Origin of the sequence: Caballeronia sp. GAWG1-1 (genome assembly GCF_023631465.1) — a bacterium.
Lineage (GTDB): Bacteria > Pseudomonadota > Gammaproteobacteria > Burkholderiales > Burkholderiaceae > Caballeronia.
The window spans coordinates 400350-515003 of sequence record NZ_JALQDB010000029.1 but is presented as its reverse complement, the minus strand read 5'-3'; the positions used below and the strand labels follow the sequence as shown (position 1 = coordinate 515003).

At 62.7% G+C, this 114654-nt stretch carries 101 protein-coding genes (2 of these 101 running past the window's edge); 54 read left to right on the top strand and 47 right to left on the bottom strand.

What is annotated here, in order from left to right:
- The 3 genes from NCT03_RS20365 to NCT03_RS20355 all read left to right on the top strand — a co-directional run.
- Positions 1-810 carry the 3' portion of a 2-dehydropantoate 2-reductase gene (locus NCT03_RS20365; protein WP_250493638.1) on the top strand. Its footprint begins 204 nt before the window's first position, so 810 of the gene's 1014 nt are visible here — the last part of the coding sequence; the start codon falls outside the window, past its left edge; it ends in the stop codon at positions 808-810.
- Between the two features lie 111 nt (positions 811-921).
- On the top strand, positions 922-1143 hold the full coding sequence (locus NCT03_RS20360; RefSeq protein ID WP_244829244.1) for a hypothetical protein: 222 nt from the start codon (positions 922-924) through the stop codon (positions 1141-1143).
- Complete coding sequence (locus NCT03_RS20355; RefSeq protein WP_244829245.1) at positions 1133-1864, top strand: GntR family transcriptional regulator; 732 nt, start codon at positions 1133-1135, stop codon at positions 1862-1864. The genes NCT03_RS20360 and NCT03_RS20355 overlap by 11 nt, the downstream gene beginning before the upstream one ends.
- A gap of 203 nt (positions 1865-2067) precedes the next feature.
- On the opposite strand, the gene sucD is transcribed toward NCT03_RS20355, so the two are convergent.
- Together sucD and sucC are read right to left on the bottom strand one after the other, a co-directional pair.
- A complete protein-coding gene (sucD, locus tag NCT03_RS20350; RefSeq protein ID WP_250493637.1) occupies positions 2068-2940 on the bottom strand; it encodes a succinate--CoA ligase subunit alpha in 873 nt (290 codons plus the stop codon).
- A gap of 14 nt (positions 2941-2954) precedes the next feature.
- Positions 2955-4154: an ADP-forming succinate--CoA ligase subunit beta gene (gene sucC / locus NCT03_RS20345; protein ID WP_250493636.1), complete on the bottom strand. Its 1200-nt coding sequence runs from the start codon at positions 4152-4154 to the stop codon at positions 2955-2957.
- Between the two features lie 310 nt (positions 4155-4464).
- On the opposite strand from sucC, the gene NCT03_RS20340 reads away from it, so the two are divergent.
- From NCT03_RS20340 to NCT03_RS20325, 4 genes are all read left to right on the top strand, one after another.
- A complete protein-coding gene (locus NCT03_RS20340; RefSeq protein ID WP_250493635.1) occupies positions 4465-6231 on the top strand; it encodes a thiamine pyrophosphate-binding protein in 1767 nt (588 codons plus the stop codon).
- Between the two features lie 38 nt (positions 6232-6269).
- Positions 6270-7526 (top strand): formyl-CoA transferase, encoded by a 1257-nt coding sequence (gene frc, locus NCT03_RS20335; protein ID WP_244829248.1) that lies wholly within the window; start codon positions 6270-6272, stop codon positions 7524-7526.
- Positions 7527-7607: 81 nt separating this feature from the next.
- Entirely contained in the window at positions 7608-9806 is a 2199-nt protein-coding gene (locus NCT03_RS20330) for an acetate--CoA ligase family protein (protein WP_250493634.1), read from the top strand.
- A 59-nt stretch (positions 9807-9865) separates the two neighbouring features.
- A complete protein-coding gene (locus NCT03_RS20325) occupies positions 9866-10654 on the top strand; it encodes a fumarylacetoacetate hydrolase family protein (protein ID WP_250493633.1) in 789 nt (262 codons plus the stop codon).
- 112 nt (positions 10655-10766) lie between these two features.
- On the opposite strand, the gene NCT03_RS20320 is transcribed toward NCT03_RS20325, so the two are convergent.
- From NCT03_RS20320 to NCT03_RS20310, 3 genes are all read right to left on the bottom strand, one after another.
- Complete coding sequence (locus NCT03_RS20320; protein ID WP_244829251.1) at positions 10767-11021, bottom strand: CsbD family protein; 255 nt, start codon at positions 11019-11021, stop codon at positions 10767-10769.
- 109 nt (positions 11022-11130) lie between these two features.
- On the bottom strand, positions 11131-11487 hold the full coding sequence (locus tag NCT03_RS20315; protein WP_244829252.1) for a response regulator: 357 nt from the start codon (positions 11485-11487) through the stop codon (positions 11131-11133).
- Positions 11484-12995: an ATPase domain-containing protein gene (locus NCT03_RS20310; RefSeq protein WP_250493632.1), complete on the bottom strand. Its 1512-nt coding sequence runs from the start codon at positions 12993-12995 to the stop codon at positions 11484-11486. Before NCT03_RS20310 ends, NCT03_RS20315 begins: the two co-directional genes overlap by 4 nt.
- Before the next feature lie 1056 nt (positions 12996-14051).
- Between NCT03_RS20310 and NCT03_RS20305 the strand changes: the two genes are divergently transcribed.
- On the top strand, positions 14052-14783 hold the full coding sequence (locus NCT03_RS20305) for an OmpA family protein (protein WP_250493631.1): 732 nt from the start codon (positions 14052-14054) through the stop codon (positions 14781-14783).
- A 77-nt stretch (positions 14784-14860) separates the two neighbouring features.
- Here the strand turns inward: NCT03_RS20305 and NCT03_RS20300 are convergent, their stop codons facing one another.
- The 3 genes from NCT03_RS20300 to NCT03_RS20290 are packed head-to-tail and all read right to left on the bottom strand — an operon-like array spanning position 14861 to position 16408.
- Entirely contained in the window at positions 14861-15373 is a 513-nt protein-coding gene (locus tag NCT03_RS20300) for a methylated-DNA--[protein]-cysteine S-methyltransferase (protein ID WP_250493630.1), read from the bottom strand.
- 23 nt (positions 15374-15396) lie between these two features.
- Positions 15397-15657 (bottom strand): hypothetical protein, encoded by a 261-nt coding sequence (locus NCT03_RS20295; RefSeq protein ID WP_250467427.1) that lies wholly within the window; start codon positions 15655-15657, stop codon positions 15397-15399.
- Positions 15650-16408, bottom strand: a complete 759-nt coding sequence (locus NCT03_RS20290; RefSeq protein WP_250493629.1) for a DNA/RNA non-specific endonuclease — start codon at positions 16406-16408, stop codon at positions 15650-15652. The genes NCT03_RS20295 and NCT03_RS20290 overlap by 8 nt, the downstream gene beginning before the upstream one ends.
- A 201-nt stretch (positions 16409-16609) precedes the next feature.
- On the opposite strand from NCT03_RS20290, the gene NCT03_RS20285 reads away from it, so the two are divergent.
- Entirely contained in the window at positions 16610-17677 is a 1068-nt protein-coding gene (locus tag NCT03_RS20285) for an alpha/beta fold hydrolase (RefSeq protein WP_502800395.1), read from the top strand.
- A gap of 20 nt (positions 17678-17697) precedes the next feature.
- Here the strand turns inward: NCT03_RS20285 and NCT03_RS20280 are convergent, their stop codons facing one another.
- Positions 17698-19077, bottom strand: coding sequence for an MATE family efflux transporter (locus NCT03_RS20280; protein ID WP_250493628.1), 1380 nt, complete (start codon positions 19075-19077; stop codon positions 17698-17700).
- 72 nt (positions 19078-19149) lie between these two features.
- Here NCT03_RS20280 and NCT03_RS20275 point away from each other — a divergent pair, with 72 nt between their 5' ends.
- Positions 19150-19470, top strand: a complete 321-nt coding sequence (locus tag NCT03_RS20275; protein ID WP_250493627.1) for a YnfA family protein — start codon at positions 19150-19152, stop codon at positions 19468-19470.
- Positions 19471-19491: 21 nt separating this feature from the next.
- Here NCT03_RS20275 and NCT03_RS20270 read toward each other — a convergent pair whose 3' ends face one another.
- Positions 19492-20508: a DUF2891 domain-containing protein gene (locus NCT03_RS20270; RefSeq protein WP_404989437.1), complete on the bottom strand. Its 1017-nt coding sequence runs from the start codon at positions 20506-20508 to the stop codon at positions 19492-19494.
- Between the two features lie 2 nt (positions 20509-20510).
- The gene (locus NCT03_RS20265) at positions 20511-20840 is read right to left on the bottom strand and encodes a hypothetical protein (RefSeq protein ID WP_250493626.1); all 330 of its coding nucleotides are present in this window, start codon (positions 20838-20840) and stop codon (positions 20511-20513) included.
- Here NCT03_RS20265 and NCT03_RS20260 point away from each other — a divergent pair.
- Both NCT03_RS20260 and NCT03_RS20255 read left to right on the top strand, forming a co-directional pair.
- Positions 20839-22134, top strand: a complete 1296-nt coding sequence (locus NCT03_RS20260; RefSeq protein WP_244829262.1) for an MFS family transporter — start codon at positions 20839-20841, stop codon at positions 22132-22134. The genes NCT03_RS20265 and NCT03_RS20260 overlap by 2 nt on opposite strands.
- A 269-nt stretch (positions 22135-22403) precedes the next feature.
- Complete coding sequence (locus tag NCT03_RS20255; protein WP_250467421.1) at positions 22404-23081, top strand: hypothetical protein; 678 nt, start codon at positions 22404-22406, stop codon at positions 23079-23081.
- 3 nt (positions 23082-23084) lie between these two features.
- On the opposite strand, the gene NCT03_RS20250 is transcribed toward NCT03_RS20255, so the two are convergent.
- The gene (locus NCT03_RS20250; protein WP_250467420.1) at positions 23085-23234 is read right to left on the bottom strand and encodes a hypothetical protein; all 150 of its coding nucleotides are present in this window, start codon (positions 23232-23234) and stop codon (positions 23085-23087) included.
- A gap of 61 nt (positions 23235-23295) precedes the next feature.
- The gene (locus tag NCT03_RS20245) at positions 23296-24369 is read right to left on the bottom strand and encodes an AraC family transcriptional regulator (RefSeq protein ID WP_250493625.1); all 1074 of its coding nucleotides are present in this window, start codon (positions 24367-24369) and stop codon (positions 23296-23298) included.
- Between the two features lie 157 nt (positions 24370-24526).
- On the opposite strand from NCT03_RS20245, the gene NCT03_RS20240 reads away from it, so the two are divergent.
- From NCT03_RS20240 to NCT03_RS20230, 3 genes are all read left to right on the top strand, one after another.
- On the top strand, positions 24527-25660 hold the full coding sequence (locus NCT03_RS20240) for an acyl-CoA dehydrogenase family protein (RefSeq protein ID WP_305038183.1): 1134 nt from the start codon (positions 24527-24529) through the stop codon (positions 25658-25660).
- A 54-nt stretch (positions 25661-25714) separates the two neighbouring features.
- Positions 25715-27412 carry an AMP-binding protein gene (locus NCT03_RS20235; RefSeq protein WP_250493624.1) on the top strand — a complete coding sequence of 566 codons (1698 nt, stop codon included), beginning with the start codon at positions 25715-25717 and terminating at the stop codon, positions 27410-27412.
- A gap of 107 nt (positions 27413-27519) precedes the next feature.
- On the top strand, positions 27520-28239 hold the full coding sequence (locus NCT03_RS20230; RefSeq protein WP_502800394.1) for a hypothetical protein: 720 nt from the start codon (positions 27520-27522) through the stop codon (positions 28237-28239).
- Between the two features lie 152 nt (positions 28240-28391).
- Here NCT03_RS20230 and NCT03_RS20225 read toward each other — a convergent pair whose 3' ends face one another.
- The 3 genes from NCT03_RS20225 to NCT03_RS20215 all read right to left on the bottom strand — a co-directional run bounded on the left by NCT03_RS20225 (position 28392) and on the right by NCT03_RS20215 (position 31599).
- The gene (locus tag NCT03_RS20225; RefSeq protein ID WP_250510250.1) at positions 28392-28937 is read right to left on the bottom strand and encodes a DUF6572 domain-containing protein; all 546 of its coding nucleotides are present in this window, start codon (positions 28935-28937) and stop codon (positions 28392-28394) included.
- Between the two features lie 272 nt (positions 28938-29209).
- On the bottom strand, positions 29210-30367 hold the full coding sequence (ydiK, locus tag NCT03_RS20220) for an AI-2E family transporter YdiK (RefSeq protein ID WP_244829269.1): 1158 nt from the start codon (positions 30365-30367) through the stop codon (positions 29210-29212).
- A gap of 314 nt (positions 30368-30681) precedes the next feature.
- Positions 30682-31599: a LysR substrate-binding domain-containing protein gene (locus NCT03_RS20215; protein ID WP_250493622.1), complete on the bottom strand. Its 918-nt coding sequence runs from the start codon at positions 31597-31599 to the stop codon at positions 30682-30684.
- A gap of 105 nt (positions 31600-31704) precedes the next feature.
- Here NCT03_RS20215 and NCT03_RS20210 point away from each other — a divergent pair, with 105 nt between their 5' ends.
- A complete protein-coding gene (locus NCT03_RS20210) occupies positions 31705-32694 on the top strand; it encodes a glutathione S-transferase family protein (protein ID WP_250493621.1) in 990 nt (329 codons plus the stop codon).
- Positions 32695-32702: 8 nt separating this feature from the next.
- Here NCT03_RS20210 and NCT03_RS20205 read toward each other — a convergent pair whose 3' ends face one another.
- Positions 32703-33554 carry a 3-hydroxybutyryl-CoA dehydrogenase gene (locus NCT03_RS20205; RefSeq protein WP_244829272.1) on the bottom strand — a complete coding sequence of 284 codons (852 nt, stop codon included), beginning with the start codon at positions 33552-33554 and terminating at the stop codon, positions 32703-32705.
- A gap of 51 nt (positions 33555-33605) precedes the next feature.
- Complete coding sequence (locus tag NCT03_RS20200) at positions 33606-34085, bottom strand: 2,4'-dihydroxyacetophenone dioxygenase family protein (protein WP_250493620.1); 480 nt, start codon at positions 34083-34085, stop codon at positions 33606-33608.
- 128 nt (positions 34086-34213) lie between these two features.
- On the opposite strand from NCT03_RS20200, the gene NCT03_RS20195 reads away from it, so the two are divergent.
- From NCT03_RS20195 to NCT03_RS20180, 4 genes are all read left to right on the top strand, one after another.
- Positions 34214-35134 (top strand): ABC transporter ATP-binding protein, encoded by a 921-nt coding sequence (locus NCT03_RS20195; protein ID WP_244829274.1) that lies wholly within the window; start codon positions 34214-34216, stop codon positions 35132-35134.
- A gap of 45 nt (positions 35135-35179) precedes the next feature.
- Positions 35180-35941, top strand: a complete 762-nt coding sequence (locus NCT03_RS20190; protein WP_244829275.1) for an ABC transporter permease — start codon at positions 35180-35182, stop codon at positions 35939-35941.
- 46 nt (positions 35942-35987) lie between these two features.
- Positions 35988-36488, top strand: a complete 501-nt coding sequence (gene msrB / locus NCT03_RS20185; RefSeq protein WP_250493619.1) for a peptide-methionine (R)-S-oxide reductase MsrB — start codon at positions 35988-35990, stop codon at positions 36486-36488.
- Between the two features lie 230 nt (positions 36489-36718).
- Positions 36719-37243, top strand: coding sequence for a hypothetical protein (locus NCT03_RS20180; RefSeq protein ID WP_244829278.1), 525 nt, complete (start codon positions 36719-36721; stop codon positions 37241-37243).
- Between the two features lie 22 nt (positions 37244-37265).
- Here NCT03_RS20180 and NCT03_RS20175 read toward each other — a convergent pair whose 3' ends face one another.
- Positions 37266-38429 carry a metallophosphoesterase gene (locus NCT03_RS20175; RefSeq protein WP_250493618.1) on the bottom strand — a complete coding sequence of 388 codons (1164 nt, stop codon included), beginning with the start codon at positions 38427-38429 and terminating at the stop codon, positions 37266-37268.
- A 214-nt stretch (positions 38430-38643) separates the two neighbouring features.
- Between NCT03_RS20175 and NCT03_RS20170 the strand changes: the two genes are divergently transcribed.
- Positions 38644-39252, top strand: a complete 609-nt coding sequence (locus NCT03_RS20170; protein ID WP_250493617.1) for a hypothetical protein — start codon at positions 38644-38646, stop codon at positions 39250-39252.
- Between the two features lie 55 nt (positions 39253-39307).
- Here the strand turns inward: NCT03_RS20170 and NCT03_RS20165 are convergent, their stop codons facing one another.
- Both NCT03_RS20165 and NCT03_RS20160 read right to left on the bottom strand, forming a co-directional pair.
- The gene (locus tag NCT03_RS20165) at positions 39308-40768 is read right to left on the bottom strand and encodes an NAD-dependent succinate-semialdehyde dehydrogenase (RefSeq protein ID WP_250493616.1); all 1461 of its coding nucleotides are present in this window, start codon (positions 40766-40768) and stop codon (positions 39308-39310) included.
- A gap of 61 nt (positions 40769-40829) precedes the next feature.
- Entirely contained in the window at positions 40830-42155 is a 1326-nt protein-coding gene (locus NCT03_RS20160) for a 4-aminobutyrate--2-oxoglutarate transaminase (protein ID WP_502800393.1), read from the bottom strand.
- Between the two features lie 253 nt (positions 42156-42408).
- Here NCT03_RS20160 and NCT03_RS20155 point away from each other — a divergent pair, with 253 nt between their 5' ends.
- Positions 42409-43593 carry a M20 aminoacylase family protein gene (locus NCT03_RS20155; protein ID WP_250493615.1) on the top strand — a complete coding sequence of 395 codons (1185 nt, stop codon included), beginning with the start codon at positions 42409-42411 and terminating at the stop codon, positions 43591-43593.
- Positions 43594-43810: 217 nt separating this feature from the next.
- Here the strand turns inward: NCT03_RS20155 and NCT03_RS20150 are convergent, their stop codons facing one another.
- From NCT03_RS20150 to NCT03_RS20125, 6 genes are all read right to left on the bottom strand, one after another.
- Positions 43811-45352 carry a methyl-accepting chemotaxis protein gene (locus NCT03_RS20150; protein WP_250493614.1) on the bottom strand — a complete coding sequence of 514 codons (1542 nt, stop codon included), beginning with the start codon at positions 45350-45352 and terminating at the stop codon, positions 43811-43813.
- A gap of 125 nt (positions 45353-45477) precedes the next feature.
- A complete protein-coding gene (locus NCT03_RS20145) occupies positions 45478-45639 on the bottom strand; it encodes a hypothetical protein (protein ID WP_244829287.1) in 162 nt (53 codons plus the stop codon).
- Positions 45640-45657: 18 nt separating this feature from the next.
- A complete protein-coding gene (locus NCT03_RS20140; RefSeq protein ID WP_250493613.1) occupies positions 45658-46233 on the bottom strand; it encodes a glycosyltransferase family 9 protein in 576 nt (191 codons plus the stop codon).
- Positions 46234-46325: 92 nt separating this feature from the next.
- The gene (locus tag NCT03_RS20135; RefSeq protein ID WP_250493612.1) at positions 46326-48614 is read right to left on the bottom strand and encodes an FdhF/YdeP family oxidoreductase; all 2289 of its coding nucleotides are present in this window, start codon (positions 48612-48614) and stop codon (positions 46326-46328) included.
- Positions 48615-48776: 162 nt separating this feature from the next.
- Positions 48777-49271 carry a hypothetical protein gene (locus NCT03_RS20130; protein ID WP_250467402.1) on the bottom strand — a complete coding sequence of 165 codons (495 nt, stop codon included), beginning with the start codon at positions 49269-49271 and terminating at the stop codon, positions 48777-48779.
- 164 nt (positions 49272-49435) lie between these two features.
- A complete protein-coding gene (locus NCT03_RS20125; RefSeq protein ID WP_250467401.1) occupies positions 49436-50935 on the bottom strand; it encodes a UdgX family uracil-DNA binding protein in 1500 nt (499 codons plus the stop codon).
- Positions 50936-51149: 214 nt separating this feature from the next.
- On the opposite strand from NCT03_RS20125, the gene NCT03_RS20120 reads away from it, so the two are divergent.
- Entirely contained in the window at positions 51150-51872 is a 723-nt protein-coding gene (locus NCT03_RS20120) for a glycosyltransferase family 2 protein (RefSeq protein WP_250467400.1), read from the top strand.
- 157 nt (positions 51873-52029) lie between these two features.
- Here the strand turns inward: NCT03_RS20120 and NCT03_RS20115 are convergent, their stop codons facing one another.
- The 4 genes from NCT03_RS20115 to NCT03_RS20100 form a co-directional block, all read right to left on the bottom strand.
- A complete protein-coding gene (locus NCT03_RS20115) occupies positions 52030-52617 on the bottom strand; it encodes a nucleotidyltransferase family protein (RefSeq protein WP_250467399.1) in 588 nt (195 codons plus the stop codon).
- 129 nt (positions 52618-52746) lie between these two features.
- Complete coding sequence (locus NCT03_RS20110; protein WP_250493611.1) at positions 52747-54969, bottom strand: xanthine dehydrogenase family protein molybdopterin-binding subunit; 2223 nt, start codon at positions 54967-54969, stop codon at positions 52747-52749.
- Positions 54966-55955: an FAD binding domain-containing protein gene (locus tag NCT03_RS20105; protein ID WP_250493610.1), complete on the bottom strand. Its 990-nt coding sequence runs from the start codon at positions 55953-55955 to the stop codon at positions 54966-54968. Before NCT03_RS20105 ends, NCT03_RS20110 begins: the two co-directional genes overlap by 4 nt.
- Before the next feature lie 10 nt (positions 55956-55965).
- Positions 55966-56682, bottom strand: coding sequence for a 2Fe-2S iron-sulfur cluster-binding protein (locus NCT03_RS20100; protein WP_250493609.1), 717 nt, complete (start codon positions 56680-56682; stop codon positions 55966-55968).
- A gap of 410 nt (positions 56683-57092) precedes the next feature.
- Here NCT03_RS20100 and NCT03_RS20095 point away from each other — a divergent pair, with 410 nt between their 5' ends.
- The gene (locus NCT03_RS20095; protein WP_250493608.1) at positions 57093-59141 is read left to right on the top strand and encodes a tetratricopeptide repeat protein; all 2049 of its coding nucleotides are present in this window, start codon (positions 57093-57095) and stop codon (positions 59139-59141) included.
- On the opposite strand, the gene NCT03_RS20090 is transcribed toward NCT03_RS20095, so the two are convergent.
- The 3 genes from NCT03_RS20090 to NCT03_RS20080 all read right to left on the bottom strand — a co-directional run bounded on the left by NCT03_RS20090 (position 59126) and on the right by NCT03_RS20080 (position 61786).
- Positions 59126-59398 carry a DUF4148 domain-containing protein gene (locus NCT03_RS20090; protein WP_250493607.1) on the bottom strand — a complete coding sequence of 91 codons (273 nt, stop codon included), beginning with the start codon at positions 59396-59398 and terminating at the stop codon, positions 59126-59128. The genes NCT03_RS20095 and NCT03_RS20090 overlap by 16 nt on opposite strands.
- Before the next feature lie 207 nt (positions 59399-59605).
- Positions 59606-60391 carry a transporter substrate-binding domain-containing protein gene (locus tag NCT03_RS20085; RefSeq protein ID WP_244829302.1) on the bottom strand — a complete coding sequence of 262 codons (786 nt, stop codon included), beginning with the start codon at positions 60389-60391 and terminating at the stop codon, positions 59606-59608.
- 120 nt (positions 60392-60511) lie between these two features.
- A complete protein-coding gene (locus NCT03_RS20080) occupies positions 60512-61786 on the bottom strand; it encodes an inositol monophosphatase (RefSeq protein WP_244829303.1) in 1275 nt (424 codons plus the stop codon).
- 188 nt (positions 61787-61974) lie between these two features.
- Between NCT03_RS20080 and NCT03_RS20075 the strand changes: the two genes are divergently transcribed.
- From NCT03_RS20075 to NCT03_RS20045, 7 genes are all read left to right on the top strand, one after another.
- A complete protein-coding gene (locus NCT03_RS20075) occupies positions 61975-62397 on the top strand; it encodes a GFA family protein (RefSeq protein WP_250467394.1) in 423 nt (140 codons plus the stop codon).
- Positions 62398-62691: 294 nt separating this feature from the next.
- Positions 62692-64275, top strand: a complete 1584-nt coding sequence (locus NCT03_RS20070) for a S53 family peptidase (protein WP_250467393.1) — start codon at positions 62692-62694, stop codon at positions 64273-64275.
- Between the two features lie 53 nt (positions 64276-64328).
- On the top strand, positions 64329-66020 hold the full coding sequence (locus tag NCT03_RS20065; RefSeq protein ID WP_250493606.1) for a S10 family peptidase: 1692 nt from the start codon (positions 64329-64331) through the stop codon (positions 66018-66020).
- Between the two features lie 121 nt (positions 66021-66141).
- Positions 66142-68298 (top strand): catalase HPII, encoded by a 2157-nt coding sequence (katE, locus tag NCT03_RS20060; RefSeq protein WP_350029512.1) that lies wholly within the window; start codon positions 66142-66144, stop codon positions 68296-68298.
- Positions 68299-68494: 196 nt separating this feature from the next.
- Positions 68495-71713 carry an ATP-binding protein gene (locus NCT03_RS20055; RefSeq protein WP_250493604.1) on the top strand — a complete coding sequence of 1073 codons (3219 nt, stop codon included), beginning with the start codon at positions 68495-68497 and terminating at the stop codon, positions 71711-71713.
- 104 nt (positions 71714-71817) lie between these two features.
- On the top strand, positions 71818-72390 hold the full coding sequence (locus tag NCT03_RS20050) for a hypothetical protein (RefSeq protein ID WP_244829310.1): 573 nt from the start codon (positions 71818-71820) through the stop codon (positions 72388-72390).
- A gap of 383 nt (positions 72391-72773) precedes the next feature.
- Positions 72774-73772, top strand: coding sequence for a L,D-transpeptidase (locus NCT03_RS20045; RefSeq protein WP_502800392.1), 999 nt, complete (start codon positions 72774-72776; stop codon positions 73770-73772).
- 3 nt (positions 73773-73775) lie between these two features.
- On the opposite strand, the gene NCT03_RS20040 is transcribed toward NCT03_RS20045, so the two are convergent.
- Positions 73776-74651 (bottom strand): DMT family transporter, encoded by an 876-nt coding sequence (locus tag NCT03_RS20040; RefSeq protein WP_250493601.1) that lies wholly within the window; start codon positions 74649-74651, stop codon positions 73776-73778.
- Positions 74652-74824: 173 nt separating this feature from the next.
- On the opposite strand from NCT03_RS20040, the gene phnS reads away from it, so the two are divergent.
- The 5 genes from phnS to NCT03_RS20015 all read left to right on the top strand — a co-directional run bounded on the left by phnS (position 74825) and on the right by NCT03_RS20015 (position 81716).
- Positions 74825-75895 (top strand): 2-aminoethylphosphonate ABC transporter substrate-binding protein, encoded by a 1071-nt coding sequence (gene phnS / locus NCT03_RS20035; protein WP_250493600.1) that lies wholly within the window; start codon positions 74825-74827, stop codon positions 75893-75895.
- 16 nt (positions 75896-75911) lie between these two features.
- Entirely contained in the window at positions 75912-76976 is a 1065-nt protein-coding gene (gene phnT, locus NCT03_RS20030) for a 2-aminoethylphosphonate ABC transport system ATP-binding subunit PhnT (RefSeq protein WP_250493673.1), read from the top strand.
- Complete coding sequence (phnU, locus tag NCT03_RS20025; protein WP_250493599.1) at positions 76954-77838, top strand: 2-aminoethylphosphonate ABC transporter permease subunit; 885 nt, start codon at positions 76954-76956, stop codon at positions 77836-77838. The genes phnT and phnU overlap by 23 nt, the downstream gene beginning before the upstream one ends.
- A gap of 46 nt (positions 77839-77884) precedes the next feature.
- Positions 77885-78664, top strand: coding sequence for a 2-aminoethylphosphonate ABC transport system, membrane component PhnV (gene phnV / locus NCT03_RS20020; RefSeq protein ID WP_244829685.1), 780 nt, complete (start codon positions 77885-77887; stop codon positions 78662-78664).
- Positions 78665-79262: 598 nt separating this feature from the next.
- Positions 79263-81716, top strand: coding sequence for a glycogen/starch/alpha-glucan phosphorylase (locus NCT03_RS20015; protein WP_244829319.1), 2454 nt, complete (start codon positions 79263-79265; stop codon positions 81714-81716).
- 66 nt (positions 81717-81782) lie between these two features.
- Here the strand turns inward: NCT03_RS20015 and NCT03_RS20010 are convergent, their stop codons facing one another.
- Positions 81783-82187, bottom strand: coding sequence for a DUF6232 family protein (locus NCT03_RS20010; RefSeq protein ID WP_244829320.1), 405 nt, complete (start codon positions 82185-82187; stop codon positions 81783-81785).
- A 182-nt stretch (positions 82188-82369) separates the two neighbouring features.
- Here NCT03_RS20010 and NCT03_RS20005 point away from each other — a divergent pair, with 182 nt between their 5' ends.
- The 4 genes from NCT03_RS20005 (at position 82370) to NCT03_RS19990 (ending at position 87626) form a co-directional block, all read left to right on the top strand.
- Positions 82370-82663, top strand: a complete 294-nt coding sequence (locus NCT03_RS20005) for an ArsR/SmtB family transcription factor (protein WP_244829321.1) — start codon at positions 82370-82372, stop codon at positions 82661-82663.
- Between the two features lie 59 nt (positions 82664-82722).
- Positions 82723-83784, top strand: a complete 1062-nt coding sequence (locus NCT03_RS20000) for an alkene reductase (protein WP_244829322.1) — start codon at positions 82723-82725, stop codon at positions 83782-83784.
- A gap of 446 nt (positions 83785-84230) precedes the next feature.
- Positions 84231-85922, top strand: coding sequence for an aspartate-alanine antiporter (gene aspT, locus NCT03_RS19995; RefSeq protein WP_250493598.1), 1692 nt, complete (start codon positions 84231-84233; stop codon positions 85920-85922).
- Between the two features lie 63 nt (positions 85923-85985).
- Positions 85986-87626 carry a bifunctional aspartate transaminase/aspartate 4-decarboxylase gene (locus tag NCT03_RS19990; protein WP_244829324.1) on the top strand — a complete coding sequence of 547 codons (1641 nt, stop codon included), beginning with the start codon at positions 85986-85988 and terminating at the stop codon, positions 87624-87626.
- Between the two features lie 81 nt (positions 87627-87707).
- Here NCT03_RS19990 and NCT03_RS19985 read toward each other — a convergent pair whose 3' ends face one another.
- The gene (locus NCT03_RS19985) at positions 87708-88877 is read right to left on the bottom strand and encodes a porin (RefSeq protein ID WP_250493597.1); all 1170 of its coding nucleotides are present in this window, start codon (positions 88875-88877) and stop codon (positions 87708-87710) included.
- A gap of 266 nt (positions 88878-89143) precedes the next feature.
- Here NCT03_RS19985 and NCT03_RS19980 point away from each other — a divergent pair, with 266 nt between their 5' ends.
- Positions 89144-89518 carry a nuclear transport factor 2 family protein gene (locus NCT03_RS19980; protein ID WP_250493596.1) on the top strand — a complete coding sequence of 125 codons (375 nt, stop codon included), beginning with the start codon at positions 89144-89146 and terminating at the stop codon, positions 89516-89518.
- Between the two features lie 4 nt (positions 89519-89522).
- Here the strand turns inward: NCT03_RS19980 and NCT03_RS19975 are convergent, their stop codons facing one another.
- The 3 genes from NCT03_RS19975 to NCT03_RS19965 form a co-directional block, all read right to left on the bottom strand.
- A complete protein-coding gene (locus NCT03_RS19975) occupies positions 89523-90638 on the bottom strand; it encodes a succinylglutamate desuccinylase/aspartoacylase family protein (protein ID WP_244829327.1) in 1116 nt (371 codons plus the stop codon).
- Between the two features lie 420 nt (positions 90639-91058).
- Complete coding sequence (locus NCT03_RS19970; protein WP_250467382.1) at positions 91059-91850, bottom strand: ABC transporter substrate-binding protein; 792 nt, start codon at positions 91848-91850, stop codon at positions 91059-91061.
- Positions 91851-92101: 251 nt separating this feature from the next.
- Positions 92102-93610: an MDR family MFS transporter gene (locus NCT03_RS19965; RefSeq protein WP_250493595.1), complete on the bottom strand. Its 1509-nt coding sequence runs from the start codon at positions 93608-93610 to the stop codon at positions 92102-92104.
- A 146-nt stretch (positions 93611-93756) separates the two neighbouring features.
- Here NCT03_RS19965 and NCT03_RS19960 point away from each other — a divergent pair, with 146 nt between their 5' ends.
- From NCT03_RS19960 to NCT03_RS19950, 3 genes are all read left to right on the top strand, one after another.
- Positions 93757-94446 (top strand): TetR/AcrR family transcriptional regulator, encoded by a 690-nt coding sequence (locus NCT03_RS19960; RefSeq protein ID WP_244829330.1) that lies wholly within the window; start codon positions 93757-93759, stop codon positions 94444-94446.
- A 110-nt stretch (positions 94447-94556) separates the two neighbouring features.
- Complete coding sequence (locus tag NCT03_RS19955) at positions 94557-96008, top strand: MFS transporter (protein WP_244829331.1); 1452 nt, start codon at positions 94557-94559, stop codon at positions 96006-96008.
- An 86-nt stretch (positions 96009-96094) separates the two neighbouring features.
- Positions 96095-96988, top strand: a complete 894-nt coding sequence (locus tag NCT03_RS19950) for a ferritin-like domain-containing protein (RefSeq protein WP_250493594.1) — start codon at positions 96095-96097, stop codon at positions 96986-96988.
- Here the strand turns inward: NCT03_RS19950 and NCT03_RS19945 are convergent.
- Positions 96981-97715: a TetR/AcrR family transcriptional regulator gene (locus tag NCT03_RS19945; protein ID WP_250493593.1), complete on the bottom strand. Its 735-nt coding sequence runs from the start codon at positions 97713-97715 to the stop codon at positions 96981-96983. The genes NCT03_RS19950 and NCT03_RS19945 overlap by 8 nt on opposite strands.
- Positions 97716-97879: 164 nt before the next feature.
- Here NCT03_RS19945 and NCT03_RS19940 point away from each other — a divergent pair, with 164 nt between their 5' ends.
- From NCT03_RS19940 to NCT03_RS19930, 3 genes are all read left to right on the top strand, one after another.
- Complete coding sequence (locus NCT03_RS19940; protein ID WP_244829334.1) at positions 97880-99061, top strand: isovaleryl-CoA dehydrogenase; 1182 nt, start codon at positions 97880-97882, stop codon at positions 99059-99061.
- 8 nt (positions 99062-99069) lie between these two features.
- Positions 99070-100677, top strand: a complete 1608-nt coding sequence (locus NCT03_RS19935) for a carboxyl transferase domain-containing protein (protein WP_250493592.1) — start codon at positions 99070-99072, stop codon at positions 100675-100677.
- 69 nt (positions 100678-100746) lie between these two features.
- Positions 100747-102735, top strand: coding sequence for an acetyl/propionyl/methylcrotonyl-CoA carboxylase subunit alpha (locus NCT03_RS19930; protein WP_250493591.1), 1989 nt, complete (start codon positions 100747-100749; stop codon positions 102733-102735).
- A gap of 17 nt (positions 102736-102752) precedes the next feature.
- Here NCT03_RS19930 and NCT03_RS19925 read toward each other — a convergent pair whose 3' ends face one another.
- Positions 102753-103283 carry an OmpA family protein gene (locus tag NCT03_RS19925; protein WP_250493590.1) on the bottom strand — a complete coding sequence of 177 codons (531 nt, stop codon included), beginning with the start codon at positions 103281-103283 and terminating at the stop codon, positions 102753-102755.
- A 248-nt stretch (positions 103284-103531) separates the two neighbouring features.
- Here NCT03_RS19925 and NCT03_RS19920 point away from each other — a divergent pair, with 248 nt between their 5' ends.
- Complete coding sequence (locus NCT03_RS19920; RefSeq protein ID WP_244829338.1) at positions 103532-104635, top strand: AI-2E family transporter; 1104 nt, start codon at positions 103532-103534, stop codon at positions 104633-104635.
- Between the two features lie 35 nt (positions 104636-104670).
- On the opposite strand, the gene NCT03_RS19915 is transcribed toward NCT03_RS19920, so the two are convergent.
- From NCT03_RS19915 to pcaH, 3 genes are all read right to left on the bottom strand, one after another.
- The gene (locus NCT03_RS19915) at positions 104671-104991 is read right to left on the bottom strand and encodes a DUF2288 domain-containing protein (RefSeq protein ID WP_244829339.1); all 321 of its coding nucleotides are present in this window, start codon (positions 104989-104991) and stop codon (positions 104671-104673) included.
- Between the two features lie 80 nt (positions 104992-105071).
- The gene (gene pcaG / locus NCT03_RS19910) at positions 105072-105680 is read right to left on the bottom strand and encodes a protocatechuate 3,4-dioxygenase subunit alpha (RefSeq protein ID WP_250493589.1); all 609 of its coding nucleotides are present in this window, start codon (positions 105678-105680) and stop codon (positions 105072-105074) included.
- 5 nt (positions 105681-105685) lie between these two features.
- The gene (gene pcaH, locus NCT03_RS19905) at positions 105686-106387 is read right to left on the bottom strand and encodes a protocatechuate 3,4-dioxygenase subunit beta (protein WP_250493588.1); all 702 of its coding nucleotides are present in this window, start codon (positions 106385-106387) and stop codon (positions 105686-105688) included.
- A gap of 125 nt (positions 106388-106512) precedes the next feature.
- Between pcaH and pcaQ the strand changes: the two genes are divergently transcribed.
- Both pcaQ and NCT03_RS19895 read left to right on the top strand, forming a co-directional pair.
- A complete protein-coding gene (gene pcaQ, locus NCT03_RS19900) occupies positions 106513-107451 on the top strand; it encodes a pca operon transcription factor PcaQ (protein ID WP_250493587.1) in 939 nt (312 codons plus the stop codon).
- Positions 107452-107659: 208 nt separating this feature from the next.
- Positions 107660-108028 (top strand): response regulator, encoded by a 369-nt coding sequence (locus tag NCT03_RS19895; RefSeq protein ID WP_244829343.1) that lies wholly within the window; start codon positions 107660-107662, stop codon positions 108026-108028.
- Positions 108029-108122: 94 nt separating this feature from the next.
- Here NCT03_RS19895 and NCT03_RS19890 read toward each other — a convergent pair whose 3' ends face one another.
- Positions 108123-108836: a lysophospholipid acyltransferase family protein gene (locus NCT03_RS19890; RefSeq protein WP_244829344.1), complete on the bottom strand. Its 714-nt coding sequence runs from the start codon at positions 108834-108836 to the stop codon at positions 108123-108125.
- 163 nt (positions 108837-108999) lie between these two features.
- Here NCT03_RS19890 and NCT03_RS19885 point away from each other — a divergent pair, with 163 nt between their 5' ends.
- Positions 109000-110043 carry an alpha/beta fold hydrolase gene (locus tag NCT03_RS19885; RefSeq protein WP_250493586.1) on the top strand — a complete coding sequence of 348 codons (1044 nt, stop codon included), beginning with the start codon at positions 109000-109002 and terminating at the stop codon, positions 110041-110043.
- A 3-nt stretch (positions 110044-110046) separates the two neighbouring features.
- On the opposite strand, the gene NCT03_RS19880 is transcribed toward NCT03_RS19885, so the two are convergent.
- Positions 110047-111279: a sensor domain-containing phosphodiesterase gene (locus NCT03_RS19880; protein ID WP_244829346.1), complete on the bottom strand. Its 1233-nt coding sequence runs from the start codon at positions 111277-111279 to the stop codon at positions 110047-110049.
- A 273-nt stretch (positions 111280-111552) separates the two neighbouring features.
- Here NCT03_RS19880 and NCT03_RS19875 point away from each other — a divergent pair, with 273 nt between their 5' ends.
- The 3 genes from NCT03_RS19875 to NCT03_RS19865 form a co-directional block, all read left to right on the top strand.
- Positions 111553-111975 carry a hypothetical protein gene (locus NCT03_RS19875; RefSeq protein ID WP_250493585.1) on the top strand — a complete coding sequence of 141 codons (423 nt, stop codon included), beginning with the start codon at positions 111553-111555 and terminating at the stop codon, positions 111973-111975.
- A 623-nt stretch (positions 111976-112598) separates the two neighbouring features.
- On the top strand, positions 112599-113273 hold the full coding sequence (locus NCT03_RS19870) for a hypothetical protein (protein WP_250493584.1): 675 nt from the start codon (positions 112599-112601) through the stop codon (positions 113271-113273).
- 146 nt (positions 113274-113419) lie between these two features.
- Positions 113420-114654: the 5' portion of an EAL domain-containing protein gene (locus NCT03_RS19865; protein ID WP_502800391.1), read on the top strand. Its footprint extends 1735 nt past the window's final position; only the first 1235 of its 2970 coding nucleotides appear in the window; its start codon is at positions 113420-113422; its stop codon lies beyond the right edge, outside the window.

Sequence of the window (114654 nt, the reverse complement as noted above, 5' to 3'; positions counted from 1 at the left end):
GATTTCGTGATCATCGCGCTGAAGGCGCATTCGGTGCCGGGCGTCGTCGATCTCATTCCGCCGCTCCTTGGACCCGATACGGCGATCATCACCGCCGTCAATGGCCTGCCTTACTGGTACTTCTACGAGCATGGCGGCGAACTTGCTGGAACGACGCTGCAAAGCATCGACCCAGGCGGGCGGCAGTGGAGCGTGTTCGGACCTGAGCGCGCAATCGGCTGCGTGCTGCTGCCGGCGGCGGAGATCGCGGAGCCGGGCGTCATCAAGCATGTGTACGGCAGGAAGTTTCCCATCGGCGAACCGAGCGGCGAGATCACCCCGCGCCTGCAGGCGCTACACGACATCATGGCCGCCGCCGACATGGAAGCGCCGATGCGCGACAACATCCGCGATGAAATCTGGCTCAAGCTCTGGGGCAACCTGTGTTTCAACCCGATCAGCGCGCTCACGCATGCGACGCTCGACGTGCTGACGAGCGACCCCGGCACGCGCGCGCTTTCCAAAGCGATGATGCTGGAAGCAAAAGCAATCGGCGACAGGATCGGCGTCAACTTTCGCGTCGATGTGGAGCGGCGCATCAATGGCGCGGGCGCGGTGGGCGCGCACAAGACATCGATGCTCATGGACTGCGAAGCCGGCCGCCCGATGGAGATCGATCCGCTCATCACCGTCGTGCAGGAAATCGGGCGCCTCGTGAAAGTCGAGACACCGATGATCGATGCCGTTCTCGCATTGATCAAGCTGCGCGAAGGCGTGAACCAAGGCACGGCCAAGGCTTTACCGCCCCCGCAAACGCAGAAAGCCGCCTAAACTGCATCCAGGAAGCCGGCGTTGTTTCTGATATACAAGATGCAAAATATGTTGAAATGTATTGCAACGCAACATATACTGAGGGCTCTTGAAGATTAACCGGAGCCTGAAATGAGCATCGCCTTGTTGGTTGTCATCGGATTTGCGCTGGTTGCTGTGGGTGTGGGCGTTACGTTTATGATTGCGTCGGCGGTGCCGCAGGACATGCTGCAGCGCGCACAGGATCACGGTCGGTTTGCCGGTCTCGCGGCGGACGACCAGAACGGCGGTTCGGGCAAGCGTGTCGATGCTTCCCGCCCGCACATGGGAACTCAAGTCATCAATGCCATCTGATACTCAATCCGTAGACCGGCCGGACGTTCGCCCAAGCGGCCTTACGCTGTCGCTCGAGCCGATCAATGCCACGGTTTCGCTGCGCGATCAGGCGTACGCGAAGCTGCGGCAGGCAATAGCGGAAGCGGACATCTACCGTTCGCGGGAAGAGATCCGTCTCGACGAAAAAGAACTGACCGAAGCACTGGGCGTAAGCCGCACGCCCATTCGCGAAGCCATGACGCTGCTGGAGCAGGAAGGCTTTCTGCGAACCGTGCCGCGTCGAGGCGTCTATATCTTGCGCAAGACCAAGCGCGAGATCGTCGAGATGATCCACATGTGGGCGGCGCTGGAAAGCATGGCGGCGCGCCTTGCCACGCAGCGCGCGTCGGACGAGGAAATCGCGCAGTTGCGCCACATGTTCGACAACTTCCGCGACGCCACGCCGGCGGAGCACATCGACGAATATTCGGAAGCGAATATCGCGTTTCATCAGGCTATCGTGCGGCTGTCGAAGTCGCAGATCATCTTCGACACGATCAAGAACATCTTCGTGCACGTGCGCGCCATTCGCAAGATGACGATCTCGCAGAGCGACCGCGCGTCGCGCTCGATCGTCGATCACATGCGGATCATCGAGGCGCTCGAGAAGCGCGACACGGAACTGGTCGAGCGGCTGGTGAAGCAGCATTCGCTGGATCTCGCCGCGTTCGTCGAGGCAAATTGCGACTTTCTCGATTGAGTCCGAACTGAAAGCTGGCAGGCAGATTGACAAAGGCCGCGTGACGATTAACGTCACGCGGCCTTTTTTTATCCTGCACAGCCGAGACTGCGTTACCCGCTGCCGGTGGCTCGCGCGCGTCTGCACGCTGACAGGATTGACGACGGCTGTCCGACTATCTCGCCGCGCCGGGGGAGCCACTCAATTCCTCATGGCGCCCTTGCTCACCGCATCGCGTGAAGCATCGTTTCACCGAGCGCGGCGGGGGAATCGGCGACAAGAATGCCCGCTGACTTCATTGCGTCGATCTTCGCGCTTGCCGTGCCCGAGCCGCCCGAAATAATCGCGCCCGCGTGCCCCATGCGGCGTCCCGGCGGCGCGCTCGTGCCGGCGATAAACCCGACCACCGGCTTCTTCGTGTTCGCGTCCTTCAGAAACTGCGCGGCTTCTTCCTCCGCCGATCCACCGATCTCGCCGATCATGATGATGCCTTCAGTCGCGTCGTCTTCGAGAAAGAGCGCGAGGCAATCGATGAAATTCGTTCCATTCACCGGATCGCCGCCAATGCCGATGCAGGTCGTCTGCCCGAGCCCCGCAGCGGTGGTCTGCGCGACGGCTTCATAAGTGAGCGTGCCCGAGCGCGACACCACGCCTATTTTCCCCGGCCGATGAATATGCCCCGGCATGATTCCGATCTTGCATTGCCCCGGCGTGATGACGCCCGGACAATTCGGCCCGACGAGCCGGCTGCGCGAGCCGGTGAGCGCGCGCTTCACGCGCAGCATGTCGAGTACCGGAATGCCTTCGGTGATACAGACGATGAACGGCACCTCCGCGTCGATGGCTTCGAGGATGGCATCGGCGGCGAAGGGCGGCGGCACGTAGATGACGGATGCATCCGCGCCGGTTTTCGCGACCGCGTCGGCGACGGTATCGAACACGGGCAGGTCGAGATGCGTCGTGCCGCCCTTGCCCGGCGTCACGCCGCCAACCATGCGCGTGCCGTACGCAATCGCCTGCTCGGAATGGAACGTGCCCTGCGCGCCGGTGAAGCCTTGGCAAATGACCCTGGTATTGCTATCGATCAGAACGCTCATTGTCGGCTTCCTCGTCAGTGATGGGCAGCGGCGACGGCGCCGACGATCTTGTCGGCGGCATCGGCGAGATTTTCAGCGGGGATGATGGTGAGGCCGGAGTTGCGCAGAATCTCGCGGCCCGCGTCGACGTTCGTGCCGGCAAGGCGCACGACGAGCGGCACGCGCAGGTCGATCTCGCGCGCGGCCGCGACCACGCCTTCCGCGATCACGTCGCAGCGCATGATGCCGCCGAAGATGTTGACGAGAATGCCTTGCACTTTGGGGTCGCGCAGAATCAGCTTGAACGCGGTCGCGACGCGTTCCTGGGTCGCGCCGCCGCCCACGTCGAGGAAGTTGGCGGGCTCGCCGCCGTAGAGCTTGATGATGTCCATGGTCGCCATGGCGAGGCCCGCGCCGTTCACCATGCAGCCGATGTTGCCGTCGAGCTTCACGTAATTGAGGCCGTGTTTCGCGGCTTCGATTTCGGCGGCATCTTCCTCGTCTTCGTCGCGCAATGCTTCGATATCGGGATGCCGATACAAAGCGTTGTCGTCGAAATTGAGCTTGGCATCGAGCGCGATGACATCGCCGGAACCGGTGACGACGAGCGGATTCACTTCCACGATGGAGGCATCCAGATCGACGAACGCCTGATAAAGCGCCGCGATGAACTTCGATGCCGCCGCCACTTGCTTGCCGCTCAAGCCTAGCCCGAACGCGACTTCGCGTGTGTGAAACGGCTGGAGACCCGTCGCCGGATCGATCGACACCTTGAGAATTTTCTCCGGCGTGCGATGCGCCACTTCCTCGATCTCCATTCCGCCTTCGGTCGACGCCATGATCGTGATGCGCGACGTGGCGCGATCCACCAGCATGCCGAGGTAGAGCTCGCGTGCGATGTCGCAGCCTTCCTCGATATAAAGCCGTTTCACTTCCTTACCCGCAGCGCCGGTTTGCTTGGTCACGAGCACCGACGCGAGCATCTGCTGCGCGTTTTCTTGCACCTCGTCGACAGATTTGACGACGCGCACGCCGCCTTTGCCGTCGGGATCGTTGGCGAAGCGGCCCGCGCCGCGTCCGCCCGCATGAATCTGCGATTTCACGACCCAGACCGGGCCGCCGAGGGCGCGCGCCGCGTTGGCCGCGTCGATCGCGGAGAAGGCAACCTGGCCTTGCGGTACGGCGACGCCGTACTTCCGCAGCAGCGCCTTCGCCTGATATTCGTGGATATTCATCGTGTCTCCCTAGTCGTCGGTTCTCTGAGCGCAACCGGGCTTCAGCGACTGCGACGGTGCGTTGAAATATGATATATCACATATCACGACAGGATTTCACGCTGTTTCGTTGATGCTCTGCAGCACGAAATACGCGCTTAAGAAGCTGTGGAAGCGCTAAGAAGTGATGACGCATTGCATCACAGGGTTTTCGCCATCGCTCGACACTTGACTAATACTGTGTGTGGAATATTGTATATCACAGCAACCGGACGGCAGCGCGACGTCACGGAAGCCTTGAACACAACCCCCTTCGAGGAGGAGACAAACAATGTCCGAAGTCGTCAGCAGCCGTCCGGAAGTCGCTCCCGCCACCACCACCGCGGATGACACGCTCAAACAAAAAACACGCGGCGCGGGTGTCGTCTCGGGCGGCCATTTGGTCGCCCGAGCGCTCAAGAACGAAGGCGTCGATACCATCTTCACGCTGTGCGGCGGTCATATCATCGATATCTACGATGGCTGCGTCGATGAAGGCATTCGCATCATCGATGTCCGTCACGAACAGGTCGCCGCCCACGCCGCCGATGGCTACGCGCGTCAGACCGGCAAGCTCGGTTGCGTCGTCACCACGGCCGGCCCCGGCTGTACCAACGCGGTGACAGGTGTCGCCACGGCGTTTCGCTCGGAAAGCCCGATCATCCATATCGGCGGGCAGGGCGCGTTGACGCAGCACAAGATGGGCTCGCTGCAAGACCTGCCGCACGTCGACATGATGGCGCCGATCACCAAGTTCGCCGCCACCGTGCCGAGCACCGAACGCATCGCCGACATGATCTCGATGGCCGCGCGTGAAGCCTTCAACGGCGCGCCCGGCCCGGCGTACCTGGAGATTCCGCGCGATGTGCTCGACCGCGAAATCGATGTCTCCAAGGCCGTGATTCCGCAGCCGGGACGGTATCGCGCATCGACGAAATCGGTGGGCGATCCGCTCGATATCGAGAGGCTGGCCGACCTGCTGGTCGACGCCGAGCGTCCCGCGATTCTCTACGGCCAGCAAGTGTGGACCGCGCGCGGTCACGAAGAAGCCATCGCGCTGTTGCGCGGCCTCGACGTTCCCGGCTACTTCAACGGGGCGAGCCGCGGCCTCTTGCCGCCGGGCGACCCGCATCACTTCGACCGTACGCGTTCGCAAGCCTTCGCGAAGGCCGATGTGATCGTGATCGTCGGCACGCCATTCGACTTCCGCATGGGTTACGGCAAGCGCATCAGCCGCGATCTGAAGCTCGTGCAGATCGACATGGATTACCGCACGGTCGGCAAGAACCGCGATATCGATCTCGGGCTCGTAGGCGACCCGGGCGCGATCCTCGGTGCGGTGCTGCAAGCGGCGAGCGGACGCTTCAAGAACGACAAGCGCCAGAGCCGTCAGGCGTGGATGCGCGAACTCGCGGCGGCGGAAGAAACCGCGACGGCCAAGCTGATGCCGCTCTTCACGTCGGACGCGAGCCCGATTCATCCGTACCGCGTCGCGCACGAGATCAACCAGTTTCTATCGGACGACACGATCTATATCGGCGATGGCGGCGACGTCGTGACCATTTCCGCGCAGGCCGTGCGTCCGCGCCGTCCGGGTCAGTGGATGGACCCCGGCGCGCTTGGTTCGCTCGGCGTCGGCACGGGCTTCGCCATCGCGGCGGGTCTTGCGAACCCCGAAAAGGAGGTACTCTGCTACTACGGCGACGGCGCTTTCTCCATGACTTCGTTCGACATGGAAACCGCGAATCGCTTCGGCGTGCCGTATCTCGCCGTCATCGGCAATAACTCGGCGATGAACCAGATCCGCTACGGCCAGCTCGCCAAGTACGGTCAGGAGCGCGGCAACGTCGGCAATTTGCTCTCGGACGTGCCGTATGGCCGCTTCGCCGAAATGCTCGGCGGCTATGGCGAGGAAGTGTACGAGGCCTCGAAGATCGCGGGCGCGTTGCAGCGTGCGCGGGAATCGATCGCCAAGACGGGCAAGAGCGCGGTCGTCAACATCTGGGTCGATCCGACCGTGTACGCCCCCGGCACGATGGCTCAAACGATGTACAAATAAAGCCACTGACAAGCCACTGAAGACATTGGGAGACAGCCATGAATAATTCGGGCAAGGCACTGGATGGCGTGCGCATCCTCGATTTCACGCACGTTCAGTCTGGGCCGACCTGCACGCAGTTGCTCGCGTGGTTCGGCGCGGACGTCATCAAGGTGGAGCGCGCGGGCGCCGGAGACATCACGCGCGAGCAGTTGCGCGATATCCCCGACGCCGACAGCCTCTACTTCACGATGCTCAACCACAACAAGCGTTCGATCACCATCGATACGAAGAATCCCGAAGGCAAGAAGGTGCTCGAAACGCTCGTCAAGAAGTGCGACGTGCTGGTCGAGAACTTCGCGCCGGGCGCGCTCGATCGCATGGGCTTTACGTGGGAGCGCATTCAGGAGCTGAACCCGAAGATGATCGTGGCGTCGGTCAAGGGCTTTGGGCCCGGACCGTACGAAGACTGCAAGGTGTACGAGAATGTGGCGCAATGCGCGGGCGGCGCGGCATCGACGACGGGTTTCGACGATGGCCCGCCGGTCGTCACCGGCGCGCAGATTGGCGACTCGGGCACGGGCTTGCACCTCGCACTCGGGATCGTCACGGCGCTGTATCAGCGCAATGCAACAGGGCGCGGCCAGCGCGTGCTCGCGGCGATGCAGGACGGCGTGCTGAACCTGTGCCGCGTGAAACTGCGCGATCAACAACGGCTCGAACGTACCGGCACGATGAAGGAATATCCGCAGTATCCGAACGGCACATTCGGTGAGGCGGTGCCGCGCGCGGGCAACGCCTCGGGCGGCGGCCAGCCGGGCTGGATTCTCAAGTGCAAGGGTTGGGAGACGGACCCGAACGCGTATATCTACTTCATCACGCAGGCGCCGGTCTGGGGCGAAATCTGCAAGGTGATCGGCAAGGAAGAGTGGATCGACCATCCTGATTACAAGACGGCCAACGCGCGCCTGCCGCATCTGAAGGACATCTTCGCGGAGATCGAGCGCTGGACCATGTCGAAGACCAAGTTCCAGGCCATGGAAATTCTCAACAAACACGACATTCCGTGCGGCCCGATTCTCTCGATGAAGGAAATCGCCGAAGAGCCGTCGCTCAGAAAAACCGGCACCGTCGTCGAAGTGGATCATCCGGTGCGCGGCAAGTATCTGACGGTCGGCAATCCGATCAAACTGTCGGATAGTCCGACTGAAGTCGTGCGCTCGCCGCTGCTTGGCGAACACACCGACGAAGTCATGGCCGAACTCGGCTACTCGCCCGATCAGATCGCGACGCTGAGAAGCCTCGGCGCAATCTAAACGCCTCATTCGATGCCTGTCGCGCCGCCTCCTCGTGATGCGGCGTGGAGTGGCACGTCCATACGAACGGAGACAAGTCAGATGAACAGCACCGTTGTGCAGGAACGCAATGACTCTTCGACGCAAGTCGCGAACGCTATTCCGCTGCATGCAGCCGATGCGAAACGCCGCGTGGCGGAAGTGTTCGATCGCGTGAAGGCGGAAGGGCGCACGTCGCTCACGGCGCCGGAAGGCAAGCTCGTCTGCGATGCATACGGCATCGCCGTGCCGCGGGAAGGCGTCGCGACGAGCGCGGACGATGCGGCGAAACTCGCGTCGTTCATCGGCTTTCCGGTGGTGCTGAAAATCGTCTCGCCGGAGATTCTGCACAAGACGGAAGCGGGCGGCGTGCTCGTCGGCGTGAAGAACGAAGCCGATGTCAAAGCCGGCTTCGCGACGATCCTCGAGAACGCGAAGAACTACGACGCGGACGCCACGGTCCTCGGCGTGCAAGTTCAGCAGATGGTCGGCGCGGGACAGGAAGTGATCATCGGCGCGGTGACCGATCCTTCGTTCGGCAAGCTGATCGCGTTCGGGCTAGGCGGCGTGCTCGTCGAAGTGCTGAAGGACGTGACCTTCCGGCTCGCGCCCGTCACGCGAGACGAAGCCGCCTCCATGCTCGACGGCATTCAGGCGGCTGAAGTGCTGCGCGGCGTGCGGGGAGCGGAGCCGGTGCATCGCGAGAGTCTCGTCACGCTGATCGAGCGCGTGTCGCGCCTCATCGACGACTTCCCGCAAATCTCGGAGATGGACCTGAACCCGGTTTTCGCGAGCCCGAGCGGCGCGGTGGCGGCGGACGTGCGCATCGTGATGGACTTCGAGCCTGCCGCGCCGCGTTACCGGCCGACGCAGGAGCAGATCGTCGCGCAGATGAACCGCATCATGAAGCCAGACGCACTCGCCGTGATTGGCGCGTCGAACGAGGACGGCAAGATCGGCAATTCGGTGATGAAGAACCTCATCAACGGCGGCTACCAGGGCGCGATCTATCCGATCCATCCGAAAGCCGACGAGATCATGGGCCACAAGGCGTACAAGAGCGTGAAGGACGTGCCCGGCGTGATCGATGTCGCGGTGTTCGCCATTCCCGCGAAGTTCGTCGCGCAGGCGCTCGTCGAAGTCGGCGAGAAGCAGATTCCCGGCGCGGTGCTGATTCCGTCGGGCTTCGCGGAGACGGGCAATCACGAAGGCCAGGAGGAACTCGTGCGGATTGCGCGTCAATATGACATTCGCATGATGGGCCCGAACATCTACGGCTTTTACTACACGCCCAAGAATCTCTGCGCGACCTTCTGCACGCCGTATGACGTGAAGGGCAAGGCGGCGCTGTCGTCGCAATCCGGCGGCATTGGCATGGCGATCATCGGCTTTTCGCGTTCGGCGAAGATGGGCGTCTCGGCAATCGTCGGGCTCGGCAACAAGTCGGACATCGATGAAGACGACCTGCTTACGTTTTTCGAGCAGGACGACAACACCGAGATCATCGCGCAACACTGCGAGGACTTGAAAGATGGCCGCGCGTTCGCCGAAGCCGCGAAGCGCGTATCGAAGAAAAAGCCGGTCGTCGTGCTGAAGGCTGGACGCACGAGTCTCGGCGCGCGTGCGGCCAGTTCGCACACCGGCGCGCTCGCGGGCAACGACAAGATCTACGAAGACGTGTTTCAGCAATGCGGCGTGATCCGTGCGCGGTCGCTGCGCGATTTACTGGAGTTCGCGCGCGGCATTCCCAAATTGCCGACGCCCAAGGGCGAGAACACGGTCATCATCACGGGCGCGGGCGGCTCGGGCGTGTTGCTCTCGGACGCGTGCGTGGACAACGGCCTGTCGCTCATGACCATGCCCGAGGATCTCGACGCCGCATTCCGCAAGTTCATTCCGCCGTTCGGCGCGGCGGGCAATCCGGTGGACATCACGGGCGGCGAGCCGCCGACGACCTATAAGAACACGATCAAGCTGGGTCTAGAAGACGAACGCGTCCATTCGATCATCCTCGGCTACTGGCATACCATCATCACGCCGCCGATGGTCTTCGCGAAGCTCGTGATCGAAGTGAAGGAGGAGATGAAGGCGCGCGGTATCGAAAAGCCGATCGTGGCGTCGCTCGCGGGCGACGTGCAAGTGGAGGAGGCGGCGGAGTATCTATACGCGCATGGCGTGCCGGCCTATGCGTATTCGACCGAATTGCCAGTGGCGGTGCTCGGGGCGAAATATAAGTGGGCGCGCGGCGCGGGATTGATCTGAGCAAAGCGGGGCGCTTAGGTGCCCCGCGGCGCCCCTTCCTAATCACACGGACCTTCATAGTGACCACCTGGATTCGTTTTCGCGATGCCGACGGCCGTATTGGCTTCGGCACGCTCGATCCGCACTCCGGCCGCGTCGTGCAGCACGACGGCGCATTGTTCGGGCAAGCACGTCCGACCGACATTTCCTTCGCCGCCGACGACCTCACCCTGCTCGCGCCTTGCGAACCGAGCAAGGTCATCGCGTTGTGGAACAACTACTACGCGCTGTCGCAGAAGCTCGACAAGGCGCCACCTGCGCATCCGCTCTTTCTGATCAAGCCGCCAATGTCCGTGATCGGGCCGAACGAGTTGATCAAGCGGCCGAAAAGTTATCACGGCAAGATTGCGTACGAGGGTGAACTGGGAATCGTGATCGGCAAGACGGTTTCGGGCGCGTCGGTGGAAGAGGCCGAGGCGGCCATTTTCGGCTATACGTGCGTGAACGATGTCACCGCCATCGAACTCTTGCAGGAAGATCCCAACTTCGCGCAATGGTGCCGCTCGAAGGGCTTCGATACCTTCACGTGTCTCGGGCCCGCCATCGTCACGCCAGGCAACGGCTTCGACTGGCGCGCGGCCCACGTGGTCACGACGCTGGACGGCGTCGAGCGTCAAAATTATCCGCTCGACGACATGATCTTTTCGCCCGCCGAGCAGGTTAGCCTGCTGTCGCACGACATGACGCTCGTTCCCGGCGATGTCATCGCGTGCGGTACGTCGATCGGCGTGGGATCGATCAAGGACGGCGCGCGCGTGGAAGTGACGATTCGCGGAATCGGTACTCTGGCGAACACGCTCGCGGCCTGAAGCGGTGTGAGCGGTGTGAGCATCGTGCAATGAAAAACGGCAAAGCCGACTTGCGGACTTTGCCGTTTTTTCACGCCTGGCGCCATGCGAGATGGCGCCGCGCGTCGATGTCTCAACGATCGCGATTCCACAGCGCGCCGAGCACGAAGCCCACGGTCGCCGCGATCAGCAAACCGTTGATCGGCTGACTCGCCACCGCCACGCGCAATTGATCCACGGTCTCACCGTAGCTCTGCTGCAGCGAGCCGAGCGCCTGCCGCGTCTTGCCGGCCACTTGCGTTTCCGAGTCGCCCGTAAGCGCGCCAACCGCATCCTGCACCTTGCCCACGACCTGTTGCGCCGCGCCTTCCACTTGATCCTGCACCATGGTGCCTCCCTTCTCGTCTGTAGCGGTTATGGTCAATGTTGCAGCGGGCTGATCTTGCGGCATCCCGGCAACGTCCGAGTGAAACAAGGAGCACGCTTCGTGCCCAAGGTCAGGCTTCGCCGAGTTTATGTTTAACCAGATCGAGCAAATCGTCGATGGAAAGCGGCTTGCGGCGGAACTGCGCGTTGGCGTGTTCCAGCGTGGGCGCATGCGCCGCCGCGCTCATGAGAATCACGGGGACCTGTGCGAGCGAGTCGTTCGCCGCCAGTTCGCGGATGAAGGCAACGCCGTCCATGTGCGGCATCATCCAGTCGGTGATGACGAGGTCGGGCGGATTCGCGCGCGCGGATTCGAGCGCCACGCGCCCGTTCGACGCGGTCGTCACTTCGTAGCCTTCCATCTCGAGAATGAGGCGCCAGGTTGTGAGGATGTCGAATTCGTCGTCGACGACGAGGATTTTTTTCATGCTCGCTGGCCGGGGTCCGACACAGAAAGCGCAGGCGCCAACGACGGATGTCCGGACAGCAGACCCGTCGAGCCGATGAACCCTTCGCTGATATGCAATCCGCGCGAATCGATCGTGAGACGGCGGATCGCCGTATCGTGCGAACCTTCGCGCTGTTTGACCACCGACACCATGCGATACAGCGACGAGTTTGCCTCGACATAGCGCAGGAGCACGATGTTTTCGGTCATCGCGGACGCCCGCAAGGTGGTCGGCGTCGTCGAATCGCCGTAGAGCGGCAACTCTTCCGTCACGAGCGTGGTGACGCCGGCTTCGCGCAGACGGTGCGTGAGCGCGTTCAAGAATAGCCCGAGGCGCTCGGTGCGGTTGGCCGACTGAAAGAAGCCGTCGACGCCATCCACCACGAGCCGCGACGCCTTCGAGCGCTGGATCGACGCAATCAGTTCCGAGGCAAGTTCGTCGATGGCGAGTTCCACGGCGGGATGCCATTCCAGTAGCAAGCGGCCGCTATCGACAGCGTCTTTCAGGTCGATGCCGACCGACGCCGCCTTCGCGATCAGCCGCTCCGGCGACTCGTAAAGCCCGAAGTAGACGCACTGCTCGCCGCGCGCCACGCCCGCCTGCAAAAACTTGAGCGCGAGCAGCGTTTTGCCGACGCCCGAGGGCCCGATAAACGTGGTGGTCGAACCGCGCACCACGCCGCCGCCGAGCATCTGATCGAAATCGGGGAAACCGAAGGCAAGACGGCTTTCGAAGTCCGGCACGTCCTGCGCATTCGCCGACGATGCTTCGAGTCGCGGGAAAGTCACGAGTCCGTCCGGCGTGATCTTGAAGAAATGCTTGCCGAGCAGATGATCACGCGCGCGCAGCTTATGCACTTCGATTTCCCGTGCGCGGCGCATTCCGGTGTTGTAGCGGTTCAGCTCGATCAAGCCATCGACCAATGTGTGCTCGGGATGCGGCTCGTTGCCGGAAAGCGGCGCGAGAATGAGCGTCGTGCAGCGCGCGGCGCTCACGAAGGCTGACAACTCGTGGATGAATTGCGAGAGTTCGAGTTCGGTCGAACTGAATTCGCGGGCGCTGCGAAAGCCGTCGATGACCATGAAACGCGGGCGGCTCGTGCGGATGGTCGCCGCGATGAGCGAGAGAAAGCCGGACAGGCCGTCGCGTATCAGTTCGTGGTAACCGCTCACGAACAGCATGCGTTCGGAGATGGCGTCGGCGTCGTAGAACGACATTGCCCGGAGGTGCGACAGCAGCTTCGTGTGCGATTCGGCGATCAGCGTGATGTATAGCACCATGTCGCCCTGGCCCACGCGATGAAAACCGATCTGCGACGAAAGGATCGTCTTTCCCGCGCCAGCCATGCCTTCGATCATGTACAAACCACCTTCGGCGAGACCGCCGCCCAGAATCTCGTCCAGACCTGCCACGCCAGTCGTGACGTTGCCGTCGTTGGGTATGGGCTGTCGGGGCGAAACGGTGGGGAGCTTGTCGTCTTGGGTCATGGAGTGTTCGTTTTACTTGGCGATCCGTTTGAGCGAACGCGAATTATGGCTGACTCCGAGCAACAATGGGATCTTCCATCGGTTGTGAAAGCCCGTCCGCCTTGGCGCTGGATGGCAACCCATCGATGGGCAGAGGCGCGCGTTGGATTCCCGTTCCTGCAAAAAGGGTGGCGCTAAAGGTTTGAACTCTACTCGTCCGCATTTTTCACGCCCGCTCGTCTTCTCGGGAGTGCATCCCAAAAATAGGACGAAATTGAGAACCTTCTCATGGGCGATGACGCTTGGCCCTGTTGAAATGGCATCCATGCATTAACGAGGGCCGAAGATGGATCGAGGCCTTTTCTGTTCCAGGCGTTACGCGCCGTTTCATTTCAGGTCAGCCATGTCCCGTCCGAACTCGCTTTCAAGCATCGTCACGCTCGCGTTTTGTCTCGTCTCTTCGTTTCCGATTTCAGTTTCATGCGCGAATGCCGGCGAACGGTTGCCCGATTCGCGCATTCTTTCGGCAGCTCCGTTCAATTTTCACGCGGACAAGGAAATCTTCTCGCGCCTGCCGGCAAAACCCGTGGATTCGCGCATCTTTTCGCCCAATAAGCCCGAACGCTACAACGGCGATTCGCGAGTGGCACAAACGCGATTCGATCACGCGCAAATGATTTGATTTGGAAGAGTAGAGCGCGCAGGTTGTTCTGGAATTAATTGGATTCTCTGACCATAATCAGATACGCATTAAGCTGGATGCGTAATCCGAATTGAGCAACTTGCCGGCAAAATGTCGCCGAATTGCATGACGTCGATGGTCGCAACAGTCGTTCAGATGGCGCACGCTTCGGTGATTAATGAGATGCGAAGCGGGATGTCGATTTTTGGGAATTGTCCCTGCGGTAAGTTCTTAAGCCGTTGCTAGAATCGCGGCGGCTTTCGGTCGTTTCAAGATCGCGATACCGAACTTCATCTATTTCTCAAAACGGGCTTATTCGCGCTTTCGCAATTCAGGCGCTGAAATAAGCGGAAATCCCGTCAATTGCCAACAGGCGCTCTGCTTACTCATTCAATATGTTCAACAAGACCATTGCCACTATTCTCGCGAGCGTCGCCGTTCTTGCCGCTTGCTCGTCCACGTCCAGTCCTGCGACCAGTCTTGCGTCCAGTCCCACGTTCAATCTCAGCGAAATTCAGACGTCGAACGGCCAAAAGGCTTTCCGCGCCGAATGCTACGGCTTGTTCGAAGGCGGCAGCCAATGCATGGCCGCCGCGCAGAAGGCTTGCGGCAACCAGCCGGTGAACCCGCTCCAGAACGTTGCAGGAACGAAGACACCGGACAATGTCTCCGAGCTGATTTTTGTCTGCGGTGCACCGGCACAGCCCGTGCAGCCGGCGGCTGCGGAACCCGTGCCGCCAGCGGTGGTGGATACGGCGACCGTCGCGCCGGTCGCGCCGGCCGCACGCAAGATTTCCCTCGACGAAAAGACGAACTTCGACTTCAACAGCGCCCAGTTGACGCCGAAGGCCAAAGCCTCGCTCGATCAGATCATCTCGGAAGGACGCGGCACGACGTTTTCGTCTGTCAGCATCGAAGGACATACGGACTCTGTTGGCTCCGCGCCGTATAACCTGGCGTTGTCCCAGCGTCGCGCGGAGTCGGTGCTCGAATACCTCAAGAGCCACGGTCTGAAGGCGAACGAGTTCTCCATGAAGGGCTTCGGCAAGTCTGTTCCAGTGGCATCGAACGCGACGAGTCAGGGTCGCGCCGAGAATCGCCGTGTGGAAGTGACGCTCAATCCGTAAGCTAGACGCTGTCGAAGAAAAAAGCTCGCGAGCCGAAAGGACCGCGAGCTTTTTTTCGTCGATACGCGCCGGAAGGATCAGAACAACAGCAGTTGCTCGCGCCCGCGTCCGCCTTCCAGCGTCAGCAGGTGACGCTTGCGCGCAACGCCGCCCGCGTAACCTGTGAGTTCGCCATCGCCGCCGATCACGCGATGACATGGCACGATGATCGACACCGGATTGCGCCCATTCGCGCCGCCGACCGCGCGCGATGCGCCTGCGGGCAAGCCAAGACGGCGTGCGAGATCGCCGTAAGTCCAGGCTTCGCCGAAAGGAATCTGACGCAGCGTGTCCCAGACTTGTTTTTGGAACGCGGTACCGTCGAGCCGCAGCGCCACCGAAAACACCTCGCGCGCGCCACCGAAATATTCGTCGACTTGCTCGCGCGCCTCGGCGATCACGCGCGGCACGCGCGCCGATGCGCGTGGCTCGTGCGATAAACTGTCCGGGCAATACTTCTGCCCGACAAAGAAAAGCCCGGTCAGGCAATCGCCTTCCGCGCGAAACAAAATGGGCCCGAGCGGGCTCGGGCTAACGTGGCTTTCGATCACGTCGCGTCTTCTCGCGTCCCGTTTCAGATGAACGGATTATCCGCCGTGCCGCCGGGCGCGGTCGGCTCGTCGGCAAGCTTCGCGGGCAGCGCCTTGTCTTTTTGAAGAACATCGACGATAGCCCCGAGCGCCTTGTACAACGCCTGCGCGGCGGCGAGCCCCGCCTGATCGCGTGCGATGGTGAGGTCGCCGCTCACCGACACACGCGTCGTGCCGTTCTGGATGTTGATCGCGTCGCCCGCGATGTTCATCACGTCGGTATCGTTGGCAAATGGTTTAAACACCGCTCAGTCCTCCAATTCGTTTGTCTTTCAGTGCATCGGGGATGCCGGGAAACGCGAGACCGCTCATGGCTTCCAGTTCGCGCACGGTTTTCATCGTATAGGTATTGGTCGGCACATTATCGACGACGACCACGAACGCGATTTGCCGCTTCGGCAGATAGACCACCTTGTACAACTGCGTCGGCACGAACACGCGCGACTCGCCGATGGTCTGCAACTGCCGCCCTGAAAACAGCGGGCCGGTCACGACATAGGCATCGCCGGATTCTTCGGTCAGCCTGCGTACCGCTTGCTCGATGCGCGACCAGATGCGCCGGTTGTTCGACGGATCCTGCGGCACGATGTTCGCAAGCGAGAACGATTCGGCCATGCCTTGCTTGCTGGCTCGATCGCCCGCCGGGCTCATGTGGCCGCGATCGTAGCCGCTCCTTTTGTAGTCGTCGAGTTGCGCGCTGTCGCCGGCCGGCAGCCGCTTGTCGACGAAAAAGCGATTGGTGCGCGTGTTGTTCTTCGCGTCATCGACGCTCTGCGCGGTCAAATGCTCCGCCGACCAGAGCGGCCCGTGCGTGACGCCGGAATGCAGCAGAGCGAAATCGGTATAGCAGATTTCCTGCGTGGACGCGCGCATCTTCTGATTGACGACGACGGGCGCGCGGCCGCCCGGACTGAACTGCGGACAGTCGCTCGCGACCGCCGCGACCGACGCGGCGCCTAGAAGCGCGACGACGAATGCCTTGATGCGTACTTGCATGCTGAGTATGAAGATCCGTGCTGATGCGTGAGAACTCGCCGCCTGATGGTCAGCCGTTCGGCTTAAGCCGGGCGAATCGAGGCCGCAGAGTATAAGGCAGTGCGGTGCACATGGAACGGAGAAAATTCATCCACGCTAGAATGCGTCGGCTCGGGCCGCGCCGTAGGCGAAGGCCGCATCGAAACGAATGGAAGGAAGCCAATGAACGCCAAGCGCCGCAAGCTTGATATCGCGCGAAACCTGCTGCTGTCGCTCGTCTCGTGTTGCACGATGTTCACCGCGAGCCAGGCTCACGCGCAAGACGCGCCCGCCAACGATGGCCCAGCATACGGACCTGAACTGCAAGGCTTCGACTATCCTTATCCGGTCGCGCGGTTCTCCATTTCGTCGCAACGGCAGGTCGTCCAGATGGCCTATATGGATGTGCATCCCGCGCATCCCAATGGCCGCACGGCCGTGCTTCTGCATGGCAAGAACTTCTGCGCGGCGACGTGGAAAAAGACCATCGATACCTTGAGCGAAGCCGGGTATCGCGTGGTCGCGCCGGACCAGATCGGCTTTTGCAAGTCCACCAAACCAACGCGTTATCAGTACAGCTTCCAGCAGCTCGCGCGCAATACGCATGCGCTGCTTGCGGCGCTTGGCGTCACGCATCCCACGTTGATCGCGCATTCGACGGGCGGCATGATCGCGGTGCGTTATGCGCTGATGTACCCGCGCGAGACCGAGCAACTCGTGCTCGTGAATCCCATTGGTCTGGAAGACTGGAAGGCGAAGGGCGTGCCGTCCATTTCCATCGACGACTGGTATGCGCGCGAGCTCAAGACCACGGCCGACAGCATCCGCAGCTACGAGACCAGCACGTATTACGCGGGGCATTGGAGCGCGGACTACGAACCGTGGGTGCAGATGCTTGCGGGAATGTATCGCGGACCGGGGAAAGATGCGGTCGCGTGGAACTCGGCGTTGCTGTACGACATGATCTATACGCAGCCTGTCGTCTATGAGTTCGATCAGTTACGAACCCCGACGCTGCTGATGATCGGCGATAAGGACACGACGGCCATCGGCAAGGATCTGGCGCCGCCGGAGATTCGCCCGACGCTGGGCCGATATCCTGAGCTGGCGAAGCTTGCACAGCAGCGGATCGAGGGCGCGAAGCTCGTCGAGTTTGCCGAGCTCGGTCATGCGCCGCAGATGCAGGACCCGGTGGCGTTTCACAAGGCGTTGTTGGAGGGCATGGCGGCGTTGAATGCGAAGGCGGATTGAGTCAGGCCATCCACTCCGCGTCAATCCACGCACGATCTCCGCTCGATCGCGGGCAACTGCACCAGCAACGTAACGGCGCGCGCGATCATCAAGATGGCGAGCGCGAGCCACAATCCGTGGTTGCCGAACCAGCCGTTCAGCAACCACGCGGCAAATAGAAAGATGCCAAGCGATACAGCCGTCGACACCATCAACTCCCGCGTGCGCGTCGCGCCGATAAACACGCCATCGAGCTGAAAGCTGATGACCGATGCAAGCGGCATCACCACGGCCCAAGGCAAGAAGCGCAGCGCGGCGGCACGCACGTCCCGCTGATCCGTGAGCTGGCCGATGATGCACTCGCCCGCGAGCCAATAAACGAGCGAAAAGCCCGCCGCGCCGATCACCGACCACAGCATCGTCACCTTCACGGCCTGGCGAAACGCGTGGCGGTCGCGCGCGCCCGTGGCCGCGCCGACCAGCGCTTCGGCGGCGTGCGCGAAGCCATCGAGTCCGAAGGCCATGAAGGTCTGGAAGTTGAGCAGGACGGCGTTGGCCGCGAGGATCGCATCGCCTTGACGCGCGCCCATGTGGGCGAACCATCCATACGATCCGAGCAGGCACAGCGTGCGAATGAAGATGTCGCGATTGAGCGCGACGAGGCGCTTCATCGCGCGCGCGTCCAGCAGCGCGCGCAGCGCGAGCGCCGGAAGTCCATGTGGACGCAAACGCCAGAGAATCGCAAGACCGAGCGCGAAGCCGAAAAAATCCGCAGCTGCCGTGGCCGCACCGATGCCCGAAATACCCCAGCCGAAGCGATACACGAATAGCAGGACCGCCACGATATTGACCACGTTGATGAACACTTGCGTGACGAGCGCGAGCCGCACGCGCTGGCAGCCGAGCAACATCCCGAGCACGACGTAGTTGCCAAGCGCGAAGGGCGCGGCCCAGATGCGCGCATGGCAGTAGGCGCTGGCCGTGCTCTGGACAGCCGCGCTACCGCCGAGCGCGGCGAGCGCATAACGGATGATCGGCACCTGTAATGCCAGCACCGCCATGCCGATGAAGAGCGCGAGCAGCATCGCCCGCAATACGCTTGCGCGCAGGGCAAGCGCATCGTTCGCACCGAACGCCTGCGCGACGAGGCCCGTCGTGCCCATGCGCAAAAAGCCGAAGCTCCAGAACACGAAGCTGAACACGAGCCCGCCGAGCGCGACGCCGCCAATATATTGCGGTCCGTCGAGATGACCGGCGACGGCGGTATCGACCGCGCCTAGAATCGGCTGCGTAAGATTTGCGAGGACGATGGGAAACGCGAGCGTCAGCACGCGCTTGTGCCAGTGCACCGGCACGGCGGATGGATGCTCGATAGTGTCGGGAGCGTTCAATTGCAGGGCGAGGTGAGCAAGAGGCGTCATTGTGCCGTGTCAGGGCGACGCTTGCTGCCGAAGCAGCCGATAATGCGCGTCGAACCCGCTGCCCGACTGTCCATGAAAACTCTTCTGCTTTATGCCGTGACGGCCATCGCGGAGATCGCCGGTTGCTACTTTCCGTATCGATGGCTGAAGCTCGATGGCTCGCCCTGGCTAATCGTGCCCGGCGCGCTTTCGCTTGCGTTGTTCGCGTGGCTCCTCACGCTGCACGATGCGGCTGCAGGGCGTGTCTATGCGGCGTATGGCGGCGTGTATATCGGTGTGGCGATCGCATGGCTGTGGGCCGTGGATCGCATCCGGCCGACGATGTGGGACGTGACGGGCGCGGTCATTGCGCTCGCGGGAATGGCGGTCATCGCGTTCCAGCCGCGCGTCTGATTCAGCGTGGCGCTCGGCGCGTCACGCTTCCAGCGCCAGCAACGCAAACGTGGCGAGCCAATGTTCGCCCATGTAGTCGCCCGCCACGTGCGCGATGCCCGCCGCCAGATGCTCGTCGGCGCTCGCGTCGAGCACGCCGATGCGCGCATCGCCCGCAGGCAGCGCCCGCGCGATGGTCCGCTGACACCACGCGCGGCTCAGGTTCAGGCCGTCGAGATGCGCGAGCTTGCCGTCGCTGCGATCGGTGACGGTGGCCGGCACGAAGAGCGTCGCGGGTTCGCGCACGGCAAGACGCGGCAAGAAGCGTTCGAGCCAGCCGTTGAACGATGCATCGGGCAACACGTGGCGCATCAGCACGGCCTCCATCAGCGACGGCGAGAGGAATTCGTCGCCGGCCGGTTCCCACGCCTGACAGGCTTCGTCATTGGCGAACCAGCGCGTGGCCGTATCGACGAGAAGGCGCTCGAAATCGCCATCACGAACCACACGTGCATAACCGAGCGCCAGCGTCAGCGCGAACGCCATGTTGAAATGCGTGCCGACTCGCAGCGGATACGTCGACTTCGGCAGGAATTCGACGAAGCGCGCGACGAAGGCATCCGCAAGCGGTTGCAGCGTACGGGCCCAGCGCGCGCCTTCCTCGGTGTGCATCGAGCGCAATTGGCCCGCGAGCGCGAGCAGCCACGCCCAGCCGTAGGGCCGTTCGAAACCGCGCGCCGCCGGGCGTTCGAGGTAGGCGACTTCGGCGGCGACGTTGGCATCGGTGAAATGTTCGTCGATGACCGAGCGAATGCGCGCGGCTTCGGGTAGCGCGGGAAAGCGGTCGACGAGACGCGCAAGCAGCCAATAGCCATGCACGCACGAATGCCAGTCGAAGCTGCCATAGAAGACGGGATGCAGCGCGCGCGGGCTTTGCACGTCCGCTGCGCTCGCCATGACGTGATCGAGCTTGTTGGGATACTCGCGCGTGAGATGACCCAGCGCGACTTGCGCGAATTTCGACGCCAACGCGTCGTTCAGCACGATAAGGCGCGGCATGTTCATACGAAACTCCAATGATGGACGAGCGAGACTTTATCGATAAATCCGCGGCGCCGTGTTCGATAAGGGAAATTCCCTAATCCGTGGCCACGCCGGGAAACATGCAAATGGCGTAAGCCGCGCGAAGGCTTTGGCGACAAGCCGCGTCGGCTGAAAGCATAAAGATGGATGCCGCCTTTGTCGCGCGCCGCATTGGGGAAATCACAATCATCTTTGCGCGCTTTTCCGCGAATCGTCGTATAAACTTGCGCCCGAACGCCGCAGAGCGATTCGCCCCGGCAGTGTCGAGCCGGCCGATCAAACGCCGAGACCAGGAACAGACTACCCATGAACGACATTCCCGCCTACACCGCTGAAGATACCCGTCGCCGCGTATTCGCGATCGTCGGGGCATCGTCGGGCAATCTCGTCGAATGGTTCGACTTCTATATCTATTCGTTCCTTGCGCTGTATTTCTCGGCGGCCTTCTTCCCGAGCGGCAATCCGACCACGCAATTGTTGAATACCGCTGGCGTGTTCGCGGCGGGCTTTCTCATGCGCCCGATCGGCGGGTGGCTCTTCGGCCGTATCGCCGACAAACACGGCCGCCGCAACGCAATGATGATTTCCGTGCTAATGATGTGCGGCGGCTCGCTCGTCATCACCTTTCTGCCGACGTATTCGAGCATCGGCGCGTGGGCGCCGTTCTTTCTGCTGATCGCGCGGCTCTTCCAGGGCTTGTCAGTCGGCGGCGAGTACGGCACGAGCGCAACCTATATGAGCGAGGTGGCGCTGCGCGGCCGTCGCGGTTTCTTCGCATCGTTTCAATATGTGACGCTGATCGGCGGGCAGCTGGCCGCGCTGCTCGTGCTGGTCATCCTTCAGATGTTTCTCTCGACAGAAGAGCTCAAGGCGTGGGGCTGGCGCGTGCCGTTTTTCGTCGGCGCTTGCGCGGCGCTGATCTCGCTTTTTCTGCGTCGTTCGCTCGAAGAAACCACGACCGCCGAATCGCGGCAACGCAAGGAAGCGGGCACTTTGCGCGGCCTGATGCAGCACAAGGGCGCGTTCATGACCGTGGTCGGCTTCACGGCGGGCGGATCGCTGATCTTTTATACGTTCACCACGTACATGCAGAAATATCTGGTCAATACGGCGGGCATGCACGCCAAGACGGCCAGTAACGTGATGACGGGCGCATTGTTCGTCTACATGATCATGCAGCCGCTTTTCGGCGCGCTGTCGGACCGCATCGGGCGTCGTCAGTCGATGCTTTGGTTCGGCGCGCTCGCCACGCTCTGCACGGTGCCGCTGCTGCACGCGTTGCGCGACGTGACGAGCCCGTTCATGGCGTTCGTTCTGGTCGTGGCCGCGCTTGCCATTGTCAGCTTTTATACGTCGATCAGCGGTCTCATCAAGGCGGAGATGTTTCCGCCCGAAGTGCGCGCGCTGGGCGTCGGGCTGTCGTACGCCGTCGCTAATGCGGTGTTCGGCGGATCGGCGGAATATGTGGCGTTGTGGCTGAAGTCGGCGGGCAGCGAATCGGCGTTCTATTGGTATGTCACCGCCATGTGCGCCATCTCGCTTGTCGTGACCTGGCGCATGCTCGATCCGAGCAAGGTGGGCTATTTGCGCAACGAGCCTTAATATAGTGGCCGCGACGGGTTGGCAAGCGCTCTTTGCGTGGCCTGTCGTGTTCCAGTCGTAATCACCGGCGCCATTAGCGCGGACCCTTATGTCCGCCGGGCTTGCCGATCAAGGTAGTATGGTGTTTGATGCGGTATGAATCTGCAGGTGAAGCGCGCCCCACGGCGCACGGACGCAAGAAGCGCAAGCCGGAAGCGCTGGCGCGCGACTCGAACGCGCGCATTGTCGACATGCGCCTTTGGGTGCATCGGTCAGCCGGGAGCCCTTTCATGGAAGATTTCGATGAAACGCTATTCGTCGTCTGGCGAGCCAACCTGAATGTTCTGGTGGGTTCGCCGGGCGGCGCTGCGCGACTCGCGCGGATGATGAGCTTCTCGCCTTCGCTGATGAAGCTCATCGTCGCGGGTCAGCGCGACTTCAACGAGGAATTCGTGCGCGGTATCGAGCTCGTGACGGGCTTGCCGCCGCACTGGATGGACGAGCGCCGCAACCCCGCCGAAGTGCCTTCCGGCGTGCAACGCGCGCTCGACGAGGAAGCGCCCGTCGCGGTGTTCCGCGGCACGGCGCATCCCGCGCCCAAGCGTTCCGTGTTGCGCGGTCCCGATCCGCTGCTGTCGCAAACGGAAGCAACGCGCCGCGTGGCCGATCTCGCACAGCAGCAGGCGGAAGCCAATCGTCGCGATCTTTTGTTTCGAAAGAATCGCGAACTGCTGTCGCAGGATTTGCGTCGGCTGGAACGCCAGCTAGGTTTGCTGCAAGTCGAGCCAATGCTGCCCAAGGCCGATGAACTCATCGCCTCCGACCGCATGAGCGAAGCGGCGAAGGCGGACCTTTCCGGCCGTCTCGAACAGATCGACAAGCATGTGAAGTTGCTGCATCAGCACGTCGACAAACTGGTGACGCTCCTTTCGACTCCGGATGAACCGGGTCCGAACGATCCCCTCTGAGTCTTACTTAGCCCGCTTGCGTTCCTCGTTGTCTTCCGGCTCGGCGTCCACGGCAATCGGATCGCTCGCCGGGAAGGTCTCATCCAGCGCTTCGTCGAGCAACTCCTCTTCGTGGGTGGGCGTCGCGGGTTCGTCGGGCCGTGCTTTCGTCATGATGCGCTCCGTGGGCAATTCTTCGACGTCTCAATATAGCAGCGTCGATATCCGCGCGCTCTCAGCGTGCGCGGCGATAATCCGCCGGCCGCACGCCCGTCCATTTTCTAAAGGCGCGCCTGAAAGCGCTCGGTTCGGCAAAGCCGAGCGCGCTCGCAATCTGAGCGATGGTTTCGTCGGTATCCGCAAGACGCGAGAGCGCCAGATCGCGGCGTAGCGCGTCCCTGATAATTCGATACGTCAGCCCTTCCTGCGCGAGACGCCGACGCAAGGTGGCCTGCGCGATATTCAATTCCGCCGCCATGCGGTCCGCCTCGGGCCAGTCGGCCGGCGCGGTCTGCCGCAAGCGCCGCCGAATGCGCGCCGCGAGCGATTCCGAATTCCGATATTTGACGATGAAGTTCGCGGGCGCGTCGCGCAGAAAGCGCCTGATCGTGGCGGTTGTCTGCACGACGGGCAGCGCGGCGCATTCGGGCGATAAATCGACGAATGAACGCGGCGCGTCGAAACGAAGGGTGTCGCAGAACATCAGCCGGTATTCGTCGCTATCCGCTGGTTCCTCGCAACGAAAATCGGCCGCAAGCACCGGAATGCGTCGCCCGACGAGCCAGCACAACAATCCATAGACGAGGATGAAGCCGGTCGCGCAGGCGAACATGCTCTTGGGCTCGCGTTCGCCGTGGCCGTCGTTCATCCAGAGGCGCACGCGCGTCGCGCCGATATCCGGCTCGAACGATAACTCGTCCAGCACGAGCCGCATGAATCCGGCGATGCGCCCGAGCGCCTGTGCGCCGTCGCGCGTGCTCAACGCGGCGTGCGACATCAGCACGAAGCTGCCGCGCCGCATCGGGTGCGCGTCCTGGCCGAGGAACTCGTCGTCGAGCGCGTCGGCGATGGCGTGCCACAGGCGGCCGTACTGCGCGGGCGTGACGCGCGCATGCGGCGTGTCGAGCAGCGCGGGCGCGATCTGCGCGGCGTCGAGCAGCATCGCGCGATCGACGCCGCGTGCTTGTGCGCAGCGCAAGGCTGCGTCGACGAGACTCGCGGCGATCGAATCCCGTTCGATGTACTTCGTGGATGTTGGGGTTGTCACTAGGTGGCCAAAGCGCTCAGTTAGCGTGATCGTTTCAGGCATCGGCTAATGTCCGGCGATTGCCTAGACTCGTGCACACGCCACGCGCGCCGCGCATGATCGAGGCATGACTTGCAACGCGCCGCAGCGCCGTTTCCGAAAGACGCGGCGAGCAAGTTTATCCGATCGCTTCAGGCACCTTCTACGAGCTCCAACCATGATCGACAGTTTTCTTACCGAAGAGCAGCGCATGATTCGCGACGCCGCGCGTCAGTTCGCGACCGAAGTGCTTGCGCCGAACGCGGGTCAGTGGGACCGGGACGGCGCGTTGCCCGACGCCGTCGTGCGGCAACTCGGCGAACTGGGTTTGCTCGGCATGATCGTGCCTGCGGAACTCGGCGGCACGTTCAGCGACTACACCGCCTACGCGCTCGCGATGGAAGAAATCGCGGCGGGCTGCGCGTCCTGCGCCACGTTGATGAGTGTGCACAACTCGGTCGGCTGCGGCCCGATCCTCGCTTTCGGCACCGACGCGCAGAAGACCGAATGGCTGCCGAAGCTCGCGAGCGGCGAAGTGATCGGCGCGTTCTGCCTCACTGAACCGCAGGCGGGTTCGGAAGCGAACAATCTGCGCGTGCGCGCAACCGAGCGCGACGGCAAATGGGTGCTTTCGGGCAGCAAGCAGTTCGTGACCAACGGCAAGCGCGCGGGCGTGGCTATCGTCTTCGCCGTGACCGATCCCGAACTCGGCAAGCGCGGCATCTCGGCGTTCATCGTGCCGACCGGCACGCCTGGCTTCAATGTCGGGCCGCCAGAGCACAAGCTCGGCATTCGCGCATCGGATACCTGCGCCATCACCTTCGACGATTGCGCGATTCCCGCTGCGAACCTGCTCGGCAAGCGCGGCGAAGGGCTCAAGATCGCGTTGTCGAATCTGGAAGGCGGGCGCATTGGCATTGCGGCGCAAGCGCTTGGCATCGCGCGCGCGGCCTTCGACGCGGCGCGCGCCTACGCCCACGATCGCAGCCAGTTCGGCAAGCCGATTCTCGAGCATCAGTCGGTCGCGAACATGCTCGCCGACATGCACACGCAACTGAACGCCGCGCGCCTGCTCGTGCTGCACGCGGCGCGCATGCGCACCGAGGGCATTGCGTGTTTGTCGGAGGCTTCGCAGGCGAAGCTGTACGCGTCCGAGATGGCGGAGCGCGTCTGTTCGCATGCCATCCAGATTCACGGCGGCTATGGCTATCTGCAGGACTATCCGGTGGAGCGGCATTATCGCGATGCACGCATCACGCAGATTTACGAAGGAACCAGCGAAGTGCAGCGCATGGTGATCGCGCGTCAGCTCTGAAACCGGCTTTCAAGCGCGCGCCGCACGGGCAATCAAAACAATCACGGAGACGAAATGAACCCGGCAGAGCCTTTCATCGAAGCACGCGACTTTTTGCTGCGACATCGCACCGATTACGACACCGCGTATCGCGAGTTTCAGTGGCCGGCGCTTAGTCGTTTCAACTGGGCGCTCGATTATTTCGATCCGATGGCGCGCGGCAACCATGCGGCCGCGTTGCATATCGTCAACGAAGGTGGCGGCGAGACGCGTCTTTCATTCGCGCAGATGAGCGAGCGTTCGGCGCGCGTCGCCAACCATTTGCGCGCGCTGAACGTCACGCGCGGCGAGCGTATCTTGTTGATGCTGCCGAACCGAGTCGAGTTGTGGGAGACCATGCTCGGCGCGATGAAGCTCGGCGCTATCGTGCTGCCCGCGACCACGCAACTCGCGCCTGCCGACTTGCGCGAGCGCATCGCGCTTGGACGCGTGCAACACGTGATCGTCGATGCGGGCGAGACGCACAAGTTCGAAGGCATCGACGTGACGGGACTGCGTATCGCCGTGGGCGAGCCGCGCGATGGCTGGCTTGCCTACGACGCGGCCTACGAAGCGTCGCCGGACTTTGCCGCAGATGGCGAAACGAACGCCAGCGATCCCTATTTGCTGTACTTCACTTCGGGCACGACGTCGAAGCCCAAGCTCGTCGCGCATACGCACGAGAGCTATCCGGTCGGGCATCTTTCGACGATGTACTGGATCGGCCTGCAACCCGGCGACGTGCACTGGAACATCAGCTCGCCGGGCTGGGCGAAGCACGCGTGGAGCTGCTTTTTCGCGCCGTGGAATGCACAGGCTTGCGTCTTCATCTACAACTTCAGCCGCTTCGATGCGGCGCGCACACTCGATGCGCTCGTGCAATACGACATCACCACGTTATGCGCGCCGCCGACCGTGTGGCGCATGCTGGTGCAAGAGCCGCTGGCGTCCTACGCGGTGAAGCTGCGGGAGATCGTCGGGGCGGGCGAGCCGCTCAATCCCGAGGTCGTCGAGCGCGTGCACACGGCGTGGGGCGTGCCTATCCGCGATGGCTACGGCCAGACTGAAACCACCGCGCAGATCGCCAATACGCCGGGTCAGCGGGTTGCGCCGGGGTCGATGGGACGTCCGCTGCCCGGTTATCGCGTGGCGCTGCTCGATCCAGATGGCGCGCTCGCCGACGAAGGCGAGATCGCGCTGGTGCTGAATCCGCCGCCGCTCGGCCTGATGACCGGTTACGCCGATAACCCGACCGCCACCGAAAACGCGATGCGCGGCGGGTTCTATCGCACCTCGGACGTCGCCTCGCGCGGCGCGGATGGCTACTTCGTCTACGTCGGCCGCGCGGACGACGTGTTCAAATCTTCGGACTATCGGCTGAGTCCGTTCGAGCTGGAGAGCGTGTTGATCGAACACGAGGCGATCGCGGAAGCTGCTGTCGTGCCGAGTCCGGACCCGTTACGGCTCTCCGTGCCGAAGGCGTTCGTTACCCTGCGACACGGCTTCGCGGTCGGACCGGAACTGGCGCGAAGCGTGTTCGCGTTTTCGCGCGAGCGGCTCTCGCCATATAAACGCATTCGAAGAATCGAATTCGCCGAGTTGCCGAAAACCATCTCGGGCAAGATTCGGCGCGTCGATCTTCGTCGACAGGAAGCCGCTCGTACCAACACTGCGGTGCGCGGCGAGTTCGAATTTTGGGAAGAGGATTTTCCGGAGCTTCGCCAGACAAAATGATTTCGCCGAACATTTCTCCTGACGTAATCGCAAGCAAATGTAAACAGCGCGAACCGTCAATTTGTCTGAAGGTCGAACCGAGCCTGTTCGATCATCGGACGAGTCAAATGGAGGAACGCAACATGGTGAAGCGCTCGTTGAGGTTTGCGCTACTGGCGGCTGGTCTGACAGGAGCGCTTGTCGCGCCGGTCGCATCCAACGCGCAAATCAACCTGCAACAGTTCGGATTCGGCAGCGGCAAGTCGGATGTGTCGGACAGCGCGGGCACGCAGTCGTCGGGATTGGGTTCGCTAGTGCAAAGCTATCTCGGCGCGAATCAACAGGTGTTGAGCGGACAATCGAATCTTGCTTCGGCCATGGGAATGTCCGGCGTCGCGAGTCAGGCACAGTCGGCGGCGGGACTACTGTCGAGCGCGTCGGGAAGCGGCGGTGTGCCGAGCAGCAGTGCGCTGTCGCAGCTTGGCGGTACGCAGCAAAGCGTGTCGCAATCGCTGATTCAGGCTTTTTCCAGTGGATCGACCACGCCGCCGACGGCCGCGAGCAAGCAAACTTTCACGGATGGGCTAGCTTCGCTGGGTCAGGGCGTCAAGCAATACGCGGGGCTGCAATCGAATCTGAGTTCGGTCAAGAATTCGATGAACGTGTCCTCGCTCATGCAGGCCGGCTCGAATCCTGGCACGGCGCAGGCGGCAACGTATATCGCGCAATCGGCGCCGGGGCAGTTGCAATCGCTGATGCAGACGCTTACGCAGGCTGTGCAGTACGCGAAGACCAATAATATTGCCGTGCCGTCCATCGCGACGTCGGCGTTGAGTCTGGTGCAGTAACTTCGGAAGTGCCCACGAAAAAGCGGCGAGGCTTTCAGGCCTCGCCGCTTTATTTGCTTCCCGAATTGGCTCACCGGTGTATCCCGTGAGAGCTCACCCGTGTTTCCGAAGCGCGCTCGTCGCGCACCGAACGGCTCCGAGTACAACGAAATTCAGTTCATTGCCGCGCGCCGCAACGACAGGCGGGTAAGAACCGCCGGGAGAGTCTGCGCCTGTTGCGCCCTGGAAGGCATCAACGGCGGCAGATAAGAGATGTCGGTCACGTCGGCGAGGCGACTGCGCGGGTCCGCATCGAGCACTTCGATAGCCGCGGGTTCGACCAACTCGGCCTCGACCTTGGCGACGTCGTCGACCTTGATGCCGAGCGAGCGCCGAACGTCCACGGCGCGCACACGTACATCGAAACCCGCCGCGTGGATGACGCGCTCACGCGTTTTCCAATACTGCAGCGCGCTGGGCGTCATTTTGTGCATCGACACGTATTCAAATACGATCTGATATCCGCGAACGTGCGGATAATTCATAAGTAACTGACCTGAGCGAATATAACGGTTATAGCCGTCTATTTTCCGCGTCAGCAAATCCTCATGCATTTTTTCATCGTGCCAGTCGCATTCATCGAATATCCCGACATACACGCGCTTGAGCAAGGAATTCACTCCGATGTAGTCGATGACGTCCACGTCGCGCAGAGACATGGTCATTCCCCTACGCCCTGAGAGGGCAAGTATCAAAGAAGTGCATTGTAGCGGAATATGTCTCTTTAAATCACAGCGAAACATTGTGTGTTTGCTTGCGATTTCTCAAATTAATCAGAGTCCTAAGCCATTGCTTAAGCGATTTCTTATTTTGGGATGATTCAAAATATAAAGCTGGATTTGTATCGCGTTAGATACGCTTTAGGTGTTTTCCTAATTTTGCGCCCAGTGCCGGTTCAGCAGATATAAGCGTAATGCTTTGCGCCGTCCGCTCATACGTCGCTTATGCCTCGCGCGGCCGTCGATCCGGTCAGCTCTTCCTTACTCATGGCGTCTACTTGCGGCAATGAGGGCTGTTCGTTGATCCATGCGTTCAATATTGCCGAGGTGACCGCGAGAATGACCGGGCCAATAAACAATCCGACAATTCCGAATGCGAACATGCCGCCAAGCACGCCGGAAAGAATCAGCAGCATCGACAAATTGATACCGCGGCGGATGAGTATGGGACGTAAAAAATTGTCGAGCATGGCAATCATGATCGACCAGATCAGCAACAGAATCGCGGCGACGTGCGACCCGTGCCAGAAAAGCCAGGCGACGCCCCCAAGCAGTGGCAAGAGCGGCCCGATTTGCGCGAGGCACAACATCAGCATGACGGCGGTGATGATGCCCGCGGCCGGCACGCCCGCGATCCACAAGCCGATTCCTCCGAGCGCCGATTGCGTCACGGCCGTCACGACAATGCCGAGCGCCACCGCGCGAATGGCGAGGCCGGCGAGCTTGATGGCTTCGGCGCCACGCTGCGCGGCAACCCGCGTTGCGAACCGCACGATGAAGCGGCCCGCTGCCTCGCCCTGCATGTATAGGATGCCGGAGATGATGATCGTGATCACCATGTGCATCACGAACACCCCGACGACGGCCGCGTGCGACAGCATCCAGCGCGCTGCGATCGTCACATACGGTTCGATGCGGGCGAGCAGGCCGCCGGGGCCGGCGTCGGAAAGCGTCTGCCATTCGGCCGAGACGCGCTGACCGGCGAGCGGCACGTCGTGTACCCAACTCGGCGGCGGGGGAAGTGCATACGTGGGCAGGCTCTTGATGGCCGACATGATCTCGGCGCCGTGCAATGCGAGCGTGGAGATAGCCTGATACAACGGCAGCACGATGACGATCAGCAGCACGAGCAGCATGACAGTCGTCGCGGCCCAGCGGCGATTGCCGCAGCGGCGTTGCACCGCGACCATCAACGGCCAGGTGGCGACGACGATCGTCGTGGCCCAGATCAGCCCCGGCAGAAACGGCCGCAGGATATAAAGGCTGCCAACAGTCAGCGCAGTCAGAATGGCAATGACGAGCAGAATGCGCGCGATATCGACTGGCTGGCGCGGGTTCAAATTCGGCGGCCCGTTCGGAGTGGTGGACATGGTGCCTTGAATGAAGAGAAATCAGTGAGACGGGGCGTTTTAGCGCCGGCATCATAGCGGTAAGTTCGGCGGCATCCAATCCATACTACTAAAAATTGCCGATGGCGCACGGTATTCGGGCGCGCTGGCAATGTGCGGTGGCTTCGCATACGCTTGACGAAACGATCACTCGACGAGATGGCAATCATGCTCATGCAACCACGTGAAGACGACGGCCGGCGGCGCAGACGGCTGCGAGGCCTCTTCGTATATTCGCTGTGGCTTTTATGCTGTCTGGTCTTTTCGTTGCCTTCGGTGATCAAGCTGCCGTAATTTCAGGCGAACGCGTCGATGCCATCGACCAGACGCCTGGCCAGACGCGCCTGACGGAACTGCTCGATCCACCATTGCAATGCGCGGCCTTCGTGATCGCCGCGCCATGCCACGTATAGAACGTTAGGCTCGCGCGGATCGCCGGTTTGCTTTGCGATCAGTTCGCCACGCGCCAGCAATGAAGCCACTCGATGCTTCGGCACCCAACCGCAGCCAAGTCCTTGCCGTTGAGCAAGAATCTTCGCGCGCATGCCCGGCACGGCGAGCGCCGCTTGTCCGCCGAGCACGCCGTAAGCGCGTCCCGCCGATCCATGCGATGAATCCGCGACCGCCACCGCGCGATGCGCCGCGATCTGCTCGCGCCCAAGCGGTTCTGCCGCCTTCGCCAGCGGATGGCGCGGCGCCACGGCGAACACCCATTCCATCACGCCGAGTTCGAACCAGCGCAGGCCGGGAATCGCGGGCGGTTCGTTCGTCGCCCCGACGATGAGATCGGCGCGGCCATCGCGCAGTGCTTCCCACGTGCCGCCCAGCACTTCATGCGTCATGCGCAGGGTTACGCCGGACGCGAGCGCGTCGAACGCCTGCACGACCGGCAGCAAGGTCTCGAACTCGAGTATCTCGTCGCAGACGATCCACAACCGGTCTTCCCAGCCGCTCGCGATCTGCTTCACGCGCTGCGTCAGACGCGACACGTCGATCATCAGACGCGCGGCTTCATCGGCGAGAAGATGGCCCGCTGGCGTCAGTTGCAGGCGGTAGCGACGGCGGTCGAACAGCAGCGCGTCGAAGCGCGTTTCCAGTTGCCGCGCGGCATGCGAGATCGTCGAGGGCGCGCGGCCTAGTCGCGCCGCCGCGCGGGAAAGGCTGCCGGTCGAGCGGATTGCATCGAGCAGGGCGAGTTCTTCATCGGATAACATGTTCGACTCCATCGAACGTTCATCGGCGCGATGGTACGGCAAGAGCGGCGGCGCGGTCCACCACGTGCTTGGAGATGACGCAAACAACGATCAGGGAGCATGCAGATGGGACGTCTCGTCGACGGGCAATGGCAGGACAAGTGGTACGACACGAAATCGACTGGCGGGCGCTTCGTGCGCAAGGACGCGGCGTTTCGCAACTGGGTCACGGCCGATGGCGCGCCCGGTCCGAGTCGCGAGGGTGGCTTCAAGGCGGAAGCGGGCCGTTATCACTTGTACGTGAGCCTGGCTTGTCCGTGGGCACATCGCACGCTTATCGTGCGCGCGCTCAAGGGGCTGCAAGAGATGATCGGCATCTCGGTCGTTCACTGGCTCATGCTCGAAAACGGCTGGACCTTCGCGGATGGTCCGGGCGTCGTGCCCGACGCCATCAACGGCGCGCGCTTTCTGCATCAGGTCTACACGGCGGCGGACGCGAGCTACACCGGCCGCGTGACCGTGCCGATTCTCTGGGACAAGGCGCGCGGCACGATAGTCAGCAACGAGTCGTCCGAGATTATTCGCATGCTGAATGCCGCGTTCGACGGCCAGGGCGCCAAAGCGGGCAATTACTATCCGCCCGAGTTGCGCGCGGAGATCGACACGCTCAACGCGCGCATCTACGACACCGTGAACAACGGCGTCTACAAAGCGGGCTTCGCGACCACCCAGGCCGCGTATGAGGAAGCCGTGCAGCCGCTCTTCGATACCCTCGACTTCCTAGATGCGCGCCTTGCCTCGCACCGTTATCTCGCGGGCGAGCGCTTCACCGAAGCCGACATCCGACTGTTCACGACGCTCGTGCGCTTCGACGCCGTGTACGCCGGCCACTTCAAATGCAATCTGCGGCGCATAGCGGATTATCCGAATCTCTCCAACTACTCGCGCGAGATTTACCGGATGCCGGGAGTCGCGGACACGGTGAACTTCGAGCACATCAAGCGGCATTACTACGAGAGTCATCGCTCGATCAACCCGACCGGGATCGTGCCGGCCGGTCCCGTGCTTGACTTCGCCGCGCCGCACGACCGAGAGCGTCTGCCGAAAAGCGCGTAAGCCTGAGCTCAGTCGTACCGATAAACGCCGCGCTTCGTCTTGCGGCCGAGATAACCCGCGGACACGAGTTCGCGCAACAGCGGGCACGCTCGATATTTCGAATCGCCGAAATCCTTCAGGAACACGTCCATGACCGAGAGACAGACATCGAGGCCGATGAGATCGGCAAGCGCGAGCGGACCGATAGGATGGTTTGCGCCGAGCTTCATGCCCGCGTCGATTTCCTCGGCGCTCGCCACGCCTTCATAGAGCACGAAGAAGGCTTCGTTGATCATGGGCACGAGAATGCGGTTGACCACGAAGCCAGGCGAGTTCTTCACGCCGATGGGCGACTTGTCCAGCTTCTCGGTGAGCGCGCGCACGGCGTTCGCGGTGTCGTCGCTCGTCTGCACGCCGCGAATCACTTCGACGAGTTGCAGCAGCGGCACCGGATTGAAGAAGTGCATGCCGATGAACCGCTCGGGCCGCGCAAGCGTTGCGCCAAGCGCGGTGATCGAAATGGACGATGTGTTCGACGCGATGATCGCCTCGGGCCGCGCCGCTGCTTCGATCTGCTTCAGAATGCGGTGTTTGAGCTCGACGTTCTCCGTGGCCGCCTCGATGACGATATCCGCGTCCTTGAGCCGCCCGTAATCCGTGGATGTCTGGATGCGCGCAATCGCGGCATCGCGCACCGACGCCTGCAGCTTGTCTTTCGACACCAGCCGCTCCAGGCTGTTCGTCAGTGTGGCCACGCCCTTGGCGAGCGCGGCGTCCGTCACGTCGATCAGCACGATGTCGAATCCCGCCACGGCCGCGACCTGCGCGATGCCGTTGCCCATGGTTCCCGCTCCGACGATACCCACCGTCTGTATGCTCATGCGCGCTTCCTCCAATGGATGTTTGTGCGATGCACGATTCTAACCACGCCTTCAGCCGAACGCCGTCAAGTCGCGTGCTTTTAATCCATGCGCGCGGCAATAGGCAGCGTAGCGCTCCCAGCCGCTGCGCCAGTCTTCGGCGGCAAGTATTTGCCCGTTTTCGTTTACGAAGAGCAGCTCGCCCTGAATGATGTTGAGCGTGACGATCTCATCGCTGCCGTCCACCACGGGAACGGCTTCCGGCGTGTGACTGGAACCTGCGGTCTCGTACACGATGCTGCCTTTCTCCGCAATCCACGCATGTTCGCGATACTTCCAGCGCCCTTCGACCGTGTAGACGATTACCGTGCCCGTATGCCGATGCCGCGGCATTTGTCCGCGCGCCGGCGCCTTCAAAAGGGCGATGGTTTCGCCGCGAACCGGATCGAGCTTGAAGTATTTGACGAGCACGTGCTCGCTGTATGGCGTGAAGGGCACCCACGGCACGTCCGCGTCGTTGATGCAGGCGGTTTGAATCTGTTCGAACAGCATGTCGGCTCCCTTGATCAGACGCCCATTGTATGCAGCGCGGCACGCGCCGTGCATCGGCCAAACGGACGACCCCTGAAAGCCCCGTTTCGATCCAGCCGGATCGCGCCTTATCTGCTATCGTCCGTGCCATGCCAACCATCATTACCATTTCAAACCTCTCCAAGACCTACGAGTCGGGGTTCAGCGCGCTCCGGGACGTGAATCTGGAAATCCGGCGCGGCGAGATTTTCGCGTTGCTCGGTCCGAACGGGGCGGGCAAGACCACGCTCATCAGCACGGTTTGCGGCATCGTGAATCCCAGCTCGGGCACGGTCACCGTGAACGGACACGACATCGTCACGGACTATCGCGCCGCGCGCGCGATGATCGGGCTCGTGCCACAGGAACTCACCACCGACGCCTTCGAAACCGTGTGGGCGACCGTATCGTTCAGCCGGGGCTTGTTCGGCCGGCCGAAAAACCCGGCGCATGTCGAGAAGGTGCTGAAGTCGCTGTCGCTCTGGAGCAAAAAGGACAACAAGATCATGACGCTTTCGGGCGGCATGAAGCGGCGCGTCCTGATCGCCAAGGCGCTCGCGCACGAGCCGCAGATTCTCTTTCTGGACGAGCCGACGGCCGGCGTCGATGTCGAACTGCGCCGCGACATGTGGAACCTCGTGCGCGAACTGCAAGCGAACGGCGTGACCATCATCCTCACGACGCATTACATCGAGGAAGCGGAAGAGATGGCGGATCGCGTCGGCGTGATCAATCGCGGCGAGATCGTGCTGGTCGAAGAGAAGGCCGAACTCATGCGCAAGCTCGGGCAGAAGAAGCTCGCGCTGCAATTGGATCACGCGCTGGCTGCCGTGCCCGCGTCGCTCGCGCCCTACGGCCTGCAATTGTCCGCCGACGGCAACGAACTGACTTACACCTATGACGCCCATGACGAGCCGGGTCGAATCATCGCGCTATTGCGCCATGTCGATGAAGCCGGCGTGCGCTTCAAGGATCTGCAAACGACGCAGAGCTCGCTCGAAGACATCTTCGTGAGCCTCGTGCGCAACTAGTCGTATCGGACCGGGAGCATCGATTCCGGTCGACAGGGAGACCACATGAATCTTCACGCAGTACGCGCGATCTATCGCTTCGAAATGGCGCGCGCCGGACGCACGCTCATGCAGAGCATCGTGTCGCCCGTCATTTCCACTTCGCTCTATTTCGTGGTGTTCGGCGCGGCCATCGGCTCGCGCATTCCGCAAGTGGACGGCATCAGCTACGGCGCGTTCATCGTGCCGGGACTCGTCATGCTGTCGCTGCTCACGCAGAGCATCGCGAACGCTTCGTTCGGCATTTACTTTCCGAAGTTCACGGGCACCATCTACGAGCTCTTGTCCGCGCCCGTGTCGTATTTCGAGCTCGTTCTGAGCTACGTCGGCGCGGCGGCGACCAAGTCGATCATTCTCGGGTTGATCATTCTGGCGACTGCGCGGCTCTTCGTGCCGCTGCGGATCGACCATCCATTTTGGATGATCGTGTTTTTGCTGCTGACATCGCTGACATTCAGCCTGCTCGGATTCATCATCGGAATATGGGCGGACGGTTTCGAGAAACTCCAGATCATTCCGCTTTTGATTGTCACGCCGCTCACGTTCCTCGGCGGCAGCTTTTATTCGATCAACATCCTGCCGCCTTTCTGGAAAACGGTCGCGCTTTTCAATCCGGTCGTGTATCTCATCAGCGGCTTTCGCTGGAGTTTTTACGGTCTCGCGGATGTTTCCGTAGGCGTAAGCCTTGCGATGACGTTAGTATTTCTGGGCGTGTTCATCGCTATCACGGCGTGGATCTTCAAGACCGGCTATCGCATCAAATCGTAGCGGTTGGCGCCGGCGGGCGTCGTCACCATCAAGAGGCGTTCATCGAATGAAAATCATGAAACGCACTAAACGCACTTTCTTCGGCGCGGTCACGGCCACTTTCACGGGCGGCTCCATTGCCTTGCGCGGCGCGGACACGGCGCTTGCCGACCCGTACGAGATGAACCTGAGCGATGCCGGATGGCGCCGCCGCCTTTCCACTGAACAATATCGCGTGCTCAGACGCGGCGCGACCGAGCCGCCGAACGCCAGCCCGCTGATCAACGAGCGTCGCAACGGCTCGTTTTTTTGCGCGGGATGCGGATCGCCGCTCTTTGCCTCGTCGGCAAAGTTCGATAGCGGCACCGGATGGCCGAGTTTCTCCATGCCAATCGACGGCGCCGTCGCCACCCGCGCGGATGCAACGCCCGGCTCCCTTCGTCACGAAGTGCTTTGCCGGCGTTGCGGCGGCCATCTCGGGCATGTCTTCGACGACGGCCCGAATCCCACTGGTCTGCGTTACTGCCTGAACGGCGCTGCGCTGCTTTTTCGCCAGACCGAAAGCTGACCTGGCCAAAGCGCGTAGAACGGAGCCGGTCGCCGGCGCACGCGCCAAACGCTTTGAATTCGCCTTGAAGCAAGGCGAGCCTTTCGCGTATCAAAACGATCGGTGACAAAATTTCGCACTCCGTCTCAATCATCTCGAAGGGTTGACAGGGCAGAATCGAAACAACATCCTCGTCAGGATGTATGCGAGAGAAAGCCTGGCTGGCCTCGCTGACATTGAGAGACTGAGCCATGAAAATCAAAATAATCGACTTCTGCACAGCGTTGCTGATCGGCTCGCTGACTGGCCTATTGAATGGCGGCAATGCGTTTGCTCAACGTCAACCAAGCGCAAAGGTTGCTGCGCTGTCCATCGAAGGCAAGATGCTCGTGCAGATCATCGGCGAGGTAAAAGCTGTCGATCCGGACGCGCATCGCGTCACCGTGGTCAATGCGCAAGGGCAGGAGACGCAGTTGAACGTCGGGCAGGAGATGCAGGATCTGAACAAGTTGCCTATTGGCACACGAGTGAATAGCACGGCGCTTCGCGCGGTTACGCTCACGCCCGTCAAAGCACAGCCTTTGCAGGAAATGCTGCCGGGGCAAACGCAGTTCGTCGGGCAGGTTACGGGCGCCGACAGTGCAACCGGCGTCGTCATGTTGAAGGACGCCAACAGCTTGCCAATCGAGATACGTACAACCCATCCCGGCGACGCCGCCGCGCTCGCATCCGGCGCGACCGTGAAAGTGGTCTGGAAAAGCGTTTCGAAGCGCTGACTCCATGCAGGCCAAGCTGGATTCAAGCTGCAGGCGCCGCGACCAGCCTCACGCGCGTGATTTCGGAAGGCGCGCCGAGGCGCTTGGGCGGTCCCCAATAGCCCGTTCCTCGACTCGTGTACACCCACAGTCCGTTAAATTTCACGAGACCCGACACGAACGGCTGCTGCAGCTTGACGAAGAAGTTCCACGGAAAGAACTGTCCGCCATGTGTATGCCCCGACAGTTGCAGCGTGAAACCCGCATCGGCGGCGGCGGTCGCGCTGCGTGGCTGATGGGCAAGGAGCACGCGCACGGTGGCATCGGCGGGAGCGCCTTCCATCGCTTTAGCCGGGTCGCTCCGGTGCGCGGGATCGAAGCTGCCCGCGCCGTAATCGGTAACACCGGCGATCACGGCTTGCGCGCCGTCGTGGTTCAGCACCACATGCTGATTGAGCAGCACATTCATGCCAAGCCGCCGGAATTCGACGATCCACTTGTCCGCGCCCGAGTAATACTCGTGATTACCCGTGACGAGGAACGCGCCGTGCCGCGCGCTCAATTCCGCGAGCGGGCGTGTATGAGCAGCGAGGTGCGGCACACTGCCATCGACCACGTCGCCCGTCACCGCGATCAGATCCGGCTGCAACGCATTGACGGCCGCGACGATTCGCTCGACATAGTGCCGCTTGATAGTCGGGCCGACGTGGATATCGCTGATCTGCACGATAGTGAAGCCTTCGAGCGCCGCCGGCAAATTGTCGATGGGCACGTCCACGCTTTTCACCGGCGCGCGCTTTCGCGCGTTGTAAAAGCCGGCGGCGGACGAAAGCAACGCGAGCATGGGCACGGCCAGCGCACTCTCGGCAACGAAGCGGGGCGAGGATATGGGCGTGCCGCGCAGCCAGTCGAACACATGCACGGACAGCAGCACGAGATCGCGCGCGAAGGTCAGCAGCAGGAGCGACGAGAAGAAGCCGAGCGCGGTCAGTCCGAACCAGGCGAGCCGATCCGCAAGCGGTTGCTTTTCGATCGATCGCGCAGACATGCCGAGCGGAATCAAAATCAGCGAGGCGACGAGCAGTGCGATGGCAAGCGCCTTGAGCGCCGGGCCGACGGGCGCATCGGGAATGAGCCGCACGCCAACGTAGATATGAAAGAGAACACCAATGCCAATGAAGCGGATAAAAAATGCCGAACGTCGCATAACGCCCCTAAAAGGTCAAAAATGCGGCGGGCAAGAATACGCGTGACGCGTCGGCGCGTCGAATATACGCGTCGTTGCCCTTAGCCGGTCCTGTCGATCGATTCTACCGGTTCGGGGCCATATCCGCCGTGGGCGTGCGTCTGGGCGTAGTCGTCTGCATGATATCGTCGAGCGAATTTGTTTGGACTACCGATGTGCAACGAGGAGTGATCAAATGAAATCAGGCTTTCGCGCGCTTTCTCTCTTTCCGATGACGGCAATCGTCGTGGCGTCCGGCACCGCTTTCGCTCAGACCAACGACGCATTGACGAACCAGGCGCGGCAGGTCATCGGCGCGGCGCAGCCTATCCACGTTCAAGCCGTCATCACGGGCATAGACCCGTCGACGCGCACGCTCATCGTGCATGGTCCGCGTGGCGATTCGACAGTGCTCGTCAATAAGGAAGTGACGGGTTTCGATCAGCTTCATGTCGGCGACAAGGTCGATGTCCAGTACAAGAACGCTTTGCTTTCGAACGTGGAAAAGGTAACGGGCAAGGATCAGGGCCTGCGCAAGCGCGTGGACACGCAAACCTATTCGCCCGCTTCGGGCGCGAACGGCGCAAGCGGCTTCGATTCATCGCGTCAGGTCGAGATTCTCGCCACGGTCGTGAGGGTCGACAAGAAGCATCACACCGTCACGCTGCGCGGACCGTGGCGCACCGAGACCATGGACCTTCCGCCTGATCTCGCAGCCGACAACCTCAAGAAGGGCGACACCGTGCATGCGGTGTTCGTTTCCGCGGCCGCGGTGAAAGTGACGCCCGTCGCGGCATCGAAATGAGCGAAGGCCCCGGCATTAAACACGCGCGGGGCCTTCGCTCGGTGCATCGGCTAAATCAGACCTGCAGGCACAGATACTTGATGACGACGTAATCGTCGATGCCATAGTGCGAGCCTTCACGGCCCAGTCCCGATTGCTTGACGCCGCCGAACGGTGCGACTTCGTTCGAGATCAGGCCGGTGTTGATTCCGACCATGCCGTATTCGAGCGCTTCCGCCACGCGCCACACGCGTGCAATGTCGCGGCTGTAGAAGTATGCGGCGAGTCCGAATTCGGTGTCGTTGGCCAGGCGAATGGCTTCGTCGTCGGAAGAGAATTTGAAAATCGGCGCGAGCGGGCCGAACGTCTCTTCTTTCGCCACTTGCATGGCCGGCGTGGCGCCGGTAAGCACGGTTGGCTGGAAAAAACCGTGGCCGAGCGCATGCCGCTTGCCGCCGGCCGTCAGCGTCGCGCCTTTGGCCAGCGCATCCTCGATATGCGCTTCCACTTTCTTCACCGCCGCTTCGTTGATGAGCGGGCCGAGCAACACGCCGTCATCCGTGCCGCGTCCAACCTTCAGGTCGCCTACAGCCGTCGCCAGTTTCGCGGCGAACTCGTCGTAGACGCGCTCGTGCACATAGAAGCGATTCGTGCACACGCACGTCTGACCGCTATTGCGATACTTCGATGCAATCGCGCCTTGCACCGCCGCGTCGACATCGGCGTCTTCGAACACGAGGAAGGGCGCGTTGCCACCGAGTTCCAGCGTGACTTTCTTGACCGTAGGCGCGCTTTGCGCCATCAGGAGACGGCCTACCGCCGTCGAGCCTGTGAACGAGAGCTTGCGCACGGTCGGGTTGCCCGTCATTTCGCCGCCGATGGCTTTCGGGTCGCCGGTCAGCACGCTCAACACACCCTTCGGCACGCCCGCGCGCTCCGCGAGCACGGCCAGCGCGAACGCGGAGAAGGGCGTGGCTTCGGCCGGCTTCACGACGATAGGACAGCCCGCCGCCAGCGCCGGACCGACCTTGCGCGTGATCATTGCTGCCGGGAAGTTCCACGGCGTGATCGCCGCGCACACGCCGATTGGTTCCTTCGTCACGACAATGCGCTTGTCCGCGGCGGGCGTGGCGAGCGTGTCGCCCGCCACGCGCTTGCCTTCTTCGGCGAACCATTCGATGAACGAAGCCGCGTAGACGATCTCGCCCTTCGCTTCGGCGAGCGGTTTGCCTTGTTCGGTCGTGAGGATGAGCGCAAGGTCGTCGGCGTTGGCGATCATCAGGTCGTACCAGCGGCGCATGATGACCGCGCGTTCCTTCGCGGTTTTCTTGCGCCATTCGGGCCACGCGGCGTTGGCGGCCGCGATGGCGCGGCGTGTTTCGCTCGCGCCCATTTGCGGAACGGCGCCGAGCGACTCGCCGTTTGACGGATCGAGCACGTCGAAGGTGGCGCCGTCATCGGCTTGCTGCCATTCACCAGCGATATACGACGCGTGACGAAGCAGTGCCGGATCCTTGAGTTGGTCTTTGAGGCTCATTTGCTTGCGATTCCTTCTTGAGATTTCTGCATTCAGCATACGACGAAGGGGCGAACCGTGCTCAAGCCGCGGCGGCGATGGTTTCGCTCAACACTTCGTCGAGAATGCCGAGGGCTTCGTCGAACACAGGCTCCTGGATCGTGAGGGGAAACAGGAAGCGCACGACGTTGCCATACACGCCGCACACGAGCAGTAACAAACCACGTTCCAGCGCGCGCGCCTGCACGCGCCTGGCGAAATCGGCATCGGGTTCGTGCGTGCCGGGCTTGCAGAACTCGGCGGCGATCATGGCGCCCGGACCGCGCACATCGGCGATCTGCGGCACGTCCCGACGAATCGCTTCGAGCTTCGCTTTGAGCTTGTCGCCGAGCGTGTTGGCGCGTTCGCAGAGTTGCTCTTCGTCGATGATATCGAGCACCGCGTGCGCCGCCGCCACCGCGAGCGGATTGCCCGCGTAAGTGCCGCCGAGACCGCCTGGCGCCGCGCTGTCCATGATGTCCGCGCGGCCCACGACGCCCGATAGCGGCATGCCGCCCGCAAGACTCTTCGCGATCGTCATGAGATCGGGAACCACGTCGTAATGCTCCATCGCGAAGAGTTTGCCGGTGCGCGCGAATCCCGTCTGCACCTCGTCGGCGATCAGCAGAATGCCGTGCTCGTCGCAGATCCGGCGCAGGCCGCGCACGAAGTCCGCGGGCGCCGGATTGAAGCCGCCTTCGCCTTGCACGGGTTCGAAGATGATCGCCGCGACGCGCTTGGCTTCGATATCCGCCTTGAACAGATGCTCGATGGCGCGCAGCGAGTCCGCCACCGATACGCCGTGCAGCGCGTTGGGAAACGGCGCGTGATAGACGTCGGCGGGGAACGGCCCGAAACCGATCTTGTACGGCGCGACCTTGCCGGTGAGCGCCATGCCCATCATCGTGCGGCCGTGAAAGCCGCCCGTGAAGGCGATCACGCCGGGCCGCCCGGTTGCCGCGCGCGCGATTTTCACGGCGTTTTCGACGGCCTCCGCGCCGGTCGTGAAGAACGCGGTCTTCTTCGGCGCTTGACCGGGCGCACGGGCGCTAATTTTTTCCGCGAGCGAAACGTAAGATTCATAAGGCACGATCTGATAGGCCGTATGTGTGAAGCAGTCGAGTTGCGCGCGCATGGCCTCGACGATCTTAGGATGCCGATGCCCCGTGTTGCACACCGCGATGCCCGCCGCGAAGTCGATGAAGCGGCGGCCTTCGACGTCCCAGAGTTCCGCGTTCTCGGCGCGCGCCGCGTAGAAGTCGCACATCACGCCGACGCCGCGCGGCGTGGCGGCATTCTTGCGGGCCTGAAGGTCCGCGTTGGTGGCCCGAGTGACGTTGGCGGGCGAGGTTTGAGGAAGTTTGGACACGGCGAAGTTCTCCTTGGGGCGCGGCGCGCGGTTGCATCAGTCGGATTCAGAGCCGACTATAGTTAAATTTGGCTCTCCTGGTCAGAGCCATTCCGATGCATCCAATGGAGCCAATTCCACCTTGTTTGCTGCGATCCATGCGGTCGAAATTGGCAAAAACTCGCGCGGAACTGGCACGCGACGCGCGACTGGAGGATCATGTGCGCCGTTCGTGTTTTCGTTTTCCGTTTCGATTCAGCCAAGGTTCCTGCAAATGACCCGACTCTTCACCGAACTCGCCGATCTTTCCGACGATGCGCCCGCGTTGCGCGAGATCCGTCACGACATCCACCGCCATCCCGAACTCTCGTTCGAGGAGACGCGCACCTCGGCGCTCGTCGCGCAGAAGCTCGAAGAGTGGGGCTGGGAAGTGAGCCGGGGCATCGCCGGAACGGGTGTCGTCGGCACGCTGACAGCGGGCGATGGCACGAAGCGCATCGGCCTGCGCGCCGACATGGACGCGCTGCCGATTCACGAGCAGACCGGCAAGCCGTACGCGAGCGAGTCGCCGGGCAAGATGCACGCGTGCGGCCACGACGGCCATACGACCATGCTGCTCGGTGCGGCACGGCATCTAGCGCGCACGCGGCGTTTCAATGGCACGGTGCATCTGTATTTTCAACCGGCGGAAGAGCACGGTTTGCCGAGCGGCGCGCAACGCATGATCGCGGAGGGGCTCTTCGAGCGCTTTCCTTGCGATGCCGTATTCGGCGTGCACAACCATCCTGGCGTCGCGCCCGGCACATTCCTGTTTCGCAAGGGGCCGTTCATGGCGGCGTGTGATCAGGTGTCGATCGAGATCGAAGGCGTGGGCGGGCATGCGGCGCGTCCGCATTTGAGCGTCGATCCGGTGGTGGTGACGGCGAGCATCGTGATGGCTTTGCAGACTATCGTCGCGCGCAATGTCGATCCCGCGCAACCGGCCGTCGTCACGGTCGGCTCGATGCACGCTGGCACGGTCAACAACGTGATTCCGAATCGCGCGAAGCTCGAACTGTCGGTGCGCTCGTTCAGCAAGCCGGTGCGTGAGTTGCTCAAGCGCCGTATCTGCGAACTCGTGGATGCGCAGGCGGCGAGCTACGGCGCAAAGGCGACGATCAAATATCTGGAAGGCTATCCGGTGGTCGTCAATTCGGATGCCGAAACGGAATTCGCGGCGCAGGTGGCGCGCGAGTTGGTGGGTGCCGAGCACGTGGTCGACCACACGGATTTGCTAATGGGCAGCGAGGACTTCGCGTTCATGCTGCAGGCGCGGCCGGGGACGTTTTTGCGCATCGGCAACGGCGCGGGCGAGGACGGTTGCATGGTTCACAACCCGCACTACGATTTCAACGACAGGAATCTGCCGGTCGGGGCGGCTTATTGGGCGCGATTGGTGGAGCGGTTTTTGGAGCAATGAGCAGCCGACGATCCAGAACCGCACCACGATTTCGGTGACGAGAATCCGCTGGTCGGAACGGCTTATCGGGCGCGGTTCGTGGAGCGGTTTAATAAGAGTAAGCGGCCGATGATTCAGCCTTGGAGCGATCGCCGTCACTATGCAAGCGACGGCGATTGCTTCAGCCATTCAAGAAGCAGCGCAACCCATACCTCGACAATCTGCGCCGATGCACTCCTCAAGCCGGCAAATGAAAACTGCCGATTGCCTCCCGCAACCCATCCACCTGATCCTTCAACGAATGCGCCGCAGCCGCTGCTTCTTCCACTAGCGCCGCGTTCTGCTGCGTGACCTGATCCATCTCGACGACTGCGCGATTCACCTGCTCGATGCCCGCGCTTTGCTCGCGCGATGCATTGCTGATCTCATCGAGAATCTCGTTCACACGACGCACCGACGACACGATCTCGCCCATCGTCGAACCGGCGTTCGTCACGAGCGACGCGCCTTCCTGCACCGTATGCGTCGACGTCTCGATCAGCGCCTTGATCTCCTTGGCCGCCGTCGCCGAACGTTGCGCGAGGCTGCGCACTTCCGCCGCCACGACCGCAAAGCCGCGTCCTTGTTCGCCCGCGCGCGCCGCTTCGACCGCCGCGTTCAACGCCAGGATGTTGGTCTGGAACGCAATGCCATCGATCACGCCGATAATGTCGCCAATCTGCTGCGAGCTTGCCGTGATACGCGTCATCGTGTTGATGACTTCGTCCACCACGCCGCTGCCGCGCGTCGCGACATCGGCGGCCTGACCCGCAAGGCGCGCGGCCTGCGCGGCGCTCTCGGCGTTGTTCTTTACGTTGGCCGTCATCTGGTCCATGCTCGATGCGGTCTCGACCAGCGCGGCCGCTTGCTCCTCGGTACGCTGCGACAGATCGGTGTTGCCCGCCGCGATTTCCGACGCGCCCACGTTGATGTTTTCCGTGCCGTTACGCACACGCGACACCGTCTCGACAAGGCCGAGCTGCATCACCGAAAGCGCGTGCAGGAGGCTCGAGGTATCGCCGGCACGCACCGGCACGGCGGCCGTCAGATCGCCACGCGCAATGCGATGCGCCGCATCCACCGCGAGTTCCAGTTCGCCGCCCAGATTGCGCTTGATGCTGCGCAGAACGACGAGCATCGCGGCCGTCGCGATGGCGCCGAGCAGCATCGTGATGGCAAGCCAGCGCAGTGCGCTTGCATAGAACGCGCTCTGCACGTCGTCCATATACATGCCGGTGACGACATACCAGTCCCACTGGCCGAAACGCTGCGCATACGAGAGCTTCGCCACGGGCTTGTCGCTGCCTGGCTTCGACCACAGATAGCTGATGAAACCGCCGTCCGGCTGATCGCCCGCCTTGACGATATCGACGAACAAGTGATTGCCCGCCGGGTCGGTGTATCCCGAAAGATCCTGCCCGTTCATGGCGGGCTTGATCGGGTGCATGACCATTTTCGGCTTCGAATCGTTGATGGAAAGATAGCCATCCTTGCCGTAGCGGATCGCGCCGATGACATCCAGCGCGCGCTTCTTGGCTTCTTCTTCGGTGAGGGTCTTGTTGGCGGCGAGCGCCGCGAAGTGCGTGACGACGGCATGTGCCTCGCCGACCAGCGTCTTCAACTGTTCCTTGCGATCCTCGATCATCGACGTGCGGTTCTGCCACGCTCCGATAATGCCGATCGCAATCAAACCTATCCACAGCACGGCGATCATCGAGCCGAGCTTTCTGTTCAACGTCATTCCATTCATTTGTGCGCCCCGCAGTCTTTTTACGTTGTCCTAGACGGTGCGGCGACGCGCGCGCCGCCGCATGCCCCTCTTACGGCATACGGCGCGGCAAATGTAGGGTGGGGGTTTCCCCGGTGTCAGAAACGCCGGATCGGGTCCTTGTCCGGCGGGGCATCGGGATGCTGCGGCTCGTCCGGGCGATGCCCCGGCGACGGCGGCGTGAGCGGATCGGCTTCCGGATCGCGGTTCGGATCGGCGATCGGATCGGGAACGGGACTGGTTTGCAGATCGAATTTCATGGGAATTCCCGAATGGCGTCAGGCCGCGTCGTGTTCGACCGGCATGTGCAGTGTGAAGGGCGTGCCGGGGTGCGCGCGCCGCGTATCCGACAGTTCGGCGCGTGCCCGTTCGATGATGGCCTCGCTGTCCGTGCCGCGCGGATGCTCGTCGAGCACGATATGCGGCGTGCCGAGCGCACGTGCGGCGGCGGCGGGCGAAGGCGCGATGGCATCGTCGGAAAGGAGCAGGCGGGCGTCGGCGATCAGGCGCGGCAACGTGCGCGGTGCCACGGCGCCGGCCAGAAAAAGCGCGGCGGTTTGCATCGCGCCCAGGACGCCGGCCGTGCGCTCCGGATCGGGCGCGTCGCCGATGATAGCGATCTGCCAGCCGTCGGCGGTCAACTGATCGGCAACGTCGGCGTATTGCTGCGCGGACCACGCGGGCGTCGTCTTGTGGCTGCCGGGATGAATCAGCACCAGACGCTCGCGCTCGATGCCATGAAACGCCACGAGTTCGTCATATTGGGCGTCGGACAACGGCGAAGCGGCAGGCGAGTCCGCAATCAGCGAAGGCGCCAGGTCGTCGATCAGGGGAGAAAACGGGTTGGCTCGCATCTGCGCTCCTGCAAGGCCGTGGCCTCGATGGAAAAATCGTGAAGTCGGCCAAGCGCGAGCACGGGACATGCCCGGCCGCCTCACGCCGGGATTTACGTCGCGCGCACGCGCACCGGAACTGCCTTCGCCGCAGGCACTTTGCTGCGTTTCGCGTGGTGCGCGAGCGGAATCAGCGGATTGCATTCCGGGTAATAGCCCATCGCGCAGCCGGCCGGAATATCGAATGCATGGGCCCGCAATCCGTCGATACTGCGCGTCACGTCATCGCTGGATACCGTTGTCACGGTGATCGTCTGATCTTCCGCGATGTTCAGCCGCGCCATGTCGTCACGGTTCATCAACAGCACGTCTCGGGTATTGAAGACGCCGCGAAAGCGATCGTCAAGCCCGTACACGGTCGTATTGAACTGGCTGTCGCCGCGCGTGGTCATGAGCCGCAAGGTGCGCTCGCCTTCGAAAGACATGTCCGGATCTTCGCCCATGCCCTCTGGCGTGATGAAATTCGCCTTGCCGTTCTTCGTCTTCCACTCGCGTTTGGCCGCCGGAATCGGCCGATGAAACCCGCCCGGCTGCGACATGCGCGCGTTGAATTCGTTGAACTGATCGGGGTAAGTCTTCTCGATCGCCTCGCGCACCAGCGAATAATCGGCCGTCCAGGCGTCCCAGTCGACCTTGCCGCGACGTCCTTGCAGCGTGGCCTTGGCCAGTCCCGCGACGATCGCGGGCTCCGACAGCAACGTCTTGCTCGCGGGTTCCGCGAAGCCCTTCGACGCATGGACGCACGCGGTGCTGTCCTCGACCGTGACGATCTGCGGGCCGCTCGCCTGCTGATCCACCTCGATACGCCCGATGCAAGGCAGCAGATATGCCGCACGCCCGTGCAGCAGATGGCTGCGGTTCAGGTGCGTGGCAATTTGCACCGTCAGCGGCACGTTTTGCCACGCCGGTTCCAGCACGTGATGATCGGGCGTCGCGCGCGCGAAATTGCCGCCGAGGCTGATGAATGCATCGAGTTCGCCGTCGCGCAGCGCCGCGCAGGCATCGACGGTGGACATGCCTTCGTCGCGCGGCGGCTCGAACGCGTACATTTCCGCGAGCGTGTCGAGCGGCACGAGCGCCGGCTTCTCCGTGATCCCGACCGTGCGCTGACCCTGCACGTTGGAATGGCCGCGAATCGGGCAGATACCCGCGCCCGGCTTGCCGATGTTCCCGCCGAGCAGCATCAGATTCGTCAGCATCTGCACGGCGAGCACGCCTTCGCGATGCTGCGTGATGCCCATGCCGTAGAGAATCATCACGGCTTTGGCCCGCGCATATTCGGCGGCGGCTGCTTCGAGCGCGGCGCGCGTCAGGCCCGATTGCGTTTCGATGTCGCTCCAGTCGGCGGCGCGCATCGCGGCGGCGAAGGTATCGAAGCCGTGCGTGTGTTCGGCGATAAAGGCGGCGTCCAGCACGCGCGGCGTCTGGTTTTCTTGCGCCAGGTCGTCCGCTTCGATCAGCGCCTTGCACAAGCCCGTGACCGCGGCAATGTCGCCGCCAATCTTCAGTTGCAGATATTGCGTGCTGATCGCAGTCTGGATCGGCGACAGCATTTCCACCGGCGACTGCGGATTCGCGAAGCTCACGAGCCCGCGTTCCTTGATCGGGTTGAAGGTGATGATGCGCGCGCCGCGCTTTCTCGCTTCCTGCAAGGGATGCAGCATGCGCGGCGCATTCGTGCCGGTGTTGTGCCCGAAGAAGAAAAAGCAGTCGGTGTGCTCGAAGTCGTCGAGCGTCACGGTGCCGACCGGCGCGCCGATGGTCTCCGGCAGCGCCACCGACGTGCTCTCGTGGCACATGTTCGAACTGTCCGGCAGATTGTTCGTGCCGTAAAGCCGCGCGAACAACTGGAACATGTACGACGTTTCGAGCGATGCGCGCCCCGACGTGTAGAAGACGCTGCGCTTCGGCCTGGCGTCGCGCAGCATCGCGCCGATTTCGTCGAAAGCCTGTTGCCACGGAACTGGCACGTAACGGTCGGTGGCGGCGTCGTAACGCATTGGCTCGGTCAGGCGGCCTTGCGATTCGAGCTCGAAATCGGTCCACGCCGTCAATCCCGCGAGCGTGTGATGCGCGAAAAAATCCTGATCGATCCGCTTCTTCGTCAATTCCCACGCGGTTGCCCGCGCGCCGTTCTCGCAAAATTCGAAGAGATGCGGATCGGCCGGCTTCGCCCACGAACAGCTCACGCACGCAAAGCCGTCCGGCTTGTTCTGATGCAGAAGAATGCGCGCGCCGTTGAGCGCGACGTGTTCGTTGACGAGTGCCGAGGTAACTGCCTTGACCGATCCCCAGCCGCCCGCCGGGTGATCGTACTTTTCGATATGCGGCAGTTTGCTCATGCTTGGCCTCTCCCGTGAATGGTCCGTTCGCTTCACATTCAGCAAGAAACAGGCACAGCGGCGCGCTTTCAATGAAAAGAAAGCCGCCGCCCTGCATGGGCAAGGCGGCGGCTTTTCGGTTCACTTTTTGTCCTGGCACGGGTGCCGGGACTTATCTTCCGGTCAGGTTTCCGGATTACCGTCTTCTGCCGGTAGCGTCTTCGGAATGAAGGCTTCGGCGCGGCGGCGAATGTCGTCCACCTCGCCGGTCACGAAAGTGCGGTTGTCGGCGGCGAGCGCTTGCTGATACTGCGCGCCTTCCGGCACGCGATGCAAAAGCGCGCGCAATTCGCCCTGCGTGGTTTGTTCGACCGGCTCGAAGCTGTAAAGCCCGAGCATGAGTTCGGCGCGCTCGTGCAGCAGAAAGAGGCACGAGGCAAAAACGCCGACCGCGATCACTTCCTGCACGCCAAAGCGGAATTCCTGCTGCACCGACGAAAACGGCAGCCACGCGACGACCAACAAGCCCAGAAGCGCCAGCACGATGGTCGCGTTCAGGAACATGCCGGCGCGGGCAATGACGCGCTCGCGCTCGGTTTGCAACTGCCCGGCCGATTTCGGCACGAGCGCGGTGATGGATTGTTGTTGGCGGAGTGCTTCGAGGGGAAGAGCGGCCATGGATGTGTCGTCGGAACGATTCGTGAGTGAGCGCCAACAGGCAAAGAGCGGCGCGACACGGGTATAACGCATGGCTTACAGGAAGGTTGACGGCGCTTTCGTCTTGTTGCGTCCTGTTTCTTCTCGTTGCAATTGGGGTTTGTGATACGCGGCTTGCACCGATGCTAGCGCGTCCGATCCTTCACCGGCGTGCGGATGGTCGCGGTGCCTTCGGCGATCTGCCGCGCGAACACGAGCGCCTCGACGATGGTGCCGAACACTTCGCCGCGAATCTTTTCGTCGGTCAGCCGCAGCAAATACGACGGATGATAGGTCGGCACCACGATGCGCCCCTTGTGCTCGATGGTCTTGCCGAGATACTCGGACAGCGCCGTGCGATGCCCCGTCAGCGCCTTGAGCGCGGTGGCGCCAAGCGCCACGACCACTTTCGGCGCGATCCGCGTCAGTTCCTCCTCCAGCCAGAACCGGCAGGCCTCGCGTTCGCGCTGTCCGGGCGCAACGTGCTGCCGCTCATCGCCATGCGGGTCGAATTTGAAGTGCTTCACCGCGTTGGTCAGATAAAGCGTTTCGCGCGCGAGTTGCGCCTCACCGATGGCCTCGTCCAGCAGCTTGCCCGCCGGACCGACGAACGGCTTGCCTTCGCGGTCTTCGTTATCGCCAGGCTGCTCGCCGACCAGCATGACGCGCGCGTTCGCCGGACCGATTCCGGGCACGGCCTGCGTCGCGTTGCGCCAGAGCGAACAGCGTTTGCACGCGTCGAGCGAGGGCGGCTCCTTCAGCGACGTGCCCTGAAGCGGCTCCAGATCCGTGTTGAGGGCCACTTCCATGTCCGCGGGAACGTTGCGCGGATGCCGGTCGCGCCGCGAATAAGGATCGGCGCGCGAGATCAGCGTGGGATCTGCGCGCTGGTTTTCCGGGCTCTTCCAGTAGCGCACCGGCATGTGCGATGCCACTTCGGCGGCATTTTCCACCGCCGACGTAAAGGTGCTTTCGTAATAAGCGAGCCACAGCGCTTCGATGGCGTCTCCGCTCACGGCCTCGCCGCTCATCGCGGTATCGCCGAAATCCATTGGCTTTTCTTCCGGGTCGCTCGTGCGATCCACCCGCAGCAGCGCGCCGTCCCAAAAGGCCGCGCCGTGCGGCGTCGCGATCATCCACGTGGCGCTGCCCATGCGCGTGGCGAAGTGCATGGCGGCGTGCTCCAACAGGTCGTGCACGGGCTCGCACCAGCTGATGAACTCGGGCGGTCCGAGCGACGAATCGCGATGCCTGAAGCGCAGCACGCGACGCATCTCGTTTTCCTCGGCCTCCACGGCTTCGATCATGTGTTGCAGGCGCTGCCCGTCGGGATCGTCCGGCGATACGACCGCGCGATCGCCCTGGGTCCAGCGCCACAACACCTTGTAGAGAAACATCCAGCGGGCCGGCGTGCGATAGCAGGCCGCCGTTGCCAGCATCGCGAGGAATTCGCGGGCGATCTTCACGGGCTTGGGCGCGTCGGGGTTCTCGGGGCCGGGCGGCGGTCCGTCGATGCTGCCGAACACGGTTGCCGAGGAATCCGATTCCAGCCATACGACGTCTTCCGGCCGCGCGCCTTCCATGAGGAGCGTGCGCGCGGCGGAGCGCCAGGCGGCGAAGGACGGATCGAAGACGACGCTTTTCATCGCGGAGAGGAAGCCGGAAGGAACGAAAAGTACTGTATATCCATACAGTGAATTCTATCGGCGCTTCGGCTTTTGGGGCAACTTTTTTGGGATGGTCGTGCCCTTAAGAGCGGTTGCGACCCTTGCCGCGTGCGCATGGGTACACCCATTGCTGTACCTCGAAACAATCGCGGCTTTGACTGCCGATGAACCACAAAATCAAAACGGAGTCGACATGCTTGCCATAGTCATCCCTGCTCATAACGAAGCCGCGCATATCGGCGCGTGCGTGACTGCCGCCCGGCGCGCGGCGGACCATCATCAATTGCTGGGAGAAGAAGTGCGCGTGATAGTCGTGCTCGACAGTTGCAGCGACGAGACGGGCGAAATCGCCTCCGCACTCGGCGCGCACGTCACGAGTATCGACGCGCGCAATGTCGGCATCGCGCGGGCGCATGGCGCGGAGCGGGCGCTTGCGCTCGGCGCGCGCTGGCTCGCCTTCACCGACGCCGACACGACCGTCGCCGACGACTGGCTCTCGCGCCAGCTCGACTGCTGCGCGGATGCGGTGTGCGGCGTGATCGGCGTGCATGACTGGTCGCCGCATCTCGGCGCGGTGCAGGAGCACTTCGGCCGCACTTATACGGATGCGGACGGGCATCGCCATATCCACGGCGCGAATCTCGGCGTCTCGGCACGGGCTTATTTGCAGGCAGGCGGTTTTCCGCCGCTCGAATCCAGCGAGGATGTCGCGCTCGTCGAAGCGTTGATCGAAACGGGCGCGCACATCGAGTGGAGCGCGGCGCCGCGCGTGGTGACGAGCGCGCGTACCGATTTCAAGGCGAAGAAGGGCTTCGGCGCGACGCTGGTGGAAGTGAGCCGGCGTTATCTGAGCGCGAACGTCAATGCCAACGCGGACGTGGCAGGCCCGGCGGATGTGACGGCGATCGCCGCGTAGGCGTTATTGCGAGGTCGACGGCGCGGGGCAAGCGCCGTCGTTCGGATGCGGTGCATTGGAGAGCATGACGGCGATTGCCGCAGAAATATCGACGACGGCCGAGGCATGTCCATGCCCGCGCTCGTTGTGCATGACTCCACGTAACAAAGCGACTGCGTCAACCGTCCGATAAATCGCCAGGCAAGTCCACGTCACGCAGCACGTTCCGGTCATTCACTTCGATGACCGTCGGCTTTTCCATGGCGAAGATGCCGCGCGCGCCTGCGTCGCCATCGAGCGTGGCGAGCGCCGCGCCGTACTCGATGCCAAACCCCACCGGATGTCCCCGCGTGCCGCGATAAAACGGCGCGACGAGCCGCGCGCCTGCGTCGAGCGGACGCGCGACGGCTTCGATGGTCGCGGGCTCGATCCACGGCATATCGCCGAGCGCGACAAGCCAGCCTTCCGCGTCGGCGGTGGCGCGTACGGCCACGGCGAGCGTCGCGCCCATGCCGCGCTCGGCATCGATGCTGAAAATGACCTTGCAGCCGGCTTCGTTCAGCACTTCCGCCAGCTTTTCCGCGCCCGGCCGAACCACCGCGATCACACTCGAAGCAACCGAAAGCAGCCTGCGCGCCGACTGAAACACGACCGGCGTGCCGTTCGGCAAGGGCGCCAGCAGCTTGTTGTGAATGCCGGAAGGATCGAAGCGGGTGCCGAGCCCTGCGGCCAGCAGGATGCCGGTCGCGCTTGACGAGTAGGTCATCGGTGCGGCTCGCGTGGGGAAGAGGATCGATTGTGCAGCGCGTCGATAGTCACCGCAAGCGTCAAAAAAATCCGCGCGGCGCAATGTGCATTCGTGCCATTGAGCGCCGCGCCGACCTTTTCTTCCGCACTACACCATCGTTTTCGGCATGACTTTATCGAGCGTGATCGGCAAGTCGCGCACGCGCACGCCGGTCGCGTGATACACCGCGCTGCCGAGCGCGCCCGCCACGCCCGTAATGCCGATTTCCCCGATGCCGCGCGCGCCGTCCGGATTGATATGCGGATCGGGCTGACCGACAAAGGAAATATCCAGCAAGCCGATATCCGCGTTCACCGGCACGTGATACTCCGCGAGATTGGCGTTGGTATAGCGGCCGTAGCGGCCGTCGAGTTCGCCTTTCTCGAAGAGCGCCGAGCCCACGCCCCAAACGATGCCGCCCATCAACTGACTGTGCGCCGTCTTCTCGTTGAGCAAGGTGCCGACGTCATAGACCCCGACGACACGCGGCACACGGACGATGCCCAGGTCCGCATCGACATGCACTTCCACGAATACCGCGCCGAACGAGTGAAACGAGTACTGCTTTTTCTCGTCGCCGGGGCGCACCGTGGCCGTCGCTTCGATAGCCTTGCCGCCGTTTCGCGCGATGATCGCCGCCGCGGGATCGCGCTTGTCCGGCGTCGAAACGCTCACGACCCAGCCATTGCTCACCGTGACGTCCTCGCGCGACAAGCCGGCGACGGGCGATCCGCGATCCGCGAGCGCCATCGCGATCAACTGATCGCGCGCCTGCGCAGCCGCCGCACGCACCGCTGGCGACACGCTCGCCGCCGACTGCGAGCCGCCCGATACCGGCGCCTTCGGCAAGGATGAATCGCCGAGCGCGAAACGCACGAAGTCGGGCGGAAAACCGAGCGCGTCGGCGGCGACCTGCGTCATCACGGTGTAGGTGCCGGTGCCAAGATCCTGCGTGCCGGAAGCGACCATCGCCGTGCCGTCGGGCAGAATGCGCGCGATCGCCGATGCCTCGCTGCGGTTCGCCGGATACGTCGCCGTCGCCATGCCCCAGCCGATCAGCGTGTTGCCGTCGCGCATCGAACGCGGCGCCGGGTTGCGGCGCGCCCAGCCGAACTTTTCCGCGCCGCGCTGATAGCACTCCATCAGCGACTTGCTGGACCACGGCTTTTTCTCTTGCGGCTCCATGTTCGCGTGGTTTTTCATGCGCAGCGCGAGCGGGTCCATGTGCAACTGATACGCGAGTTCGTCCATCGCGGTTTCGAGCGCGAACGAACCGCTCGTCTCGCCGGGCGCACGCATGAATGTCGGCGTGCCGATGTCGAGCTTCACGAGCTTGTGCGAGGTCGATTGATTCGGCACCGCGTACAACATGCGCGTGAGAATGGCCGAACTCTCGGTCCAGTCCTCGAAGGTCGAGGTGGTCGAGATGACGTCGTGCTTCATGCCGGTCATCGTGCCGTCGCCGTGCGCGCTCACCTGAATGCGTTGTTCGGTGAACGGCCGGTTGCCGACCATGCCGAACATCTGCGGACGTTCGAGCACGAGCTTCACGGGACGTCCGGTCTGTTTCGATGCCATTGCCGCCAGCACGACATGCGACCACACCGAGCCCTTGCACCCGAAGCCGCCGCCGACAAACGGGCAGATCACGCGCACATTCGTTTCCGGAATGCCGAAAAATTTCGACACCGCGCCGCGCGCGCCGGAAACACCTTGCGTCGCATCGTAGAGCGTGAGATTGGGGCCGTCCCAGCGCGCGAGCGTCGCGTGCGGCTCCATCGGATTGTGATGCTCGTAGGGCGTCGTATAGACGGCGTCGAGGCGCGTCTGACCTTGGCGCATACCGGCATCGACATCGCCGCGGCTCGTGGTGATCGGGCGGCCCATCATCTTTTCGGGTTGATACGCCGTGCCGCGCGCATGCACGTATTCCGCGTTTGGCATGGCGCCCTCGTAGCGGACGATCACGTGGCGCGCCGCGCCTTGCGCATGTTCCAGCGTGTCCGCGACGACCACCGCCACCGGCTCGTTGCTGTAGCGCACTTCGTCGGTTTGCAGGAGCGTAAGCTTGCGCACGGCGGGCGGTTGCGCGTCGGGCACGCCGCCGTTGGGCAGACGCATTGCGTTCTTGTGCGTCAGGACGAGCAGCACGCCGGGCATCGTGTCGGCACCGCTGGTATCGATAGAGGCGATGCGGCCCTTGGCGATCGTGCTCGTGATCAGCACCGCATGCGCGAGCTTGGCGTCGGTGTTGTCGGCCGAATAGCGCGCCTGGCCCGTGACCTTGAGCACGCCGTCGGTGCGATCGAATGGTTTGCCGATGATGCTCATGCCGTGCCTCCCGCTTGTTCCACTGCCCGAACGATCGCCCGCTGGGCGAGCGCCACCTTGAAGCCGTTCTCGCGCAGCGGCCTGGCATCGCGCACGGCGAGCGCGGCCGCGTTTTGCAGCGACGCGCGATCGAGCGGTTTGCCGATGAGCGCGCTTTCCGTCGCGTTCGCGCGCCACGGTTTGTGCGCGACGCCGCCCAACGCGATGCGCGCGGCCTTAACGGTGTTGCCGTCCATCTGCAAGGCGGCGGCGACGGAGACGAGCGCGAACGCATAGCTCGCGCGGTCGCGCACTTTCAGATACTTCGAATGTCCCGCGAAAAGCGGCGGCGGCAGATCGACCGCCGTGATGAGTTCGCCGGGCTTGAGCGTGGTATCGAGATCGGGCCGGTCACCCGGCAGCCGATGAAACTCCGCGAACGGAATGGTCCGCTCGCCTTGCGGGCCGGTCACGCGCACGACGGCATCGAGTGCGGCGAGCGCGACGCTCATATCGGAGGGATTGGTCGCGACACATTGACTGCTCGCGCCGAGTATCGCGTGAATGCGGTTGTTGCCTTCGAGCGCGGCGCAACCGCTGCCGGGCGCGCGCTTGTTGCATTGAGGAAAGCCCGTGTCGTAGAAGTAATAGCAGCGCGTGCGCTGCATCAGGTTGCCGCCGACGGTCGCCATGTTGCGCAATTGCGCCGATGCGCCCGCAAGCAATGCCTGCGACAAGAGCGGATAGCCCTCGCGCACCCACGCGTGATTCGCGGCGTCGCTATTACGCACCAGCGCGCCAATGCGCAGCCCGCCATCGGGCAAGGTCGTGACGCCGTTCAGGGCGTCGATGTGGGTGATATCGACGAGACGAGTGGGCCGCGCCACGCCGCCTTTCATGAGATCGAGCAGATTCGTGCCGCCGCCGATGAACATCGTGCCGGGCTGGCTGGCCGCCTGCAGCGCCGCACCGATATCGGCGGCGCGCTGATAAGAGATCGCGTCCATGTGCTCTCCCTTAACCTTGCGACGAAGCGACGAACTTCACCGCCGCCACGATATTCGGATACGCACCGCAGCGACAGATATTGCCGCTCATACGCTCGCGGATTTCATCGTCGGAGAGTTGCGCGGGTCGGAAGCGCACGTCGGCGGTGGCGGCGCTGGCATCGCCTGCACGGTATTCGTCGATGAGCGCGGTCGCCGAGCATAACTGCCCGGGCGTACAGTAGCCGCACTGAAACGCATCCTTTTCGATGAACGCGCGCTGCAATGGACTGAGCACATCGCCGCCGGGAGCCAAGCCTTCGACGGTCGTGATGCTCTCGCCTTCGTGCATCACGGCAAGCGTCAAACACGAGTTGATGCGTCGCCCGCCCGCGATCACCGTGCACGCGCCGCACTGGCCACGGTCGCAGCCTTTTTTCGTGCCGGTGAGGTCGGCGTATTCGCGCAGGGCGTCGAGCAAGGTCGTGCGCGCTTCGACCTGAAGCTCGTACGGATGACCGTTGATAGTCAGCTTGACCGGCATCGTCGGCGCGGAGGTGGCGGGTGGCGCGACGGCGGGCGTTGCAGCTTGCTGTTGCGCGCGCGCGGTCGACGCAAGCGGCGCGGCGGCTACGGCCGCGCTCGCTGCCGCCGATTGCAGGAAGCGCCGACGCGACGGTTTCTGGGCCGCGTCGTCGGTATCGCGTGTATCGGGTGAAAGGGGTGAAAGCGTTTTGACTGGGGACATGGCGATTGAATGCTCCTCGCTCGTTCGGTTGGGCGCGCCACGCCGTGCAGGTCTCGATGAACCACGTCCCTGAGGTCTTGAGGATGGCGCGTGATACGCGAGCCGCCTTCGTCCGATCGCTGTAAGACGACCGAACGTTCGACCATTCGCGCAAGCCAAGAGTGACAGCAAGTCCAATGCCATCGCCGGCAGACGCTGGTGCGCCCGACTACTCGCTCGTCTGAACACGGACCATGCAAGTAAATACTGCATGGCTGCGTAAATAAGCTGCGAAAACGCGTCGGCAAAGATGACGCGAACATGGCTGTTTCGCCCGGCGAGCGCCATATGGCGCACTTTGTGACGCTTCGATCATCGAGCGCGCCTCAAAATATTCGCTCGACGTCAGCCGCCATTCGCCGTGGCTCGACATGTTTGAAACACCTATCCAACCCATGCCATCCGATACGAATCGCTATCACGAAGCGGCTGCGTTCTATTCGAACGGACGCTACGCCGAAGCGCTGGAGACGCTCGCGCCCTTGGTCCTCGACGCCGACGCGCTCAATCTCGCCGCTGTCTGCGCCTATCGACTCGAACGTCACGACGAAGCGGAGCGCTACTGGCTGCGCGCAATCGATGCGCGTCCCGACGACGCCGGGATGCGCAACAACCTGGCGAATCTGTTCAACGAGTTGCAGCGTTATCGTGAAGCGGAAACGCTTTATCGGAACGCGCTCGCACTTCTTCCGGACTATCCGGTCGCGCATTACAACCTCGCGAACGTGCTTGATCGGCAAGGGCGCGCGGATGAAGCCGAGGAGGGTTATCGTCGCGCGCTCGCGCTCAAACCCGATTTCGCCGAGGCTCATGCGAATCTTGCCGCGTTGCTCGCGCGCACGAACCGGTTGCCGGAGGCCGAGGCTGAGTATCGCCACGCGATCGATGCACAGCCTGCCTTTGCCGAAGCACGGAATAACCTTGGCAACGTGCTTCGGACTTTGGGTAAGCTCGGCGAGGCGCGCGCACAGTTCGAGCACGTGCTTGCCGCACGGCCCGACTGGGCGGACGCGCATCTGAACTTCGGCAACGTCTTGAAAGATGCCGGGCTCGTTGTCGATGCCGAGCATGCGTATCGGCGGGCTGTCGGCTTGCGGCCGGACTACGCGGCGGCGTACACCAATTTGGGCATCGTGCTTGGGGAACAAGGGCGGCTCGCCGAGGCGGAAGTCGCGTATCGTCATGTCGTCGACCTTGCGCCGCAAAACGCCGATGCGCATTTCAATCTCGCCGATGCGATCTACGACGTAAGCGCTCATGGCCGTTTCGACCGCCTGCACGAAGCGCAAGCCGCGTATGAAAAAGCTTTGGTCATACGGCCGGATTTCATCGCGGCGCATTTGCATCTGGGCAACGTGTATCGTGAGGACGAAACACGTCTCGCCGATGCGGAAGCGACCTTCCGGCACGTGCTGTCGATCGATCCGGAGTGCGTCGATGCGCAGATGAATCTGGCCACCTTGCTGCTCGGCACGGGCCGTTATGAACAAGGATGGCCGCTCTTCGAGGCTCGCTACGACGAGCGCTTCGCGCAGCGCGGCGCGCTTCCGCCAGCTTTGCCGGGTCCGCGCTGGCAGGGCGAAGCGTTGACGGGCAAGACACTCATCGTGATGGCCGAGCAAGGCTTCGGCGACACCATTCAGTTCAGCCGTTACCTTCCTGAACTCAAGGTGCGTGGGCTAGATCGTCTGACGGTGGTCTGCCCGCCGGCCTTGGTCGCGTTGATCGGCGCGATGGATTGCGTGGACGCATGCATCGCGCCGGCCGATCTGCACGCGCTACCGGCCCACGACTACAGTTGCTTCCTGATGAGCCTGCCTTTCCTCATGGGGACGACGCTCGCGACTATTCCATCGACCGTTCCTTATCTGCGAGCACCGCGCGAAAAGGTCGAGTTCTGGCGCGCCCGGTTGCCCGCGGGCACGTTGAAAGCAGGCATTGCTTGGACAGGCGAGCCGCGTCCGGGACTGCGCGACGCCTTTGCCGCTTTCAGCCGCCGCTGGCTCGCCGCGCGTCAATGCGAGCGCTTGCTGACCTTGCCCGGCGTGCACTTCGTCAGTCTTCAGAAGGGCGCGACGGCGCGCGCGGAATGTGCCGCGCTGCCCGACGCCTGGCGTTTGTCCGACCCGATGAACGAAGTCGCCGATTTCGCCGATACCGCCGCGCTCATCGAATCGCTGGATCTCGTCATCAGCGTGGATACATCCGTGGCGCATCTCGCGGGCGCGCTTGGCAAGCCGCTGTGGATACCACTGTGCTCGAACGCTTGCTGGCGCTGGCTCGCCGGACGCGACGACTCCCCGTGGTATCCGACCGCGCGGCTTTTCAGACAGCAAGCGCCCGGAGATTGGGACGATGTGATCGAGCGCGTCGCCGATGCGCTGACCGTCTGGCAACGCGACACTCAGCTACGCGGATAACTGCCCGGTGCGCCGCGCGCCGAACGCGCCGGCCCGTATGGATCGGGATTGCCGTAGCGCGGGATGGTGCCATCGGCGCGAGCGCGTGCAAGGTCCGCGCGGACTTCGGCGCGCGAAAGCGGCGTGTTGGCGGCCATCGTCATGGGCGTAGGCATCGGCATGGCTTGCGGTGCGGCGGCCGAATCCATTGTTTGCGCCGATGCCGCAGCGCTCATGGCGAATGCTGCAAGGGCGGCCAAGCGGATCGCTGGTTTCATCGTCGTTCTCCTGAGCGGTGCGAAGCGGTGAGCGAATGCCTGTCTATACGCGCTTCGGCGACAAACGGATGAATATGGATGAATAAGCGCGACGGCAACTAACCGTCTTTCGTGCCAGCGCCTGCAAGACGGGCTTTGCGTTGCAAGGCGCAAAAGAAAAAGCCGGCAGCGCCGGCTTCCCATGCAAGCCATGCCGTTGGCAAATGCTCAAAGATCCGCCGGATACGGCGCCTTCAGCCACTTCGTCGAAAGCGTGTTGAGCGTGCCGTCTTTTTTCGCTTGAACGATCGCCGCATCGACTTCCTTCAAGAGTCGGGGCTCGTCCTTGTTCAATCCGACATGATCCGGCGAACTGAACAACTGAAACTTCTGCTCGGGCTGTACGGGCGGATTACGCGCGATGATCGTTGCGCCAACATCGTTGCCGACTACCAGCAATTGCGCTTGTCCGGCCAAAAACGCGGAGATCGCGCCGTTCGGGTCTTCGAAACGCTTGATATCGGCCGTGGGCGGTGCGACCTTGCTCACGCTCAAGTCTTCGAGCGTGCCGCGCGCCACCGCTACCGACTTGCCCGCGAGATCGGCGGTCGTCTTCACCGCCAGCGACTTCGGTCCGAACACCGCCAGATAGTACGGCGCATAAGGCCGCGAGAAATCGATCACCTTTTCGCGCTCGGGCGTCTGACCGACCGAGAGCAGCAAGTCGGCCTTGTGCGTGGCGAGATAAGCCATGCGGTTTTCGCCGGTAATCGGCACAAACTCGACTTTCGCCTTGAGCGCGCGCGCCAGGTATTCGCCCATCTCGATGTCGTAGCCTTGCGGCTTCATGTCCGGGCCGATAGAGCCGAACGGCGGATAGTCCATGAATACGCCGATGCGCACCACGCCGTTTTTCTGGATAGTGTCGAGCGTGTCCGCATGGGCGAACGAGACGGCGAGGGCGAACGAAGCGGCGAGCAGGCCGCGCAGAAACCGCGAGAGGCGAAGCGTCATGGTGGGGATCGAAAGGTGAGGGGATCGACGCACTCTAGGCACGCCAAAATCCCCTCACAATCGAAATCTGCGCATGCCAGCCATGTCGCGTGCGCATGGCTGGCTGGTAGAGCGACTTCCTCAGGCTTCGCTTTCCATGATCCGGTCGATCAGCCGCGCGTTCTCTCCCGCCGAACCGATGCCCGCGTGCCGCGCCATTGGCACGAAGAAATGCGTGGCAATAGGCAGCTTCGAGCGCGACAGCCAGTTGCTCAGATGAGTCGCGAGCCTGCGCGCCGGCGTCTTCAGTTCCTCGCGCAGCACGGCGGGCAGCTTGTCGAAGTGACGCATGTCGGTCTGATACGGCTCGGGCGCGACGCATAACGCGTTCGGGCGGCCATCGACATCGGCGGGCAGGCGTTCCAGCGCCTCGTGCAACAGCGCGACGCCGAGACCCTCGCCGCGCCACGGCTTGCGCACTTCCCACAGGCTGATATAGATCACGCGATGCGCATTGAACACTTCGCACAGCCGTTCGGGACCGAGCGCCTCGGTGGCCGCGAGCGCGAGCGACAGCATTTCGCCGGAATAGGTGTCGAGCGTATAGACGAGATCGGCGCTGCTGTGAAGCGGCGGCACCTTGACGAGTTGAAGCTTGACCGCGGCCGCGACGATATCGCTGCCCGCCTCGTGGAACACGGCAAAGGCGGTGCCAAGCCGTTCGTCGTCGACTTGCGGATACTCGTGGCGATACGTCATCGTGAAGAGAAACGGCCCGATCTTCTCGCGATACGCGAGCGGCCGGTCGACATCGTAATCGGCGGCGCCTTCGAGGCCGTAGGGATCGTAATCGCGCTTTTCACGCCGTTCCGCCGAGGCGAGCACGGCGAGCGGTCGGCGCGATTCCGGCACGAGATCTTCTGGCAAGCCTTCCCAGTTGAGCCGCAAAAATTCGCGGCTGCCGCGATAGTGCGTCTCGAAGAGAGAGAGAATCTGTTCGCTCGCCACCGGGTCGAGAATGCGTTGCGCGCATTCCACCGCGCGGTCGAGGAGTTGATCGGCCTCGGCGGGATCGGGCGCGAGGGCCGGTTCGTGCGCCTGCGGCATGGCCGGCAAGCCGCGCGCGATGCGGTCCCGATGCGCCAGTTCGAGCCATTCGTCGGCGGCGCGTTCGGCGATATGACCCGCCGCGATACGATAGCCTGTCAGCACGATCGACTGACCGGTCTGGCCAAGCGGGAAGACGTACTCGTCGGACATCGCTTCCTCGACCGTCACGTCGCGAAAGGTTTCGCGCAGGGCGGGCGCGTTGGCTGCCGAGTTGAAGCGATCGTGCGAGAGCACATGCGCGACGAGATCGGACGCGGCTGGGCCGGATTCGGATGCCACGCCGGGCAGTAGCTTAAGGAGTGACAAGGTGGGAGTCGTGCTCGATGTGCTCATGGGTGCCGCCCGTGCCTGATGGTTGCTGTGGGTTGCTGTCGGTCGCTGTCGATTGCCGCAGGTCGCAGGTCGCAGTCGCGAAGGGCTATCGTAACAAACACGGGGGCGGATCGGTGCCGGCGGTGCAGTGCGGCAAAACGGAACATTCAAGGAGTCGCTCGATGAATCAGCAAACTGAAGCAATCGATGAAACCGTGACGCACGAAGGCGGCTGCGCGTGCGGCGCATTCCGGTTCCGCGCGATGGGCCGGCCGTTGCGCGTCGGCATGTGCCATTGCATGACGTGCCGGCGCGTGCACGGCTCGGCGTTCGGCTCCTACGTCATCTATCACCGCGGCAACGTGGAGTTTTCCGGCCGCACATCGACGTGGCGCAGCTCCGACGAAGGCAGGCGTCATTTCTGTCCCGAATGCGGCTCCGTGGCGTACATGGAGTACGTGACGCGTGACGAAGTCGATGTGCCGCTCGGCGCGTTCGATCTGACCGGCGTTTTCGAGCCGGCCTACGAACTCTGGTGCGAGCATCGCGAGCCCTGGCTGCCTCAAGGCGTGCGCAAGGAGTACGCGCAAGAGCGAACGGGTTAGCCGTTGCCGCGACCCATTCTTGCGGGTCGGCGCGCGCGGCATCATCGTTGCCGACCGAGACAAAAAGCAGCCCGAAGGCAAATAACTAACTTCAATATCGAGACACGCTTTGTCCTGCCGGAACTGCATCCTTCAATCAACGGTCCGAGCAATTGCAATCGATTGCGGAAAATAAGACGATATGCGGCGCGCACGTTTTTCAGAGCGAAAGCATCGAAAGAAACGACATGCGCCGGATGCGCCAAGCAGCAGGATCGGGCCTAAAACGAATTGCCAACGAGGAGCATCGACACCATGGCAAAGCAACCGGTAAGCGGCAGCGGCAAGAGCAACCCCGAAGACGCAAAGTGCGTCGGCGCGTGCGATCCTGGCGAGCAGATCGAAGTCATCGTCATGCTGCGCCGCAAGGACGAAGCAGCGTTTGATCAGATGATGAAGCACATCGAAGCCGGCGACGCCCCGGCGCAGTCCGTGACCCGCGCGGACTTCGGAAAGCGCTTCGGCGCGTCGCAGGAAGACGTCGACAAGGTCAAGAAGTTCGCCGAGCAATACGGCCTCACGGTGGTGCGCGCCGAAGCGGAAACGCGCAGTGTCGTGCTCAAGGGCACCATCGAGCAGTTTCAGAAGGCGTTCGACGTGAAGCTCGAACGTTTCCAGCATCACAACATGGGCGAGTATCGCGGCCAGGCGGGACCCGTTCATGTTCCCGACGAAGTGCACGACGCCGTCACCGCCGTGCTCGGCCTCGACAGCAAGCCGCAAGCGCGTCCGCATTTCCGTTTCCGGCCGCCGTTCAAACCGGCGCGCGGCCTTACGGCATCGTCGTTTTCGCCGCTCGATCTCGCGCAACTCTATGACTTCCCAGAAGGCGACGGCGCGGGGCAATGCATCGCGATCATCGAACTCGGCGGCGGTTACAAGACTAGCGACCTGACGGCGTACTTCTCGAAGCTCGGCGTGAAACCGCCGAAAGTGGTGTCGGTCGGCGTGGACGACGCGAAGAACGCGCCCACGGGCAATCCGAATGGTCCGGACGGCGAAGTGACGCTCGACATCGAAATCGCCGGAGCGGTCGCGCCGGGCGCGCGCATCGCGGTGTATTTCGCGCCGAATAGCGACGCAGGCTTCGTCGATGCCGTCAATCGCGCCATACACGACGACACCAACCAGCCGTCCGTGGTGTCCATCAGTTGGGGCGGACCGGAATCGAACTGGTCGGCGCAATCCATCGGCGCGTTCAACGACGTGCTGCAAAGCGCGGCGGCGCTCGGCGTCACGGTATGCGTGGCATCGGGCGACAGCGGTTCGACCGACGGCGTCGGCGACGGCGCGGATCACGTCGATTTCCCGGCATCCAGTCCCTACGTGCTCGGCTGCGGCGGCACGAGCGTCGCGGCATCCGCGCAGAAGATCACGAAGGAAGTCGTGTGGAACGACGGCGATCAGGGCGGATCGGGTGGCGGCGGTGTGAGCGGCGTGTTCGCGCTGCCTTCGTGGCAGAAAGGGCTGAGCGTCGCGCATGCCGGCGGCAAGACGACGGCGCTCGCCAAGCGCGGCGTGCCGGATGTATCGGGCGACGCCTCGCCGCAAAGCGGCTACGAAGTGCTGATCGACGGCGAGCAGACGGTCGTCGGCGGCACGAGCGCGGTCGCGCCTTTGTGGGCCGCGCTGATCGCTCGCATCAACGCGATCAACGGTTCCCCCGCCGGCTTCATCAATCCGAAGCTGTACAAGGCGAAGGGCGCGTTCCACGACATCACGCAAGGCGATAACGGCAGTTTCGCGGCAGCGGCGGGATGGGATGCCTGCACGGGGCTTGGCAGCCCGGACGGCGCGAAGATCGCGGCGGCGCTCAAACCCGCGAAGAGCACGAGTTGAGATGGGCAGTGACAGTGAACAACAACCACGATGACGATTCTGGAGCGTTCAAGATGAACTCCGATCCACTGGCAGCAGCAGGCGCAGACAAACCCGAAGAACCGGCGCACGGCAACGCGCACGCAGCGGCGAAGAAAACGCCGAAGAGCAAGGATCAGCCGTACTTCGATCCCGTCGCCTACGGCAACGGTCCCGACGATTCCGTCGAGGCGACCGAAGCCGACGAAAACGCCGCGATCACGCACCATAGCGTGACCGTGGGCGGCGAGAAGATCGCTTACACGGCCACGGTCGGCCACCTCGTGACAGTGGACCCGAGCAGCAGCAAGCCGGATGCGAAGATGTTCTATGTCGCCTTCACGAAGGACGGCGCAAAGGAAGAACAACGGCCGCTCACGTTCTTTTATAACGGCGGGCCGGGCTCGTCCTCGGTGTTCGTGCTGCTCGGTTCGTTCGCGCCGCGCCGCATCAAGACCGCCATGCCGAGCTTCACGCCGCCCGCGCCCTACGAGATGGAAGACAACGCGGACAGTCTTATCGACAAGAGCGATCTGATTTTCATCAATCCCGTGGGAACGGGATATTCCGCCGCCATCTCGCCGAACAAGAACCGCGACTTCTGGGGCGTGGATCAGGATGCGGATTCGATCAAGCAGTTCATCAAGCGCTATCTGACGAAGAACAACCGCTGGAACTCGCCCAAGTTCTTGTTTGGCGAATCGTATGGCACGGCGCGCAGCTGCGTCCTGGCGTACCGGCTGCATGAAGATGGCGTCGATCTGAACGGCATCACCCTGCAATCGTCGATTCTCGATTACCGCCAGGCGGGCAACCCCGTCGGCGCGCTGCCTACCGCCGCGGCGGATGCGTGGTATCACAAGAAGCTCGGCGTGCATCCCACGCCGACCAACCTCTTGAACTTTGCCGAGGAAGTCGCGGAGTTTTCGCGCTCGGACTATCTCAACGCGTTGCGCAAGTTTCCGCAGACCGACGATGAAGTGGTCGAGAAGCTCTCCGAATACACGGGCATCGACAAGGTGACGCTGCTTGCGTGGAGTCTGGATATCGCGGCTTACGACAGCCGTGGCAATTCGCTCTTTCTGACGACGCTCCTGAAGTCGAAGGGCGAATCGCTCGGCTCGTACGACGGGCGCGTGACGGCTATTTCGACGGGCATCGCGGGCAAGATCGATCCGAACTCGGGCGGCAACGATCCGACCATGACAGCGGTGAGCGGTGTCTACACGACCATGTGGAACAGCTATCTCAACGAGCAGTTGAAGTTCACGTCCACTTCGTCATTCACGGACCTGAACGACCAGGCTTTCCTCAACTGGGACTTCAAGCATACGGACCCGACCGGCGAACAGAAGGGACTGGATTCGAAAGGCAACGTCGTGCTCTATACAGCGGGCGATCTAGCCGCCGTGATGGCGCTCAACGTGGATCTCAAGGTCTTGTCCGCGAACGGCCTATATGACTTCGTGACGCCGTTTTATCAGACCATCATCGACCTTCAGCAGATGCCGTTGATCAACAGCGTCGTCAGGCAGAATCTTTCCGCGGCGTTTTATCCATCGGGACATATGGTTTATCTCGACGGAGCATCGCGCACGCAACTGAAGGCGGATCTCGCGAAGATGTACAACGAGGCCACGTCGAACCATGCGGCCATGACGCGCATCATTTCCTTGCAGAAGGTAACGGCGGAGAAGGCATTGTCGCCAGCGAGTACCGGTGTCTGATGGTCACGAGCGGGCGAGGCTTCGGCTTCGCCCGTCGCGCCCCGCCGGGCGTCCCGCTGCAAGCGGAAACCCTATCTCCTTCGGGAACAAGGCTTGCGAATGGCCCGAAAGGCTAAAAGCAATCTTCCCCAAGGAGTCCCCTCAAATGGCAACAAAGAAGCAACCCACGAATAGCACCGCGCGTCCGCCTTCGCAGAGCCCGAACGCCGCGACCAACAAGAAGATCGAATCGCTCGAAGCCTTCCGCAGCGATGCAACGAATCAAGCCCTGACCACGAACCAGGGTGTAAAAGTCTCCGATAACCAGAACACGCTGCGCGTTGGAGCGCGCGGTCCGTCGCTGCTCGAAGACTTCATCATGCGTGAAAAAATAACGCACTTCGACCACGAGCGTATTCCGGAGCGCATTGTTCATGCGCGCGGTTCGGCGGCGCATGGCGTGTTCAAGGTGTACGAGTCGCAAGCCGACTTGACCAAGGCCGGTTTCCTGCAAGACCCGTCGAAAGAGACGCCGGTCTACGTGCGCTTCTCCACCGTGCAAGGCTCGCGCGGTTCCGCCGATACCGTGCGCGACGTGCGCGGCTTCGCGGTCAAGTTCTACACCGACGAAGGCAACTTCGATATGGTCGGCAACAACATGCCCGTGTTCTTCATCCAGGACGCGATCAAGTTTCCCGACTTCGTGCACGCCGTCAAACCGGAGCCGCATAACGAGATTCCGCAAGGCGCGTCGGCGCATGACACCTTCTGGGATTTCGTCTCGCTCGTGCCGGAGTCGGCGCATATGGTGATGTGGGCGATGTCCGACCGCGCCATTCCCAAGAGTCTGCGCACCATGGAAGGCTTCGGCATTCACACGTTCCGTTTCGTGAACGCGGAAGGCAAGGGGCGCTTCGTCAAGTTCCACTGGCGGCCGACCATCGGTTCGGCTTCGCTCCTGTGGGACGAGGCGCAGAAGATCGCGGGTAAGGATGCCGATTACCATCGTCGCGATTTGTGGGAAGCCATCGACAAGGGCAACTATCCCGAGTGGGAACTGGGCGTGCAGATTGTCGAGGAAGAAGACGAGCACAAGTTCGACTTCGATCTGCTCGATCCGACCAAGATCATTCCCGAGGAACTCGTGCCGCTCAAGATGATCGGCAAGATGACGCTCAACCGCAATCCCGACAACTTCTTCGCGGAAACCGAGCAGGTCGCGTTCTGTCCGGGACATATCGTGCCGGGCATCGACTTCACGAACGACCCGCTCCTGCAAGGACGTCTTTTCTCCTACACCGATACGCAGATCAGCCGTCTGGGCGGCCCGAACTTCCACGAGTTGCCGATCAACCGCCCGATCGCGCCGCTGCATAACGGTCAACGCGACGCGATGCATCGCCAGACCATCGACAAGGGTCAGGCTTCCTACGAGCCGAATTCGATCGATGGCGGCTGGCCGAAGGAAACGGCGCCGGCAGCATCGGGCGGCGGCTTCGAAACCTACACGGAACGCGTGGACGGCGAGAAGATTCGCGTGCGCAGCCCGTCGTTTGCCGACCATTTCTCGCAAGCAACGCTCTTCTGGAACAGCCAGACGCAGCCGGAGAAGGATCACATCGTCGGCGCGTATTCATTCGAGTTGAGCAAGGTAGAGCGCAAGTTCATTCGCGAACGCGAACTTGCTCTGCTTGCGAACATCGACGAGGTATTGGCCGCGCGCGTCGCGGAAAATCTCGGCATGCCCGCGCCCAAGAAAAACGCGAGCCCGGAGCAACTCGGCAAGTCGTCGGTGACGGAATCGCCGGCGCTGTCGATCATCGCCAAGGCCGTGCCGTCGATCAAGACGCGCAAGGTCGCGATTCTCGCCGCGAAGGGCGCGGATGCCGCGAGCATCAAGGCCGTCAAGGAAGCGCTCGCGGCGGGCGGCGCGCAAGCGCTCGTCATCTCGCCGACGCTCGGGTTCCCTGCCGAAGGTATCGAAGCGGACGCCACCATCCTCGGCATGCCGTCCATCATGTTCGACGGAATGATCATCGCGGACGGCAAGGCAAGCGCCAAGACGCTGTCCGAATCCGGCGACGCGCGCCACTTCGTGCTCGAATCGTTCAAGCATCTGAAAGCGATCGGCGCGATTGGCGACGGCGAGGATGTGCTTGCCGCATCGCATCTGCCTGGCGGCGATGAAGGCGTGGTCGTCGGCAGCGACGCGAAGACCGTGCTCAAGACGTTCATCGAAGCACTGGGCAAGCATCGCGTGTGGTCGCGCGCGCAGAAGGCGGAGTCGGTGCCCGCGTAATCGTCCGGCAGCACGCGTTTCGCGCCGTGCAACGCAGGGCGTGTGCGTGGGCGCGCCGGCGATAGGCGCGCCGGCGCGTTTTTGAGACACTGGCCGCACCGCTCGATTTCGGGGGTGCGGCTTGTTTCATTCTGCGATTCGTCGAGCTGACGGAACACGGCGACAGCGTTCGCGCCGTTTGCTGTGGACGCTTTGTGTGCTGCTCGGCTGTTGGCTCGGCGATGCCTTCGCGGCACCGCCGCTGATCGTCGGCGCGGTGCCGGGCATGGTGCCGCCGCTCGAACTGGCCGTGTCTGGCGCGCCATCCGATTCGTCGGCGTTGCGCGGCATTTCGGTCGATGTTCTGAACGCCATTTCCGAGCCGCTCGGGATGACGCCGCAATGGCGCCTATATCCGGATCGTCCCGCGATGCTGGCCGCGCTCGAACGCGGCGAGATCGACATGGCGACGAGTTCGGCGGGCTTCGATGCCGGTGCGCCGCTCGAACTGAGCCGTTCGTATTTTCCGGTCAAGCCGGTGTATTTCGCGCCGCTCGCGGCACATGCGCCGACGCATCGGCTCGCTTATGTCGACACGCAGATGGACCCCGCGCGGTTGCATGCGGCGTATCCGTCCTTGCAGCCGGAGGCGTATCCGGATGTGCTCGCCGCCGCGCTGGCCGTCTCGCTCGGCCGTGCCGACGGCTTCGTCGGCGACGTGACGACCGCCGTTTATGTCATCAGTCATCTGGACTTGCCGAATATCGGCGCGCGCGGTTTCACACCGTTCGATGCGGACGGCTATCGCTTTGCTTTCGCAGCCAACCGGCCGGCCGCGCGCGCATTGCGTGAGCGTGTCGATGCCGCGCTGGCGCAGTTGCCGCCGAATTTCCTGCTGACGATGAACGCGCGCTGGTACGTTTCGATGACCGCGGTGACGCTGGATCGTCCGCTCGACTTGACACCCGAGCAGCGCGCGTGGATCAAGGCGCATCCAGTCGTGCATTACTCGATGCTTTCGCAAATTCCGCCGCTCATGTTCCGCAATTCGCACGGCGAACCTGCGGGTCTCGCCGCCGACCTGCTCGATGTGATCTCGCGGGGAACGGGCTTGCGCTTCGAAGCGCGAATGCGCGGTTCTTTGTCTCAGATTGCCGCCGACCTGACGAGCGGTAAGTCCATGTTCACGCCCTACGGCGTTTCCCCCGCATGGCAACCGGTGCCGCTCACGGCGTCCGTGCCGTTCGGCGAGAGTCTGGTCGGCATCGTCACGCGTGCGGGTCAGGCGCCCCTGCGCGATGAGACCGCGCTCGCGAACAAGCGGGTGGCGCTCCCGGCCGGGATTTCGGCCCTGGCGTTGAAGCGCGAATTCGTGCGGCATCTGCGCATCGTCGAGATGCCGTCATTCGACGAGCAGTTCAGCGCGGTCGTGAACGGCGATGCCGACGCGGCTTTGGTCGATCTGACGCTCGCGAATTACGCGGTCGCCAATCCTTACCGCGGCAAGCTCGTGGTGAGCGGCGTGCTTTCCGGCAAACCGCTCGAGCAAGGCTTTCTCGTCTTGCGCAATGAGCCGATCTTGCTCGGCATCATCAACGACGCGATTGGCCATCTTCGCGCTTATCAACTCGAAGCGCTGCGCGGGCGCTGGCGGCTTGGCGATCATCCTGAGACGTTGTGGGAGCGCCGCCGTCCGCAAGTCGAGGTAGGCGCGCTGCTTGGCGGTGCGCTTGTTTTCGCGCTGATCGGCTGGGCGGTGTCACTGCGCACACAGATCGTGCGCCGGATTGCCGCCGAACAGGCAATGCGCGCGGCGAAGGAGGAAGCCGAAACGGCGAACCGCGCCAAGTCGACGTTCCTCGCCACCATGAGCCACGAAATCCGCACGCCGATGAACGCGGTGCTCGGCCTCATCGAACTGGAACTGCGCGCGCCCGGCGAGCGCGCCGCGACCGAACGCGCGCTCGGCACGGCGCATCGCGCGGCGGCGGATTTGCTCGGCATGATCGACGATCTGCTCGACGTCGCGAAAATCGAAGCCGAGCGGCTGGTCCTCACGCCCGCGCCGCTCGAACTCGAAACGTGGATGACGAGCGTGGCCGCGATATACGAGCCCGCCGCGCGCGCCAAGGGCATCGCGTTGATTGTGCGCCGCGCGGATTCGGGCGAAGTCTGGTTGCTTGCCGACGGGCAGCGTTTGCGGCAGGTCGTCGGCAATCTGCTATCGAACGCGATCAAGTTCACGGATATCGGGGCGGTGACGCTCGACTACCGTGTAGACGCGCCACAGGCCGGCACGCGGGCGCTGACATTCGCGGTCGCGGACACAGGCGTGGGCATTGCGCCCGAGCGGCAAGGCGCGCTTTTCACGCCGTTCGTGCAGGCACACGATGGCGGCGCGCGTCGCTATTCGGGCACGGGCCTTGGCCTCACCATCTGCAAGCGGCTCGTCACGATGATGGGCGGCGAGATCACGCTCGAAAGCGAGCCGGGACGCGGCACACACTTTACGGTCTGCGTGAGCTTGCCGGAGGCATCGTCGTCCGAAGCGGGACGCGCGCCGGAGCACGCATCGGTGGCTCCGACCGGCGCGACGCTCGCGGGCTTGCGGGTACTCGTCGTCGACGATCATCCGGCGAACCGGATCGTGCTCGAAGGGCAGATCAGGCTGCTCGGCGGCGCGCCGCAATTGGCCGTCGATGGCCGCAGCGCGCTCGTCCGCTATCGCGGCGATCCATCCGCGTTCGATGTGATCCTTACCGATTGCTCGATGCCCGAAATGAGCGGCGAGGAACTCGCGCAGGCGATCCGCGGGGACGAAAGCGCGCGCGTGCAAGAGGCGCGGCCGTTGCCTGTCGTCGGCCTCACGGCGAACGCGCAACCGGAGGCGGCGCAACGCGCGGTCGCGGCAGGCATGACGATGTGCCTCGTGAAGCCTATCTCGCTCGACGGCCTGCGCGATGCGCTCGTCGCGGCGACCGAAGGTGTAGCGCGGCGAAGCGGGCCGGTGCGGGAGAAAGCGGCAGAAGTCTTCGACAGCGCGCTTGTCGCGAGTTACGGCGATCAGGCCGCGACGCTCGCCGGCACCCTCAAATCCGCGCATGCGCAAGACCTGATCGACGCCGAGACCGCGTTCGATGCTTGCGACCACGCGCTCTTGCGCGACATCGCGCATCGCATGAAAGGGGCGGCGTCGCTGGTCGGCGCCGTGCGCTTCACCGATGCATGCGTCGCCTTGCAGCACGGATGCGATCGCGCCATCGACGAAGACCGCAACGGCGAGGACGACGCCAGCATCGCGGTCGCTTACGGCTCCTTTCATGCCGAGGCGCTTGCGCTCGGCCGCGCGCTCGACGCCGCGCTTGCGTCTTCGAGTGCGGCGAGTGCGGCGCAGACCTTGCCGCACGCATCCACGGATCGGCTCGCGGACTTTTGAGCCACAGCGCGATGCACGCCTTTGGTGTGTTCTAATGCGATTGTTCAATATCTCAAAAATAAGCGGCGTCGCATTGGCCGCATGATGATTTGCACTTCCGAGGCATGGATCGAAGGGATATACCCATCTTCAAGCGACGCTTCGCGCGTCACGCTTATGCGACCGCTGCCGCTCGTCCCGCGCGCGCGGCGTTTGGCGCGCTCCTGATCACGCTCAATGGCGCGCTCATGGTGTGGCCTGCAAGCTCGCGGGCGCAGCGTCCCGATTGGCTCGATCCGCATGTCACGCAGTCGACCATCGTCGAGACGATCTGCGTGCCGGGTTATGTCGATCGCGTGCTGCCGTCGTTCGAGACGCAGATGCGCCAGAAAGAAAAACTGCTCAAGCAACGTGGCATCGATGCTTCGTTCGCATCCGAATATGCGCTGGATCATCGCATGCCCGTATTGCTCGGCGGCTTGCCCAATGCGCCCGCGAATCTCGATCTGCGCCGCTGGGAAGGCCGTGCCGGACAGCGCCGCAAGGAGCGGCTCGCGGTCTATCTCAAACGCTGTGTCTGCACCGGCGACATGACGCTGAAGGATGCGCAATCGACCATGTCCGGCGACTGGCCGAACCGCTATCCGAATTTGTCCAGCATGACGTGCGGCGCGTTCTCGGGCCCATCGACGGAATGAACTTTGCTGCGCCAGATGCAACGAACGAAGCCGGTGCGCGTCTTTGCGTGCATCGGTTCTTGAATGTTCGGGGCTGGGCGATCGATATGGATCGCCAGGCTTGAGTCTGGTCAGGCAAGGCGGATTAATCAATGCATCTGGCAGGGAAAAGAGAAACAGCATTTGGCGCGAGAGCAATCGTCGTTGGAGTGGCTGCCGCGCTTGTGGCGTATGCGGGGGCGGTCGGTGCGCAGCAGGCGCGCCTTGCGTCAGAGTCCGCTTCGGCATCTTCTTCGAATGGGAGTGCGCCGTCGGGTTTGCAGCGAAGCACATCGCCTGCGAACGTGCTCCAGGGGCACGTTACGTCGACGCCCGCATCGCCGCCGTTGAGTCCAGGCGCAAGCGTGCCATTGAGTGCAAGCGCGCCCGAACGCGCATTGCCCGGCATGCCGGTGCCGATGAAGCCGCAAGTTGCTTCGGGAGCCTCGGAGGCGTCGGCGGCCTCTGCTGCCTCTGCTGCATCGACCGTGGAACCGGCATCGGCCGCGAGTGCCGCATCGGAGGCCGAGGCGCCCGAAGTCCCGCTGCCGCCCGAACCGCCCGAGCCCAACTTGGCGCAACGCCATGACCTGCCGCCCGCCGGAGCCTTCGCCATGCGGCAGACTTTCGCGAAAGAGGTGGACCGGCGTCTCAGCGTTTCCCAAGCGGATCAGCAGGCCTACGGTCGCGTGTTGCAGCATGCGCTCGATGAAAGCGGACATGGCGATCTCGCCAATGAGTTCGTCGTGCTGGTCGATCGCAGCGCGAACGTGCAGGCGCTCATGCTTTTCTTCCGCGCGAAGCCGGCCGATGCCTGGTCGCTGATCGGCGCATCGCCGGTATCGACGGGACGGCCGGGCACTTACGATCACTTCGTCACGCCGCTCGGCGTGTTTCAGCACGTGCCGGGCAACATGGATTTTCGCGCGGAAGGCACGCTCAACGAGTTCAAGATTCGCGGATACGGCGCGCGCGACATGCGCATCTACGACTTCGGCTGGGCCGATGGCGAGCGCGGCTGGGGCAAGGGCGGCATCTCGCCGATGCGCTTCCAGATGCACGCCACCGATCCGCAGAAACTCGAACCGCTTCTCGGCATGCGCCATTCGAAAGGCTGCGTGCGCATACCGTCGACGCTCAATACTTTCTTCGATCATCGCGGCATCCTCGACGCGCAATACGAAGCCCGTGCCGCCGAAGGTCAGTCGATGTGGATACTCAAGTCCACGCGTAACGCGACGCCCTGGGCGGGTCACTTTCTGGTCGTCGTCGATACGGCGAGAAAGGCGCGCCCGGCATGGTCGCCGGGTCCGGGGAAGGCGGTGCGTGCGAATATCCCGGCGGGCGCCGATACGGCCGATTGACGGTTATCTCGCCCGCGCCAGCAACACGCCCACGAGCGCCACCCCGAACCCCGCGATCTGCGCCGGCCCGAGCGTTTCGCCAAACGCCAGATAGCCTTCGATCGCGGCAAGCGGCGGCGCGAGAAACAGCAGCGCGGTGGCACGCGAGGCATCGCCACGGCGGACCATCCACACGAAAAGCGTGGTCGCGGCACCCGAGAGCATCACGATGCCCCATCCAAGCGAAACCCAAGTCGTCGCCGAAGCAATGAAGCGATGTTCCCCAAGCGCGAAAATCAGCAGTAACGCGACGAGCGCGGCGCCCGCATTCTGCAGCGCGCTCGCGCTGCGGATATCGGCGCGTGCCAGCGAGCTCTTCTGATACAGCGTGCCCGCGGTAATCGCCAGGACGGCAAGCAGCGCCGCCATGACGACGAGCCATGAAGGCGCAGCTCCGTGTGTCGATGACGCATGACCCGTCATCACCTTCGGCGCAAGCACGAGCGCCACGCCAGTGAGCCCCAGCACGAGCCCGCTCCATGCACGCGGCGAAAGACGTTCGCCGAAGAAGCGCGCGGCAAACGCAGCGGTCAGAAGCGGTTGCAACGCGCCGAGCAGCGCCATGATGCCCGCAGTCAGCCCCTGTGCGACGGCCCAATAACCCGCGCCCAGATAAACGCCTTGCAGCAGCGCGCCTGCAAGCAGATGCCGTAGAACATCGGCGCCTTTCGGCCAGCTTGCCTGGCTTGCGAGCGCCACGACGACAAACAGCAACGCCGTGCCGCAGAAGCGCGCGAACAGGTACACGTTCGGATCGACGTAAGGGGTAATCGCGCGCGCGACAATAAAGCCTGTCGACCAGAGTAGGACGAAGACCGGCGCGGCCAGAAAGGAGAGCATCGTCAATCAGGCGTTTGGCGGAAAGGCCGAAGTATGCGGATGTGCGTGCACCGCGTCTTGTCCAATCCTGCACCGCTTACGGCATTCACGTGTCTGTCACACGGCTCTGCAATGCTTCGACACCAGCGCAGCACCCGAGCCGCGTCACCTTATCTCATCGGATCAATCACGAAATGACTCGCGACCTTCGCCTCGCACGCACGATGCTGCCGGCCATCGCCGCCTTGATGGCGTTTGCAACCTCGCCGGCACACGCAGCCGATGCCGTCGTCCTCTACACGGCGGACGGCCTCGAAAATCTCTACAAGGACGTGCTCCCGGCTTTCGAGAAGAAGGAAGGCGTCAAGGTCAATATCGTCACGGCGGGCAGTGGCGAAGTGGTGAACCGCGCGAGCGTCGAGAAAGATTCGCCCAAGGCCGACGTGCTCGTGACCTTGCCGCCGTTCATCCAGCAAGCATCGCAGAGCGGCCTGCTGCAGCCGTACCAGAGTGTGAACTACAAGAACGTGCCGGCTATCGCCAAGGCGAACGACGGCGCGTGGGCCACCTTCGTCAACAACTACTTTTCTTTCGCCATCAATCCGGAAGTCACGAAGAGCGCGCCGAAGACCTTCGCCGATCTCTTGCATCCGAACTACTCGGGCAAGATCGCATATTCGAATCCGGCGACGGCGGGCGACGGCATGGCGGTCATCATCCTGACGTCGGCCCTGATGGGCGAAGACAAAGCGTTCGATTATCTGAAGTCGCTCGAACGAAGCGCGAAGTTCCATACCAAGGGCACGGGTTATCTCGATGTGCTGCTCTCGCGTAACGAGATCGCCTTCGCCAATGGCGACCTGCAAATGGATCTCGACGATGCCGCGAACGGCGGTCTGTCCATCAAGCCGCTTTTCCTGTCGCATCAGAACGGCGACGCGCCCACCACGTTCCAGTTGCCGTATGCAATTGGTCTCATCAAGAGCGGGCCGAATCAGGCAGCGGGCAGGAAGCTGATCGACTATCTGATGTCCGCGGAAGTGCAGTCGAAAGTGCCGGACATCTACGGCATTCCGGCGCGCACCGATGTCGCGCTCGGCGGCAAGAACGGCGAAGCGGTGAAGCAGGCAATTGCCGGCGTGAAGCTGATTCCGGTGGACTGGAACGAAGTCATGCAGAAGAACGCTGGCTGGACCGAGCGCTGGAAGAATGAAGTGATCGGCCAGTCGGGCAAGGAGACCGAGGTCGTGAAGCCGAAGTCCTGACGTGAATACGTTTGCTCTGAGCTCGTCCGGAAATGCGCTCGCTCATGAACACGAAGCGCGATCCGGCGTGCATATCGAAGGACTCACGGTGCGCTTCGGCGCGCGCACCGTGCTCGATCAACTATCGCTGCACATCGAACGTGGCGAGTTCCTGACGGTACTCGGCAGAAGCGGCTGCGGCAAGACCACGCTGTTGCGCTTCATCGCCGGATTCATTCAGCCCGATGCCTTCGCGGGCGCGCTTTTTATCGCGGGCCGCGAACTCACGCATGTGCCGCCGCATCAACGTAATCTCGGCTTGCTGTTCCAGAGCTATGCGCTCTTTCCGCATCTTTCCGTATTCGATAACGTCGCCTTCGGCCTGCGCGCGCGCAAGCTGAAGACGGGCGAGATCGCGCGCCGCGTCGCCGATGCGCTCAAACTCGTGCAACTCGCCGATGCCGGCCACGTCATGCCCGCGCAGCTCTCGGGCGGTATGCAGCAGCGTGTGGCGCTTGCCCGCGCGCTCGTCGTCGAGCCGGATGTGCTCTTGCTCGACGAACCGCTTTCGGCGCTCGATGCCAACCTCCGCGCGTCCGTGCGCAGCGAGCTGAAGGCGTTGCACGAGCGCTTGCCGAATCTGACTATCGTTTGTGTGACGCACGATCAGGACGATGCGCTCGTGCTGTCCGACCGCACGCTTCTTATGCGCGATGGCCGTATCGCGCAACTCGGTTCGCCGCGCGAGTTGTACGACGCGCCGAACGACGGCTTCGTCGCGCGCTATCTCGGTGCCGCGAATCTGCTGCCGCCGCGCGTGGTGTATCCCGTCGGCGACGCGCGCCACGACGAACGCGAGCGGCTTGCGTGCATTCGGCCGGAGCGCTTCTCCATCGTGCCGCTCGGCGATGGGCCGTTGCACGGCACGATTGCATCGGTCGAATGGTATGGCGCGTCGCTCTCGATTTCCGTCGCGCTCGATGCGTGGCCCAACGAGCCCGTACTCGTTTCGACGCAGCGCAACCACACGCGCATGCCGGAAAAGGGCGCGCGCGTTTCCCTGACCTTCGAGGCTGACGATGTCGTCCTTGTCCATCCCTGAAGAGGCCGCCGGGCGAGCGCAGGACGGCCAGGCGACAGTCGCCGCGCGGCGCGGCAAGAAGGTGCAATGGCAGTTGTGGTTCATCCTCGTGTTTGTGCTGGGGCCGCTCGTCGTCTATCCGCTCTCCCGCCTTGCCATGTTGAGCGTGACCGGGCCGCATGGCTTCACGCTGCACGCCTTCACCGCGTTCTTCGGCAACCCGGAGACGCGCGGCGTGATCGGCACGACGCTCGGCATCCTCTTCGCAAGCGCAAGTCTCGCGTCATTGCTTGGCGTCGCGCTCGCGTCGATGCTGTTCTTCCGGCCGTTTCCCGGCGCGAAGCTCGTCACGCGTTTCCTCGAGTTGTTCGTGGCGTTCCCTTCGTTCCTCGTGGCATTCACGCTGATTTTTCTTTATGGCTCGCAGGGTTCGGTGAGCATCGGCTTGCAACGGCTTTTTTTGCTCGATACCCCGCCGCTCGATTTCCTCTTCGGCATCGGCGGCGTGATTCTCGCGGAGGTCGTGTTCTATGCGCCGTTCGTGGTGCGCCCGACGCTCGCTTCATACGCCATGCTCGACATGCGTCTCGTCGAGGCCGCAAAAAGTCTCGGCGCGGGCGGCTGGATGGTCGCGACCAAGGTCGTGTTGCCGCTTGCGTGGCCGGGAATCGCGGCGGGCACCATCTTGTGCTTCCTCCTGACGCTCAACGAGTTCGGCATTCTGCTCGTCTTGGGCAGCGCGCATCTCATCACCTTGCCAATTGCCATTTACAGCGCGGCGACCGTCGATCTCGACTTGCCGACCGCAGCGGCGGGATCGGTCGTGATGTTGCTGATGTCGCTCTCGCTCTATGCGCTTTATCGACGCTTGCAAAGACGCTGACATGCAGCTTTCGACCTCGTTCAAACCTGGAAAGCCAGTCTCGCTGATGCGCGCGCTCGTTGCGTTCCTGGCTGCGCTCGTGTGCTTCTGGCTCTTCGTGTTGCCGGTGGTCGTGGTGGCGTTGTCGAGCGTTGCGTCGCACTGGTCGGGCACGATCTTCCCCGATGGCTTCAGCACGCGCTGGTTCGGGCGCCTCGGCTCCAGCGATTTCGACGCGCTGACGACAAGCCTTGGCGTCGGCTTCGGCGTCGCGATCCTCGGCACCGCGCTGGGATTGTGGCTTGCGTTGGCACTGGAGGGTCGTGACCGGCGCGGCCTGGGCGCATTCGTCGATGCCATTGCAATGATGCCGAACGGCGTACCGAGCGTGGTGTTGGGCCTTGCGGTACTGATTGCGTATCACAAGCGTCCGCTGGACCTGTCCGGCTCGGCGGCGATCGTCGTCATGGTGCAACTCGCGCTGGTCTTGCCATTCTGTTACCGCTGCGCGGCGGCTGCATTGCGACCGGAATTGACGACCTTGCGCGAGGCCGCCGCGAGCCTTGGCGCGCCGCCGCGCATGGTGTTGTGGCGCGTGGTGTTACCGCAACTCGTCCCGGCGATAAGAGCGAGCCTGGCGTTGGGATTCGCGCTATCGCTCGGCGAATTGGGCGCGACATTGACGGTGTATCCGCCGGGCTTCGCGACCGTGCCGATAGTCGTGGTGGGGCAGGTTAATCGAGGGTATTACTTGCCGGCATCGGCGCTATCGCTGATATTGCTGGCGGCGTCGCTGGCGGCGCTGTTGTTGATAGCGGTCCGCGCACCAAGACGAATCGATAGATGAAAACGCTACGGAAGCCGAAGCAAAGCCCAATGAAGAACTTGCCGGGCGCATCCAACGGCCGCGCTTCGCACTGGGCCGAAAGCACCAAGCGTTACACCAGTCAGACAATCTGCGAGACCAGCGGAGTGCCATGAGCGCCAGGAACGGCGATTGAGCAAGGCCGACACTTAGGCGCGTGCCGGCGTAGAACTCAGTCCTGACCACGCGCCCGATCAGCGGGCAAGACGAAGGCTGCTTTCCTCGGTGACTTTCATTGCAGCAACAAAGGAAGCTACCCCCGCCGGGGAGGCGGCTACTGAACCAGACTGCAAGAGGAGATAGCAAATTCCCCGTCGCAGGGACGGCGGCGACTGATTGAAACCGCAAGCCAGGAAAGCAAATTCCCCGAACCGGCAAGATCAACCGCCCACGGAAAATCAGGCGTCAGCGACCCACCGCATGTCATACCAAAAAAAATAAAACTGGCGTAACCTGCACCTTCAGGCCACGACCGCAACCCGCGCGAACAGGGAGCCAGGCAAGCCGCAGGCCAAAAATGCACTGAACTCCCACCACGCTTTCGCTGTCGTTGCATATGTTGCAAATACCGGAGGTTTCGATGACATCCGTCGATCTGGAATTCGACCAGCTCAACAGCAGTGTCGATGCGCTACGGCGCTCCATCTCGAATCGCCTGATGTACGGCGTCGGCAAGGACGCGGTTACCGCGCAGCCGCGCGACTGGCTCAATGCGGTGGAGCTCGCCGTGCGCGACCGCCTCGTCGCACGCTGGATGCGCACCACACGGCAACAATACGAACAGGACGTGAAGCGCGTCTATTACTTGTCGATGGAATTTCTCATCGGCAGAACCTTCACCAACGCGCTGCTTGCCCTCGGCATTCATGACGAAGTCCGCGAAGCGTTATCTGGCCTCGGCATCGATCTCGCCTCGCTCGAAGACCTCGAACCGGATGCCGCGCTTGGCAACGGCGGCCTTGGCCGGCTCGCAGCCTGTTTCCTCGATTCGATGGCGACGGTCGGCGTGCCCGGTTTCGGCTACGGCATTCGCTACGAGTACGGGATGTTCCGGCAGACCATCGTCGATGGCAATCAGGTCGAAATGCCCGATTACTGGCTGCGCGCGGGCAACCCGTGGGAGTTTCCGCGCCCCGAGGTGACGTACACGGTGCACTTCGGCGGGCGCACGGTGCAGCACGACGATCGTACCGACTGGATCGATACCGAGCACGTCAACGCGATGGCCTACGACACGGTCATTCCCGGCTACGCCACCACCGCGACGAATACGCTGCGCCTGTGGTCGGCGCGCGCCACCGACGAGTTCGATCTCTCCGCGTTCAATCAGGGCGACTATCGGCGCGCGGTCGAAGCGAAGAACACGTCGGAGCACGTCTCGCGCTTGCTGTATCCGGATGACTCGACGCAAGCCGGCCGCGAATTGCGTCTGCGTCAGGAATATTTCTTCGTCTCCGCGACGATGCAGGATCTGATCCGCCGCTATCAGCGCACGCATACGCATTTCGGGCGTCTCGCGGAAAAGGTCGCGGTGCATCTGAACGACACGCACCCCGTGCTCGCCATCCCCGAACTCATGCGCCTGCTCGTGGACCGTCACGGCGTGCCGTGGGACAAGGCGTGGAAGCTGATTCAGCAGATGTTCTCCTACACGAATCACACGTTGATGCCCGAAGCGCTCGAAACGTGGGATGTCGAAATGTTGTCGCGTCTGTTGCCGCGGCATCTGGAGATCATCTTCGAGATCAACGCGCAGTTCCTGAAGCAAGTGACCGAAAAGTTCGGCCGCGACGTGGAACTGATCCGCCGCATTTCGCTCGTCGATGAATACGGCCAGCGGCGCGTGCGGATGGCGCATCTGGCGATCGTCGCAAGTCACAAGGTGAATGGCGTCTCGAAGCTGCACTCGCAACTGATGACGCAAAACATTTTCGCCGACTTCGCGCGCATGTACCCGGAGCGCTTCACCAATGTGACGAACGGCATTACGCCGCGTCGCTGGCTCGCGCAAGCGAGTCCGTCGCTGTCATCGCTCATCGACAAGCGGCTTGGACCGCGCTGGCGCAGCGACTTGTTCGAACTCGGCCGGCTGCGCGAATGGCGCGACGACCCCGAGTTCCAGAAGGCCTTTCAGGACGCGAAGTTCGCCAACAAGCTGCGCCTCGTCGAGCGCGCCAAACGCGAAGCCAACGCGATCATCAATCCCGAAGCGCTGTTCGACTTGCAGGTGAAGCGCATCCACGAATACAAGCGGCAGTTGCTCAACATCTTGTACACGATCGTGCGCTACAACCGTATTCGCGAGAATCCCGAGCAGGACTGGACGCCGCGTGTGGTCATGTTCGCGGGCAAGGCGGCTTCGGCCTACAAGATGGCGAAGAGCATCATCAAGCTCATCAACGATGTCGCGAAGAAGATCAACGCGGACCCGCTCGTCGGCGACAGGCTCAAGGTAGGCTTCGTCCCGAACTACGGCGTGAGCGTGGCGGAGCTCATCATTCCCGCCGCGAACTTATCGCAGCAGATTTCGATGGCCGGCACCGAGGCATCGGGCACCGGCAACATGAAGCTTGCGTTGAACGGCGCGCTGACCATCGGGACGCTGGATGGCGCGAACATCGAAATTTGCGACGCGGTGGGCCGCGAAAACATCTTCATCTTCGGCAACACGACCGACGAGATCGAAACTCTGCGGGCGGCGGGCTACAGGCCACGGCAAATCTACGAGGACAATCCGGAGCTCAAGGTGGCGCTGGACCAGATTCGCCTCGGACACTTCTCGCCGGAAGAGCCGCACCGTTTCTACGACATCTTCCACACGCTCGTGGATTGGGGCGATCACTACATGGTGCTCGCGGACTTCGACAGCTTCGACAAGACGCAAACCGAGGTCGATCTCAAGTACCGAGACAAGGAAGCGTGGACGAAGAGCGCGATCGAGAACGTCGCCGGAATGGGGATATTTTCATCAGACCGGACCATCGCGGAATATGCCCGCGATATCTGGCACGTCGAGCCGCTGAACTTGACTTGACGATGGCTTGAACTGAAGTATGTGCCGCGCGCGGGTACGTCCCGCGCGTGTTCTTTTGTAGCGGCGTCAGGCTTGCGGCTTTGCGGCCGCTGTCTGCGCGTGTTTCGCGACCGCGTCGCCGACCAGCGCGGCCACGCGATCCGCAAATTCCTCGTCTTTCGTGATGATGACTTCGCGCTCGCCTTCGGGCGTTGCAACCATCAATTGATAGATCACGTCCTGCGTGATCCACGACAGATAGCCGACTACGGCCACCATGATGCCGAGTACGAGCGCCGGCCCCGAACCCGTTGCGATGCCCACGCCGATTCCCGCGAGCCCGATCAGCGCAAGGATGATCGGCAGCGGCTTCTTGCGCGATATCTTCACGACCCGCGCGGCGCGCAGATCGCGCAGCGGAATCAACTGGCCCGAGGCCGACAGGCCGACGCGCGAGAGCGTGACGCCGCGTTCGTTGAACGGTGTATCCATATGCAATTGAGATCGAAAATTGACGGCAGCTAAACCGGGCAGATTACCAGACCGCGCGCCGCGATGACACGCATCGCATTGACGAAACGCATGTGGACGCTTGCGTATCGGATATTTCCGATATATGATTCGCTTTAAGACGATGCGGCGAAGCTTCCGCCGTCGGACGAACGAGCAACGAAATGGACATCGACGCAATTCACAAGGCCCTTGCCAACCCGCTTCGCCGCGAGATTCTCGAGTGGCTGAAGACGCCGGAGCTGCACTTTCCCGAACAGGAATTGCCGCACCTGCATGGCGTGTGCGCGGGGCAAATCGATGGGCGCTGCGGCATGTCGCAGTCCACCGTTTCGGCGCATCTCTCGACCTTGCAAAAAGCCGGGCTCGTCACCACGAAGCGCGTGGGGCAATGGGTGTTCTTCAAGCGCGACGAAACGGTCATACAGGCGTTTCGCGATTCCATCGGGAATCTCTGAGCGCGGCAGCCCTTTCCACGGCGAACCTTCTTTACATTTCTTCAGGATACCTTACATCTATGCCGACTCTTTTCGATCCGCTCAAAGTAGGCGCGTTGACGCTCAAGAACCGCATCATCATGGCGCCGCTCACGCGGCAACGTGCAGGCGTGGAACGCGTGCCTAACGCGTTGATGGCGCAGTATTACGCCGACCGCGCATCGGCTGGTCTCATCTTGAGCGAAGCCACCTCGGTCACGCCGCAAGGCTTGGGCTACGCGGATACCCCCGGCATCTGGTCGGATGAACAAGTCGAAGGCTGGAAGCTCGTGACGCACGCCGTGCACGAAGCGGGCGGCAAGATCTTCCTGCAACTGTGGCACGTCGGCCGTATTTCGGACCCCATCTTCCTGAACGGCGAACTGCCGGTTGCGCCGAGCGCGATTGCAGCAAGCGGACACGTGAGTCTCGTGCGTCCGCAGCGTCCGTTCGTGACGCCGCGCGCACTGGAACTCGATGAAATCGAAGGCGTGGTCGCGGCTTATCGCAAGGGCGCGGAAAACGCGAAGCGCGCGGGCTTCGACGGCGTGGAAGTGCATGGCGCGAACGGCTACCTGCTCGACCAGTTCCTGCAGGACAGCACCAACAAGCGTACCGACGAATACGGCGGCGCAATCGAAAACCGCGCGCGTCTCATGCTCGAAGTGGTCGATCAATGTATCGACGTATGGGGCGCGGATCGCGTGGGCGTGCATCTGGCGCCGCGCGCCGATTCGCACAGCATGGGCGACAGCGACCGCGCCGCGACCTTCGGTTACGTCGCACGCGAACTCGGCAAGCGCAACGTGGCGTTCATCGCCGCGCGCGAGTCGGAAGGCGCCGACAGTCTCGGGCCGCAACTGAAGAAGGCGTTTGGCGGCGTGTACATCGCCAACGAAGGCTTCACCAAGCAAAGCGCGGAAGCGGCAATCGAGCGCGGCGACGCCGATGCGGTCGCGTGGGGCAAGCCGTTCATCGCGAATGCGGATCTCGTGCGACGCTTCGAACTCGACGCGCCGCTCAACGCGCCGGACACCTCGACGTTCTATTCAGCAGGCGCGACGGGCTATACGGATTATCCGTTGCTCGAAACCACCGAGTAAGTTGCAACGCGTCGGACAGAACGCAGCAAGCATTTCGGTTCCATGGAAACAGCGGCTTCGGCCGCTGTTTTTTTTCGTCCGCACGATCGGCCGGGGACGGTTCGAATCGACTCGTGCAACGCCCGCAACGAGCAGGAGGGGCCTCCGAAACTATCGTTTTTTAGTTCAACTGCGTGGCGAAAATAGTGTATTGCTAGGCATCAGACAGCCGTGTTGAAGCCTCTTTTTTCGCCGTGACGCATGCGCCAATTCTCTGTGCGTCATCCGTTTGCAGATCGCGATTCGTGCCCATGAACCGTTCGATGCAACTCGATTTTCTCTCGCAAGCACTCGCCCGTATTGCGGCAACGGGGAGCGCATCGTTGCAGGTCATTCGTTTTCCTTCATTCCTTCCTTGCCCAAGAAGCATGTAACGGTCGCGGGGCTGATCCCCGAGAGGAGTGCACATGTCCTGGTTCACAGCAACGCTGCACAGCTATCCCGAGATAGCCATCTTTCTTTCGCTGGGTATCGGTTATTGGTTCGGCGGCAAGAGCTTCAAGGGCTTCAGCCTCGGCGCGGTAACGTCTACCTTGCTGGCCGCCATCGCGATCGGGCAGCTCGGCATCACCATTTCGCCGAACGTCAAATCCGTCTTCTTCTTGATGTTCCTGTTCGCGGTCGGTTACGGCGTGGGTCCGCAGTTCGTGCGCGGCATCGCCAAGGACGGCTTGCCGCAGGCCATCTTCTCCGTCATTCAGTCCGTGCTGTGCCTCGCCTTTCCTTATCTCGCGGCGAAACTTGCCGGATACGACGTCGGTTCGGCGGCGGGACTTTTCGCGGGATCGCAGACCATCTCCGCTTCGATGGGCCTCGCCACCGACGCCATCAACCGGCTCGGCCTGGCGCCGAACGACGCTAAGGTATTGCTCGACGCGATGCCGACCGCCTACGCCGTCACGTACATCTACGGCACGATCGGTTCGGCGATGATCCTTGCGCTGCTCGGGCCGAAGCTGCTCAACATCGACCTCGTGGCAGCCTGCCAGCAGTACGAGAAAGAGATGGGCGGCAGCGGCGAATTGGGCGGCGCGGGCAGCGGCTGGCATCAGTTCGCGCTTCGCGCGTATCGCATTGGCGAAGAGGGGCGTGTGGTCGGCATGAAGGTCGGCGAAGCGGAGGCGCTCGAACCTGCAGGCGTGCGGCTTTTCATCGAACGAATCCGGCGTGGCGGGACGATTCAAGAAGCCAAGGTCGACGACGTCCTGCTAGCGGGCGATGTCGTCGCCGTCGTCGGACGACGCGAGCATCTCGTGAATCTGCTGGGCGGCGTGGCAACCGAAGTGGACGATGCCGAACTGCTCGCCGTGCCGGTGGAAGGCGTCGATGTCTATGTGACGAGCAAGGCCGTCGACGGCAAGACGCTGGAGGAACTCTCGCAGTTGCCCGGCGCGCGCGGCGTGTTCCTGCGCAAGATCAAGCGCGGCGCGACCGAAACGGCCATCCCCGTGTTGCCGAGCACCAAGCTGCATCGCGGCGACACCATCACGCTCGTCGGCCGCACGCAGGATACGTCGGCCGTGGCGAAAGCGGTCGGCGTGATCGACCGTCCGACCGATGCCGCCGACATGGCCTTCGTCGGGCTCGCGATCACGCTGGGCGCGCTGATCGGCGCAGTCGTGATCCGCTTCGGCGCGATTCCCATCACGTTGTCCACGGCGGGCGGCGCGCTGATCGCGGGCATCGTGTTCGGCTGGCTGCGCGCGATCCATCCGACCTTCGGCCGCATTCCGGGGCCCACCATCTGGTTCATGAATTCGGTCGGGCTGAATGTGTTCATCGCGGTGGTCGGCATCTCGGCGGGACCGGGCTTCGTCGCGGGTCTGCAGAAGCTCGGCGTGAGCCTCTTTCTGTGGGGCATCTTCGCGTCGTCGGTGCCGCTCATCATCGGCATGTATATCGCCAAGTACGTGTTCAAGTTTCACCCGGCGCTGTTGCTCGGCATCTGCGCGGGCGCGCGCACGACCACGGCGGCGCTCGGCATGCTTTGCGATGCCGCGAAGAGCCAGGTGCCGGGTCTCGGTTATACGGTGACTTATGCCGTCGGCAATACGCTGCTCACGATCTGGGGCATGGTGATCGTGATGTTGCTGACATGATGCCCGAGCCTTTCGTGCTTCCGTTGTTCAACTCTACGTATCTTTTGCCAGTGGGGGTGTCGGATGTCCAAATCCTCTAAGTCGGGTTCCGACGATCAGGCCGCAATGGCGGCGCTCAGTCCGTTCGAACTAAAGGACGAACTCATCAAGGCGGCCGGCGGCGGCGCGGTCGAGCGTCCCGCCAATTTGTCGATGCTCAACGCGGGTCGCGGCAATCCGAACTTTCTCGCGACGATTCCGCGTCACGGTTTCTGGCAGCTGGGCCTCTTCGCCATGCGCGAATCCGAGCGCTCGTTCGCCTATATGCCCGAAGGCGTGGGTGGCTTTCCGAAGCACGAAGGCCTTGAAGAACGCTTCGAGATCTTCGCGCGCGACCACAAGGGAACGCCCGGCATCAGCTTTCTGGTGGGCGCGGTGTCTTACGTGCGCGACCAGCTCGGACTGAACGCAGCCGACTTTCTCTACGAGATGTGCGAAGGCATTCTCGCTTCGAACTATCCCGTGCCCGACCGCATGCTGAAACTGTCGGAGGTCATCGTCGGGCAGTATCTGCGGCGCGAGATGATCGGCAAGCACCCGTTCGTCGGCGACTTCGACATCTTCGCGGTCGAAGGCGGCACGGCGGCGATGACGTATATCTTCAACACGATGCGCGAAAACTTCCTGATCAAGGAAGGCGACACGATCGCGCTCGGCACGCCAATCTTCACGCCGTACATCGAGATCCCGCGCCTGAACGATTACAAGCTCAACGTCGTGAATCTCGAGGCCACGGTTGAAAACGGCTGGCAATACTCGAAGCAGGAACTCGACAAGCTGCGCGACCCGAAGGTGAAGGCGTTCTTCCTCGTCAATCCGAGCAATCCGCCATCGGTAAAGATGGATGCCGAGAGTCTCGAATATATTGCGGAGATCGTTAAGGAACGGCCGGACCTGATTCTCCTGACCGACGATGTCTACGGCACCTTTGCGGACGACTTCGTCTCCCTCTTCGCGCTGTGTCCGAAAAACACGATCCTCGTATATTCCTATTCGAAATATTTTGGCGCGACGGGTTGGCGGCTCGGGACCATCGCGACGCATCGGCATAATATTTTCGACGATCAGCTCGCCGCGCTGCCGAAAGACCAGCGAGCTATCCTGCATGAACGCTACGAATCCATCACGACGGAGCCGGACAAGCTGAAGTTCATCGACCGGCTGGTGGCCGACAGCCGCACGGTCGCGCTGAATCACACGGCGGGGCTCTCCACGCCGCAGCAAGTGCAGATGGTGCTGTTCTCGCTCTTCTCGCTGATGGACACGCCCGACGCCTACAAGAGCGCGCTCAAACGGTTGATTCGCAATCGCAAACGCGCGTTGTATCGGGAAATCGGCATTGCGCTCGAAGACGAGGACGAAAATCAGGTCGATTACTACGCGATCCTCGACCTCGAATACATGGGCGAGAAGTCGCACGGCCGCGAGTTCGTCGATTGGGTGCTCAAGAACACCAAGCCTTCGGACTTGCTCTTCCAGCTGGCGAGGGAAGCGCGCGTCGTGTTGCTGCCAGGACGCGGCTTCGGCACGCAGCATCCTTCGGGACGCGTGTCGCTTGCGAATCTCAACGAGAGCGACTACATGCAGATTGGCCGCGCCATCCGCAAGCTGATGGACTCGTATGTCGAGCGCTTCAACAAGGAGACGGGCAAGAAGAGCAAGTAGGCGCACGCATGATGCGACAAGGGCCGCTCGTTCGACCGAGCGGCCCTTTTTTGCGCCTTGTTTTACCGTAACGGGCAGCGCTTAGAACTTGTGACGCACGCCCAGGCGGAACGCGAGCTGGTTGTTCGAACCCGTGCCCGACGTACCGAAGTAGCTCGTCGACGAACCGATCTGCGCCTGATTCTCGACGCCGCGATTCGAACCCGAAGCACGCTGATAGATGCCGAGCGCGTACACGTCCGTGCGCTTGCTCAACGCGTAGTCGAAGCTCGCATCGATCTGATGCCAGTGACCTTCCACGCCATCGGTCACGTCCATGTAGGTGTAGCCGAGCGCCGCCGTGATCGCGGACGTGAAGGCGTACTTGCCGCCGATGTCGAACGCATTGAGCTTCGAGCTCGCGCCGGTGATCGGTTCGAAGCGCGTGTTGGTCCAGAGGCCGAACACGGTCGCGGCGCCGAATGCATAGTTCGCGCCGATGCCGAACGTGCGCAGGTCCTTCGTGCCGCCAGTCGCGAGGTTCGCGAGCGCCGTGCTGAACGCGGGCGTCGCCGCGCCCGGATAGTGGACGTCGGTATAAGCCGCGCCCACGCCGACCGGACCGGCCTTGTAGTTCACACCGAAGCTGTAGGCACGCGACGAACCGGCGGTGGTCACGCCGCCCGCGGTCGTCGTCGGTGTGCCCGCAAAGGCGCCTGCCTGGTTCGAGAAGCCGTACATCGCGCCGAACGTCACGCCATAAAAGCTCGCGCTGCTGAACTTGACCGAGTTGTTGATGCGGCTCGACGTGAGTTGATCGACGTCGTTGATGTGATAGCCATAGTTGCCCGCGACGGTCTGGCCGCCGATGGAGTAGGCCGAGCCGAGGTAATCGGTCGAGAACGTGTACTGACGGCCGAGCGTGACCGAGCCAATGTCGTTCTTCGCGAGACCGACATACGCCTGGCGGCCGAATTCCGCGCCGCCCTGGCCGAGCGCGCCGGTGCCGCTGTTGAAGCCGTTTTCCAACGTGAAGATGGCCTTCAGGCCGCCGCCGAGGTCTTCGGCGCCTTTCAGGCCCCATCGGCTGCCCTGGGCCACGCCGTCGTCGTACTTGAAGTTGTGATCGCTGCCGCCAGTGACGGCGCTGTGGTTCACGTAGCTGACGCCTGCGTCGATGATGCCGTACAGCGTGACGCTGCTCTGCGCATGAGCGGAAGTGGCGAAGGCGAAGGCGGCGAGGGCGGCGGTTGCCAGAAGGTTCTTCTTCAAAACGTGCTCCGGGATGAGTTCGCGGGTGTGGTGTGTGATCGTGCGTGTTCGTCGATGTCGCGCTGCGTTCTGCTGACGCTCGGTGCAACGGGCGCAAATGTAGCGGCCGCTGACTAAAGAAATATGACAGCGCTTTCGGATGGCTTGCGGTGTATCGCGGCTGCAACAGCGCTAGCGTGGCGACGGCGTTTCATGCGTGCGTCCGCTTGCGCGAGACGCGCGGTATCCTCGCGACTCCGCCCCATGACGGCCAAGCGAGAAACAAAATGGACGAACACGGAATCCGCGAACTGGAAGAACGCCTGAAGCAGGCGATGATGGCGTCGGACGTGACTGCGCTTGACGCGCTCCTGGCCGACGACCTGACTTTCGTCGATGCCACCGGAAAGTTATGGAGCAAGGCCGATGACCTGAACGGGCATCGCCATGGCATGCAGCGCATCGACAAGCTGGAGGTGGTGGAGCAAAGCGTGCGCGTGTACGGCGCGTTTGCCGTGACCGTCACGCGCGTTGCGCTCGCCGGGACATTCGGCGGCGCGCCGTTCGCGGGCAGCTTGCGCTACACGCGAACGTGGGGCGAGACCGCGAGCGGCTGGCGCATCGTCGCGGCGCAGTGCGGGCTCATTCCGTTCCGACGTTGAAGACTCAGGCGGACAACAGCGACCCCGTGCGATAAGCCTTCGCTCCCGCGATGCGTGCCACTTCCAGCCCGGCGGTCGCAAAGCGCGTGATATGCCGCGCGTACAAAACGCCGGAGGTCGTGCACTTGAGCGTGGTGATGGTATCGGCGAGCGGGTCGATCACATCGGCGATGGCCGAGCCCGCCTCGATGAACGCGCCCACTTGCGCACGGAACACGAGAATGCCGCTCGCAGGCGCGACGATGGGCTCCGCGCCCGCGAGCGGCGTGGCCGGATACGCGAGCGGCGGCAGCGGCACTTGCGGCGCATCGATCACGCCGCGATGAATCAGATAATTGACGATGCCCTGCGCGTCCTTATCGCCGAGTTCATGCGAGACGTCGTGCTGGCTGCGCAACTCGACCGTCACCGAGATGCCGCCGTTCGGAATAGGAAAACGCTCGCCGAAACGCGTACGCAAGTCGGACCAGCAGAAGCTGTGGATTTCGTCGAACGGGTTGCCGACCGAATTCAGCGCGAGCAGGGACGCCTTTGCATCGAGATAGCGCGCGAGCGGTTCGACATCGGCCCAGATATCCGGGTTCGTGTAGAGATGCAGCGCGGCGTCGAGATCGCAGTGCAGGTCGAGCACGACATCGGCGTCGTACGAGAGCTTTTGCAGCGCTAGACGTTGCGATTCGAGTTCGGTGTGCGCCGTTTGCTCGTCGAGCGCTTCCTTCATCGCGGCGCGCACGGCGAGCAGGTTCGCCTGACTGTCGCCGGAAAGGCGCGCTTCGATGCGCGGCGCGATCAACGCGGCCAAATCGTGAAAATTGCGGTTGAAGTTGTGGCCGCTATTGGCTTCGAAACGGCCGAGCAGTTGGCCGTGCAAGATCTGATTCAGCCCGATGGGATTCGGCACCGGCACGATCACCACTTCGCCTCTGAGCTTGCCGTCGGCTTCGAAAGCGGCGAGCAGGCGGCGCAATTTCCACGCGGCGAGCATGCCGGGCAATTCGTCCGCGTGCAGCGAGGACTGAATGTAGATTTTCTGACCGCCGCCCGAGCCGTAGTGATAACTCGTGATGGTGCGGGAAGTGCCGAGCGTCGGCGAAATGAGTTGATGAGTCTTGGTTTGCATGATGTGCGCGCGCATGCGAGTGCGCGGTCTTGTCTCGAATGATGTTTATGGCGGGCCAGCGTGCACGGGCGAGATTGCCGCGTGCCATGGCGATGGCGTCTCCTGTCGACCGGAATGAGCGCTGATGGTGCTTGCCGCGCCCGGTTCCGGTTCCATGCGAGATTGCTGCCGTCGGCTTTGCCTCGGACGTTCGATCTTAGCCGAAATCCGCGCGGCGGCGCGTCGGGACGTTTGCGGAGTTGCGCGGAAGGCCAAAGCGGGCACGGAAGAGCGCACCGTTGCTGCGACAAAAGCAGACTCAGCAAAAGCGACCTGCCAGGCGCCAAAAACAAAGCGGGCTCCGCAAAAAAACGCGGAGCCCGCTTCGTAGCCCACTCGAGCGAAGGCCGGTGTGACCGGCGCTTCGCCCGAAGGCATGACTTAGCTGCCGTACACGTCGAAGTCGAAGTACTTCTTCTCGATCTTCTTGTACGTGCCGTCCTTGATGATGTCGGCAATTGCCTTGTCGACTTGCGTCTTGAGGTCGGTGTCTTCCTTGCGCATGCCGATGCCCGCGCCTTCGCCCAGCACCTTCTTGTCGACGATATCCTTGCCCGCGAAGTCATAGCCAGCACCGCGCGGCGTCTTCAGGAAGCCGATTTCAGCCTGCACGGCGTCTTGCAGGGCGGCGTCCAGACGGCCCGAAGTCAGATCGGCGTAGACCTGATCCTGGTTCTGGTACGGCGTAACCGTCACGCCCTTCGGCGCCCAGTAGGTCTTGGCGTAGGTTTCCTGGATCGTGCCTTGTTCCACACCCACGGTCTTGCCCTTCAGGCTTTCGGCCGTCGGCAGGATGTTGCTGCCCTTCTTCGCGACGAGACGCGTCGGCGTGTTGAACAGCTTGCTCGAAAAGGCGATCTGCTCGGCGCGTTGCGGCGTCATGGACATCGACGAGAGCACGCCGTCGAACTTCTTCGCCTTGAGGGCGGGGATCATGCCGTCGAAATCGTTCTCCACCCATACGCACTTGGCCTTCAGGCGCGCGCAGATCTCGTTGCCGAGATCGATATCGAAACCGGTCAGCTTGCCATCCGAACCCTTCGATTCGAACGGGGGATAGCTTGCGTCGACGCCAAAGCGAATCGTCGAATAGTCCTTGGCGTGCGCGGTGACGGCGGTGAGCGACGTGGCGGCAAGGAGGGACATCGTCAGGGCCGCGATCAGTTTCTTCACTGTTATTACTCCAGATGGTGGTCGGTTCATCCCGGCAGGTCTCGTATCCGGGCATCCGGCGCCGTAATTGGCGACGCCGGACCTTTGGGTCTTCCGCGGATCGTGTCCGGGCAGAATCGGCAGAAGGGTACCAAGCCAAAATTGTCAGGCATCTAGTGAAAGCACCGATAGCGGCGATTTAGAACTTTCCTTCACATGATTTAGCAAGTGGTTTTGTCTGAATTCTACCGACTTCCTTGCTGATTACTTTCTCAATGCTTGCGAAGCGGATGGTCCTTGAGAAACCACGACAGCGCAAAAGCGATGCACGCAATACAAGCCGCGACCAGATAAACCGTGTGCATGGAGCCGGCGAACGCGCTCAGATAATCGTCATGCAACGCGGCCGGCAGATTCGCCACCGCGAGCGGCCCGAGCGAACGCGGCATCTCCGTGCCGGCCGGAATCAGCGTTTCGAGCCGGCCGCGCAGGCTTCCCGAGAAAATCGCGCCGAAAGCGGCCACGCCGACCGAGCCGCCGATCGAGCGAAAGAGCGTCGCGCTGGAGGTCGCCACGCCGATCATCCGGAATTCGACCACGTTCTGCACCGCCAGCACGAGCACCTGCATCACCATGCCGAGCCCGAGGCCGAGCAGCAGCATGTAGCCGTACATGACCGGCAGCGGCGTGTCGAGGCGCAGCGTGGACAGCAGCACCATGGCGAGCGTGACGAACCCCGTGCCCGCGATCGGGAAAAACCGGTACTTCCCGATCTTGCTGATGACCCGGCCGCTCACGATGGAAGAAAGCAGCACGCCGGCCATCATCGGCGTGATCTGCAGACCGGCCTGCGACGGCGTGGAGCCCTTTACCACTTGCAAATAGAGCGGCAGGAACGTGACCGCGCCGAACAGCGCGCAGCCGACAATGAAACCGATCAGCCCGGCCAGCACGAAGGTGGGTTCCTTGAAGAGCGAGAGCGGCATGATGGGCTCGGCGGCGAGCCGTTCCTCGTAGACGAATCCGCCGATGCAGATCAAGCCGAGCGCGAGCGTGCACCACAGTTGCGGTGAACTCCACGGCAAGAGCGCGCCGCCTTCGCTGGTGAACAGGATGATGCAGGTGAGCGCGGCGGCTAGAAAGCCCGCGCCCATATAGTCCACGCGATGGTTCACGTGCGCCGTATGCGGCTTGAATACGGTCTGGATGACGGCGAGCGCGATCACGCCGAGCGGCACGTTGATGTAGAAAATCCAGCGCCACGACAGATGCTCGACCAGAAAGCCGCCAAGCAGCGGCCCGACGACCGTGGCAAGGCCATACACACCGCCGAAAAGCCCCTGAAAGCGACCGCGTTCGGCGGGTGGGATGACATCGGCGATGGCGGCCATGGTGACCACCATCAGCCCGCCGCCGCCGAGCCCCTGCAACGCGCGCAGCGCGATCAATTGCGTCATGTTCTGCGCGACGCCGCAGAGGATAGACCCGGCAAGGAATATCAGGATGGATGCCTGAAGCACGACCTTGCGTCCGAACTGATCGCCGAATTTGCCGTAAAGCGGCACGACGATGGTCGAACTGAGCAGATAGGACGTGACGACCCACGACAAATTTTCGAGTCCGCCGAGTTCGCCGACGATGGTCGGGAGCGCTGTCGACACGATGGTTTGATCGAGCGCACCGAGCAGCATGACGAGCAAAAGCGCCGTGAAGAGCAGGCCGAGCGGCGGTTTTGCGGCTTCGTCGACGCCTGCGGGGGCGGTTCGGTGTAAAGATGTCATATCGACCTGTACTTGCGTAGGGACGCCTTTGGCGTCGTGAAAAGCGCTTCAATCCGGTTCTCAGCGCTGCCCGCTGAAAACGGATTGAATTTAATTAACATGAAAGTTAATATAAACGATCATCGAAGGCTCGTCAAACCATCTCTATGTCAAACGATGTAATCGGAGCCGAGTTGCCCGGCGAATCGGGCGAGGTTCAACTGAAGAAAGCAGGGCGGCGGCCGGGCCGTCCGAGCGGCGGTCACAGCGCCGAGGCGCGGGCGCACTTGCTGGATACGGCGCTGATGTTGTTTGCGCGGCAGGGCATCGGCGAAACGACGCTTGGGGCGATTGCCCGCGAGGCCGGCGTAACGCCCGCAATGGTCCATTACTATTTCAAGACGCGCGAGCAGCTACTCGATGTGTTGATCGACGAACGCTTCGCGCCGTTGCGCTCGGAACTGGGACGCGTATTCAACGATCCCTCGGCCGAGCCCGCCGACACCTTGCGCGCCTTCGTGGAGGCGCTGGTCGCGACGGTGGACAAGCATCCGTGGTTCGCGGCGCTGTGGGTACGCGAAGTCATCAGCGAAGGTGGCGTGCTGCGTCAGCGCATGGCAGAACGCTTCGGCGACGAGCGCAAGGATTTGGCGATCGAGCGCATCGCCGGATGGCAGAAAGCGGGCAAGGTAAATCCGGCGCTGGAGCCATCGCTCGTGTTCGTATCGTTGTTCGGACTTGCGGTGTTTCCGCTTGCGACATCACGCTGGCGCGGCCAGGGCGCAGGCGCGATCAGCAAGGAGCAGATCGCGCGGCATGCGGTGGCGTTGTTGATGGATGGGATTCGGGCTGACTGATCCGCCCCTCGCAGCTAAAATGCGGCCCTCGTCCCGCGCGCCGAAGACCACCCCCTCGCGCGGGACGCCCCATCCGCAAAAGAACCGTCCGGTCGACAGGAGACATATCAATGGCAACTTCCCCCGCGGCGGGCGCACAGCGCGCATCGGCCGCTGCGTCCGCGTCCGCGCCACCCGAAATCACCGCCGGTCTCATTTCCGCGCGTCTCGACCGGCTGCCGGCCACGCGCACCATCTGGACTTTCATCGCGCTCCTGAGTCTCGGCTTCTTCTTCGAGCTCTACGACTTGCTGTACTCCGGTTACGTCGCGCCAGGGCTGGTAAAGAGCGGCATCCTCACGCCAACGACAGCGAGTTTCTTCGGTTTCACAGGCGTGGCGAGCTTTATTGCGTCGCTGTTCGCGGGGCTGTTCATCGGCACGGTGGCGTGCGGTTTTCTCGCCGACCGTTTCGGCCGCCGCGCGATTTTCACGTATTCGCTGCTGTGGTACACCGTCGCGAATCTCATCATGGCGTTTCAGGACACCGCGACCGGTCTCAACTTCTGGCGCTTCATCGCCGGCGTGGGAATCGGCGTGGAACTGGTGACGATCGGCACGTATATCTCCGAACTCGCGCCGAAGCACATCCGTGGGCGCGCTTTTGCCTGCGAGCAGGCAGTCGGTTTCATGGCGGTGCCGGTGGTCGCGTTCCTCGCTTATCTGCTGGTGCCGCGCGCGCCGTTCGGCTTCGACGGATGGCGCTGGGTCGTCGTGATCGGTGCGCATGGCGCGCTCTTCGTCTGGTGGATTCGCCGCACGCTGCCCGAAAGTCCGCGCTGGCTCGCGCAAAAGGGCCGCCTCGCCGAAGCGGATCGCGTAATGTCGGCGCTCGAAGCCAAGGTGGAACGCGAATACGGCCGGCCGTTGCCGCCGCCCGCCGCGCCCGAGCCGGTGCTCGACGCCGCGCAGGGCGCAGGCTCGTTCGCCGATATGTGGAAGCCGCCCTACGGCCGCCGCGCCACGATGATGATCATCTTCAACGTGTTCCAGACGGTCGGTTTCTACGGCTTCGCCAACTGGGTGCCGGCCTTGCTCGTGAAGCAGGGCGTCACGGTCACGTCGAGCCTGATGTATTCGAGCATCATCGCGATCGCGGCGCCCATCGGGCCGATCATCGGGCTCTTGATTGCCGACCGCATCGAGCGCAAGACGGCCATCGTCGCCATGGCGGGCGCGAATATCGTCTGCGGGCTGCTGTTCAGCCAGTCGTCGAACGCCATGTTCCTGATCGCGATGGGCGTCGGGCTCACGCTGTCGTCGAACATCATGTCGTACAGCTTCCACGCGTATCAGACCGAGTTGTTCCCGACCAGCATCCGCGCGCGCGCCGTCGGCTTCGTCTATTCGTGGAGCCGGTTTTCGGCGATTTTCACGTCATTCATCATCGCGGCCGTGCTCAAGGGTTTCGGGACGACCGGCGTGTTCGTGTTCATCGCGGGCGCCATGCTCGTCGTGATGGCGGCGATCGGCCTGATGGGACCGCGTACGCGCGACATGGCGCTCGAAAAAATCTCGCATTGACGTGAATTGAGCAGCGATTGCTGCGGATTGTCGGCCGGTATGCCAAAATCCGCAGAACGTACCCGATCGTCGCTCAATTTTCGAATATGTCCGACACGCTCACTCCGGTAGAAGCAGATCATGCGATGCGTAATTGGACGTATCGATCGTCAGGAAAGATTCGGATTGGCTCGGATCAGCATCTGCGGATGTTCTGCGAGATGTTGCTGACGACGCACAATCCGTACAAACCGGCCGTGATCGAGTGGCCGAAGCTGGACCCGGCGGCGCTCAAGCGCGTGACGTCGCTGCCCATCTGGGACATCGCGGTGCAGACGGAAGGGCGCGCCTCCATTCGCGTGGCGACTTACGCGGCGGCGGTTCACGACCCGCATTTGCGCGAAGCCTTGCGCATGAACGGCGGGGAAGAAGCGCGCCACAAGCTCGTACTCTCGAAACTCGTCGAAGCCTATGGCATCGAGCTCGCGCCCGAGCCGCCGTATCCCGCACCGGACGACGCATTGCGCGCGTGGATGCTCACGGGCTATAGCGAGTGCATCGACAGTTTCTTTGCGTTCGGCTTGTTCGAGGCGGCGCGCCAGTCAGGCTATTTTCCCGAAGCGCTCGTCGAAACCTTCGAGCCGGTGATTCAGGAAGAAGCGCGTCACATTCTGTTTTTTGCCAACTGGGTGGCGTGGTATCGGCGCAGTCTGCCGTGGTATCACAAGCCTGGTTTCCTGCTCAAAACCGCGAGCGTCTGGATTTCGCTGATTCGCGACCGCATTTCGCTCGCGCGAGGTTTCGACACGAGCGGCGCGGCGCAAGATGCCAACTTCCCGGCCAACGTCGGCGATTCCGTGGCGGGCAATGTTTCCGTCGCTTCCTTGATCGACCTGTGTCTCGCGGAAAACGCGCGTCGCATGAGCGGTTACGACGCGCGGCTCTTGCGCCCAACCACCGTGCCGATGCTCGCGCGTCTCGCGCGCCGCTTCGTCAAGTAAGCGGCTTCTCTTCGCTCGATGCCGCTTCGTAGCGGCGCGACGCGTCTTCGACATCCTGTCGGAACTGCGCCAGCGCCGCCGTTTTCGCATCGGCGGGTTGCAGCGCGGCCCACAGCACTTCCACCAGTTCATTCGCCGTCGTCTCGATCTGAGTCTGACTCAGGCGGCGTTTTGCAAGCGTGGCGTCCCACAACACGTGTTCCATCGGCCCGAAAACGAGCGAACGCAAAAGACGCAGCGGAACGTCGCCGCGCACGTGGCCGAGCGTCTGTCCGCGCGCGAGCACGTCCATGAGCGGCGCGGTGTAGCGGCGCTGCAATTCGGTGAGCGTGTCCGACAGATCGTGCTGGCGCGTGCGGCCTTCCGAGAGCACGAGCGCGCACAGACCGGTGCCGTTCATCAGCATCAACCGCAAATGCGTTCTCACGATGAACGCGAACTGCTGGCTCACCGAGCCGTCGCGCGGCATGCCGGTCTCGAAGGCATCGATGATTTCGTCGTACCAGTCCGCGATCACGCGGGCGCACAATTCCCGCTTGCCGCTGAAATAGCTGAACACCGTGGCTTCCGAAATGCCGGCGCGCTGCGCGATTTCCGCGCTGGTGGCGCCGTCGTAGCCTTTCTCGGCGAAGACCTCGCGGCCGGCCTGGAGGATTTCGCGCACGCGTTGTTGCGATTTGACGCCCGACGGCGTGCGGCGGTTGGAAGCGGTGCTTTGCGTGGACATGGCGGTAGCGGAAGAGCGTGCGCAAGAAATGTGAGCGTAGCTCAAAAACCTATTGACGGAAAGACGAATAGAGGATGAAATTGGCCCATTCTGCGGCGCTCCATCTGCTGTGAGTGAAACTCAAACGCGACGCGCCGAAACATTGCATCTGGAGGAGACACCCCATGAGCACCGTGCCGGGCCTGAACTTCGCGCTAGGCGAAGACATCGATATGTTGCGCGACACGCTTCAGCATTTCGCGTCGAAGGAAATCGCGCCGCGCGCCGCCGAAATCGACCGCACCGACCAGTTCCCAATGGACCTCTGGAAGAAATTCGGCGACATGGGCGTGCTCGGCATGACGGTATCCGAGGAATACGGCGGCGCGAATCTCGGCTACACCGCGCACATGGTCGCGATGGAAGAAATCTCGCGGGCGTCGGCATCGGTCGGGCTGTCGTATGGCGCGCATTCGAACCTCTGCGTGAACCAGATTCATCGCAACGGCACGGAAGAACAGAAGCGCAAGTATCTGCCGAAGCTCGTTTCCGGCGAACACGTCGGCGCGCTTGCCATGAGCGAGCCGAACGCCGGATCGGATGTCGTCAGCATGAAGCTGCGCGCGGACGAGAAGGGCGACCATTACGTGCTCAACGGCACCAAGATGTGGATCACCAACGGCCCGGATTGCGACACGCTCGTCGTCTACGCGAAGACGGATATCGAAGCGGGCGCGCGGGGCATCACGGCTTTTATCGTCGAGAAGGGCATGAAGGGCTTCTCGGTCGCTCAGAAACTGGACAAGCTCGGCATGCGCGGCTCGCATACGGGCGAACTCGTGTTCGAGAACGTGGAAGTGCCGAAGGAAAACATTCTCGGCGCATTGAACGGCGGCACGAAGGTGCTGATGAGCGGTCTCGACTACGAGCGCGCCGTGCTTGCGGGCGGGCCGACCGGCATCATGCTCGCCTGCATGGATGCGGTCGTGCCGTATATCCATGACCGCAAGCAGTTCGGGCAAGCCATCGGCGAATTCCAGCTGATTCAAGGCAAGGTCGCGGATCTCTATACCACGCTGCAAGCGTGCCGCGCATATCTCTTCGCGGTGGGCCGCCAGCTCGATACGCTCGGCTCGGGCCACGTGCGCCAGGTGCGCAAGGACTGCGCGGGCGTGATTCTCTACACGGCCGAGAAAGCCACGTGGATGGCCGGCGAAGCCATCCAGATTCTTGGCGGCAACGGCTACATCAACGAGTATCCGGTGGGACGCCTGTGGCGCGATGCCAAGCTCTATGAAATCGGTGCGGGCACGAGCGAGATTCGCCGCATGCTGATCGGTCGCGAACTGTTCGCCGAGACGGCTTGAGGCGCGTCATGGCGATCATCGAATCGAAACTGAACCCGCGCAGCGAAGATTTTCGGACCAACGCCGCCGCGCTCGAAGCGCTCGTCGCGGATCTCAAGGCAAAAGTCGCGAAGCTCGCGGAAGGCGGCGGTCAAGCCGCGCGTGACCGGCACGTGTCGCGCAACAAGCTCTTGCCGCGCGACCGCATTGCGCAACTGCTCGATCCGGGCACGCCGTTTCTCGAACTTTCGCAGCTCGCGGCCTACGGCATGTACAACGACGACGCGCCGGGCGCGGGCATCATCACGGGCATCGGGCGCATTGCGGGACAGGAGTGCGTGATCGTCTGCAACGACGCGACCGTGAAAGGCGGCACGTACTATCCGGTGACGGTGAAGAAGCATCTGCGCGCGCAGGAAATTGCCGAACAGAACCGCCTGCCGTGCGTCTATCTCGTCGATTCGGGCGGCGCGAACCTGCCGAATCAGGACGACGTGTTCCCCGACCGCGATCACTTCGGCCGCATCTTCTACAACCAGGCGAACATGTCGGCGGCGGGCATCGCGCAAATCGCGGTGGTCATGGGCTCGTGCACGGCGGGCGGCGCTTATGTTCCGGCGATGAGCGACGAGTCGATCATCGTAAAGGATCAGGGCACGATTTTTCTGGGCGGCCCGCCGCTCGTCAAGGCCGCGACCGGCGAGGAAGTCAGCGCCGAGGATCTCGGCGGCGGCGACGTGCACACGCGTCTTTCCGGCGTCGTCGACCATCTCGCGCAGAACGACGCGCATGCGCTCGGCATCGCGCGCAGTATCGTCGGCAATCTCAATCGCGTGAAGACGCCGCCGCTCGCGCTCAAGGAACCGCTGCCGCCGCGCCATGAAGCGCAGAGCCTTTACGGCGTGATTCCGGTCGATACCCGCAAGCCTTTCGACGTGCGCGAAGTGATCGCGCGCATCGTCGACGATTCCGCTTTCGACGAATTCAAGGCGCGCTACGGCACGACGCTCGTCACCGGCTTCGCGCATATCTGGGGGCATCCGGTCGGCATCGTCGCGAACAACGGCATTCTGTTTTCCGAGTCGGCGTTGAAGGGCGCCCACTTCATCGAACTATGCTGCCAGCGCAAGATTCCACTCGTGTTCCTGCAGAACATCACGGGCTTCATGGTCGGGCGCAAGTACGAAAATGAAGGCATCGCGCGTAACGGCGCGAAGATGGTGACGGCCGTGGCCACGGCAAAGGTGCCGAAGTTCACGGTGATCATCGGCGGTTCGTTCGGTGCGGGCAATTACGGCATGTGCGGCCGCGCCTACTCGCCGCGTTTTCTGTGGATGTGGCCGAACGCGCGCATCTCGGTCATGGGCGGCGAACAGGCCGCGTCCGTGCTCGCAACCGTCAAGCGCGACGGCATCGAGAAGAAGGGCGGCGCGTGGTCGAAGGACGAAGAGGAAGCGTTCAAGGCGCCGATTCGCGATCAATACGAGGCGCAGGGTCATCCGTACTATGCAAGCGCGCGTCTTTGGGATGACGGCGTGATCGATCCGGCGCAAACGCGCGACGTGCTGGGCTTGGGCCTTGCCGCGACGATGAACGCGCCGATCGAAGACACGCGCTTCGGCGTATTCCGCATGTGACGCCAGACGTCGGGACCCAGGCGCCCGACTCGCGTCTCGCACCTCAAGCTGATCCACGGATGTGAAGCCATGTTCAACAAGATTCTGATTGCAAATCGCGGCGAGATCGCCTGCCGTGTCGCGGCGACGGCGAAGCGCATGAATATCGGCAGCGTCGCTGTTTATTCGGACGCGGATGCCCAAGCGAAACACGTCGATGTCTGCGATCAAGCCGTGCACGTGGGCGGCGCGGCGGCATCCGAAAGCTATCTGCGCATGGATCGAATTGTCGAGGCAGCGCTTTCGAGCGGCGCGCAAGCCGTGCATCCAGGCTACGGCTTTCTTTCCGAGAACGAAGACTTCGCCAATGCATGCGAGAAAGCCGGCATCGTCTTCATCGGGCCGCCGGTCGAAGCCATCCGCGCGATGGGTTCCAAGGCCGCGGCCAAGGCGCTCATGCAATCCGCGTCGGTGCCGCTCGTGCCCGGCTATCACGGCGACGATCAGGACGCCGCGCTCCTGCAACGCGAGGCGGATCGCATCGGCTATCCGGTGCTGCTGAAGGCAAGCGCGGGCGGCGGCGGCAAGGGCATGCGAGTCGTCGAAAAGAGCGAGGACTTCGCGGCCGCGCTCGCCTCATGCAAGCGCGAAGCGGCGTCGAGCTTCGGCAACGATCGCGTGCTGATCGAAAAATATTTGCTGCGCCCGCGTCACGTCGAAGTGCAAGTATTCGCCGATACGCACGGCAACGCGGTCTATCTGTTCGATCGCGATTGCTCGGTGCAGCGTCGGCATCAGAAGGTGCTCGAAGAAGCGCCCGCGCCCGGTCTTTCCGATGCCACCCGGCGCGCAATGGGCGAAGCCGCCGTGGCGGCGGCACGCGCGGTGAACTACGTCGGCGCGGGCACGGTCGAGTTCATCATGACGCAGGACGGCCAGTTCTACTTCATGGAGATGAATACGCGCTTGCAGGTCGAGCATCCGGTGACCGAAATGGTGACCGGGCTCGATCTGGTCGAATGGCAACTGCGCGTGGCGGCGGGCGAGCCTTTGCCCCTGTCGCAAGACGCGCTGAAGGTGCACGGTCATGCCATTGAAGCGCGCATCTATGCGGAGAACCCGGCGCGCGGCTTTTTGCCATCGACGGGCACGCTCAAGCATCTCGCATTGCCGCAGGCGGTCAGTTTTTCGATCGATGGCGACGTGCGTATCGACAGCGGCGTGCGCGAAGGCGACGCCATCACGCCGTTTTACGACCCGATGATCGCGAAGCTGATCGTGCATGGCCGCGACCGTCGCGATGCGCTCGCCCGCATGGCACGGGCGCTGGCCGAATGCGAGATCGTCGGGCTGCATACGAACGTCGAATTCCTGCAACGTATCGTGAAAAGCGAGCCGTTTTCGCAAGGCGAGCTCGATACCGGTTTGATCGAGCGTCATCGCGACACCTTGTTCGCGCCGCCAACCGTACCGCGCAACAAGGCGCTCGCGCTTGCCTGCGCCGCGCTGCTTACGCGCGAAGGCGGCGAGGCGCACGGTCACTCGCCGTGGGACGCGCTCTCGCACTGGCGCATGGCGGGCGGTTATAGCCAGGACCTGAACTGGCGCGAGGTCGATCACGACGACATGCGCAAGGTCGTCTACACGAAAGACGGCGAGAAGCGGCTCGCGCTCGATGGCAAGAGCGCGCGCTTCGACTGGACGCATGGCGGCGCGACCGATTACACCGTGCAATTGGACGATAACCTGCTAAAAGGCACCGTCTTCATCGAAGGCGACATCTTCCACGTCTTTCTCGAAGGCGCGGAATTCCAGTTCGAATGGCAAAACCTGATGGCTCATGCGGGCGACGCCGAACACGAAGGACGTCTCACCGCGCCGATGCCCGGCAAGGTCATCGCGGTATTGGTGGAGGCAGGCGCGATGGTGGCGAAGGGCGCGCCGCTCATCGTCATGGAAGCCATGAAGATGGAGCATACGATCGTCGCGCCCACGGCGGGAAAAATCGGCGAGATTCTCTTCGACGTCGGCGATCAGGTCGCCGACGGTTCGCAGTTGCTGGTGCTCGAAACGAGTTGAAGGAAGCTAGAAGCGCGTTACTTCCTGGGCCTGCCGAGTAACGTGTCCTGGCTCTCGGTGCGCACCAGAATCTCGACGCGCCGGTTTAGCGCGCGGCCCTGCGGCGTGTCGTTATTGGCGATGGGCCGCAGGTAAGCCATGCCCTTGGTCGTAATGCGCTCGGCCGGCACGCCGCGCGCGATCAACGCATTCGCAACGGCATTCGCGCGCGCCAGCGACAGTTCGCGGTTGTAGGCGAGCGAGCCTTCGTCGTCGGTATGGCCTTCGATCAGAACAGGCCGCATGCTGCGTTTGAGCACATCCGCGACGCGGTCCAGCACGGCGATGTTCTGCGCGCGGATGCGCGCTTCGTCCCTATCGAAGAGCGGCGCGTCGGGCAGGCGCATCTCCACGCCGCCTTTGACCTGCAGCATGGTGATGCCGTACTGCGCGTTCAGCTTGTCTTCCTTCGTGCGGCTGAGGCCGCTCGAACAGCCTGAGAATAAACTCGCCAGCATCGCAAGCGACGCGCATGTTCCAACGGCCGACTGTAATGCTCTACCTGCCATCCCGTGCTTTCCCTTCTCTTAAGAGAGGCTTTGATTATACGGAGCCCGAATCTTGCCGTTGTAAATAACATTTGCTGCTTGCCCGCAACGATGCGGAACGCTTTGTGCGGATTGAGCGCCAACCTAGTGCCAACTGGGCGTCAACCGGGCGCCAACTTTGTCCGAACGTTCGACGCGCTTACAATGCGTGCGACCATTCAGGTTATCGATTCGAATTTCCGTCTTTCTTCCTGCGAGCTTTCACCGTCATGTCTACACCGCGATATCCGCGTAATCCAGAGCGCAGCAACGAGCATGATACGGACCCGGGCGCACGCATCAACAAGGTACAGCGGGCGGCGTCGGCGGCGCTTTACACGGTGCTCGTGCTGATTGCGCTCTACACGGCGCGCACGTTCATACCGGCGGTGGTGTGGGCTATCGTGATCGCCATTTCATTATGGCCGGCGCTGCACTGGCTAGAGCAGCGTCCGCTGTTCAGGCGGCACAATATCTTGCTCGCGGCGTTTCTTGCCACAGCGGTCGGGCTGCTCTTCGTGGTGCCGTTCGCCATCGTTGCCGCGCAGACCGCCAACGAAGCGAGCGACATGCTCCGCTGGTTCCACGACGTCTTGCGCACCGGTATTCCGATGCCCGCTTTCGTCGAGCATCTGCCAATGGGTTCGCAGCAGGTTTCGCATTGGTGGCAAGAGAATCTGGCGACACCGCTCGAATCTTCCCCTGCCGTGAAGCGTCTGCATAGCGCGACGGTCGTCGCGATGACGCGCCATTTCGGCGGACGCGTGGTGCATGGGCTCGTCATTTTCGGCTTCATGCTGATGACGCTGTTCTTCATGTTCCAGGCGGGCGCGCGGCTCGGCGAGCAACTGATCGCGGGATCGCGGCGCGCGTTTGGCGCGGACGGTGCGGCGCTCATCCGGCGCATGGCAGACTCCGTGCGCAGCACGGTGATCGGTCTCGTGGTGGTCGGCCTGGGCGAGGGCGCTTTGCTCGGTATCGCCTATGGCATCACGGGCGTGCCGCACGCCACCTTGCTCGGCATGCTGACCGCGGTCGCCGCTATGCTGCCGTTCTGCGCGCCGATCGTCTTCCTCGGCTCGGCGCTATGGCTGCTCGCGCAAGGCTCCGTGATTTCGGCTGCCAGCGTGGCGATCTTCGGGCTGATTGTCGTCTTCATCTCCGAGCATTTCGTGCGGCCAGTGCTGATCGGCGGCTCCACGCGCCTGCCGTTTCTGCTCGTCTTGTTCGGCATTCTGGGCGGCGCGGAAACGTTCGGGCTGATCGGGCTTTTCATCGGCCCGGCATTGATGACGATTCTCGTCGTGCTATGGACGGACTGGGTGCGCGATTGAAGACGAAGTCGATGAAGCGCCGCGCGTGACGTAATTCAAATGCCCGCGCCGCGTTCCTGCACGCAGACCCAGGGCGATACCACCACGGCCCACAACTCGGGATCGCGCGCGGCGATATCGACGGCGGTCTGCGCTTGCAAGCGCTCGATGAGTCCGGCCGAGAGCCATTGCGTGACCTGCTGCGTGTCGTCGTTGGCGACCGCCTCGGCGACGCTCACGAGATCCAGGTCGCCCTTCACCCAAATCAGCGCGCCCTTTGCGAAGAAGCGTTCGAGTTCGGACCAGCCGATCTGCGCCGTTTCGGCAAGCAGCTTGGTGTAGAGCGGGCTGGGGCTTTGGTTGGAAGCGTCGGTCATAACGGAAGCAATGGAAACGAAAAGGCGTCCGACACTATAGCGCAGTGCCGGACGCCTTCGTTTTGCCTTGAAGCGGACGTTCAGAGGTCGAAGAACACGGTCTCGTTCGGGCCGCGAAGATGAATGTCGAAGCGATAGATCGTGCCCGACACACCCGGCTTGCCCGTCGGTCCCGCTTCGCGCTTGGCGATCAGCGTATGGCGGCGCTCGGCCGGCACGGCGGCGAGCACGGCGTCGTTCGCGTTGGCTTCGGTTTCATCGTCGAAATAGATGCGCGTGTAGCTGTGCAGCAGCATGCCGCGCATCAGCACGATGACATCGAGATGCGGCGCGGCATCGTCGGCGGTCTTGCCGGGCTTCACCGTATCGACGATAAAACGCAGCTTCGGGTCCGTGCCCGTGCCGACGCGCGCGAATCCGCGAAAGCCCGACTCGCGCGCGGCTTCGGCGCTTTCCACGTAACGGCCGTTCGCGTCAGCCTGCGCGATTTCGATGAGCGCGTCGCCAATGGGCTTGCCTTCCGCGTCGTACACGTTGCCGACCACGGCGATATGCTCGCCCGGCACTTCACGATCCGTGGCCGATGCCGTGAACAGGCTCTTCAGATCGAAGTTGTATTGCTCGGGAACGAGGCCGTAGGCGAAGTACGGTCCGACGGTCTGCGATGGGGTTTGTTTGAGCGTGGTCATGTCGTTCACTCCGTCGGCGTCTGGTCCGGGCCGCGCAGCACGATATCGAATTCGTAGCCGAGCGCGTAGTTTTCCTGAGTCGTGTCGATCGAGAAGCGCGACACGAGGCGCTTTCTCGCCTGCTCGGGAATGCCTTGATAAATCGGATCGAGTTCGAGCAGCGGGTCGCCCGGGAAATACATCTGCGTGACGAGACGCGAGCCGAAGTAGTCGCCGAAGAGCGAGAAGTGAATGTGATTGGGGCGCCACGCGTTGGTGTGATTGCCCCACGGATATGCGCCCGGCTTGATCGTCATGAAGCGGTAGCGGCCTTCGTCGTCGGTCAGGCAGCGGCCCGCGCCGAGGAAGTTCGGGTCGAGCGGCGCGTCGTGCTGATCGGCCTTGTGGACATAGCGTCCGGCGGCGTTGGCCTGCCACACTTCCACGAGCGTGTTGCGCACCGGGCGGCCGTTGTCGTCCAGCACGCGGCCCGTCACGATGATGCGCTCGCCGAGCGGCTCGCCGTTCTTGGCGGCATTGCGCGTGAGGTCGTTATCGAGCGTGCCCAGGTCGTCCGCGCCATAGACGGGAACGCGGCGGTTGCGCAGATTTTCCTTCAGCGGGATGAGCGGCAGCGAAGGGCTGCGCAGCACGGATGACCGGTAGCCCGGCGACAGATACGGCGGGTGGGAATCCCAGTCGCGAGGCGTGAGAATAGGCGAAGTCATGACGACGTGTCTCCTGTTTTGTAGGGTGTCCGGGTTTTTCAATCGGATATTTCTGGCAACTACTTTATCGAATGCAGTGAGTTATGGAAAATGATGTTTCGTGCCTGCTTGCATAACGACTCGTCATGGATACCGACTTCACCAACACTCGCGTCAAGTTCCGCCACCTTCAGTGTTTCCTTGCCGTGACGCAGCTCGGCAGCGTGCAGCGCGCGGCCGACAGCCTGTCGATTACGCAGCCGGCCGTGTCGAAGACCATAGGGGAACTCGAATCCATTCTAGGCGTGCGCTTGTTCGAGCGTGGCAGGCGCGGCGCGGTTCCCACGCGCGAGGGCCGGCTCTTCGCGCCGCATGCGAGCGCGTGCGTGGCGTCGCTGCGCGAAGGCGTGGACATGCTGCTGCGCGAACGTGGCGATGTGCCGGGGACCATTTCCATCGGCGTATTGCCGACTGTCGCCACGGCCTTGCTGCCGCCCGCGCTCGCTGCTTTCCGGCAGCAATGGCCGGCCATTTCGCTTGCCGTTCGCACGGATTCGAACGCGCAACTGCTCGAACGGCTGAAGGCGGGCGACGTCGATCTGGTCGTTGGCCGGCTCTCTGAGCCGGAAGCCATGCACGAGCTTTCCTTCGAGCAGATCTATCGTGAACCGCTAGCGGTGATTGTCCGGCGCGAGCATCCGCTGACGTTCGAGGCGCCGCTCACGCCCGCGTTGCTTGCGCGTTTCGCGATCGTCGTGCCGCCATTCGGGACGTTGATTCGTCAGTCGGCTGAAAGCGTTCTGACAGCGTTCGGCGCGCATGCGCTGACCGCGTTGATCGAAACGCTGTCGGTTTCGCTTGGCCGCGCGCTCGCGTTGCACAATGACGCCGTGTGGTTCGTTCCAGCGGGCGCGGTCGCGCAGGACATCGCGCTCGGCTTGCTCGTTGCCTTGCCCATGCCCTTCGCCGGCACCGATGAGCCGATCGGCTTGATACGTCGCAACGACTCCGCGCGCACGCCCGTGGAAGAAAGTCTGGTCGATGCCTTGCGCGAAGCGGGCCGTGCGCGCGCCGGGAACAAGTGACCGGTCGTGCACCGCGGCGCACACCTTGCTAGAGCAGCATTTACCGCGCAGATTTCGCGCGAAACAAATACTATGACGTAAGCCCGCCGGGACAGCGAATCGGTTGCAACGAACGCTCGTGGCGCCGGTCTTATCGACGCGTGCCGCTTCGGCGCATCGACGTCATTTCCCGCACTTGGTGCCGCATTGCTGTCAACTCGTTCGCTCCATGAAGACCGTTCTGCTCGTCGATGACGACCCCGCCACCATCGAAGCCTGGACCCTCTGCATGCAAGGGGAGGATTGCCGCGTGCTCTACGCCGTCGACGGCAACGGCGCTCTGTCGATACTCGGCGCGCAGACGGTCGACATCGTCGTGTCCGACTGGATGATGCCGGGACTCGGCGGCGCGCTTCTCTGTCAAACGATGAAGAACGACGCCGCGCTCGCGCACATCCCTTTCCTGATGATTTCAGGGCATCCGAATCCGCCGGCTTTCGTGAGCTACGACGGGTATCTGCGCAAGCCGGTCGAGATGGAGACGCTGGTTGCGGCCGTGAACCGTCTGTGTGCCGCAAAGAAGCGGCCGCTTTATTGAACGGCTGCTGCTTGCGCTTCGACGAGAATCTCGGAACGCGACGACCAAGGCCTCAAGTCGGCATCCACGAGGCAAAGGCTTGCGGCTTACCCAATCAGCGCAACTCTGCCAGCGCCGCATCCATCTGCGCTTGAGCGAGCCGGTTCAATTCCTGCGGGATTTCGCATTCGAGCGGCAAGGCGGGCGTGACGATCACGCGGATATGTCCACCATGATCCGGCCAACCCTTCGCCGGCCAGACCTTGCCCGCGTCGTGGACAACGGGCACGACCGGAACCTTGGTCGCGCACGCGAGCCGCACGCCACCCGAAGCGAGCTTGAGCGGCGCATCGTGCGCCACGCGCGTGCCTTCCGGAAAGATCACCACGACGTCGCCTTTCTTCAGCCGCGCGGCGCATTCACGCGTGACAGCCTGGTGCGCCTGACGGATCGAGCCGCGGTCGAGGCTCACCATGTCCAGACCGCGCAGCACCCAGCCGAAGAAAGGAATCTGCATGAGTTCGTGCTTGAACACGAAGCTGATGCGGCGCGGAAAGAGCGCCATGAACGCGAGCGTCTCCCAGGTCGATTCATGGCGGCTCAACACGATGCATGGCCCGTGCGGCAAGTGTTCGAGTCCTTCGACCGAGACGCCCACACCGGTGATGACGCGCATCATCGTGACCATCGCGCGGCACCATTGCCTGGCTAACCAATAGCGTCCGTTTCTGCCGACGAACGGGAAAAGCGGCAGGATCAGGATCGACCAGATCGTGCCGCTGCCGAGCAGATAGGTGGCGAAGAGCCACTTGACGAGGGTGCTACGCATTGAAATCGTGCGATCGACGGAGGAAAGCCCAGAAGCATAACGGTATCGAGCCGTGAACGCACGAGGCAAAAACCGCCGCTTCGCTCATGCGTCTTCGGGCGCGCGATGCAACAATGGCGCGTGCAGGTCATCGACCGCTTATCTCAACATCGCAAGGGAACACATGGATCAGGAGCCGGTGAGTTTCGACGAAGGCATGCTCGACGTGGGCGACGGCCATTCCATCTACTGGCGCGCGCAAGGGCCGCGCGAGGCGCCCGTCATGCTCGTCGTGCACGGCGGCCCCGGCGGTGCCATGAATCTCAAATGGGCCGAGGTGCTCGAAGCGGACAAGTGGCGCGTCGTGTTCTTCGACCAGCGTGGCTGCGGCAAGTCGAAGCCTTTCGGCAAGCTGGAGGCGAACGGCATCGATGCGCTCGTCGGCGACATGGAGAAGCTGCGAGTCGCGTTGAACATCGAGCGCTGGGCGCTGTTCGGCGGCTCGTGGGGCACGACGCTCGGGCTTGCTTACGGCGTCACGCATCCCGAACGCTGCACGGGCTTCTTGCTGCGCGGCGTGTTTCTCGCGCGGCGCGCGGACATCGACTGGTTCCTGTGGGACGTGCGGCGCGTGTTTCCGGAGGCGCATCGCGCGTTTCTGGATGCCATCGAAGCCGCGAGCGGGAAGCGTCCGACGAGCGGCGAGGAAATCCTGCAACTGACAGAAGCGCCGCTCGCGCGTTTCGATGAAGCCGGCACGCGGCTCGCGCGCGCGTGGACGCTGTATGAGACCACCTTGTCGGTGGTCAACAAGCCGCCGAAGGAGGCGAAGGAAGCGGACGAGGCGAAAGTATCGGGTGAAGCGCAAGCATCGAGCGAAGCGAAGGACTCGAGCGACCCGAAGCAGGACGACAAGCGCCCGAGCGCCGAGGCCAACTCCGCCGCCGTTTCCATGGCGCTGCTCGAACGTCACTACATGGCACACGAACTGCCGCCCGAACCGCTGCTGCCGCGCGTCGCGCGCATTGCGCATCTGCCGTGCAGTATCGTCCACGGACGTTTCGACATGGTGTGTCCCGCGGATCAGGCGTTCGACCTTGCCGCGCTTTGGCCGGGCGCGCAACTCGCCATCGTGGATGTCGCCGGGCACTGGACCTTCGAGCCCAACAACGTGACGGCATTGCGCAAAGGCGCGGTGGCCCTGGCTCAAGCCATCGCGGCAAGCTGACGCTTACAGGATCGACGGCGCCGCTTCGGTCAGGCGTCGCCAGTCGAGATCCGCGCCCGCGACGATCAGCCGTCCGTTGCGCTGCGTCGCAATGGTGAGCGTGACGCACAGCGACGTCCCCGTTACCGACAGATACGGCGCGCTCGTGATGACCTGCTGCGGCCGCGTGTGGGCATCGACGAAGTAGGGGCGCGTGTCCCAGCGGCCGGTCGAGGCGTCCGCGATGGGCGCGAAGCGGTCGGCCGAGCGCCGCTCACACGCGCCGGCGAGCGTCGGCAGGCATTCGCGACCCGCGTGGTCGAGAAAGAAGCAACTGATCGTACAAGGCAGCGCGAGCAACGCGGCGCAAGCATGCTCGGCGGATGCGCCGCCCGCAAGGCGCGTCGCGGCCTGCGCCAGATTCGAGCGATACGGCATCAGCAGCAAGTCGCTCGCGAGGCGCTCGGTGCGGCGCGTCTGCGCGAGCGAATCGAATACGTTTTCGAATAGCGGCGTGGCCGCGCCGCGTTCGGCGAGTTGCGCGGCCGGTTGACCGAACAGATAACCCTGCACGAAGTCCACGTTGGAGCGCGCCGCGAGCATCAGGTCGTCGCTGGTTTCGATTCCCTCGGCCACCACGAACATACCGGATTCATGCAGCAGATCGACGAGCTTCGGCATCAGCGCATCGCGCATCGGCGTGCGTCGCTTGCCGCTCTGCGCGCGCACCAGGCTGCGGTCGAGCTTGACGATATCCGGCCGCATCGTGAGCAGACGATCGATATTGGAATGCCCGGCGCCGAAGTCGTCGACGGCGACGAGAAAGCCCTGCGCGCGAAACGAGCGCGTCGCGCGCGCGATCTCCGCGACATCCGAACCGCCCGATTCGAGCACTTCGATCACGATCCGCTCCGGCGCGAGCCCGGCCGCGTGCGTGAGCGCGGCGAACTGTTTCGCATAGCCAGGGTCCGTGAAAGTCGCAGGGTTCATGTTGACGAACAGCCAATGCGCGCTCGGCAGCACCGGCGCGGCATGACGGAGGTGCGCCAGATGACTCATGCGGTCGAGCGCGGTGAGCTCGCCCGAGACGATCGCGCGGCCAAACAGATCGAACGGGCCGATCAGCGCGCCATCGCCCGCATCGCCGCGCAACAGCGCCTCGTAACCGACTTCGCGCTGATGCGGGAGGCTGTAGATCGGCTGCAGATGCGTGCGAAGCGTGATGCCGTCGACGACTCCGGTGTGCGCCGTCAACACGTCGGACCACGCCGGCCGAGGCCTGACGGCTGCGTGCGGACACAGCGTCGGGGAGAATGCACATACGAGTCGATGAACGGCACGGCAATGGCACGCGGCGAGATGGGGATACAAGGCAGTATCGGCCGAGCGTGCGAAAACTTGAGTGGCGGCGTCGTGTTTGCCCGCGCCCGCGCCGCGACCTATCTTTGAAGAGGCGGTGATACGATCCCGCTGCAACTTAAGCGGCGCAAGGCTCGTCGAAGCTTGCACCAAAACCTTTGAGAGACATCGATGGCGCAACAGAAAACCAATCCAAAACTCGAGCAGGCGCTCACGCGCGGCGATCTCGCCATCCGTCAGGCCAATTCGGCTCGCGCTACGGCGGTGTTGCGCGCACTCGGCAAGATGATCGTGGAGGCGTCGGCGACCATCGGCGTCGAAGCGCACGTGGTCGTTCACGACGGCGACAAGATCTACGATCCCGCCGACGGCGCGTGGCCGCAGCAGTTGCTCGTTTCGCTCGACGGCCCTGTCGAGGAGAACGATCCAGACGAAATTCGCACGATCACCTTGCTTGCCGACACGCCGGCCACCATCTTCCGCTGCGAATGGCAGCGTGCCGACGGCAATCTCGGCCGTCAGGAGGGACGCCCGCTTGCCATGGTTGCTTTCATTACCGACGTCGACATTCCCTGGCTCGACGAGGAAGACTGATTATCCCGTCTTTGATTTGTTCAACATGTTGTGAGATTCGCGGATGCCAAAAGTCGAGGCATCCGCGTTTTTGTGTCCGCTCATTTCCCCAACGATCCCATTTGTTGCCGTTTTCTGTTTTCGAGTGTTGCGTGAAGCGCAAACGTTACCGTGTCCCCTTTTTTTAGTCTTTTGACGTGATTACGCGATATTTCGTATTGCTTGACAGACGGCTATTCTCCTGAATACCTCTCACGGCATTTGGTGGCTGTTGGCCCTCGTTTCTTTTCACTCTTCTTGTGCATGCATATTCGAATACCGGCTATGCATATTTATTTTTGCAGCAGTTGCCCGGCGATTAGTTCGGCAATTAGAATAAAAGTTCTAATTGTTTAGCCTGAATTTTGCTGAGAAACAGTGGCAAGCGCGCACCCCGTTATTTGACTTCGTGAGAGGCTCGATTCGCCGTGTGAGGGCACAACCTTAAAACGCCCATATCACGCGGCAATTTCCTAATCGCCAAGAAAAATGGGGTTTACAAAATGGAACGTCTGAACCTTGCCACGAATGCCGCCGCTAACCAATCTGAAACGGCGCTTCGTCCGACACTCACGGTAGTGCCCGCACTTCAGAAAACGGAACGCATGCCGTTTACTATCCGTATCGTCCAGGACGACGACGGGCTCCAGAAAGCCGTAAGCATCAGGCGTTCTGCGTATGGTCGGCATTTGCCCGAATTCGCCGAGAAAATGACGATCGAGCATTCCGATCGCGATAGCGGCACCGCGGTTTTGCTCGCGGAATCGAAACTCGATGGCGCGCCGTTGGGCACCATGCGCATTCAGACCAATGCGTATGCGCCGCTCGCGGTCGAGCAGTCGATCACGCTGCCGGGTCATCTCGCCGAAAGCCGACTCGCGGAAGCGACGCGCCTCGGCGTGGCGGGCGGCATGGTGGGAAGAGTCGTGAAGGTGGCGTTGTGCAAGGCGTTGTGGATGTTCTGCGAACTGCATGAGATCGACTGGATGGTGATTACCGCGCGTGCGCCGCTCGACCGGGAATACGAAGCCATGCTGTTCAAGGACGTGTTCGGCGTAAACGAGTATCTGCCGATGGCGCACGTGGGCGGCATGCCGCATCGCGTGCTGGCCAAGGAAGTGGCTGTCGCGCGGCAGCGTTGGGAAGAGGCGCGTCACCCATTGTTCAACTACATGGTGAATACGCATCATCCGGACATCGATTTGCAATCTGTAGATTTATCTTTTGACTGGGAACCGGTACGATGCCCTGAGGCTCCGCTGATGGCTTACGGCCGGTAGAAGAAGGGCTGCGGTAACGAAAGCAAGAGCAAAAAAGCCGGGCCCGAAGTGGTCCGGTTGGCCAAAGAGTGCGGTGGCGGGGGCAAGCTCGGCTCCGCCGCGCCTCTCGCCGGCAAGATCGGCGCAAACGGGGGGCTTATTCAGGTATGGCGTCGGTTATTCCAGCTTCCTTATCGAGATTCAGACGCTCGGGCTCGTGGATCGACGGCGCGTTGTACGCGGTCGCCGTCTACGCGGTCCCGTTTCTGATCGCACTCGGTACGCTAGCGACGCTCTTCTTTTTACCCCGCCAGTACGAAACGCGGGGCGCGGTCCCGCTCGAACTCCACGTTCTCGCCGATCATGGCGACTCGCTCGGTCCAGAAGCCGCGCGCGAAGCCCTGCGCGCCGCACCGGCCACCACGCGCTACAACACGCATCTCTCCGAAAAACCCGTCTGGTTTTCCATCACGGCGCCCGTCATGAGCACGGAGTCGTCGACTGCAATCGAACTGCCTTCGCGCCACGCGCAGTCGCTTTCATGCTGGAACGCCAGTAACCTCCAGCCGCTCGGCACCGCCGATCGCGAAAGCGTGAGCGGCGAGATGCATCCGGTCAAGGCCGGTTTCTTCGTGCAGGTGGGGCGCATCAAGGCGCCGTTGTCCGTCATTTGCCGCGGCGTTTATTCGGGCCCGGCGCAGATCAACGCGTTTGAGTGGGAATGGCAAGGTCTCCGAAGCTCGGCGCTCGACTTCCAGGAAAGCTCCGGGCTGATCGCGGGCGGTTTGCTCACGCTCGCGGTATTCGTTTTCGTCACCGCGTTGATCAATCACGAATGGACGTACGTGATTTTCGCGGTGTGGCTCGTCGGCAATCTGCGTTTGTGCGCCAACGCCATGGGCTGGGACATGCAGTGGCTCGGCCGCGTGCTGCCAGCCGACTTCATGACGCCGCTCAGGCAAATCACGTTCGCCGCGTACTACTTGCTGACCGCCGCGCTATTCCAGCAGCTGTTCCGCCGCGAATTGCGCGTGGTCGGTTACCGGTGGCTTCTGCGCGTCATTCAGTACGTCGGCATCGTGCTCCTTGGGGCAGCCGTGGCGTTGCCGTATTCGCTGTTCATTCCGACGCTGTGGGTCATTGCCGGCTTCGGTATCTGCGTGCTGCTGTTCTTCCTCGTGCGGCTCGTGTGGATGGCCCGTTCGCGCACGGTCATGTGGTACGTGGCGTCGCTCGCCATCGTACTGTTTTCCACGTTCTCCGAAGTACTTGGCGCGGCGTTCGGCCTCAAGGTGCTGGTCGGCGGCGTGAACACGGTAATGGCCGCGCTGTCGTCGAGCATGATGGCGGCGTTTGCCATCGCCGAGCAGATGCGCGCCGAGCGCGACTTCCGCCGTCAGGC

What these genes read in the sequence shown, in the direction of transcription:
- NCT03_RS20360 (WP_244829244.1), top strand. Translation starts at nt 922, where the DNA reads ATGAGCATCGCCTTGTTGGTTGTCATCGGATTTGCGCTGGTTGCTGTG.
- NCT03_RS20355 (WP_244829245.1), top strand. Translation starts at nt 1,133, where the DNA reads ATGCCATCTGATACTCAATCCGTAGACCGGCCGGACGTTCGCCCAAGC.
- sucD (WP_250493637.1), bottom strand. Translation starts at nt 2,940, where the DNA reads ATGAGCGTTCTGATCGATAGCAATACCAGGGTCATTTGCCAAGGCTTC.
- sucC (WP_250493636.1), bottom strand. Translation starts at nt 4,154, where the DNA reads ATGAATATCCACGAATATCAGGCGAAGGCGCTGCTGCGGAAGTACGGC.
- NCT03_RS20340 (WP_250493635.1), top strand. Translation starts at nt 4,465, where the DNA reads ATGTCCGAAGTCGTCAGCAGCCGTCCGGAAGTCGCTCCCGCCACCACC.
- frc (WP_244829248.1), top strand. Translation starts at nt 6,270, where the DNA reads ATGAATAATTCGGGCAAGGCACTGGATGGCGTGCGCATCCTCGATTTC.
- NCT03_RS20330 (WP_250493634.1), top strand. Translation starts at nt 7,608, where the DNA reads ATGAACAGCACCGTTGTGCAGGAACGCAATGACTCTTCGACGCAAGTC.
- NCT03_RS20320 (WP_244829251.1), bottom strand. Translation starts at nt 11,021, where the DNA reads ATGGTGCAGGATCAAGTGGAAGGCGCGGCGCAACAGGTCGTGGGCAAG.
- NCT03_RS20315 (WP_244829252.1), bottom strand. Translation starts at nt 11,487, where the DNA reads ATGAAAAAAATCCTCGTCGTCGACGACGAATTCGACATCCTCACAACC.
- NCT03_RS20310 (WP_250493632.1), bottom strand. Translation starts at nt 12,995, where the DNA reads ATGACCCAAGACGACAAGCTCCCCACCGTTTCGCCCCGACAGCCCATA.
- NCT03_RS20305 (WP_250493631.1), top strand. Translation starts at nt 14,052, where the DNA reads ATGTTCAACAAGACCATTGCCACTATTCTCGCGAGCGTCGCCGTTCTT.
- NCT03_RS20290 (WP_250493629.1), bottom strand. Translation starts at nt 16,408, where the DNA reads ATGCAAGTACGCATCAAGGCATTCGTCGTCGCGCTTCTAGGCGCCGCG.
- NCT03_RS20285 (WP_502800395.1), top strand. Translation starts at nt 16,610, where the DNA reads ATGAACGCCAAGCGCCGCAAGCTTGATATCGCGCGAAACCTGCTGCTG.
- NCT03_RS20280 (WP_250493628.1), bottom strand. Translation starts at nt 19,077, where the DNA reads ATGACGCCTCTTGCTCACCTCGCCCTGCAATTGAACGCTCCCGACACT.
- NCT03_RS20275 (WP_250493627.1), top strand. Translation starts at nt 19,150, where the DNA reads ATGAAAACTCTTCTGCTTTATGCCGTGACGGCCATCGCGGAGATCGCC.
- NCT03_RS20270 (WP_404989437.1), bottom strand. Translation starts at nt 20,508, where the DNA reads ATGCCGCGCCTTATCGTGCTGAACGACGCGTTGGCGTCGAAATTCGCG.
- NCT03_RS20260 (WP_244829262.1), top strand. Translation starts at nt 20,839, where the DNA reads ATGAACGACATTCCCGCCTACACCGCTGAAGATACCCGTCGCCGCGTA.
- NCT03_RS20265 (WP_250493626.1), bottom strand. Translation starts at nt 20,840, where the DNA reads ATGGGTAGTCTGTTCCTGGTCTCGGCGTTTGATCGGCCGGCTCGACAC.
- NCT03_RS20255 (WP_250467421.1), top strand. Translation starts at nt 22,404, where the DNA reads ATGGAAGATTTCGATGAAACGCTATTCGTCGTCTGGCGAGCCAACCTG.
- NCT03_RS20250 (WP_250467420.1), bottom strand. Translation starts at nt 23,234, where the DNA reads ATGACGAAAGCACGGCCCGACGAACCCGCGACGCCCACCCACGAAGAG.
- NCT03_RS20245 (WP_250493625.1), bottom strand. Translation starts at nt 24,369, where the DNA reads ATGCCTGAAACGATCACGCTAACTGAGCGCTTTGGCCACCTAGTGACA.
- NCT03_RS20235 (WP_250493624.1), top strand. Translation starts at nt 25,715, where the DNA reads ATGAACCCGGCAGAGCCTTTCATCGAAGCACGCGACTTTTTGCTGCGA.
- NCT03_RS20230 (WP_502800394.1), top strand. Translation starts at nt 27,520, where the DNA reads ATGGAGGAACGCAACATGGTGAAGCGCTCGTTGAGGTTTGCGCTACTG.
- NCT03_RS20225 (WP_250510250.1), bottom strand. Translation starts at nt 28,937, where the DNA reads ATGTCTCTGCGCGACGTGGACGTCATCGACTACATCGGAGTGAATTCC.
- ydiK (WP_244829269.1), bottom strand. Translation starts at nt 30,367, where the DNA reads ATGTCCACCACTCCGAACGGGCCGCCGAATTTGAACCCGCGCCAGCCA.
- NCT03_RS20215 (WP_250493622.1), bottom strand. Translation starts at nt 31,599, where the DNA reads ATGTTATCCGATGAAGAACTCGCCCTGCTCGATGCAATCCGCTCGACC.
- NCT03_RS20210 (WP_250493621.1), top strand. Translation starts at nt 31,705, where the DNA reads ATGGGACGTCTCGTCGACGGGCAATGGCAGGACAAGTGGTACGACACG.
- NCT03_RS20205 (WP_244829272.1), bottom strand. Translation starts at nt 33,554, where the DNA reads ATGAGCATACAGACGGTGGGTATCGTCGGAGCGGGAACCATGGGCAAC.
- NCT03_RS20200 (WP_250493620.1), bottom strand. Translation starts at nt 34,085, where the DNA reads ATGCTGTTCGAACAGATTCAAACCGCCTGCATCAACGACGCGGACGTG.
- NCT03_RS20195 (WP_244829274.1), top strand. Translation starts at nt 34,214, where the DNA reads ATGCCAACCATCATTACCATTTCAAACCTCTCCAAGACCTACGAGTCG.
- NCT03_RS20190 (WP_244829275.1), top strand. Translation starts at nt 35,180, where the DNA reads ATGAATCTTCACGCAGTACGCGCGATCTATCGCTTCGAAATGGCGCGC.
- msrB (WP_250493619.1), top strand. Translation starts at nt 35,988, where the DNA reads ATGAAAATCATGAAACGCACTAAACGCACTTTCTTCGGCGCGGTCACG.
- NCT03_RS20180 (WP_244829278.1), top strand. Translation starts at nt 36,719, where the DNA reads ATGAAAATCAAAATAATCGACTTCTGCACAGCGTTGCTGATCGGCTCG.
- NCT03_RS20175 (WP_250493618.1), bottom strand. Translation starts at nt 38,429, where the DNA reads ATGCGACGTTCGGCATTTTTTATCCGCTTCATTGGCATTGGTGTTCTC.
- NCT03_RS20170 (WP_250493617.1), top strand. Translation starts at nt 38,644, where the DNA reads ATGAAATCAGGCTTTCGCGCGCTTTCTCTCTTTCCGATGACGGCAATC.
- NCT03_RS20165 (WP_250493616.1), bottom strand. Translation starts at nt 40,768, where the DNA reads ATGAGCCTCAAAGACCAACTCAAGGATCCGGCACTGCTTCGTCACGCG.
- NCT03_RS20155 (WP_250493615.1), top strand. Translation starts at nt 42,409, where the DNA reads ATGACCCGACTCTTCACCGAACTCGCCGATCTTTCCGACGATGCGCCC.
- NCT03_RS20150 (WP_250493614.1), bottom strand. Translation starts at nt 45,352, where the DNA reads ATGACGTTGAACAGAAAGCTCGGCTCGATGATCGCCGTGCTGTGGATA.
- NCT03_RS20145 (WP_244829287.1), bottom strand. Translation starts at nt 45,639, where the DNA reads ATGAAATTCGATCTGCAAACCAGTCCCGTTCCCGATCCGATCGCCGAT.
- NCT03_RS20140 (WP_250493613.1), bottom strand. Translation starts at nt 46,233, where the DNA reads ATGCGAGCCAACCCGTTTTCTCCCCTGATCGACGACCTGGCGCCTTCG.
- NCT03_RS20135 (WP_250493612.1), bottom strand. Translation starts at nt 48,614, where the DNA reads ATGAGCAAACTGCCGCATATCGAAAAGTACGATCACCCGGCGGGCGGC.
- NCT03_RS20130 (WP_250467402.1), bottom strand. Translation starts at nt 49,271, where the DNA reads ATGGCCGCTCTTCCCCTCGAAGCACTCCGCCAACAACAATCCATCACC.
- NCT03_RS20125 (WP_250467401.1), bottom strand. Translation starts at nt 50,935, where the DNA reads ATGAAAAGCGTCGTCTTCGATCCGTCCTTCGCCGCCTGGCGCTCCGCC.
- NCT03_RS20120 (WP_250467400.1), top strand. Translation starts at nt 51,150, where the DNA reads ATGCTTGCCATAGTCATCCCTGCTCATAACGAAGCCGCGCATATCGGC.
- NCT03_RS20115 (WP_250467399.1), bottom strand. Translation starts at nt 52,617, where the DNA reads ATGACCTACTCGTCAAGCGCGACCGGCATCCTGCTGGCCGCAGGGCTC.
- NCT03_RS20110 (WP_250493611.1), bottom strand. Translation starts at nt 54,969, where the DNA reads ATGAGCATCATCGGCAAACCATTCGATCGCACCGACGGCGTGCTCAAG.
- NCT03_RS20105 (WP_250493610.1), bottom strand. Translation starts at nt 55,955, where the DNA reads ATGGACGCGATCTCTTATCAGCGCGCCGCCGATATCGGTGCGGCGCTG.
- NCT03_RS20100 (WP_250493609.1), bottom strand. Translation starts at nt 56,682, where the DNA reads ATGTCCCCAGTCAAAACGCTTTCACCCCTTTCACCCGATACACGCGAT.
- NCT03_RS20095 (WP_250493608.1), top strand. Translation starts at nt 57,093, where the DNA reads ATGTTTGAAACACCTATCCAACCCATGCCATCCGATACGAATCGCTAT.
- NCT03_RS20090 (WP_250493607.1), bottom strand. Translation starts at nt 59,398, where the DNA reads ATGAAACCAGCGATCCGCTTGGCCGCCCTTGCAGCATTCGCCATGAGC.
- NCT03_RS20085 (WP_244829302.1), bottom strand. Translation starts at nt 60,391, where the DNA reads ATGACGCTTCGCCTCTCGCGGTTTCTGCGCGGCCTGCTCGCCGCTTCG.
- NCT03_RS20075 (WP_250467394.1), top strand. Translation starts at nt 61,975, where the DNA reads ATGAATCAGCAAACTGAAGCAATCGATGAAACCGTGACGCACGAAGGC.
- NCT03_RS20070 (WP_250467393.1), top strand. Translation starts at nt 62,692, where the DNA reads ATGGCAAAGCAACCGGTAAGCGGCAGCGGCAAGAGCAACCCCGAAGAC.
- NCT03_RS20065 (WP_250493606.1), top strand. Translation starts at nt 64,329, where the DNA reads ATGAACTCCGATCCACTGGCAGCAGCAGGCGCAGACAAACCCGAAGAA.
- NCT03_RS20050 (WP_244829310.1), top strand. Translation starts at nt 71,818, where the DNA reads ATGGATCGAAGGGATATACCCATCTTCAAGCGACGCTTCGCGCGTCAC.
- NCT03_RS20040 (WP_250493601.1), bottom strand. Translation starts at nt 74,651, where the DNA reads ATGCTCTCCTTTCTGGCCGCGCCGGTCTTCGTCCTACTCTGGTCGACA.
- phnS (WP_250493600.1), top strand. Translation starts at nt 74,825, where the DNA reads ATGACTCGCGACCTTCGCCTCGCACGCACGATGCTGCCGGCCATCGCC.
- phnU (WP_250493599.1), top strand. Translation starts at nt 76,954, where the DNA reads ATGTCGTCCTTGTCCATCCCTGAAGAGGCCGCCGGGCGAGCGCAGGAC.
- phnV (WP_244829685.1), top strand. Translation starts at nt 77,885, where the DNA reads ATGCGCGCGCTCGTTGCGTTCCTGGCTGCGCTCGTGTGCTTCTGGCTC.
- NCT03_RS20015 (WP_244829319.1), top strand. Translation starts at nt 79,263, where the DNA reads ATGACATCCGTCGATCTGGAATTCGACCAGCTCAACAGCAGTGTCGAT.
- NCT03_RS20010 (WP_244829320.1), bottom strand. Translation starts at nt 82,187, where the DNA reads ATGGATACACCGTTCAACGAACGCGGCGTCACGCTCTCGCGCGTCGGC.
- NCT03_RS20005 (WP_244829321.1), top strand. Translation starts at nt 82,370, where the DNA reads ATGGACATCGACGCAATTCACAAGGCCCTTGCCAACCCGCTTCGCCGC.
- NCT03_RS20000 (WP_244829322.1), top strand. Translation starts at nt 82,723, where the DNA reads ATGCCGACTCTTTTCGATCCGCTCAAAGTAGGCGCGTTGACGCTCAAG.
- aspT (WP_250493598.1), top strand. Translation starts at nt 84,231, where the DNA reads ATGTCCTGGTTCACAGCAACGCTGCACAGCTATCCCGAGATAGCCATC.
- NCT03_RS19990 (WP_244829324.1), top strand. Translation starts at nt 85,986, where the DNA reads ATGTCCAAATCCTCTAAGTCGGGTTCCGACGATCAGGCCGCAATGGCG.
- NCT03_RS19980 (WP_250493596.1), top strand. Translation starts at nt 89,144, where the DNA reads ATGGACGAACACGGAATCCGCGAACTGGAAGAACGCCTGAAGCAGGCG.
- NCT03_RS19975 (WP_244829327.1), bottom strand. Translation starts at nt 90,638, where the DNA reads ATGCAAACCAAGACTCATCAACTCATTTCGCCGACGCTCGGCACTTCC.
- NCT03_RS19965 (WP_250493595.1), bottom strand. Translation starts at nt 93,610, where the DNA reads ATGACATCTTTACACCGAACCGCCCCCGCAGGCGTCGACGAAGCCGCA.
- NCT03_RS19960 (WP_244829330.1), top strand. Translation starts at nt 93,757, where the DNA reads ATGTCAAACGATGTAATCGGAGCCGAGTTGCCCGGCGAATCGGGCGAG.
- NCT03_RS19955 (WP_244829331.1), top strand. Translation starts at nt 94,557, where the DNA reads ATGGCAACTTCCCCCGCGGCGGGCGCACAGCGCGCATCGGCCGCTGCG.
- NCT03_RS19950 (WP_250493594.1), top strand. Translation starts at nt 96,095, where the DNA reads ATGTCCGACACGCTCACTCCGGTAGAAGCAGATCATGCGATGCGTAAT.
- NCT03_RS19945 (WP_250493593.1), bottom strand. Translation starts at nt 97,715, where the DNA reads ATGTCCACGCAAAGCACCGCTTCCAACCGCCGCACGCCGTCGGGCGTC.
- NCT03_RS19940 (WP_244829334.1), top strand. Translation starts at nt 97,880, where the DNA reads ATGAGCACCGTGCCGGGCCTGAACTTCGCGCTAGGCGAAGACATCGAT.
- NCT03_RS19935 (WP_250493592.1), top strand. Translation starts at nt 99,070, where the DNA reads ATGGCGATCATCGAATCGAAACTGAACCCGCGCAGCGAAGATTTTCGG.
- NCT03_RS19930 (WP_250493591.1), top strand. Translation starts at nt 100,747, where the DNA reads ATGTTCAACAAGATTCTGATTGCAAATCGCGGCGAGATCGCCTGCCGT.
- NCT03_RS19925 (WP_250493590.1), bottom strand. Translation starts at nt 103,283, where the DNA reads ATGGCAGGTAGAGCATTACAGTCGGCCGTTGGAACATGCGCGTCGCTT.
- NCT03_RS19920 (WP_244829338.1), top strand. Translation starts at nt 103,532, where the DNA reads ATGTCTACACCGCGATATCCGCGTAATCCAGAGCGCAGCAACGAGCAT.
- NCT03_RS19915 (WP_244829339.1), bottom strand. Translation starts at nt 104,991, where the DNA reads ATGACCGACGCTTCCAACCAAAGCCCCAGCCCGCTCTACACCAAGCTG.
- pcaG (WP_250493589.1), bottom strand. Translation starts at nt 105,680, where the DNA reads ATGACCACGCTCAAACAAACCCCATCGCAGACCGTCGGACCGTACTTC.
- pcaH (WP_250493588.1), bottom strand. Translation starts at nt 106,387, where the DNA reads ATGACTTCGCCTATTCTCACGCCTCGCGACTGGGATTCCCACCCGCCG.
- pcaQ (WP_250493587.1), top strand. Translation starts at nt 106,513, where the DNA reads ATGGATACCGACTTCACCAACACTCGCGTCAAGTTCCGCCACCTTCAG.
- NCT03_RS19895 (WP_244829343.1), top strand. Translation starts at nt 107,660, where the DNA reads ATGAAGACCGTTCTGCTCGTCGATGACGACCCCGCCACCATCGAAGCC.
- NCT03_RS19890 (WP_244829344.1), bottom strand. Translation starts at nt 108,836, where the DNA reads ATGCGTAGCACCCTCGTCAAGTGGCTCTTCGCCACCTATCTGCTCGGC.
- NCT03_RS19885 (WP_250493586.1), top strand. Translation starts at nt 109,000, where the DNA reads ATGGATCAGGAGCCGGTGAGTTTCGACGAAGGCATGCTCGACGTGGGC.
- NCT03_RS19875 (WP_250493585.1), top strand. Translation starts at nt 111,553, where the DNA reads ATGGCGCAACAGAAAACCAATCCAAAACTCGAGCAGGCGCTCACGCGC.
- NCT03_RS19870 (WP_250493584.1), top strand. Translation starts at nt 112,599, where the DNA reads ATGCCGTTTACTATCCGTATCGTCCAGGACGACGACGGGCTCCAGAAA.